Here is a 110,849-nt window from a genome sequence, read left to right as displayed (position 1 = left end):
TCGGCCAGGAAGGGGTGGTCGGGCTCCCGCTGCCGGTAGGTCACCACCTCGGTGGGGGCCAGCTGCTGCAGCAGGCGGGCCGTCTGCAGCTCCACCAGCAGACCGCCACCGCGCAGGCGGCCGCCGGTGCCGGGCACGAGAACACGAAGCGATCGCAAGGGGGCGGGCGCTGGCCTCAGGCGGCCACGGCCTCGGTGCTGCCGGTGCGCTGGCGGCGGGTGAGGAAGCCGAACAGCACCTTGCCGATGGCGGCGATCAGGTTGCCTTCCAGCTCCTGGAACATCTTCATGTTGAGGTGGAAGGCGTGGTTGGCCTCGGCCACGATCCGATCAGCGGTGGCCTGGTCGATCGGCAGCTGATCGAGGGTGGCCCGGTAGTTCACCTTGAAGGCCTTCTCGTCCGGGATGGCGTCGAACTCGTAGAAGCGCAGACCGTCGTGATCGCCGAGGTTCATCGCCTTCTGGGCGATGTTCTTGAGGATCTGGCCGCCGGAGAGATCGCCGATGTAGCGGGTGTAGTGATGGCCCACCAGCAGCTCGGGGCTCTCCTGGGCCACCTGGTGCAGCCGGGCCACATACTCCTGGGCGGCGGGGGTGGCCTTCACGGCCGTGCGCCAGTCGGGCCCGAAGTAGAAGGCGAGATCCTGCTCGAGGCTCTCGCGGCGGTTGAGCTCGGGGAAGGCCACCGGACCCACCACGGGGTGGCTGCGGAGCTTGGCGAACTCCTCCTCCATGGCGGAGTACACGAAGTAGAGGTCGGCCACCAGGGTGCGGTAGCTGGCCTTGTCCACCACGCCCTTGAGGAAGCAGCTCACGAAGCCGGTGTTCTCGGCCATGGTGTGGGCCTTCTTGGTGCCTTCACGCAACTGGGAGGCGAGAGCAACGGACATGAGCTGGCGGCAGCACGACACGGGCAGAGAGCCACCGTAGGCGTGGTGTTTGCCAGGGCGGCCTCAAGATTGCGAAGGGTTACGCGGCGCAGGCGCCGTTCACTTCGAACAGATCGAACAGGTTGCGGCAGAACTGCTGCAGTTTCGCCACCGAAGCGGCATCGGGCAGATGGCTGCCGGTGGGACGCCAGTCGCCCACGGTGGCGAGGCGCCAGCGCTCCGATTCATAGGTGAGGCCGCGGATCAGCACGCCCAGCAGCCGCGGCCGCCCGGCATCCCCGCGGTTGGCGCCGCTGCCCTGGCGGGCCGGAGCGCAGTCGAGGCGCAGCTGCACCAGAAACGAGCGGCACTGGCTGCGGGGACTCCAGCCCGGCAGATGAAAGGAGAGGTCCACGCTCTCCTGATCGGCGAACTCGCGGGTGCAGGGATCGTCGCGCCAGGGCTTGAGATTGGCGCGGGCATCGGGGAACTGGGCCCGGAACAGGGCCGCCGCCGAGGCGATCGCCTGGGCCAGTTCCAGATTTCTGGCCTGGTCGGCGGCGTTCATGCCGTTTCCCCTGAGCAGAACCGCGCTGTGCCAAAACCTAGGCTCGCCGCGCCTCCAGTGCCGCAGGAATGGCTACCAGCCCAGCCAGCATGGCCACCGAACCCGTGACCTTCGAGAAGCTCACCGCCCCCAGCAGCGGCACCGCCATCCGGTTCGAGGAGGGGCTGCCGGTGGTGCCCGACGACCCGATCATCCCCTTCATCCGCGGCGACGGCACGGGCGTGGACATCTGGCCCGCCACCCAGCGGGTGCTGGATGCGGCGGTGGCGAAGGCCTACGGCGGCCGGCGCCGGATCGAGTGGTTCAAGGTGTACGCGGGCGATGAGGCCTGCGACCTCTACGGCACCTATCAGTACCTGCCGGAGGACACCCTCACCGCCATCCGCACCTACGGCGTGGCGATCAAGGGGCCGCTCACCACCCCGATCGGCGGCGGCATCCGCTCCCTGAACGTGGCGCTGCGCCAGATCTTCGATCTCTACTGCTGCGTGCGGCCCTGCCGCTACTACGCCGGCACCCCCAGCCCCCACAAGCGTCCCCAGGATCTGGACGTGATCGTGTACCGGGAGAACACCGAAGACATCTACATGGGGATCGAGTGGGAGGCCACCGATCCGGTGTGCGTGGAGCTGATCGAGCACCTCAACACCGTGGTGATTCCGGCCAACGGCAAGCTCGGCAAGCGCACCATCCCCACCGGAGCCGGCATCGGCATCAAGCCGGTGAGCAAGCACGGCAGCCAGCGCCACATCCGCAAGGCGATCCAGCACGCCCTGCGCATGGAGGGCAAGAAGCGCCACGTGACGCTGGTGCACAAGGGCAACATCATGAAGTTCACGGAAGGGGCCTTCCGTGACTGGGGCTACGAGCTGGCCACCACCGAGTTCCGCGCCGCGTGCATCACCGAGCGGGAGAGCTGGATCCTCGACAACGCCGACCGCAACCCGGGGCTGAGCATCGAGGCCAACGCCCGCATGGTGGACCCCGGCTACGACGCGCTCACCCCCGAGAAGAAAGAGGCGATCTGCGCCGAGGTGCAGGGCGTGCTGGAGGCGATCGGCAGCAGCCACGGCAACGGCCAGTGGAAGCAGATGGTGATGGTGGACGACCGCATCGCCGACAGCATCTTCCAGCAGATCCAGACCCGCCCGGCCGACTACTCGGTGCTGGCCACGCTCAACCTCAACGGCGACTACATCTCCGATGCCGCCGCCGCCGTGGTGGGGGGCCTGGGCATGGCGCCGGGGGCCAACATCGGCGACCACGCCGCCATCTTCGAGGCCACCCACGGCACCGCCCCGAAGCACGCCGGCCTCGACCGCATCAACCCCGGCTCGGTGATCCTGAGCGGCGTGATGATGCTCGAGTACATGGGCTGGCAGGAGGCCGCCGACCTGATCACCGAGGGGATCAGCGCCGCCATCGCCAATCAGGAGGTCACCTACGACCTGGCCCGGCTGATGGAGCCGCCGGTGGAGCCGGTGAGCTGCTCGGGCTTCGCCGAGGCCGTGGTGCGCCACTTCGGGGGCTGAGCCGGGCAGACTCGGCTCATGACAGCCACCGGCTCCCCAAGGAGCGCCTCCGCGGCTCCGCCCCAGGCGGCCCTCTCCGCCACCGACCCCTGCGTGCACTGCGGCTTCTGCCTGCCCAGCTGTGCCAGCTACCGGGTGCTGGGCACGGAGATGGATTCGCCGCGGGGCCGCATCCATGCGCTCAAGGCGATCGAGGCCGGCGAGCTGGAGCTCGATGCCACGGTGGCCCGCCATTTCGACAGCTGCCTGGGCTGCCTGGCCTGCGTGACGGCCTGCCCCTCGGGGGTGCGCTACGACCAACTGATCGAGGCCACCCGCCCGAAGCTCAAGGCCCCGGAGCTGCGCAGCCCGGCGGCCCAGACCTTCCGGCGCCTGCTGTTCGCCCTGCTGCCCTACCCGAAGCGCCTGCGGGCGGCACTCACGCCGCTGCGGGCGTATGCGGGCACGCCGCTGCAGGGCCTGCTGCGCCGCAGCGGGCTCACCCGCCTGCTGGGGCCCCAGCTGGAGGCGATGGAGCGGCTGCTGCCGCCGCTGGCCCCCGAGGCCTTCCGCGATGGCTTCCCCACGGTGGTGCCGGCCAGGGGCCAGCGACGGGCCCGGGTGGGGCTGGTGCTGGGCTGCGTGCAGCGGCTGTTCGATCCACAGGTGAACGCGGCGGCGGTGCGGGTGCTGAGCGCCAACGGCATCGAGGTGGTGATCCCGCCGGAGCAGGGCTGCTGCGGCGCCGTGACCCACCACCAGGGGGAGGAGGCCCACACCCGGGCCCTGGCCGATGCGCTGGTGGCCAGCTTTGAGGCGATGCTGGGGCCGGGACGGCCGGCTGGCGCCGAACCGCTCGATGCGGTGCTGGTGGCGGCGTCGGGCTGCGGCCACACGATGAAGGCCTACGCGCGGCTGGCCAGCCGTGATTTCCCGGCGCCGGTGGCCGACATCCATGAATTCCTGGCGCAGCTGGGGCTCAGCGAGGGCTTCCGCGCCCAGTTGCAGCCCCTGAGCCACGCCGATGGCAGCCCGGCCAGCGCCGAGCGGCCGCTCACGGTGGCGTTCCACGATGCCTGCCACATGCTGCATGGCCAGGGCATCAGCGCCCAGCCCCGCGATCTGCTGCGGGCCATCCCCCACCTGCAGCTGGCGGAGGCGATGGAGGCGGGGGTGTGCTGCGGCAGCGCCGGCATCTACAACCTGGTGCAGCCCCAGGAGGCGGCTGAGCTGGGCCGGATCAAGGCGGCCGACCTGGCCGGCACCGGCGCGGAGCTGGTCAGCAGCGCCAACATCGGCTGCACGATGCAGCTGCGGCGCCACCTCGATGGCGAGGAGGCCGCAGCGCTGCCGGTGCAGCACCCGATCCAGCTGCTGAATCAGAGCTGGCGCGCGGGGGATCCGGCATGAGCCGCGAAGCGCCGAACCTGGCCGTGCTGATCGATTCCGACAACGCCCAGGCCACGGTGATCTCCGAGCTGCTGGCGGAGGTGTCGCAGGTGGGAACCGCCACGGTGAAACGGGCCTATGGCGACTGGACCACACCGCAGCTGAGCAGCTGGAAGGAGGTGCTGAACGTGCATGCGATTCAGCCGGTGCAGCAGTTCAGCTACACGAGCGGCAAGAACGCCACCGATTCGGCCCTGATCATCGATGCGATGGATCTGCTGCATGGCGGCCGGGTGGAGGGCTTCTGCCTGGTGTCGTCCGACAGCGACTTCACCCGGCTGGCCACCCGGATCCGGGAGGAGGGGCTGCTGGTGATCGGCTTCGGCGAGCGCAAGACCCCCAAGGCGTTTGTGGCCGCCTGTGACCGGTTTCTCTACACCGACATCCTCAAGCGCTCCGGCGGCAGCTCCGGCTCCGGCGGCGGCGGCCGCCAGGGCGACAGCGACGCGCCACCCCTGAAGCCGTTCCTGTGCGAGGCGATCACCGCCGTGACCCAGGACGACGGCTGGGCGCCGCTGGGCATGGTGGGCAGCCTGCTGCAGAAGAACGATCCCTCGTTCGATGCGCGCAACTACGGCTTCCGCAAGCTGAGCGAACTGGTGAAGGCCCAGAACTATCTCGCCGTGAAGGAGGTGCCGATCAGTCCGGGCAGCTCCCAGATGCACCTTTCGGTGCGGCTGCGTGGAGGATGAAGCCCCCAGTGCTTGGGCGAAGCATGTGCAGGCAGAACGCCGGCGACTGCCGAGAAGTTTGACGTGAACAGGTGGTGATCTGACCCATAAATCACAGCCACTATGGCGGTGAACCATGCAACAGTCCTTTCCAGCAGAAGGACCCGATGATTCCGGGACTGAACCTGGCTTGTGGATGATCAGAAAGAGGAAGTGGGGCAGGCGTGGTTACCGGAAGCGTCCAATGACGGGTTAGACATCAGACATGAGTTCCTCGCTAATCCCAATAGTCGCATTCGCCTCCTCAATGGTTTTCCTCGGATGGGAGTGCTGGAAGCTTTATCTCGGACTCGTATCGAGGGGCTGGTTGCCTGTGAGGTGTGTTGTGCACCGCGCATGGATCAAAGAAGATACGATTTCAAACCCGGATGGCGCCGACTCGGTCAGCTATTCAGTGAAGGTCCAATACTCCTACAGGATTGGCCCTGACACGTACACTTCCACTCGATTGAGCTATCAGCCATCGTCTAGCCTCAGCTTTAGACGCGCCACGAAACTTCTGACCGGTCTTCACCCTGGCCAAGAAGCCACGGCCTTCTACAACCCGAGAAACAAGAGTCAAGCCGTCTTGATACGATCGGCGAGCTGGAGAAATTCAATTCCGTTGCTCGTCGCCAGTTGTCTCTGCGCTTTGACGTGGTATTGGTCATTTATCAAGGGGCACTAACGTCTAACAGTTCATTCAAGCGTTAGGTTGCACGGGTGGCTCTGAGCCTCGATCACATCTTCGTCTGTACCTCCGTTTGCGCTCCAGAAGCGACATTGCTGCTTGACGCCGGACTGGTTGAGGGCACGGGCAATGGTCATACAGGTCAAGGAACTTCCAATCGTCGATTCTTCTTCGACCACGGCTTCCTGGAGCTCCTGTGGGTACACGACGAGCAAGAGGCGACGTCCCCTCGAACCCGACCAACGCGCCTTTGGGAGCGCTGGTCAGGGCGCGACAAGCATGCAAATCCGTTCGGCATCTACTTCACCTCGCAATCGGAAAGCAATTACCCATTGCCATTCGCATCTTGGGCTTATGAACCGGCGTATCTTCCCAAGGGCAAGCGGATCCACTTCGCGGAAGGAACTGCACTGTCTGAGCCTGAGATGGTTGCTCTGAGCTGGCCCCGGCAATCAGGCGCCGTGGCCGCGCAACCCAGGGCTCACAAGCTGCCGTTGCGCTCGGTGAGCGCTGTGTCGGTTGGGCTTTCAGACGTTGAACAGCCCTCTGCGCCGATGCATGCGGCGCGAGACTCCGGACTGGTACGAATCCACAAGTCATCTAGACCTGAGCTAGTTGTTGAGTTCTCTTCTCCTGCTTCCATTCGCGTGCACTTCCCTTCACTTGGAATCAGCCTGCTTGGCCAGCCTGGAGGCGCCGCCTAACCCTTCGCTGGAGCCGACTCGCACCGGCATGGTACGTGGCCCTCGCATCGGTGTTGCCCATCATCCGTCCAGCGGGCTAAGCGACACACCGACGCTCATGCCTCAGCATCAGGCTGAACGAATCCAATGCTGTAGAGCACAGAGGGAATGATTCTGTGGCAGCAGGATTCGCGATGGCGTCAGACCCACTGACTGGCTCGCCAGTGAGGACTCCTGAGACTTCAAGGCCTTCAGCTCGATGTCTTGAGCTTGGCTGTGGAACTGGTCGTTCAACCGCATGGATTCTTGAAGACATGGATCAGTCTTCATTTTTGATCACAGTGGACAACAATGAGTCACTCATCGGGATTCTCAGATATCATCCTGGCTCTGATTCGCCCCAGGAAATTGGGCATGCCGACGGCGACTCTTACTTGCAATCACTAGAGGTTGAGCATCATGACTTTCCTATTTGCAGATCCATGGACAGGAAAGTGCCGCTACCTTGAAGAGGCGCTTCAATTGGCTAAGCCTGGAGGCCGTTCCATCATTGACGATAGGCTTCCGCAGCCAAACTAGCCTGAGGGCCACGCCGCCAAGGTTGAAGGTTGAAGGTTGAAGGTTGAAGGTTGAAGGTTGAAGGTTGAAGGTTGAAGGTTGAATTAACTCCTTCGATGCCGATTGCAGACTCGGTGTCACAACGATGTTGTGGGAAGTGGCATCGTTCTTGCAACAAAACTCTAACATGCTGCTGCAATGGATGGGAGCCATCAATTCGATGCGTCCCAAGAATGTCGCTTCCCGATTGCCCATGTCCACCTCTCAGCGGTAGCTCTCAGCGGCAGCGTTTGGCGGCTCCCACCACAGCGCACAAGCATAATGAGCGAGAATCACAGGCATCCCATCAGGAGACAAGACATGAAGGATTTCAATACCGACGACACGGCAGTGATCCTGATCGACCACCAGGTCGGCACGAATACTTGGGCCAGCACCACGCCGCTACCGCTGCTGCAGCGCAACGTAATCATCCTGGCGAAGTTTGCGAAGGGTACAGCGATGCCGGTGGTCCTCACGTCAAGCCAGGAAACCAACGTCAATGTTCAGGGACCGCTGATGCCCGAGCTCCAGGAGATTCTTCCCGAGGCATTCGAGGCCCGCATCAAACGGCAAGGGGTTGTGAATGCCTGGGATGACGAAGCCTTCGCAGAGGCGTGCCGCAACACGCGAAGAAAGAACTTCGTGATGGCCGGTGTCACGACCGACGTGTGCATGGTCGCGCCTGCCATCAGCGCAGTCGACGATGGCTTCATGGTCAAGGTGGTTTGCGACGCTTGCGGCTCGACCAACCAGATTGCCGAGGAAATGTCGTGGCGCCGGATGGAGAAGGCTGGGGTTGGCCTCACAAGCACGAACGCCATCGTCGCCGAGTTGGTCAAGAACTGGGCAACGGCGGCTGGAGCTGTCGCATTTCCACTACTGACCGCCTAACAAGGCCTTCAAGTGGATAGGCCAGCGTCGATTTCCCGCTCCGTTCAGTTGTCCCTGCCTGCCACTCAGGGGCAGCGTTGCGTGGCCGAAAGGGTGATGATCTGATGCTCTTTCGAAAGGAGGTCCTTGAAGGCATCCGTAGAGGTGACGTTACGCTGGCTTTTCGGCGCTGGCGACGGCCATCCGTACGAGCGGGTGGCACGTTGCTCACTCCTGTCGGGCAGATCAAGATCAAGTCAGTCGAGCCAGTGTCCCCAAACCAGATCACGGTAGAAGAGGCTCAGCGCGCTGGACACGTCTCAAGGGAGGCATTACTGAAAGAATTGCAGCGTCGGCCCGAGGGTACGCTCTATCGCATTGAACTTGGACCAGTCCTTCCAGATCCCCGAGTCACGCTGCGCGAGAAGCCGGCGGATACAGAGGCGGAACTTCAGGCTCTGCAAAGCCGGCTGAGTCAATTGGATACACGAGGGCCGTATGGGGCGTGGACGTTTCGCACATTGCAAGCCCTCAGCTCGCATCCGGGAGTTCGCGCTGGCGAGGTGTGTGGTGTTGTCGGCCAGGACAAGGAGCGGTTCAAGCTTCATGTTCGGAAGCTGAAGAATCTCGGGCTTACCGAGAGTCTCGGGACGGGTTACCGTCTATCGCCGCGTGGTGAGGCACTGCTGGACTCGATACGATCTGAGACCAGCGGAGACCCCACATAACCAGCCTCTCGAGTGGACAGGCCACCACGGTCTTTCAGCTGCGCCAATCACGCCCCCTGCCTGCCATTCAGGGGCAGCAGTAGGCCGCCCACCAACTTCACTCGTCAACAATGATCATCACCCCGATTCAAGCGAGCGAAAGGCAAGACCTCCTTGATCTGGCAGTGAGGACAGGACTCTTCTCACCTTCAGACGCTGAGGGCTTGTTGGGTGGCGTGCTGGACACACTGTCTGCCCAAGAGCTCCCAGAGGGGCATGCAGCTGTGGCGTGCCGAGCTTCAACAGGCGAAAAGGCCCTTGGTTGGTCTTACTTCGCACCGGATCCGTACGCCGAGGGTGTTCTCAATGTCTGGTGGATCGGCGCAGACCCTCCGCAGCACGGCCGCGGTGTTGGCAGCGCCCTGCTTTCTCATGTCGAGACTGAGGCAAGCAAGGCTGGTGCCAGGGTGGTGGTAATCGAGACCAGCGACCAGCCTCCGCTGACGCGGGCACGAGAATTTTACGTCAAGCGAGGGTACAGGGAGCGTGGCCGCGTTCCGGATTTCTATGCAGTGGGCGAGGCAAAAGTGATCTTCTCTCGCACTCTGGCCGGGCCAGACTAACCATTCGCTCAAGGACGAATTGCAGAGATGTCTGCTCTGGCTAAAGAGGAAGCACTGATCCGGATTCCTCCCAATCGCCATGGCCACCTCGAAGCGAGCGTCAGCCTCCAACACCCCCGGCGATCCCCCTGCCCGTCCCGGCAGAGCCCGCACGGTGATCTACTGCCACGGGATCTCGAACATGCCCCCGGAGGGTGTGTTGCGATCGGAGTGGGATCGTGCCCTCTTCGGTGCCGACCAGGGCGAGCGCACCCGCATGGCCTACTGGGTTGACCGGGAGCGCTACCCGGAAGCGGCCGGCATCTCCACCCGGGCCATCGGCGACGACCGGGCCCAGCTTCTGCCGGGGTCGGACATGCTCCTGAAAGCCTCGATCCAGGCCAGTGACGCACCGGAGGAATCGGCAGCGTTCGTGGCCGCGCTCACCCAGGAGCTGGAGGCGGCAGCCCTCTCGGCGGCCCAGCGCGGCGCCCCGATGGGTGGAGCTGCAGCGCTCTCCATGGAGGCCAAGGGGTTGTGGAGCCCGGTGACGGCGATGTTCACCAAGGTGTTCATGGCCGACGTGAACGACTTCCTGTTCAACCAGACCAAGCGCCAGAGGATGGTGCAGACGGTGAAAGACCGTGTGACCACCGGCGGCGGCCCGTTTGTGGTGATCGGCCACAGCCAGGGCAGCATGGTGACCTACCAGGCCCTGATGGAACTGGGCACCACCTTGGAGGTGGATCTCTACGTGACCATCGGCTCGCCGCTGGGACTCCCCCAGGTGACGGACGTGCTGCAGACGTGGCACGGCAAAACAGGGACGAAGCTGCCGATCCCGCCGGGAGTGAAGCGCTGGGTGAACATCGCCCAGGACGGCGACATCGTGTGCCTCGACCAGAGCCTGGCCGACGAGTACAGCGCCACCGGCAAGCCACCCATCCGCGATGAACGGCTGCAGGGAATCGTGTGGCCGCCCAGCAAGGCCCACGCGGCGAGTCGCTACCTGTCGCGCACCGCCACCCAGACCACCGTGATGACCGCGGTGGATCGCGCCCGCTTCCAGCCGGTGAGCCCGGTGACGGTGACCCGCAACCTGGCCGAAGCGCTCGATGCGGAGGCCACCGCCCGGGTGCCGGTGCTGATCGAACTGGTGGACCGCTCCCCCGCTGCGGCCAGCGGCAGCGACACCCTGCAGGACGCCCGCAGCACCGTGCTCGAGTGGATCCACACCAATGTGCTCAGCCCCAAAGGCAGCAAGGATCTGATCACCCAGGATCCAATCACCGCCGACACGGTGCATCTGGAGGATCAGCTCGATCGCTACGTGGCGGTGAACCTCAACCGCGCCGAGGTGGAACGCCTGGCGGCCGCGATGAGCCGGCACTACGGCGCATCCTCGCCGGCGGTGTACCGGATGTTCAGCAACAGCAGGAAGCGGGCCCTGATCCGCGATTCGATCCACACCGTGCAGGCCCGCACCGCCCAGCTCGGCTACAACGCCTATGGCCAGGGGATCACCTGGGCCGTGCTCGACACGGGCATCGACCGGCACCATCCCCATTTCCACAACCCCGCCTTCGCCCCGGACGGCACGATCGCCGCCGAGTGGGACTGCACCGCCCGAGGCCCGGTGCAACCCGGCAGCGGCAACGACGCCAACGGGCACGGCACCCATGTGGCGGGCGTGATCGCCGGAGGGCTGCAGGCGCTGGGGGATCCGGCTGGGCCGGACATGCTCGCCATGGCGCCCCGGGCCCGGCTGGTGACCTACAAGGTGCTGGCCGACAACGGCAGCGGCTACGACGCCTGGATCATCAAGGCGATCGATCACATCTGGCAGCAGAACCAGAACGGCCGGCGCCTGGCGATTCAGGGGGTGAACCTCAGCCTGGGTGGGTCCTTTGATCCGGCCAGCTTCGGTTGCGGCGATTCACCGCTGTGCGCCTCCCTGCTGCGCCTGGTGCGCCAGGGCGTGCTGGTGGTGCTGGCCGCGGGCAACGAGGGCAGCGGCGAGATCGTGGTGGATGGCTTCAGCTCCACCCGCTCCTTCGACCTCTCGATCGGTGATCCGGCCAACCTGGAAGAGGCGATCGCCGTGGGCTCGGTGCACCCCACCCTGCCCCACCGCTACGGCACCTCCTACTTCTCCTCGCGGGGCCCCACCGCCGATGGCCGCCTCAAGCCCGATGTGGTGGGCCCCGGGGAAAGGATCCTCTCCTGCCGCAGCAGCAGCGACCCCAGCCGCACCCCGGAGCGCGACAGGGCCAAGAGCGTGGATGAGCTCTATGTGGCCCTCTCGGGCACCAGCATGGCCGCGCCCCACATCTCCGGCCTCCTGGCCGCCTTCCTCTCGGTGCGCACCGAGTTAATCGGCTATCCCGAGCGCGTGAAACAGATCCTGCTGCAGCACTGCACCGACCTCCACCGCGACCGCTACCACCAGGGGGCGGGCCTGCCCAACCTCTCCAAGATGCTGCTGCACACCTGAGCCCCAGGCCAGCCGGCTGCACTCTATGGCCCACCACCCAGGCGATCCGCCCACGGCCGACCAGGCTCGTTTCGAAGAGCAGATCCTGGAAAGCTGGCAGCGCCACGCCGCCGCGTGGACGCAGGCGATCCGCGAGGATCGGATCGAGAGTCGCCGGTTGGTGACCAACAGGGCGATTCTGGAGGCGGTCTGGAGCCGGGCTCCCCGATCGGCCCTGGATCTGGGCTGTGGCGAGGGCTGGTTGACCCATCGCCTCGCCGGGCATGGGATCGATGCGCTCGGCACGGATGCGGTGCCGGCCCTGATCGAGGCCGCCAAGACCCGGGGGAAGGGCCGGTTTCAGCTGGCCTCCTATGACGCGATCGCCAAGGGCGCCATCCAAGAACGCTTCGATGTGGCCATCGCCAACTTTTCCCTGCTGGGCCAGCAGGGCGTGGAGGATCTCTTCCAGGCAGTTCCAGCGCTGCTCACCCCCCGCGGCGCCCTGATCGTGCAGACCATGCATCCGGTGCTGTGCCGCGGCGATCTCCCCTATGCCGATGGCTGGCGGCCGGGGTCCTGGGACGGAATCCCTGGCGATTTCAGCGATCCAGCACCGTGGTTCTTTCGAACCATCGCAAGCTGGATCAGGCTCTTCGTTCGCAACGGCTTCGCCATCACGGACATCAGGGAACCGCTCCATCCCAACACGTTCCGACCGGCGGCGATCCTCTTCATCGGCGCGCGGATCAGCCCCCTGGCCCCACCCCACCCACCGCGACAGCGATGAAGAAACTGCACATCGCGCTCTCCACCCACAGCATCGAAGCCTCGGTGCGCGACTACAGCCAGCGGCTTGGTTCTGAGCCCTCTGTGGTGATCCAGGGGCAGTACGCCCTCTGGCGGACTGACACCTTGAACCTGTCCATCCGCCAGGCCGCATCCGGCCCGCCAGGCGAACTCCGGCACCTTGGCTGGGAAGACCCCCAGGCTCCTGCCTTCACACAGGACGTGGATGTGAACGGAATCACCTGGGAGCGGTTCACGGCCCGGCAGCAGGCGGAGGAGATCCGGCAGCTCTGGCCGGAGGCCAACCACTGTCCATAGCCGATCCTTGATCCTTCCCCACTCCCCCATGCCACCGCTCAGCCCCGAAGCCATCCTCCAGACCGGCCTGGCGTTCTGGGCCTCGAAGACCCTCCTGAGTGCCGTGGAGCTGGGCCTGTTCAGCGAACTGGCGAACGGGCCGCTGCCGCTCGAGGCGCTGATGGCCCGGCTGGCCCTGCATCCCCGCTCCGCCCGCGACTTCCTCGATGCCCTGGTGGCCCTGGGCTTCCTCAGCCGCGACGCCTCGGGCTACGCCAACACCCCGGACACCGCCCTCTTCCTCGATCGCGCCAAGCCCACCTACGTGGGCGGCCTGCTGGAGATGGCCAACCACCGGCTCTATCCCGCCTGGGGCCACCTCAGCGAGGCACTGCGCAGCGGCGAGCCCCAGAACGAGCTGAAGAGCGGCGGCCCCGGCCTGTTCGAGGTGCTCTACGCCGATCCCAAGGCCCTGAAGGAATTCCTCGCCGCCATGTCGGGCATCAGCCGCGGCGCCAACCAGACGATCGCCCGCACCTTCCCCTGGCAGCCCTACCGCACCTTCGTGGATGTGGGCACCGCCCAGGGGGATCTGGCGGTGCAGATCGCCCTGGCCCAGCCGCACCTGCGTGGCATCGGCTTCGATCTACCGCCCGTGGAGCCGGTCTTCACCAGCTATGTGGAGAGTCACGGCCTCGGCGAACGGCTGCAGTTCACCGCCGGCGATTTCTTCCAGCAGCCTCTTCCCAGCGCCGATGTGGTGCTGATGGGCCACATCCTGCACGACTGGGACCTGCCCACCAAGCGCATGCTGATCGGCAAGGCCTATGACGCCCTGCCCCCCGGCGGTGCCCTGGTGGTGTACGAGGCGATCATCGACGACGACCGCTCCAGGAATGCGTTTGGCCTGCTGATGAGCCTCAACATGCTGATCGAAACCAGCGGTGGTTTCGATTACAGCGGCGCCGACTGCATGGGCTGGATGCGCGAGGCCGGCTTCTCCTCCACCCGGGTGGAGCCGCTGGTGGGACCCGATGCCATGGTGATCGGTGTGAAGTAGCCCGCGGGGAGGAGCACTAAGGCGCGAGCAACCACATCTGGGCGGTGCGTGGCGGCACATACAGGCTGAAGCGATCGCCCGAGAGGGTGAGCGCATGGCCGTGGATCAGCTCCTGGTACCGGCCCGGATTGGTGAGCCCCCAGGTGCTGAACGTCGCCCATTGCTCCGTGGCGGCCTTGTTGATCGCCACGATGCCGCGATCGCCCCGGCGGAAGATCAGCAGCGTGTCGCTCTCATGGAGCACCGCCATCGGCGCGCCGTGCACGGCGTTGTGGAAGCGGAGCATCGCCACCAGATCCGGCCGCTTGTAGGCCTCCAGCCAGCGATCACGATCCTCCGCGTAGGCGGATTCGTTGTGATCGGAATAGATCAGCGGCACGCCTCCATCGCGGCCCAGCACGTAGGCATAGGCCAGGTGCTCATCCTGCGGGTCGAGCAGCAGGTAGCGGAAGCCGTCGTTGTGGGGGATGTCGTGCGTCACCACGAACGTCACAGCCCGGTGCCAGGACAGGGCATTGCCAACAGCAGCAGGATCCACAAGCGCCCGCAGGGAACCGCCGAAGCCGAACGCCTCCCGCAGCGTGGTGAACAGCGGGAAGTCGTAGGCCGACATCCAGGTTTCCCGCAGGAAGGGCTCCAGAAAGATCCGCTCGTCGTGGTCACTGCCGGTGAGCACTTCCCCGAACCAGAACTTATCTCTCACCTCGGGCCTGTCGGCCAGGTTGTCCACCATCCGCTCGGTGATGTGCTTGATGGCATCCACCCGAAAGCCATCGAAGCCCATCGCCACCAGCGCACTCACCATCGCGTGCTGCTGCTGCAGCACCCAGGCGGAATCCTGCAGATCGGGCAGGCCGGAGAGGTTCTGATACTGCACGGCACCGCGGTCGCTCCACTCATGGCCTTCGATCTCTCCGGCCTGGTTGAAATCCCAGGGAGAGAACAGGCCCACGCTCAGATCGCCATAGATCCGATTGCGCTCGAACCGATCGGGCTCCCGGCGGTAGCGCTCCAGCTCCGCATCACCCGGAAAGGTCAGCCTGTCGTGGCGCGCTTCGTTCGCCATGTGGTTGATCACCAGATCCGCATACACCCGGATCGGCTCAGGGCCCGCATGGCAGGCCGCGATCAGCTGCTCAAGCTCCCGCTTGCCGCCGAGATGCGACAGCAGCACGCGGTAGTCCTTGGGCTGATAGCGCTGCCACCAGGCGTCTCCATCCGGATCGGAATACAGCGGCGGCGGAATCAGAATCGCGCCGTAGCCGCTGCTGCGGATCGACTCCAGATTGTCGATGATCTCCTGATACCGCCAGTTGAAGGCGTGGAGCGTTGCGGTGCGCATGACAACGGCACTCCCAAGGAGTCGCCGGACGGATGCAACCAGGATGCCCCGGAAAGGCGAGGCCCACCGGTGTCCAGCGCCTCAGCCCTCCGCCGCTGCCCTTCGCCGCTGCCCTTCGCCCCCAGCTGCGTGAGGGACGGACGCCTCTCTGCGCCACGGCCGCCACTGCGCCGGAGGAGCGATGCCAGGGTGAGGCGATTCAGCTGTTCGCCCTCCGGCCGCGATGCCCCAGCCCAGCCGTTCCCCGCTTCAGCCGCCGGCGCGGTCGGTCCCAGCCGCACCGGCCCTCGGGGTGGTGCTGGTGGGGCTGGCCCTGGCCGTGCCGTCCGCCGCTTCGGCGGCTCCGCTGCCTGCCCAGCCCGCCGACATGGAGCGCACTTGCCAGGAGGAAGCGGCCTCCACCTTCAAGGTGCGCTCCAGAGACATCCGCACCCTGCCGGTGGAGCGCCGGCCCGGCCGCGGCTACGTGATGTACGGGCAGACATCGCCCAGGGACGGCTCCGCCCGCTTCTTCGTGTGCAGCTTCGACAACGGGCGCCGTCTGACCGGCGTGAGCCCCACATCGGACCAACGCGCCAGCGGGACCGGACGCTCCAGATCGATGGCGCCATCGGCCATGCCCGGCTTCTGCCGCCGGATGGTGGCTGAGGAGTTCCAGCTCAACCCCCGCGCCATCTCCGTGGAGGAGGCGCAGAAGCAGCGCAACGACAGCTACACCGTGCGGGCCATTGCCCGCCCCGTGTCCGGCAAGACATTGCAGGCCTTCGAATGTCGCTTCGGCTCCAAGGGCCGCTACAAGAGGGTGGAGCGGCTGGACTGAGCCGTTCCACCTCCTGATGACCCCCACCAGCCCACGCCTTCACGCCCTCGCTCTGGGAGTGGGCCTGGCCCTCACCCTTGCCCCAGCGGCCCTGAGACCGTCCGCCGCGCTTGCCGCCAACGACCTCAACCCGGACATCGAGCAGATGTGCCAGGGGCTCGCCCTCATCAACGACGAGCTGGGCGCCACCGCCGCTCCCGGCTCCCCGATGGGCCAACGGATGCAGGAGGAACTCGCCATGTCCGCGGCGCAGTACGGGGCGCTGTGGTCGCTGATGAAGCTCACGCCCACCCCCACCTGCACGAAGCTCTACTGAGCCGGCTGCCCTCCGCATGACCTCCCCCGCCCCCGGCAAGCTGCAGCAGGTGCTGGGCCTGGGCTTCGGGCTGGCCGGCGCCGTGGGCGGCACCATCGGCGCCGGCATCCTCGTGACGCCCGGCCTGGTGGCGGCCCAGCTGGGCGCCCCCTGGCTGATCCTGGGCGCCTGGCTGCTGGGCGGGCTCTATGCCGTGCTCGGAGCCCTGTGCGTGGCGGAGCTGGCCAGCAGCCTGCCGAGGGCCGGCGGCTGGTATGTGTACGCCGAGCGGGCCTTCGGCCTGCGGGCCGGCGGCCTGGTGGGCTGGACCGACTGGGTGGCCCACTGCATCGGCCTGGCCTGGGTGGCCACCACCACCGGCGAGCTGCTGGCCCTGCTGCTGCCCGCCGTGACGCTGCCATCCCAGCTGATCAGCCTGCTGGCCATCGCCGCCTTCGGCCTGATCCAGTGGCGCGGTGTGAAGGCCGGCAGCGCCAGCCAGGAACTGCTCAGCCTGGCCAAGGCGGCCGCCTTCCTGGCCCTGGTGCTGGCCTGTTTCCTGCTGCCCAGCGGCGCCGGCCTCTCGGGCGCGGAGGCCGTGCTCGATCCCGCCGTGCCAGGGCCGGCGCCGCCGCCTCTGGCCTGGGGCGGCCTCAGCCTGGCCCTGCTGGCCGCCCTGCAGCCGGTGATCACCACCTACGACGGCTGGGCCAGCCCGATCTATTTCTCGGAGGAGTTCACCGATCCCGCCCAGGACCTGCCCCGCTCCCTGATCGGCGGCGTGTTGGCGGTGCTGGCGCTCTACCTGCTGATCAACGGCGCCCTGCTGCACGTGCTCACGCCCGCCCAGCTGGCGGGCTCCGCCTTGCCGGCGGCGGATGCCGCCCGGCTGCTGGCGGGCGCCGGCGGCGGGTTGCTGATCACCGGCGTGGCCCTGGTGGCCCTGCTGGGGCTGATCAACACCGTGGTGATGGCCGCCCCGCGCATCCTCTACGGCCTCAGCCGCGACGGCCTCTTCCCCACCACCGCCCTGGCGGTGAACCCGGGCGGCACCCCCACCGGCGCCCTCGGCCTCACCCTGGGCCTCACCGCCGTGCTGGTGCTGGCCGGCTCCTTCGAGCACCTGCTGGCCATGGCCGCCTTTCTCTACGTGTGCCTGCCCCTGGTGGGCATTGCGGCCCTGGTCACCCTGCGGCTGCGGGAGCCGGGGCTGGCCCGGCCGTTCCACCTGCCCGCCTACCCGCTGGCGCCGCTGCTGATCGCCCTGGTGTCGGCGGCCTTCCTGGCCACGGCCCTGCTGCAGGACACCACCAACAGCCTCGCCGCCCTCGCCCTGGCCGCCGTGGGCCTGCTCATTCCCCGCCGGGACGTGGAAGCCGCTCCATCAGCCTAAACGCCTGCCGCAGCGTGCCCGCCTCCCCGAGATTGCCCGGAAAGGTGAGCACCGGCAGCCGCGCCGCCGCGGCACCGTCAGGGGTGAGCACCAGAGAGAGGCCCGGCAGCAGCTGGCCCTGCAGCTCCACGGCCGCCAGGTCCAGCCCCTCGCCCAGCAGCGCCTGGGTGGTGATGCCCCCCTTGCTGATCACGTAGCCCAGCCGCGGCGCCAGGGCCCCGGCCAGCCGGGCCATCAGGGCGGCCAGGGCCGTGCCCAGCCGCCTGCGTTCGGCGGCGCTGGCGCAGCGCACCTCGCCGCGGCTGGTGTGCAGCACCGGCGTACGGCCGGCCGCCAGGCAGGCCTCCAGCTGCTCGTGCCAGGCCCGCTCCAGCGAGGCCAGCAGCTCCCGCGGCGCCGGACCCTCCAGCACCCGAGCCAGCCGGGCCACCGGCAGCTCCACCGCCGCGCAGTGCGGCTCCTTCAGCAGCTCCTCCAGCTGGGCATCGGCCAGGGGCACATGGGAGCCCACCAGCACCAGCCCCGGCAGGGGGCCCTCGGGCCCTTCACGCCGCAGGGCGGCCAGGCCGGCGGCATCGAGGGGCTGGGGGGGCAGCTCCACCAGGCCGTTGAGCAGGCTGGCGGCGCACTGGAACAGGAACCACCGCGGCCGGCCCCAGCGCCTGGAAGCGGATGGCGCCGTGAGCTCCCGCACCGCGGCTCCCAGGGCCGCCAGCTGCCGCGGCCGCTCCGCATCCACCGCCACCAGCCGGTTGCCCTCCAGCGCCGCCAGCCGGGCGCAGAGCGCCCTGTGGCCCCCGGCCGATGCCGACGCCGCGTCCAGCTCGGCCAGGCCCAGCCGCTCCACGCTGGTCGCCGGGATCCGGCCCCCGCTCTTCTCCTCCGCCCAGGCCGCCAGATCGCTGCTGTGGTAGCCGAACAGCCCGTCGCGGGCGAAGGCGGTGGTGTGCACCGGCTCCCCGTTCAGCCGATGCACGCCGTTCACGGTGGTGCGGCCCCCCGGCAGGAACGTGGGCGCCAGGAACGTGGCATCGAACCCCTGCGGAGGCCCGCCGCCCTCACCGCCCAGCTCCCTGGCGATCACGTCGCACTCCAGCGGGAAGTGGCTGCGCAGGGTGGAGTCGCCCCGGCTCACGATCAACCAGTGGTGGCAGCGGCCATCGGCCTGCTCCGCCGCCACGGCCTGGCGCAACGCCCGGCAGATGTCAGCCACCCGCTCCGCCGCCGCGGCCGGTGCCAGGGCGCGGGTGTTGGCCAGCACGAACAGCAGGGGCGAGGGGTGGGCCAGACCCCGCCGCAGCGTCGCCGGATCCCAGCGCAACAGCAGCGGGCAGCCATGCACCGTCTGCGATCCGGTGGGGTCGTCGTCGAGCACCACAACCTTCATGGCACCATCGTGCCGTGATCACCCCCGAGACCCGCGAGCTACCGCAGCTGGTGCAGGACCTGCACGAGCGCAATCTGCCGTGGCTGCCCGCCGGGCTCGGCAGCCGGCTGGACTGGGGGCCGCCAGTGCATCCCTCCCACACGGCCCTGAGCTGCGCGCGGCTGAACCGGATCCTCGAGCACAACCCCGGTGACTTCACCATCACGGTGGAGGCCGGCACACCACTGGTGGCGGTGCAGCAGGCCCTCGCCCACCATGGGCAGTGGTTGCCCGTGGACTGGCCCTGGGGCAGCGGCCCGGCCGGCGAGGGGTCCGGCTCGATCGGCGGCCTGGTGGCCCGCGGCCAGGCCGGCGGCTACCGGCAGCGCTACCTGGGTGTGCGCGACCAGCTGATCGGCATTCACCTGCTGCGCAGCGACGGCGTGGCCGCCCGCGCCGGCGGCAAGGTGGTGAAGAACGTGGCCGGTTACGACCTGATGCGGCTGCTGTGCGGCAGCTGGGGCTCCCTCGCCCTGATCACCGCCGTGACCCTGCGCACCCAGCCGATCCCGCCCCACCGCCAGGGCCTGCGGCTCCACGGCAGCGGCACGGCCCTGGCCGACCTCAGCCGCTGGCTGCTGGCCTCCAGCCTCAGCCCGGAGCGCGTCGACTGGGAGCGCCAGACGAGCGCCGGCCCCGCAGGCGATCCAGCCAGCGGCAGCCTGCTGGTGAGCCTGGCCAGCATCAGCGCCGAGACCCTGCAGGAGCAGATCGCCTGCATCGAGGAGAAGGCCGGCCCGAACCTGGCCTGCAGCCGCCTGGGGGCGGAGGACCTGGCGGTGGCCACCACCCCGGGTGCCCGGGGCGGCTCCCGAAATGAGCGCGATTCCGCCCCGGCCTGGCTGTTGCGGCTCGGCGTGCGCCCCGATCAGGTGCCCGCCCTGATGGCCACACCGGCCCTGGCGGGTCTGGAGCTGGTGCTGGGCGCTGGCAGCGGCCTCGGTTACGCCTGGGGATCCGACGCCGTGCCCGCTCACCGGGTGGAAGCCCTGCGGCGCCACTGCCAGGCCGCCGGTGGGATGGTCACCGTGCTGCGCCAGCCGGCCGGCTGTGCCCTGCCGGCCTGGCTCGATGCCCCCTCACGGCCGCTGATCGAGGCCGTCAAGCGGCAGTTCGATCCGAAGCAGCAGCTGGCAAGGGGTCGTCTGCCGGGCGTGGCACCGCCTGGGGGTCAGGCTCCGCAGCCGGCGGGTTGAGCCCCGCCAGCCACTGCAGCAGGGCAGCGTTCACCTGAGCGGGCACCTCGTCGTGGGGGCAGTGGCCCGCCTCCAGCACCACCTCGGTGGTGCCCGCCGGGGCATGGCGCTGGAAGGCGGCGCGGCGACCGGGCGCGTTGATCCAGGGGTCACGGATGCCCCAGAGCAGCAGCAGCGGGCAGCCCAGCTCGGCGAACAGCTCATCGAGCGGCTGGCCGCGCGGGATGTCGAACACGGTGCGGAACACCCCGAAGGCACCCGGATCGAGGGAGGGCCGCCGGATCGCCTCCACCAGGGCGTCATCCACGTTGGTGCGGTCCAGGTACACCTGGTTCAGGGTGCGGCGGATCGTGGCCGGCCGGCGCAGGTTCTCGAACAGCAGCCTCTGCAGCACCGGGCTGCGGAGCAGGGCCGCGCCGATCGTCTGCCGCGTGATCGCCCCCCAGCCGCGGGGCGGCGCCTGTTCATCGCTGAAGGGTCCAGCTGCGTTGAGCAGCACCACCCCGGCCGCCCGCTCCCCCAGGGCCGCTCCGGCCGCCAGGGCCGCGAAGCCTCCCAGGGAATTGCCCACCAGCACCGTGGGCCGGCCGATGCGCTCGGCCACGTAGGCCATCAGCTGATCGCGCCACAGGGTGCCGCCGTAGGGCAGCCCCACCGGCTTGGCGCTGCGGCCGAAGCCCAGCAGATCCACGGCATGCACCTCATGGCTGGCGGCCAGGGCGGGAATGTTGTAGCGCCAGTGGTCGGTGGAGGCGCCGAAGCCGTGCACCAGCAGCACCGCCGGCCCCTGCGGCTGCTCCGGCGCCGCCACCACGGCGTGCACGGAGTGGCCCCGGTGGCTCCAGGGCTGGGCCGTCGGCAGGACCGTCGGAGGGGCTGTCGGCTGGTCGGGCACCACAGGTGGGCAGGGAAGGGTCGATGCTAGGGAGCCCTGCCGGTTCCCATTGCCCTACACCAGCGTCGACTGGATCGCCCTGGCCCCGGGCATCGCCCTCTGGGCCCTGGCCCTCTACCTGCCCCTGGGGCGCCTGGAGCAGGTGCTGGCGGCCGGCTCCCTGCCGGACGGGGTGCAGCAGCTGCTGCTGGTGGTGGCCAGCCTGGCCCTGGCCCTGGCGCTCGGCGTTCTCACCGAGCTGGCGCTGGGCCTGGCGCTGGGGCCGAGCTGGGCCTCCAGCCTCGGCCTGATCGCCGTGGTGTGGGGCCTGTTCACAGCGTTCGCCAGTCGAGCCAGGGAAGACGAGGAATGATCGCCGGCGTGGTGGCGCGGTAAGCGGCGTAGTCGGGATGCACGGCGGCCAGGGCGCGCTCCTCGCGGCGGGCCTTGCCGCCCAGCACCGCCGCCAGGGCCAGCAGCAGGCCGAGGTGCAGCAGGCTGCCCAGGGCCAGGGTCACCCCCAGGGAGCAGAGCAGCACCGCCTGGTAGAGGGGGTGGCGGCAGCGGGCGTAGGCGCCGCTGGTCACCAGCTCGGCGCCCGGCATCGGCTCGGGCAGGGGCGTGAGGCTGGGGCCGAGGTTCAGGAAGCCCTGGAGCGCCAGCACCAGCCCCACCAGGAACAGCACCGCGCCACCGATGGCCACGGGCAGGGGCCAGGCGTAGCCCCAGGCCCCCGGCGCCGGCCAGGGGGGCAGCAGGTGGGCGGCGATCAGCAGCACCTGGGCCAGCAGCCACCACTCGCCGCGGCGGTTGTCGCGCCAGCCGGCCCAGGTGAGGCCCCAGCGCTGCAGCAGCTGGCCTGGGGCGGGGGAGCGATCAGGTGGGGATTTCGGCGAGGGGGTCAAGGTCAGGTCCTCCGGATTGGCCGCCGAGCACCAGTCTGAGCAGCACCGGAGCCAGGAAGGTGGTGCCGATCACCATCAGCAGGATCGCCGCCTCCAGCGGCTTGCTCAGCAGGCCGGCCTGGCTGCCCAGGCCCAGGAAGATCAGACCCACCTCGCCGCGGGGCATCATCCCCAGACCCACCACCAGCCGGTTCGTCTTCTCCTTGCTCAGGTAGCTCCAGCCGGCGGCCACCTTGCCCAGGATCGCCACCGTGAGCAGGAAGGCGGCGATGATCAGCCCCTCCCGGTTGGCGGGCTCGAGCGGGTTGAGCACCGAGAGGTCCATGCCGGTGCCGATCAGCACGAAGAAGATCGTGGCGAACAGGGCCACCAGCGGCTGCACCGTGCCCTGGATGGCGTGGTTGTGCTTGGAGCCGCTCAGGATCAGGCCGGCGGCGAAGGCCCCCAGGGCCGCCTCCAGGCCGATCGCCTGGGCGGCGAAGCAGGAGAGCGACAGCACCACGAACGAGGCCACCACCACCTCTCCCGGTGCCTTGAGCCGATCCAGCATCCAGTCGAAGGCGGGGGCGGCGGTGCGGCTCAGGAACAGGGCCGCGGCCACGAACACGCCGGCGGCCACCACCAGGCTGAGGATCGGGCCGAGGCTGAAGCCGCCGCCGCCCGCCAGGCTCACCACCACCGCCAGGATCACGATGCCGAGGATGTCGTCGAGCACGGCGGCACCGATCACCGTCTGCCCTTCGCGGGTCTTGAGGAACTTCAGCTCGCCGAACACGCTGGCGGTGATGCCAATCGAGGTGGCCGTCATCGCCGCCCCGGCGAACACCGCCGGGATCAGCGGCACAGCGAAGAGGTAGTAGAGCCCCAGGGTGCCCAGGGCGAAGGGCAGCACCACCCCGGTCACCGCCACCGTGGTGGCCTGGGCCCCCACCGCCACCAGCTCATCGAGTTCGCTCTCGAGGCCGGTGAGGAAGAGCAGGGCATAGAGCCCGATCTCCGACACCGCCTGCAGGTTGGGGAAGGTTTCCTCGTAGAGCCCCTGCACCGCCTGCGGGGTGAGATCCGAGAGGGACCCCAGCAGCGACAGGCCCCAGGCGCTCAGCTGGGCCTGGGTGTCGGGAGGCACGATCAGGTGCAGGCCCGACACGCCGATCAGCACGCCGGCCACCAGTTCCCCCAGGATCGTGGGCAGCTGGATGCGCACCATCAGCTCCGCCAGGATGCGCGCCGCCACGAAGATCACGAGGAATTCGCCGACGGAGATCAGGGTTTCGGCCACCTCGAGCTGGTGGCTGCCCACTTCGAGCAACAGGGCTGGCACGGTCATGGGGGTCTGCGGATGGCGCCGACGGTACCGCCGCTGCCTGTGTTCGGACGCAGATACCTAGGCAGCGCATGCCCTTGGGCGTGGCAACCATCGCTACCGTCCGATGACGCCGTTGGAGCGAGCTGAGAGCGATGGGCGAGCTCACCGACACCGCCATCCCCCTTCTCGCGAGCAGCCTGCCGGCCCCCTCCTCCACCCCTTCGGAGCAGGAGCTGGAGCTGATCGACCGCTGGTGGCGGGCCGCCAACTACCTGGCGGTGGGGATGATCTACCTGCAGGACAATCCCCTGCTCACCGAGCCGCTCCAGAGCGCGCACATCAAGAACCGCCTGCTCGGCCACTGGGGTTCGAGCCCCGGCCAGGCCTTCATCTGGGCCCACGCCAACCGGGTGATCCGCCAGCGGGACCTGGAGATGCTCTACCTCTCCGGGCCCGGCCACGGCGCCCCCGGGGTGCTGGCACCCACCTATCTCGACGGCAGCTACAGCGAGGTGTACCCCGACATCTCCCTCGACGCCGAGGGGATGCGCCGCTTCTTCAAGCAGTTCTCCTTCCCGGGCCACATCGGCTCCCACTGCACCCCGGAGACCCCCGGCTCGATCCACGAGGGCGGTGAGCTCGGCTACGTGCTCTCCCACGCCTGCGGCGCGGTGTTCGACAACCCCGAGCTGATCGCCCTGGCCTGCGTGGGGGATGGCGAGGCGGAAACCGGGCCCCTGGCCACCTCCTGGCACATCAACAAGTTCCTCAACCCGATCAGCGACGGCGCCGTGCTGCCGGTGCTGCACCTGAACGGCTACAAGATCGCCAACCCCACCCTGCTGGCCAGAATCCCGCGGGATGAGCTGGCCAGCCTGCTGCGGGGCTACGGCTGGGAGCCGATCTTCGTGGAGGGCCATGAGCCGATGGCCATGCACCGCGCCATGGCCGCCGCCATGGACCAGGCCGTCGACGCGATCCAGCGGGTGCAGCGGCAGTGCCGCGCCAGCGGCGAGGCGGTGCGGCCGGCCTGGCCGATGATCGTTCTGCGTTCCCCCAAGGGCTGGACCGGCCCCCATGACCTGCGGGGCCAGAAGCTGGAGAACTTCTGGCGTGCCCACCAGGTGCCGCTGCCGGGGCCGAAGCACGACGCCGAGCAGCTGGCCATGCTCGAGGGCTGGATGCGCAGCTACCGGCCGCAGGAGCTCTTCGATGGCGAGGGCACCCTGCTGCCGGAGCTGCAGGCCCTCTCCCCCGAGGGGCCGCGGCGGATGGGCTCCTGCCCCCATGCCAACGGCGGCCAGCTGCGCCGCAGCCTTCGCCTGCCTCCGATCGAAACCTATGCGGTGGCGGTGGACCAGCCCGGCCATGGCGAGCACGAGAACACGGCCCCGCTGGGGGCTCTGCTGCGCGACACCATCGCCCGCAACCCCGATTCCCTGCGGGTGTTCGGGCCCGATGAAACGGCCTCGAACCGGCTGCAGGCCATCTACGCGGTGAGCAAGAAAGTGTGGATGGAGGACTTCCTGCCGGAGGACATGAACGGCAGCGAGCTCGCCCGGGAGGGGCGGGTGGTGGAGATGCTCTCCGAGCACACCCTCGTGGGGATGATGGAGGGCTACCTGCTCACCGGCCGCTATGGCTTCTTCCACACCTACGAGGCCTTCGCCCACGTGATCGCCTCGATGTTCAACCAGCACGCCAAGTGGCTGGAGAGCTGCATCCACCACGCCCCCTGGCGGGCTCCGGTGGGGTCGTGGAACTGCCTGATCTCCTCCACGGTGTGGCGCCAGGACCACAACGGCTTCACCCACCAGGACCCGGGCTTCATCGACCTGGCCGGCAACAAGAGCGGCGAGGTGGTGCGGGTGTATCTGCCGCCCGACGCCAACACCCTGCTGGCGGTGGCCGAGGAGGCGCTGCTGGAGACGAACGTGTGCAACATCATCGTGAGCGACAAGCAGAAGCACCTGCAGTACCTCAGCCTGGAGGAGGCCCGTCGCCACGTGGCCAAGGGGATCAGCCTGATCAGCTGGGCCAGCAACGACGACCACGGCACCGAGCCCGATGACCCCGATGTGGTGATGGCCTGCGCCGGCGACATCCCCACCAAGGAGACGCTGGCGGCGGTGCAGATCCTGCGGAGGGAGTGCCCGCAGCTGAAGATCCGGGTGGTGAACGTGGTGAAGCTGTTCGCCCTCACCGAACCCAGCGAGCATCCCCATGGCCTCAGCGATCGGGATTTCGACAGCCTGTTCACCACCGACAGGCCGGTGATGTTCAATTTCCACGGCTATCCCTGGCTGATTCACCGGCTCACCTACCGCCGCACCAACCACCGCAACTTCCACGTGCGCGGTTACAAGGAGAAGGGCAACATCAACACACCCTTGGAGCTGGCAATGAACAACCAGATCGACCGCTTCAATCTGGTGATCGATGTGATCGACCGCGTGCCATCCCTGGGCTCACGAGCGGCCCACGTGAAGGAACGCATGAAGAACGCCATCCTGGCGAACCGCGCCCATGCCCATGAACACGGCATGGATGCCCCTGAAATCACCAACTGGCGCTGGAGCACCCCCGAGGCATGACCACCATCCGACCCCGCACCCTGCGCCTGCCCACACCCGGCTGCTACGCCGATCCCCACCGCAGCGGTGCAGAGGCGGAGGACGTGTTCGACGGCATGACCGAACACCTCTTCTACAGCCTCGGCAAGCTCGCCCCCACCGCCACACGCCACGACCTCTACGTGGCCCTCAGCTACGCCGTGCGCGACCGGCTGATGACCCGCTACCTGGCCGGCCTCGAGGCCCTGCGGGCCTCGCCGGCGCGGGTGGTGGCCTACCTCTCGGCCGAGTTCCTGATCGGCCCCCAGCTCGGCAACAACCTGCTGATGCTCGGCATCCAGGAGTCGGCGGCGGCGGCCCTGCGCCGCTTCGGCATCGAGGACATCAACCAGATCCTGGATGTGGAGGAGGAGCCCGGCCTGGGCAACGGCGGCCTCGGCCGCCTGGCGGCCTGCTTCCTCGAATCGCTGGCCTCGCTGGAGATTCCGGCCTCGGGCTACGGCATCCGCTACGAGTTCGGCATCTTCGACCAGCTGATCCGCGACGGCTGGCAGGTGGAAATCACCGACAAGTGGCTCAAGGCCGGCTGGCCCTGGGAGCTGCCCCAGCCGGATCAGGCCTGCTTCGTGGGGTTCGGCGGCCGCACCGAGACCTACCGCGACACCCATGGCGACCAGCGGGTGCGCTGGATCCCCGCCGAGCACGCCATCGGCATCCCCCACGACGTGCCGGTGCTGGGCTACCGGGTGAACACCTGCAACCGGCTGCGCCTCTGGCGCGCCGACGCCACCGAATCCTTCGACTTCTACGCCTTCAACATCGGCGACTACTACGGCGCCGTGGAGGAGAAGGTGGGCAGCGAGACCCTCTCCAAGGTGCTCTATCCGAATGACGGCACCGACGAGGGCCGTCGCCTGCGGCTCAAGCAGCAGCACTTCTTCGTGAGCTGCTCGCTGCAGGACATGATCCGCAGCCTCGAGGGCCGCGGTCTGCCGCTCGAGGAGTTTCCCGAGCACTGGGCCGTGCAGCTCAACGACACCCACCCCTCGATCGCGGTGGCCGAACTGATGCGGCTGCTCATCGACGAGAAGCAGCTCACCTGGGAGGCCGCCTGGGACATCACCACCCGCTCTCTCTCCTACACCAACCACACCCTGCTGCCCGAGGCCCTGGAGAAGTGGGGAGTGGACCTGTTCGGGTCACTGCTGCCCCGCCACCTGGAGCTGATCTACGAGATCAACCGCCGTTTCCTGCAGCAGGTGCGGATCCGCTACCCCGGTGATGAGGGGGTGCTGGAGCGGATGTCGCTGATCGACGAACAGGGCGGCAAGGCGGTGCGGATGGCCAACCTCGCCACCGTGGGCTCCCACCACGTGAACGGCGTGGCCGCGCTGCACAGCCGGCTCGTGACCACTGACCTCTTCCCGGACTTCGCCGCCTTCTGGCCCGAGAAGTTCACCAACGTGACCAACGGCGTCACGCCGCGGCGCTGGATGGCCCTGGCCAACCCGCAGCTGGCCGGGCTGCTCGACGAGGCGATCGGTGAGGGCTGGGTGAAGGATCTCGAGCAGCTGCGGCAACTGGAGCGCTTCGCCGAGGACAGCAGCTTCCTGGAGCGCTGGGAGTCGACCAAGCTGGCGGTGAAGACCCAGCTCAGCCATTACATCCACCGCCACAACGGCGTGCTGGTGGATCCCTCATCCCTGTTCGACGTGCAGGTGAAGCGGATCCACGAGTACAAGCGGCAGCACCTCAATGCCCTGCAGGTGATCGCCCAGTACCTGCGCATCAAGAACGGCGACGGGGATGACCTGCCGCCCCGCACGGTGATCTTCGGCGGGAAGGCCGCGCCCGGCTATTACATGGCCAAGCTGATCATCCGCTTCCTCAACGGCATCGCCGAGACGATCAACGCCGACCCGGACATGGACGGCCGCCTGCGGGTGATCTTCCTGGCCGACTACAACGTGAAGCTGGGCGAGCGGGTGTATCCGGCCTCCGATCTCTCCGAGCAGATCTCCACCGCCGGCAAGGAGGCCTCCGGCACCGGCAACATGAAGTTCGCCATGAATGGGGCTCTCACGATCGGCACCCTCGACGGCGCCAACGTGGAGATCCGGGAGCAGGTGGGGGAGGAGAACTTCTTCCTGTTCGGCAAGACCACCGACGAGATCAACGCGCTGCACGACACCGGCTACCGCCCCTGGGAGCTGATCGGCACGATGCCGGAGCTGGCCGAAGTGCTGCGGCTGGTGGAGCAGGGGCACTTCAGCAACGGCGACGGCGAGCTGTTCCGCCCGCTGCTGCAGAACCTCACCGGCCGCGATCCCTTCTTCGTGCTGGCCGACTTCGACGACTATCTGCGCGCCCAGGGCGCCGTGGGCCAGGCCTGGGGCGATCGCTCACGCTGGAACCGCATGTCGCTGCTGAACACCGCCCGCACCGGCTTCTTCTCCTCCGACCGCTCCATCCGTGAGTACGCCGAGAAGATCTGGCAGGCGTCACCCTTCCCGGTGACGATCACCTGTGAAATCGAGGACGACCCCGGCTGAGCCCAGCTGCACTCGGCTCAGCTGCGATCGGGCAGATCCGGGGTCTGGTGCAGCAGCCGGTTGAGCCGCAGGCGGTCGGCATTGAGGGGATCGGGAGCGAGCTCGCCTGCCACCTCGCGGAACTTCTGCTCCACCTCCTCCGGCATGCGCACATCGAAGATGCGCTCCATCAGCGCCTCGATCGAGAAGAGGTGGGCGTTGATGTTCTCCAGGTCGGCCATGGCCTGCTGAAGCGAATCCGGTTCGGGGGGGCCATCGGGTACCACGGCGGCGCCACCCGCCTCGGCGGTGGATGAGGCCCCCTGGGCCGCACCGTCACCGGAGGCATCGGCCTGTTTCTGGAGCTCCTCCATCACCCGGCCCGCCAGGGTACGGAACGATTGCAGCGCAGCCCAGTTGAGCTCCTGCTGCTGCCGCAAGGTGGGATTCTCACGGATCAATCGGTCGTGTTCCCGATAGAACCGCTGGCAATCAGGGCACTGGCAGGGCTCTTCGGGCACCGCGCTCCCCAGGGAAGTCAATCCCCATCATGACACCGAGGGCCAGGGAGGGTGGCCCGGCGGGCCTCAGGCCGCCAGGTTCCGGCCGCCCTCGCCTGCATCGCCGTCGTCGTCGCAGGCGGCGGGCAGGGGGATCTCGATCGAACTCACCACCTGGATCACATCCCGCAGGCGCATGGAGTCGGCGAACCAGCCCATGGCCTGCTCGGTGTCGCCGCGGCGTTCCGCATCGCCGGCCTGCTCCTCGTGGGCCTCGGCCAGCAGGGCCAGCCAGCAGAGGCAGCGGGCCTGCACCACCGAGAGATCGATCTCATCGAGCTGGCCATCCGCCAGGCGCTCGCTCTCCTGCTGCACCAGCAGGCGCAGGCGCAGATCATGCAGGGGCGTCATCGGCATCCCGCGACTGGCACTACGCTAGCGGCAGTGGACGGGATCGCCATGGCACTACCCGTAGCGTCCACTACCGGACCAGCGACAGGGCAGCATTCACGGGGCTGGCGGGACTCGAACCCACGACCTACGGTTTAGGAAACCGTCGCTCTATCCGGCTGAGCTACAGCCCCCGGCGCCGCCATTATGCGACCGGCCCCCGGCTGGGTCCTCCCAACAGCCCGGCAGGCATCATGGAGACCGAAAGCAGGCGAGGTGATCGCGATCGGGTGAGGCAGGCCTGCGGGCCGCGCCCCAGCCCGGTTGAGGAAAGTCCGGGCTCCCCAATGGCCAGGCTTGCTGGGTAACGCCCAGTGCGGGTGACCGTGAGGAGAGTGCCACAGAAACACACCGCCGATGGCTCCGCTTCCGCTGCGGTGGAGACGAGCACAGGCAAGGGTGCAAAGGTGCGGTAAGAGCGCACCAGCAGCATCGAGAGGTGCTGGCTCGGTAAACCCCGGCCGGGAGCAAGGCCCAGGGACCAACGGTTGGCCATGACACCGGTCCCGCCCCAAGTGCGCCGCTCGAGGCCGCCGGAGACGGCGGTCCCAGACAGATGATCACCCCGGGCAGGGTCCGCCCCACCCGGAACAGAACCCGGCTTACGTCCTGCTTTCCCCCCTTCGGTGCCGCCCCACCCCCGTTCCCGAGCGTCCCGTGAACCCCGATCGCCGTCGCCAACTGGTGGCCTTCCTGGCCAGCCTCGGCATCGATCCCCTCCACCCCGGGGGCCCGGGCGACGACCCGGCCCTGCTGGCCCCGATCGAGGAGGCCCTCACCCACACCTCGGCCCGCCAGCGCGGCAACCATGAGCGGCTGGAGTTCCTCGGCGATGCCGTGCTGCGGCTGGCCGCCTCGGAATACCTGCACCGCCATCACCCCCAGCTCGGCGTGGGCAGCCAGTCGGCCCTGCGCAGCCAGCTGGTGAGCGACCGCTGGCTGGCCGAGCTGGCGGACAGCTGCGGTCTGGAGACGGTGTGGCGCATCGGGCCGATGGCCCGCGGCGATCGGGCCGGCATCGCCACCGTGCGCGCTGAGCTGTGCGAGGCGCTGATCGGAGCGGTCTACCGCTGCTGGGGCGACTCCCTCGAGCCGGTGCTCACCTGGCTCACGCCCCACTGGCAGCAGGCCAGCCAGGAGCTGCTGGCCGATCCCGACCGCCACAACTGGAAATCGGCCCTGCAGGAATGGACCCAGGGCCAGGGGCTGGGGCTGCCCAGCTACAGCTGCGAGGAGCGCAGCACGCTGCACGCCGATCCCCGCCGCTTCTCCTGCAGGCTCACGCTGGGGGCAGGAAACGAGAGCTGGGATGGCTGGGGTCCGTCCCGGCGGGCGGCGGAGCAGGATGCCGCCCGTCAGGCCCTGGCCTGGATCAGATCTGCTGGAGGGTCGTGATCGGCATGGTCACGAGCTTGTCCCAGTTGCCGCCCTCGAACAGCACGGCGGCGCGGCTGCCGCTGATCCGCTGCACGAAACCCTTGTAGCCGTTGTAGATCGAGCGCACGTCACGCACCACCACGGTGGTGCCCGGCAGGATCGGCAGGTCGGCCATGGGGGGAAATCGGCGTGGCGCCATTATCGGCGGCAGCAGCCTGATCGGGCCTGATCGGAATGAACAACCTCCTGGTGGTGGGCAAGGTGGTGGCGGCCCAGGGTCTACGCGGTGAGGTGCGGGTGCTGCCGATGAGCGACTTTCCCGAGCGCTTCACCCGGCCCGGCCGCCGCTGGCTGCAGCGGCGCGGCGCCGAGCCCCGGGAGGTGGAGCTGCTGACCGGGCGCCAACTACCGGGCAAGGAGCTGTTCGTGCTGCGCCTGGCCGGGGTGGAGAGCCGGGATGCGGCCGAAGCGCTGGTGGGGGAGGAGCTGCTGGTGCGCTCCGACGACCGGCCCAGGCTGGCCAAGGGGGAGTTCCATCTGCTCGACCTGGTGGGGCTGGAGGTGCGGCTGCTGGCCAGCGGCGAGGTGGTGGGCACCGTGACCGACCTGATCCACGCCGGCAACGATCTGCTGGCGGTGGCCGCCGGCGATCGCCAGCTGCTGATTCCCTTCGTGGCGGCGATCGTGCCCGAGGTGAAGCTGGCCGAGGGGTGGATCGGCATCACGCCGCCGCCGGGGCTGCTGGAGCTCTGAGCCCCGGCACGGTGAGCAGCATCGCCCTGGCGGGCTGCCGTTGAATGGGGTCGAGGCTTCGGGTCCGATGAGCACCAGTCCCAGCAGCAGCAGCCCCAGCAGCAACACCACCTCCTTGGGCGGCACCGCCCTGGTTCCCGTGATTCTCTGCGGCGGCACGGGCACCCGCCTGTGGCCCCTGTCGCGGGCGAGCTATCCCAAGCAGTACTGGGCCCTGGGGGGCAGTGGCGACGAAACCCTGCTGCAGCAGACGGTGCAGCGCCTCAACGGGCTGGCCGGTCTGGCGCCGCCGCTGCTGATCTGCAACGAGGACCACCGCTTCATCGTGGCCGAGCAGATGCGGCAGATCGGCGTGGAGCCGGCCGGCATCCTGCTCGAACCGATCGGCCGCAACACCGCCCCGGCGGTGGCGGTGGCAGCGCTGCAGGCCACGGCCAAGGGCGACGATCCCCTGCTGCTGGTGCTGGCGGCCGACCATCTGGTGCGCGATCCGGCCCGCTTCCGCCAGACCGTGACGGCCGGGCTTGCCGCGGCGGAGGCCGGGCGGCTGGTGGCCTTCGGCATCGTGCCCACCGCCCCCGAGACCGGCTACGGCTACATCGAGGCGGCCGAACCCCTGGCGGCAGACGCCGACGCCCCTCCGCGGGCGGTGCCGATCGCCCGCTTCGTGGAGAAGCCCGACCGGGCCACGGCCGAGGGCTTCCTGGCCTCGGGCCGGTTCACCTGGAACAGCGGCATGTTCCTGTTCCGGGCCAGTGCGGTGCTGGCGGAACTGGAGCGGCTGGCGCCGGAGGTGGTGAGCGCCTGCCGCGCGGCGCTGGAGCACGATGCCGCCGATCTCGATTTCCTGCGGCTGGAGCGGGAGGCCTTCGCCGGCTGCCCGAGCGTGGCGATCGACGTGGCCGTGATGGAGAGGACGGAGCTGGGCAGCGTGCTGCCGCTGCAGGCGGGCTGGAGCGATGTGGGCAGCTGGAGCGCCCTGTGGGAAACGGCCGACCAGGACGCCGCCGGCAACGTGCTGCGGGGCCGGGTGATCAGCGAGGAGAGCCGCAACTGCTACCTGCGCAGCGAACACCGCCTGGTGGTGGGGCTGGGTGTGGAGGATCTGGTGGTGGTGGAAACCGACGACGTGGTGCTGGTGGCCCACCGCGACCGGGCCCAGGACGTCAAGACCGTGGTGGGCCTGCTGGAGCGGGTGGGAGCACCGGAGAGCCGTGCGCACCGGAAGATCTACCGGCCCTGGGGCTCCTACGACGGCGTGGTGGAGGGGGAGCGCTGGCAGGTGAAGAAGATCGTGGTGAATCCCGGCGCCAGCCTGTCGCTGCAGATGCACCACCACCGCGCCGAGCACTGGGTGGTGGTGAAGGGCACGGCGGTGGTGGAGAAGGACGGGGTCGAGGAGCTGGTGGGCGAGAACCAGAGCACCTACATCCCCCTGGGGGCCCGGCACCGGCTCAGCAATCCGGGCAAGATCCCTGTGGAGATGATCGAGGTGCAGAGCGGCTCGTACCTGGGCGAGGACGACATCGTGCGCTTCGAGGACCGCTACGGCCGCAGCGACATGGCCCTGCGCAGCTGAGGTCCGCTCACTCCGCCCCTCACTCCACGGTTCATTCCACGGTGACGCTCTTGGCCAGGTTGCGGGGCTGATCCACATCCAGGCCCCGGTGCGCCGCGATGTGGTAGCTCAGCAGCTGCATCGGGATCACGGTCAGCAGCGGGCTGAGCAGTTCGTCCACCTGCGGCACCGGCAGCAGCACGTCGAACAGCCCGGTGTCGGGCCCCTCGGGCGCCACCCCGATCAGCTGGGCATCGCGGGCCTTGGCCTCCTGGGCATTGCTGAGCACCTTGTCGAACACCGTGCCCGGCATGGCGATCGACACCACCGGCACCCGGGCGTCGAGCAAGGCGATCGGCCCGTGCTTCATCTCACCGGCGGGATAGCCCTCGGCATGGATGTAGCTGATCTCCTTGAGCTTGAGGGCCCCCTCCAGAGCGATCGGATAGTTGATGCCCCGGCCCAGGAAGATCACGTCCTGGGTGTCGGCGAACAGGTGGGCCAGGGATTCGCAGCGCTGGTCCAGATCGCTCACCAGTTGCTGCAGCAGCTCCGGCAGGGCACGCAGCTCAGCCACCAGGCGGCGCAGCTGGCCAGGACCGCCGGCCCCAGGCCCACCGCCCTGGCGCTCGGCGAAGGCCAGGGCCAGGCCATAGAACGCCAGCAACTGGCCCATGAAGGTCTTGGTGGCGGCCACGCCCACCTCGATGCCGGCACCGATGTCGAGCAGGTGAGGCACCATCCGGGCCAGGGAGCTCTCCGGCCGGTTGGTGATCCCCAGCAGCCGCGGCGCGAAGGCCGGATCGGCCACCAGCTGGCGCCGGTCCCGCTCCATCGCCAGGGCCGCCAGGGTGTCGGCGGTCTCGCCTGACTGGGTGACCCCGATGGTGAGCGTGTGGCGGCTCAGCGGCGGCGGCGCATAGCGGAACTCGCTGGCATAGAACACGCTGGTGGGGATACCCGCCAACTGCTCCAGCAGGTAGGCGCCCACCTGGGCTGCATGGCGGCTGGTGCCGCAGGCCAGGATCTGGATCCGCTCCACGCCCTCGTACACCGCTTCATCGAGGGGCAGGGCCACCAGGTGCCCCTGGGAGTCGGCTGGCAGGTGGCGGGCCATCCACAGCGCCGCCGTTTCGGGCTGCTCGTGGATCTCCTTGAGCATGAAGTGGCGGAAGCTGCGCTTGTCCGCCACGTGCTGGGTGCCGCTGAGCAGGCTCGGCGTGCGCTGCACCCGATCGCCGGCCGCGTCGTAGAGCTCGATGCCCAGCGGCGTGAGCAGGGCCACCTCACCGTCCTCCATCGGCAGGATGGTGCGGGTGAACCCGGCCAGGGCCGGCGTGTCGCTGGCACAGAGGAATTCCCCCTCCCCCAGGCCGATCAACAGGGGGGCGGCGCGGCGGGCCACCACCAGCGCGCCGGGAGCCTGGGCCCACACCACCGCCAGGGCATAGGCCCCGTGCAGCTGGGGCAACACCTGTTGCACCGCCTGCAGCAGCAGGGCGCCGCTGGCCACGAGCCCATCGGCCTGGAGACGGTCCAGCTGGCGGGCCAGCAGGTGGGGGATCACCTCGGTGTCGGTGTCCGAGCGGAACTCCACCCCTTCGGCCTGCAGCATTTCGCGCAGGCTGCGGTGGTTCTCGATGATGCCGTTCTGCACCACCGCCACCTGACCGCCGCCATCGAGGTGGGGGTGGGCATTGCGTTCCTCCGGCTTGCCATGGGTGGCCCAGCGGGTGTGGCCGATGCCGCAGTGCCCCGGCGCCCCGTCCTGATCGACGCGGGCGATCAGGTTCACCAGCTTCCCCTCGGCCCGCAGGCAATGGAGGCGGGAGCCACCGGCGGCCGGAGCGCCATCGGCCGCGGGCTCCACCGTGGCGATGCCGGCGGAGTCGTAGCCGCGGTATTCCAGCTGGCGCAGCCCCTCCAGCAACTGGGAGGCCACCTCGCGGGAGCCGATCAGGGCAACGATGCCGCACATAGGGCAGGAGCAACAAAAAAGCCCGGCGAGGGCCGGGCCGAGCTTATGAGAGGTGAGCCGTGGTGCCGGCATGACCAGTGGCACCGGGGTGAAACGTGGTGCCGCAGTGGCTCCGGGCCGGGAGGGCCTCAGTAGGCCAGGCCCATGGAGCGGGTGGTCTCGTCGCCGAGGTAGACGCGGATCGAGAGGAAATCGGTGGGGCAGGCGGTTTCACACCGCTTGCAGCCCACGCAGTCTTCGGTGCGGGGGGAGGAGGCGATCTGGCCGGCCTTGCAGCCGTCCCAGGGCACCATCTCCAGCACGTCCAGGGGGCAGGCCCGCACGCACTGGGTGCAGCCGATGCAGGTGTCGTAGATCTTGACGGCGTGGGACATCTGGACTCCGGTGTGCTGAGACTCGGCGTGTGGCAAAGGTACCCAAGCCGTTCGGGCTCTTCCTCTCCGCGCCACCAGCCCTTCACCCTTGTTCATAAGCAGCTGGCCTCAGGGCCGCCCGGCGATGGTGGCCAGGCCCTGGGAAGGGCTGACAGGGCGACCCGTAGAGTGCATCGACCCACACAGCGGCCATGTCCCAGGAAGCGATCTTCGAGAAAGTGCGCTCCATCGTTGCTGAGCAACTCAGCGTCGACGCGGCCGAAGTGAAGCCCGAGTCCAACTTCCAGAACGATCTGGGGGCCGATTCCCTCGACACCGTCGAGCTGGTGATGGCCCTGGAGGAAGCCTTCGACATCGAAATCCCCGATGAGGCCGCCGAGGGGATCACCACCGTCGGCGATGCCGTCAAGTACATCCAGGACAAGCAGGCCTGAACCGCTCCATGGTCCAGGGTCTCCAGCGGGTCGTCATCACCGGCCTCGGCGCAGTCACTCCGATCGGCAATGACGTTCCCAGCTACTGGGAAGGTCTGAGCAGCGGGCGCAACGGGGTGGCCGGCATCACCCTCTTCGATGCCAGCCGCCACGCCTGCCGCTTCGCCGCCGAAGTGAAGAACTTCGACCCGAGCGGCTGGCTGGAGCCCAAGGAATCCAAACGCTGGGACCGCTTCTGCCAGTTCGGCGTGGTGGCCGCCAAGCAGGCCCTGGCCGATGCCGGCCTCACCATCGACGCCAGCAATGCCCACCGGGTGGGCACCTCGATCGGGTCCGGGGTGGGGGGCCTCCTGATGATGGAGACCCAGGCCCATGTGCTGGCCGACCGTGGGCCCGACCGGGTGAGCCCGTTCTGCGTGCCGATGATGATCCCCAACATGGCCACGGGGCTCACCGCCATCGCCCTGGGCGCCAAGGGGCCCAGTTCCGCCGTGGCCACCGCCTGCGCCGCCGGCTCCAATGCCATCGGCGACGCCTACCGCCTGATTCAGCTTGGGCTGGCGGACGCCATGGTGTGCGGCGGTGCCGAATCGGCAATCACGCCGCTGGGCCTGGCCGGCTTCGCCAGCGCCAAGGCCCTCTCCTTCCGCAACGACGATCCCGCCACCGCCAGCCGCCCCTTCGATGCGGAGCGCAATGGCTTCGTGATCGGTGAAGGGGCCGGTGTGCTGGTGCTGGAAAGCCTGACCCATGCCGAAGCCCGCGGTGCCACGGTGCTGGCGGAGGTGGTGGGCTACGGCATGAGCTGCGATGCGCACCACATCACCGCCCCCTCCCCCGGAGGCGTGGGCGGTGCCCAGGCCATCCGCCTGGCCCTCGCCGACGCGGAACTGGAGCCTGAGGCCGTGGACTACATCAATGCCCACGGCACCAGCACCCAGGCCAACGACAGCAACGAGACCTCCGCCATCAAGGGCGTCCTCGGCGACCATGCCCATCGGATTCCGGTGAGCTCCACCAAGTCGATGACGGGTCACCTGCTGGGCGGCAGCGGCGGCATCGAGGCGGTCGCCGCGGTGCTGGCGATGAAGCATGGCGTGGTGCCGCCTACCATCAATTATCAAAATCCGGATCCGGCCTGTGATCTGGATGTGGTGCCCAACCAGGCCCGCGAACGGACACTCGATGTGGTTCTCTCCAATTCCTTCGGATTCGGCGGCCACAACGTCTGTCTGGCCTTCCGGCGCCTGCCTTGAGCTGATGGTCCGTTAGCTCCCAGGCCCGTTCGCTCCACCGGCCGGTCGCGCCTGTTGCGTACACCCCCTTCCACCCTTACCCCTAGTTCTTCCCCGATGGTCGCCACCCCCACCCCGTCCATGACGTCCGCCAGCCAGCTGGAAACGCTCTGCATCAACAGCATCCGCTTCCTGGCGATCGACGCCATCAACAAGTCGAACTCGGGGCACCCTGGCCTGCCCATGGGCTGTGCCCCCATGGCGTTCGCCCTGTGGGACAAGGCGCTGCGGCACAACCCCAAGAACCCCAGGTGGTTCAACCGCGACCGCTTCGTGCTGTCGGCCGGCCACGGCTGCATGCTGCTCTACGCGCTGCTGCACCTCACCGGCTACGAGTCGGTGACCCTCGACGACATCAAGCAGTTCCGCCAGTGGGGCTCCAAGACCCCCGGCCACCCCGAAACCTTCGAGACCCCGGGCGTGGAGGTCACCACCGGCCCCCTCGGCCAGGGCATCTCCAACGCCGTGGGCCTGGCGATCGCCGAAGCCCATCTGGCCGCCCGCTTCAACAAGCCCGGCGCCGAGCTGGTGGACCACTACACCTACGTGATCATGGGTGACGGCTGTCACCAGGAAGGCGTGAGCAGCGAGGCCGCCTCCCTGGCCGGTCACCTGGGCCTGGGCAAGCTGATCGCCCTCTACGACGACAACCACATCACCATCGACGGCAACACCGCGGTGTCCTTCACCGAGGACGTGCTGAAGCGCTACGAGGCCTACGGCTGGCACACCATCCACGTGCCCGACGGCAACACCGATGTGGCCGCCATCGCCCGGGCGATCGAGGAGGCCAAGGCCGTCACCGACCGGCCCTCGATGATCAAGGTGACCACCACCATCGGCTACGGCTCCCCCAACAAGGCCAACACCGCCGGCGTGCACGGCGCGGCCCTCGGGGCCGACGAGGCCGAGCTCACCCGCAAGGCCCTGGAGTGGAGCTACGGCGCCTTCGAGGTGCCCCAGGAGGCCTACGACCACTGGCGCCAGGCCATCAGCCGCGGCGAGGCCGCCGAGGCCGAGTGGAACACCGTCCTGGCCAGCTACCGCAACCAGTACCCCGCCGAGGCCGCCGAGTTCGAGCGGATGCTGCGTGGCGAACTGCCCCAGGGCTGGGATGCGGATCTGCCCAGCTACACCCCCGCCGACAAGGGCCTGGCCACCCGCCAGCACTCCTACAACTGCCTCAACGCCATCGGCCCGAAGCTGCCCGAGCTGATCGGCGGCTCCGCCGACCTCACCCACTCCAACCTCACCGACATCAAGGGCGAGGCCAGCTTCCAGAAGGGCGGTGAAGCCAACCGCTACCTCCACTTCGGGGTGCGGGAGCACGCCATGGCGGCCGTGCTCAACGGCATCGCCTATCACGGCAGCGGCCTGATTCCCTATGGCGGCACCTTCGCCGTGTTCGCCGGCTATGCCCTCGGCGCCATCCGCCTCTCGGCCCTGAGCGATCTGGGTGTGATCTACGTGCTCACCCACGATTCGATCGGCCTGGGCGAAGACGGCCCCACCCACCAGCCGATCGAGACCCTCGCCAGCCTGCGTGCCCTGCCCAACCTGCTGGTGATCCGCCCCGGCGACGGCAACGAAACCACGGGCGCCTACCAAGTGGCGATCGCCAACCGGCACCGCCCCACCGCCCTGATCCTCAGCCGCCAGGGCATGGCCAACCAGGCCAACTCCACCGCGGCCGCAGTCGCCAAGGGCGGCTACATCCTCGAGGACAGCGACGGCAACCCCGATCTGATCCTGATCGGCACTGGCACCGAGCTGGATCTGTGCGTCAAGGCCGCCGCCGAGCTCCGCGGCGAGGGCAGGAAGGTGCGGGTGGTGTCGATGCCCTGCGTGGAGCTGTTCGAGGAGCAGGACGCCGCCTACCGCGAGAGCGTGCTGCCCGCCGCCTGCCGCAAACGGCTGGTGGTGGAAGCCTCCAGCTCCTTCGGCTGGCACAAGTTCACCGGCTTCGACGGCGGCAGCGTGAGCATCGACCGCTTCGGTGCCTCGGCTCCCGGCCCGGTGTGCATGGAGCAGTTCGGCTTCACCGTGGAGAACGTGGTGGCCAAGGCCAAGGCCCTGGGCTGATCTGACCCCCTGCCCCGCCTGAAGGCGGGGCTTTTTTGTGCCCGGGCGCTCGGCAGACTGGACATCGCCACCCTCCACTCCGTGCTGGCCCCATCTCCGCGCTGCCGCCCCGTGTCGCCCCATTGGTGGCTCGGCCTCGGGATCCGCTGCGCGGCTGTGGTGGCCTTCACGGCGGGGATCGGACACTGTTCGGTGCAACCCGGCACTCCCACCCACTCCGGCGCCATCGGCGGAGACGCCGGCGGTGGCGCGCCGGTGGCGCTGCTCAGCCCCGATCCCGCCGGGTTGCCCGTGGAGCCGGTGATGCTCACCACGGTGGCGAAGGGCCTGGAGCACCCCTGGGGCATGGCCTGGCTGCCGGACGGCACGCTGCTGATCACCGAGAGGCCAGGGCGGCTGCGGATCCTCCGCTCCGGCCGGCTCGATCCTGCGCCGGTGCCGGGCGTGGCCCCCGTGGCCGCCGATGTGAAGGCCGACCAGCTCTTCGCCTCCAGCCAGGGGGGCCTGCTGGACATCGCCCCCCATCCCCGCTTCAGCGAAAACGGCTGGGTGTACGTCAGCTATGCCCATGGGTCCCGGGACGCGAACGGCACCCGCGTGGCCCGGGCCCGCTTCGATGGCCGCGCGCTGCGCGACTGGGAGGTGATCTTCCGGGTGAATCGCAGCAAGAGCGGCGGGCAGCACTTCGGCTCGCGGCTGGTGTGGCTGCCGGATGGCACCCTGCTCGTGTCGATCGGCGATGGGGGCAACCCGCCCGTGAGCCTCGACGGCGACTGGATCCGTCTCCAGGCCCAGAACCCGGCCAGCCACCTGGGGAAGGTGGTGCGTCTGAACGACGACGGCTCCATTCCTCCCGACAACCCTCTGGTGGGAAAGAAGGGGGCCGATCCGGCGGTGTGGAGCCTCGGCCACCGCAACATCCAGGGCCTGGCCTACGACCCGGTGCACCAGCGGGTGTGGGCCACGGAGCATGGCTCAAGAGGCGGCGATGAACTCAACCTGATCCGGGCCGGCGCCAACCACGGCTGGCCGGTGGTGTCCCACAGCAGGGAATACAGCAGCGGCCAACCGGTGGCCGGCAGCACCTCGGCGCCGGGCTTCATCGACCCACGGCGGGTCTGGATGGCCACCATCGCCCCCTCAGGACTGGCCGTCTACCAGGGTGATCGGGTGCCGCAGTGGCAGGGCAACCTGTTCGTGGGGGGCCTGGTGGCCCAGGGGCTGCGGCGGCTGCAGCTCGATGGGCAGGGAGCCGTGATCGGGGAATCGGTGCTGCCGATCGGAGCACGGGTGCGGGATGTGCGGCAGGGGCCGGATGGGGAGCTCTACGTGCTCACCGATGAGCCCCGCGGCCGCCTGCTGCGGGTGCGACCGGCGGAGCGCCCCGCAGCAGCGTCATAGGCGGATCCGGCCGGTGACGATCCCCCACCAGAGGCACCAGTCGCCCAGAAAGCTGAACAGGGGATAGCGGAAGGTGGCCGGACGGTTCAGCTCGAAGAAGAAGTGGCCGGCCCAGGCGAACAGATAGCCCTGCACCAGGGCCAGGGGCAGCAGCCACCACTGCCGGCTCAGGAGTGCCGCCGCCAGCAGCAGGATGGCCAGATTGGCGCCGAGGAAATGGAGCCGGCGGGAGATGCGGTTGGTGTGCTCGCCCAGATAGAAGGGATAGAAGTCGGCGAAGGTGGTGAACTGCCGGTCGCTGCCCATGCCGCCGCCCGTCGTGTGCCCTGAAGACTCCCCCCATCCTGAACCGCCGGCCACGCCCCGGCCCTGCCTGCAACGGATCGATCAGGCCCTGCTCGATCAGCTCAGCGCCCAGGCGAGCCAGGCGCCGCGGCGCCGCCGCAACCACAACCTGCACCAGCTGCCCGATCGGGTGCAGCGCTTTCTCAATGGCCTGCAGCCCGGCACCTACGTGCGCCCCCACCGCCACCGGCGTGATGGAGACGGCAGCGGCTTCGAATGCTTCGTGGTGCTGCAGGGCGCCATCGGCCTGCTGGTGCTGGATGCCAGCGGGGACGTGATCCAGCGGGAACGGCTGGAGGCCAGCGGACCGCTGAAAGGCATCGAGCTGGCTGAAGGCCAGTTCCACACCCTGGTGGCCCTCAGCCCCGATGCGGTGATGTTCGAGCTGAAGCAGGGCCCCTACCAGCCCGCCTCTGACAAGGATTTTCTGCTCCAGTTCCCCGCCGAAGGAACACCGGAAGCGGTGCTGCAGGAACAGGCGTGGCGCCGCTTGTTCGAGGCGGACGACGAAGCGGAGGACTAGACGGCCCAGACCAGGGGCGATCAGACGACAACAGTGGCTTTCAGGGGACAGAGAGACGCTGCGGATCTGCCCTGGCCAGACACGAACTCTGTGCCTTGTACGGAAGCAGGGCCCGCCCCTCAGCGGACCCAACCTCAGGAACCGCGCTCACACCGCCGCGGCAGCCTGCTCAGCCTTCTGCTGCTCGAGCACATCGCTCAGCCCCTCCAGATCCTCGTCGGTGATCTTGGTCTGCATCGGGCAGTGCTTGGGGCCGCACATCGAGCAGAACTCGGCCTGCTTGTAGATGTCCGCCGGCAGGGTTTCGTCGTGGTACTCGCGGGCCCGCTCGGGATCGAGGCTCAGGTCGAACTGCCGGTTCCAGTCGAAGGCGTAGCGGGCGCGGCTGAGCTCATCGTCGCGATCGCGGGCACCGGGGCGGTGGCGGGCGATGTCGGCGGCGTGGGCGGCGATCTTGTAGGCGATCAGGCCGTTGCGCACATCCTCCGGATTGGGCAGGCCCAGGTGCTCCTTGGGGGTCACGTAGCAGAGCATCGCCGTGCCGTACCAGCCGGCCATGGCCGCACCGATGGCGCTGGTGATGTGGTCGTAGCCGGGGGCAATGTCGGTCACCAGGGGGCCGAGCACATAGAAGGGCGCCTCGGCGCACTCCTCCATCTGCTTCTTCACGTTGAACTCGATCTGGTCCATCGGCACATGGCCCGGACCCTCCACCATCACCTGCACGTCGTGGGCCCAGGCGCGACGGGTGAGTTCACCCAGGGTCTTCAGTTCGGCCAGCTGGGCCTCATCAGAGGCGTCGTGCAGGCAGCCGGGACGAAGGGAGTCGCCCAGGGAGAAGCTGCAGTCGTAGCGCTTGAAGATCTCGATGATGTCATCGAAGCGCGTGTAGAGCGGGTTCTGCTTGTGGTGGTACAGCATCCACTGGGCGAGGATGCCGCCGCCGCGGCTCACGATGCCGGTGAGCCGGCCCTTCACCAGCGGCAGGTGCTCGATCAGCAGGCCGGCGTGGATCGTCTGGTAGTCCACGCCCTGCTGGCAGTGCTTCTCGATGATGTGCAGGAAATCGTCTTCGCTGAGCTTCTCGATCGAGCCGTGCACGCTCTCCAGGGCCTGGTACACGGGCACCGTGCCGATCGGCACCGGCGAGGCATTGATGATCGCCGTGCGCACCTCATCGAGGTTCACGCCGCCGGTGGAGAGATCCATCACCGTGTCGGCGCCGTACTTCACGGCCAGCTCGAGCTTCTTGAGCTCCTCGGCCACATCGCTGGCGTTGGGCGAGGCGCCGATGTTGGCATTCACCTTGCACCTGCTGGCGATGCCGATCGCCATCGGCTCCAGGTTTGTGTGGTTGATGTTGGCGGGGATGATCATGCGGCCCCGAGCCACCTCCTCCATCACCAGGCTTTCGGGGAGGTTCTCCCGCTGGGCCACGAAGGCCATCTCCTCGGTCACCACGCCCTGGCGGGCGTAGTGCATCTGGCTCACATTGGCGTGACCACGACGCTTCTCGATCCAGGCGCTGCGCATGAGGGGGCTGGCAATGGTGGGCACCGTCGCAATGGACGGAGACGGGGCGCAGCTGGAGTTCGTTCTCACTTCCCTGCGCCGGCATGACCCGGATCAGGTTCGGAGGGTGTGATCTCAGCCCTTCGATCACCTGCCGAATCGGCCGATGAACGGGCACCCCTAGTGACTCCGAAAACCTAGCAAGCCTGGCCGGAGACCGGCCCGCGGTCAGCCCCAGCCGCGTCTCAGCCCTGCAAGCCGTTCAGGGCGGCCGCCACCACCCGATGGTCGGCATCCTGCTGCAGGCCCCGCAGCAGGGTCCGGGCCCGTTCCACCACGCCGGCATCGGCGGCATCGGCGCCGGCACTGCCGCCCTGCTGGGCCAGCCGGCCCAGGATCTCGGTGCCGCCCACCCGCACGGTGTCGTCGGCATCGGCCAGGGCCAGCTCCGCCAGTTCCAGCAGGTCCGCCGGCTGCGCCTCCGGGTGTTCGGCCACCGCCGAGAGCACGCTGCAGCGCAGCAGCCACTGGCTGTCGGCGCGGAAGGCCTCCAGCACCACCGGCCAGGCCCGCGCCAGCCCGTAGCTCACCAGCGCATTGGCGGCCTCGGCCCTCACGTTGGCGTCCTCGTCGTGGCGCACCGCCTCCACCAGGGCCGTCCAGCCGGCCTCGGTCTGCTTCACGCCCAGACCAGCGCAGCTGAGGGAGCGCACGATGAAGGCCGACTGCTCCAGGCCGCGCAGCAGCAGGGGCACCGCCCGCTCGGCCGGCAGATCGCGCAGGGCGACCAGGGCCGGCATGGAGCGGGCCGGGTCGCCCGAGAGGATCGCCGCCTCGAGGGCCTGCAGGTCCACAGAACCGGGATCGGCGGGTGGGGGGGGGGAATCGCTCATGGGTCCAGCCTGCCCGATGGTGTGCCGCTGCGCAGGGCGGCCAGCAGGCGGCGGCGCCGGCGCCGGCGGCTGTGGAGGCTGGTGCCGAGCAGGGTTCCACCGATCGCCAGGGCCGGCACGGCCTGGATCCTGTCGGGCCCGCGGCGCTGCAGCAGCACCACCAGAGCCACCAGCAGCAGCAGTGGGGCGGAGAGCGCCAGCAGGGTGTTGAGCAGACGCCGCGATGGGGTGGTGGCCACCGGACTCATCGGGGCTGCTCCATCCAGCGCAGCAGGCTCAGGGTGAGCACCCGCACCCCCACCGCCAGGGCGCCCTCATCGGGGGCGAAGGTGTTGCTGTGCAGCGGGGTGCAGCCCTGGGGGCCCGCCACCCCCAGCCGGAACATGGTGCCGCGGGTGCCGTCGAGCAGCTCGGCGAAGTCCTCCGCCCCGAGGGAGGGCTGCTCCAGCCACAGCACCCGCTCGGACCCCAGCAGCTCGCAGCCGGCGGCGGCCACCAGCTGGGTGAGGGCCGGATCGTTTTGCACCGGCGGCGAGATGCAGCGGTAGCGCACCCGGGCCTCGCCGCCATGGCCGCGGCAGAGCGCATGCACCGTCTCCTCGATCCAGCCCGGCAGCTGGGCGTGCACGTCGTTGTCCAGGCAGCGCACGGTGCCCAGCAAGCGCACGTGATCGGCGATCACGTTGAACGCCTTGCCCCCCTCGATGCGGCCGAAGCTCACCACCACCGGATGCAGGGCGTCGAGCCGCCGCGAGATGGCTTCCTGCAGCCCGCTCACCACCCGGGCGGCGATCCAGATCGCATCGGTGCTCTGGTGAGGCCTGGCGCCATGGCCGCCCTCGCCGAGCACCTCCACCTCCAGTTCGCCGGCCGCGGCCGTGAGGCTGCCGCTGCGCACCCCGATGCAGCCCACGGGAATGCTGGGGAACACGTGCAGGCCGAAGAGGGCATCCACCCCGTCGGTGGCACCCTCCGCCTTCATCCAGGCCGCCCCCTGGGCCGTTTCCTCGGCGGGTTGGAACAGCAGCCGCACCCGGGTGCGCAGATGCTCGGGATGGCGCCGTGCCACCGCGCTCAGCAACCAGGCCACCCCCAGTCCCACACCGGTGTGGAGGTCGTGGCCGCAGGCGTGCATCAGACCCTGCACGGTGGAGGCGTAATCGAGCCCCGTGCGCTCCTCCACCGGCAGGGCGTCCATGTCCACCCGCAGGGCCACCAGGGGCGAGGGATCTCCCGCCCGGGGTGGTGGCGGGACCCAGCTCGGCCACCACCCCGGTGCGTCCCACCCCCTCGCGCACCTGCCAGCCCCAGCGGCGCAGCTCCCCGGCCACCAAGGCCGCCGTCTGCTGCTCGTGGCCGCTGAGCTCGGGGTGGCGATGCAGATGGCGCCGCAGCTGGATCAGCTCCGGCAGCATCCCGTCCAGCTCCTGCTCCAGCCCCAGGGCCTGCCAGCTGAGGCTGGAGCTGCCGGCACCGGGGCTGAAAACGGGAGGACTGAGGGTCATGGGGTCAGATCAACGCAGGAGCGGGGCTCAGGCGAGAGCCAGAAACTGGCGCAGAGCCTCCACCGGACCCGGCGGCCAGCGCCGCGTCTGCCGCAACCATTCTTCCTGGCGGTAGCGGGGATCGAGGCCGGAGGCGGCGGCCCAGTTGCTCTCCGCCTCGCCGCGGGAGCCCTGGTGCCACAGCAGCGCCGTGAGGCCGGCGCGGGCATCGGCGAACAGCGGATAACGACGGATCAGGGAACGCAACGCCTGCTCCGCGCTGGCCAGGTCCCCCAGCTGGAAGGCGGCCAGCGCCGCGCTGGAGCGGGCCATGGCGAAACCCGGCCGGGCCGCTGCGGCCGCCTCGAAGCTGGCCCGGGCCGCGGCCCAGTCCCCCTGGGAGCCGCGCACGTTGCCCAGGTTGTAGAGGGCCGAGGCGTCGCCGGGATCCCGATCCAGAATCCAGGCGTAATCGGCGGCGGCGGCGTCCCAGCGGCCCAGGGCCTCCTCGGCGGTGCCGCGGTTGAGGTGGGGGTCGGGGCTGGAGGGATCGAGCTCGGCCGCGCGGCTCTGGTCGGCGATGGCCGCCTCCGCATCCCCCAGGGCCAGCCGCACGTTGCCGCGGTTGCTCCAGGCCGCCGCGTCGTCGGGGGCGAGGGCGAGCACCTGATCCCAGAGGGGCAGGGCCTCGGCGAAACGGCCCTGGCGGCTGGCCTCGAGGGCCTGCTCGAACAGCCGCTGATGGTCGGCGGCCTCGGCCGCCAGGGCGGCCCCGGTGCCCAGGCCCACGCCCACTCCCACGCCCACGCCCAGCAGCAGGGCCAGCGCCAGCAGGCCGCTCAGCAGCATCCGGACGATCCGGGCCGGCCGGCGTTGCGCGGCCGGAGGCGTGCGGGTGGGCAGGGGCGAACGGCGGGTCATGCCGCCTCGGCCAGGCTGGCGAGGTGGGCGCGACCCGCCTCGGTGAGCACGCGGCCGCGGGGGGTGCGCTGCAGCAGGCCCTGCTGCAGCAGGTAGGGCTCCACCACGGTCTCCAAGGTGGCCGGATCCTCCCCAAGCCCCGCCGCCAGGGTGTCGAGTCCCACCGGCCCGCCGCCGTAGGCCTCCAGCATCAGGCTGAGCAGGCGACGATCGTGGGCATCGAGGCCGCGGGCGTCGACCCGGTGCAGGCTGAGGGCCTGGCGCACCACCGCCGCACTCACGCGGCTGTGGCCCGACACCGCCGCCACATCGCGCACCCGCCGCAGCAGGCGGTTGGCGATCCGGGGCGTGCCGCGGCAGCGCCGCGCCACCTCGAGGGCGGCATCGGCCTCCAGCTCCAGCGCCAGCAGGCCGGCAGCCCGCAGCACGATCGCCTGCAGGTCGTCGAGGCCATAGAACTCGAGCCGCTGGATCAATCCGAAGCGATCGCGCAGGGGTGAACTGAGGGACCCGGCCCTGGTGGTGGCCCCCACCAGGGTGAAGGGGGGCAGGGGCAGGGAACGGGTGCGGGCGGTGGTTCCCTGGCCCACGGTGAGGTCGAGGCGGCCGTCCTCCATGGCCGGGTAGAGAAGTTCCTCCGCCACCCGGTTGAGGCGGTGGATCTCATCGATGAACAGCAGGTCGCGCGGCTGCAGATTCACCAGCAGCCCCACGATGTCGCGCGGACGCTCCAGGGCCGGCGCGCTGGTGATCCGGCAGCGCACCCCCAGCTCCTCGGCGAGCACCAGGGCCATGGTGGTCTTGCCGAGGCCCGGGGGGCCGTAGAGGAGCACGTGATCGAGGGCCTCGCCCCGGGCCCGGGTGGCCTCGATGGCGATGCCGAGCACCTGCTTGAGCTCCCCCTGGCCGATGTAGTCCGCCAGGCGGCGGGGCCGCAGTCCGTCCTCCCGAGGCGCCGTGGGCGCGACTTCGGCAGCGGCTGCGCGCGGATCCAGCAGCCGCCCGCTCGAGTCGCCACCCGCGCCACTGCCGGACGGTGAACGGCGGCGGGGGGCGGGAGAGGCTGAGGACACGATCGCCATCCCTGGAGGGTACCGGCCTCTGCCTAGGGTCGGGAGTCGAGCGGATCGGAACCAGAGGGCGGAACGGCATGGCCAAGGGCGGAGCAAAGAAGGCCGCCGCCCGCGCCCGGCGGGACGCCGCCAACCGCCTGCTGGCCGACAACCGGCTGGCGCGCCACCAGTACGAGATCCTCGACACCCTCGAGACCGGCATCGAGCTGCTCGGCACCGAGGTGAAGTCGATCCGGGCGGGCCAGGTGAACCTGCGCGACGGCTTCTGCCTGATCAGGAACGGCGAGCTGCAGCTGCACAACGTGCACATCTCGCCCCACAGCCACGCCGGCGCCTACTTCAACCACGACCCGCTGCGGGTGCGGAAGCTGCTGGCCCACCGCCGCGAGATCGACAAGCTGCGCGGCGCCCTCGACCAGAAGGGCCTCACCCTGATCCCCCTGAACCTGCACCTGAAGGGCTCCTGGATCAAGGTGACGCTGGGGCTGGGCAAGGGCCGCAAGCTGCACGACAAACGCCAGGAGGAGCGCCGCAAGCAGGATGCCCGCGAGACGCGGGCTGCCATCGCCCGATACTGAAACGGCCCCGCTCAGTTCGGCAGGGGCGGCAGCGGCTCAGGCGGAGTGTCGGGATCGCCCGGCCGGTCGGCATCGGCGCCGGGAGCGGGACGGCGGATCGGGTCCTGCGGCTGGGGCTGGGAGGGCTGATCCGGCGCCACCGGCTGGGGCGGATCCGGCACGGGCACCGCCGCCGGGGGATCCGCCCGCAGCGAGAGGGTGATCATCGCCGGCGCCACGCCGTCGTTGGTGACCAGCAGCTGCACCGGTGACTTGGCCTGGGCCGGCAGGCTCACCACCCGCAGCGCTCCCTTCGGCTCCAGCAGGCTGCCATCGGCCGCGAACACGCTCATCTGCATCAGCGGTGAGCCGTTCACCCCCAGCACCAGCCGGTTGCCGGGACTGAGCCGCACCGGAAACAGGCGGGCACCGCCGGCGTCCACCGCTGCCGACACCACCTGGGTCTGCCCGGGCTGGGCCTGGATGGCCTCGATCTGCACGGTGGCGAGGATCTGCTCGGCGGCGGCATACCAGAGCTGGCGGAAGGGCTCCGCCGGGATCGACGCTCCCGAGCGGCCCGGCAGGAGGTTCTGGGCGCTGCCCGACACCAGCTGGCGCAGCACCTCGGGGCTGATGCCCTGGTTCACCAGGGTGCGCTGGCGGCGCTCCCAGTCGGCGTTGGAGTAGTTGCCCAGCCGGCGCCGCAGCTCGATCGGCAGCTGCTCCACCCGCGCCAGCCACTCCTCCGCCAGCTCGTTCCAGATCCTGCGCAGCGGCGCATCCTCCAGGGCGTCACTGGGCAGCCGGCCGCCCCGCTCGGGGAACTGGGCCAGCAGGCTGGCGTCCACCAGCTTCAGGAACCAGGCCCGATCCACCTGCATCGCCCGCAGCCGGTTCAGCAGCTGCTGGCGCTGATCCACCTCCGAGGGGGGCAGGCTGCTGGGCAGCTGCAGGGCCGCATCCGGCGTGGAGGGCGGCGGCTGCTTGCCGCGGCTCAGCCACCACCAGCCCAGGGCCGTGCCCACCACGGCCGACAGCACCAGAGCGATCACCACCGGCCAGATGCCCCCCTCGGCCGCCTCCTCCCGGGCTTCGGCGCGGCTCATCGCGGTGACGGGGGGCACGGGGCTGCGCAGGGGGGGCAGCTCCGGGGGTGCCGCCGGGATCGCGGCAGCCGCCGCTGCCGATGCAGCCGCCGCTGCGGGGGAGGGGTCGGGCGGAGCCGGGGGGGGCACCAGCATCACGGTGCGATCGGCCCGGGGCACGGGGCCGGTGGAGTCCGGCATCGGCACCGCCTGGAAGGCGGCGAGGGCCTGGCCGGCGGATCGGAACCGCTGGTCGGGCTGGCGCTGCAGCAGGCGTTGCAGCTCCCGCTGCAGATCCGGTTCCCCGGCCAGAGCCGCGGGCCAGCGCCAGCTCAGGCTCACCGGATCAAGCAGTCGGGCCGGCGGGTCACCGCTGAGCAGCACCAGCGCCGTGACCCCGAGGGCGTGCAGGTCCATCCAGGGCAGGGGCTCGCTGCGCTCGGAACGCTCGGCCGGGGCGAAGCCCGGGGTGGCCACCACACCGCCGGCCACCAGGCCGAAATCGAGCAGCACCGGCAGGCCGTCGCTGTCCCGCCGCAGCAGATTGGCCGGGCACAGATCCCCATGCACCAGATCCTGGCCATGCAGCACGGCCAGCACCGGCAGCAGCTGACGCAGCAGCAGCAGCACCTCTCCGGCGCCGAACACCATCTGGCGCTCGCCCCGCACCTCCACCAGCTCCTGGAAGGTGCGGCCGATCTGCCACTCCCGCACCAGCCAGAGGTCGCCGTCCTGCCGCACCGGACTGCCCAGCCGCGGCACCTGGGGGTGAAGCACGCCCTGGAGGCGGTTCCAGCGGGCCACCGCCGCTTCCTGGTCGATGTCCGGTCCGAGCTGGCGCAGGGCCACCGGGCCCTCGCCGGCCAGCTGATCGCGGGCACGCCACAGGCTGCCCTGGCCGCCCTGGCTCAGACGCTGTTCGAGGCGGTAGCGCTCGCCCACGAGCTGGCCGGGCTGGGGTGAGGAGGCCGGCGAGGAGGCCGGCGGAGTGGCGGAATCAGGAGGCATCAGCCAGCCGCGGCCAGAGCCCGCTCAGGTTGCCGCAACCCCTTGGCCGCCAACCAGTCCCGGTCGTAGAGCCGCGACCGGTAGCGGTCGCCGCTGTCGCACAGCACGGTGACGATGGTGTGGCCGGGCCCCAGCCGCCGCGCCGTCTCGACCGCCGCCGCCACGTTGATCCCCACCGAACCGCCCAGGAACAGGCCCTCCTGCCACAGCAGGCGGTAGATCGTGTCGAGGGCCGCCTGGTCATCGATGCGCACGGCGTCATCCACCGGCGCCCCCTCGAGATTGGCCGTGATGCGGCTGTTGCCGATGCCCTCGGTGATGGAATTGCCCTCGCTGCTCAGTTCACCGGTGCGGGCCCAGCTGTAGAGGGCGCTGCCGTAGGGGTCGGCCAGCACGCAGCGCACCCGGGGGTTGCGCTCCTTGAGGAAGAGCGCCACGCCGGCATAGGTGCCGCCCGTGCCCGTGGCCGCCACCCAGGCATCCACCTTGCCGCCGGTCTGCTCCCAGATCTCCGGACCGGTGGTGGCGTAATGGGCCCGGCGGTTGGCCAGGTTGTCGAACTGGTTGGCCCACACCGCCCCAGGGATCTCGGCGGCGATGCGGCCCGAGAGCTTCACGTAGTTGTTGGGATCGCGGTAGGGCACGGCAGGCACCGTGCGCACCTCGGCGCCGAGGCTGCGCAAAAGACCGATCTTCTCCGCTGACTGGGTGTCCGGGATCACGATCAGGGCCCGGTAGCCGCGGGCGTTGCAGAGGTGGGTGAGGCCGATGCCGGTGTTGCCGGCGGTGCCCTCCACCACGGTTCCACCCGGCTGCAGCGCCCCCTCCTGTTCCGCCTCCAGCAGGATGCCCAGGGCGGCGCGGTCCTTCACCGATCCCCCCGGGTTCATGAACTCCGCCTTGCCGAAGATCTCGCACCCCGTGAGGGCGCTGAGGGCCGCCAGGCGGATCAGCGGGGTGTGACCCACCGCACCGACGAACCCCTGCACAAACCCCTGCGTGATCCCGCCCATGCCCTGACAACCGCGTGGCGGGATCGTAGGCAAGCTCCCTAAGGTCAGGCCTGAACCCGGTGAACCCATGACCACCGGCCTGCAGGCCCGCCTCCGCCAGGTGCGTCAGCACAGCGTGGCGCTGGTGGAACCGCTGCAGCCCGAGGATTTCTGCCTGCAGGGGATGGCCGATGCCAGCCCGCCCAAGTGGCACCTGGGCCACACCACCTGGTTCTTCGAAACCTTCGTGCTGAAACCGCGGCTCGCCGCGGGCGCTGCCCTGCCCTATGTGCCGGCCGAGAAGGCCTGGGGCTACCTCTTCAACAGCTACTACGACGCCGTCGGCGCCCGCCACCCGCGGCCGGAGCGGGGCCTGCTCAGCCGTCCCTCGATCGAGGCGGTGCTGGCCTGGCGGCAGCGGGTGGACGTGGCGCTGGAGCAGCTCCTGAGCGGCGAGGCCGGGCCCCTGTCGCAGCCCGACATGGAGCTCATCGAGCTGGGGCTGCAGCACGAGCAGCAGCACCAGGAACTGCTGCTGATGGACCTGCTGGACGGCTTCGGCCGCAACCCCCTGGCGCCCGCCTACGGCCCGGCTCCGGAGACCTGGTTCGCGGCGGCCTGGCGCAACGACGGCGGCAAGAGTGGGGGCAACGACTGCGGCAAAGGTGGCGGTGGCTGGCTGGAGCATCCCGGCGGCCTGGTGGAGATCGGCCATGGCGGCGAGGGATTCCATTTCGACAACGAAGCGCCGCGCCACCGGCAATGGCTGGAGCCCTTCGCCATCGCCGAACGTCTGGTGAGCAATGCCGACGTTGCCGCCTTCATCGCCGATGGGGGCTACCGGCGGCCGGAGCTGTGGATGAGCGAGGGCTGGGCGGAGGTCTGTGGCCGGGGCTGGCAGGCGCCCCGCTACTGGCGCGGCGAGGCCGACCAGCCGCTGGCGCAGCAGGAGTTCACCCTGGCCGGTCTGCGGCCGCTCGATGGCGAGGCGCCGGTGCGGCATCTGAGCTGGTTCGAGGCCGACGCCTACGCCCGCTGGGCCGGCGCCCGCCTGCCCACCGAGGCCGAGTGGGAAGTGATGGCGAACCGCCTGCCCCTGGCCGAGGGGGTGCTCTGGCAGTGGACCGCCAGCCCCTACCGCCCCTACCCGGGTTTCCGGCCGGCGCCTGGAGCGGTGGGGGAATACAACGGCAAGTTCATGAGTTCCCAGATGGTGCTGCGGGGCAGCTGTTTCCTCACGCCCCCAGGCCATGCCCGGGCCACCTACCGCAACTTCTACCCACCGGCCTGCCGCTGGATGGCCGCAGGCCTCAGGCTGGCCAAGGGCCCCGCTGACCCCATCTCCTCCCCCGCCGCGTGACCGCCCTTCCCTCCACCCAGGCCCGCCTGATCGACCTGCACCCGCAGCCCGCCGACATGGTGCGGCTGGTGACGGCTGGAATGGAGCGGCAGCCACGCCAGCTGCCGGCCTGGTTGCTCTACGACGCCGAGGGCTCAAGGCTGTTCGAAGCGATCTGTGCCCAGCCGGAGTACAGCCTGACCCGGGTGGAAACCTCCCTGCTGGAAACGCGCGCGGCCGAGCTCGCCGCTGCCCTCGGTGCGGGCGTGCTGGTGGAGTTCGGGGCCGGCAACGCCCGCAAGGTGGGGCCCCTGCTGGAGGCCCTGCGGCCTCCGGCCTACGTGCCCCTCGACATCAGCGCCGACCATCTGCAGGCCGCCTGCGAGGCCCTGCAGGCCCGCCATCCCCGGGTGCCGGTGCTCGGCATCTGCTGCGACTACAGCGCGCTGGGGCAGCTGCCGGCCCATCCACTGCTGGATGGCCAGCGGCTGCTGGGGTTCTACCCGGGCAGCTCCCTCGGCAACTTCAGCCCGGAGCAGGCCCAGACGCTGCTGGGGCAGTTCCGGCGGCTGCTGGGGCCCGGCAGCGCCCTGCTGATCGGCATCGACCAGCCCAAGGCCCCCGAGCGGCTCGAAGCGGCCTACGACGACGCGGCCGGGGTGTCAGCCGCGTTCGCGCGCAACCTGCTGGTGCGGCTCAACCGCGATCTGGGGGGCACCTTCGTGCCGGAGGCCTTTCGCTACCGGGCCCGCTGGGAGCCGGCGGCCAGCCGGATCGCCATGGCCCTGGTGAGCAGCCGCGATCAGGAGGTGCAGCTGGCCGGCAGGCGCTGGCAGTTCCGGGCCGGTGAGGAACTGATCACGGAGTACAGCGTGAAGTACAGCCCCGAGGCCTTCACGGCCCTGGCGGCCGCCTCGGGCTGGCGGACCGCCCGACGCTGGAGTGACCCGGCCGACGACCTCAGCCTCCACCTGCTGGTGCCGGGTCCCCCCCTGCAGGCCGGCGCCCAGGCAGCAGACTCGGGGTGCACAGCGCCGGAACAGGGGGAGGTCTGACGGATGGGGCGGGAGGAACAGCGGGCCGCGATGCGCCAGGTGCGCGAGGGACTGATCCACGAACTGGAGGAGCTGTACCGCAGCGCCTTCGACCGCATCAGCGACCAGGACCTGGGCGAGGGCGCCATCGCCCGCCTCACCCAGCTGCTGCTGCGCTCCCGCGAGGCGGCGATCACGCCGCTGCAGGAGGAGATCGAGGCGCCCCTGATCACCCGCGCCGCCGGGGAACCCGGCCCGGAGACCGGCACCCCATGAGCTGGCTCGACGACCTGGAGGCGCGGCTGGAGCAGGAGCTGGAGCGGTTCCTCGCCGCCAATCCCGACCAGGAGGCCCTGCTGCAGGACCAGGAAGACCGGGATCACCGCCGCGAGCTGCTGAGCCAGCGCCGCTCCCTGCAGAGCCAGGCGGAGCGTCAGCGGCAGGCCCTGCTGCAGCTGGCCGTCGAGATCCGCCAGTGGCAGGAGCGCAGCCGCAAGGCCCGCAGTGCCGGTGCCACCGACCTGGCCGATCGGGCTGAGGCCCATGGGGAGTCGTTGATGCAGCAGGGCCGCCGGCGCTGGCAGGAGCTGGCCGAGCTGGGGGTGCGCTTCAGCGAGCTGGAGCAGGCGATCACCGCTCTGGCGGCCCGCCAGGCCGAGGCCCGCCGGGCAGGCCGCGGTGTGGACCTGGAGCGCGACTGGGCGGCCTTCGAAGCCGAGCAGGAACTGGAGCGGCTGCGCCGCCGCCAGGGCTGAGCCCCAGGACGAGGAGCACACCGCCATGGGATTCCTTCTCTCCAAGCTGCTGCCTCTGGGGCTCTATCCCCTCGGGCTGGGCCTGCTGCTGCTGGCGGCCCGCGAAGCCCTGGCAGGCCAGCGCTGGGCCCGGCTGCTGGGCTGGGGCGGACTGGGGCTGATCTGGCTGTGCGCGATGCCCTTCACCAGCCGTCAGCTGATCTGGGGACTGGAGGAGCGCAGCACCGCCCTGGAGCCGGCCTCGTTGCCGGCGGCGGATGCCGTGGTGGTGCTGGGGGGCGGCCTGCGTCCCGCCCAGCCGCCGCGCCGTGGGGTGGAGGTGGGGGAGGCCGGCGACAGGCTGCTCACTGGCGTGCGGCTGCTGCGCCAGGGCAAGGCGCCCACCCTGGTCACCAGCGGCGGCCGCGTGCACTTCACGGCCGGGAAGCCGCCGCCCCCCGAAGCCGAGTGGGCCCGGGACCTGGCCGTGGAGCTGGGCATCGCCCCGGAGCGCATCCTGCTGGCCCGGGAGGCACGCACCACCGCCGAGGAGGCGCGCGACCTCGGCGCCATGGGCCGCACGCGCGGCTGGAGCCGGGTGCTGCTGGTGACCAGCGCGTCCCACATGCCCAGGGCTCTGGCCACCTTCCAGCGCCGCAGCGGCCTGGAGGTGGTGGCCGTGCCCACGGACTTCCAGCTGCCGCAGCGGGCCAGCTACGGCGCACCCACGCTGGGAAGCGCTCTGCTCAGCGTGGCGCCCGATGCGGAAGCCCTGTACCTGAGCACAGTGATGCTCAAGGAGCATCTGGGGTTGCTGGTCTACCGGCTGCGGGGATGGAGCTGACCGGCTCCCGGGTTCAGGCGGGCTTCACTGCTTGGGTGCCGGGGGCACGAGGCTCACCCCTTCGGGCGGCGGGGTGGGGTCAGGATCGGCGATCAGCATGTGCTGGAGCACGATCTCCGGGCGTTCGCTGTCACGCCAGCGGATCCGATAGGCGGGCATCTTGGTGCCCCGGCTGGTGGTCTGCTCCACGGGCTCCATCACCCAGCCCCGGCGGGAGCGTCCCTGGGGGTTGCGCTTCACAACGGCGTCTGCGTGCTGGAAGCGAAAACCGACGCGCTCTCCACTCATGGAATCGTTGCCCCCGGTGGGGGAGATTGCCTACCGTGAGCATTATCCCATTGCGCCCTGCCGGCCACGCGCTATTGGGCGTTCTCAGGCGCCTCGTGCTGCTTGGGGTGCTCGGGCTGATCTGAATACCCGGAGTGGTCGGCTGAGTGCTCGGGCTTGAGCAGCGGGAAGGCGATCACATCGCGGATGGAGGTGCTGTCGGTGAGCAGCATCACCAGCCGGTCGATGCCGATGCCGAGGCCACCGGTGGGGGGCATGCCCACCTCCAGAGCCTGGAGGAAGTCCTCGTCCACGCCATGGGCCTCCAGGTCACCGGCGGCCTTGCGCGCCTGCTGGGCCTCCAGGCGTTGGCGCTGATCCAGCGGATCGATCAGCTCGCTGAAGGCATTGGCGGTTTCGCGGCCCACGATGAACAGCTCGAAGCGCTCCACCATCCCCGGCTTGCTGCGGTGGGCCCGGGCCAGAGGCGAGTTCTCCACCGGATAGTCGAGCACGAAGGTGGGCTGAATCAGGGTGTCCTCCACCCGCTGCTCGAAGGCCTCCACCAGCAGCCGGCCAACCGAATCGGCCGGCTCCGGCACCACCAGACCCGCCGCCTCCATGGCGGCGGCGGCCTCGGCACGGCTGGCGAATCCGGTGAAGTCGAGCCCGGTGGCCTGCAGCACCAGATCATGCATCGTGGCGCGTCGCCACGGGGGAGCCAGATCGATGGCGGTGCCTTGGTAGGTGATGGCGGTGGTGCCGCACACCTGCTGACACACGTGGGCCAGGAGCTGCTCGGTGAGCTCCATCATGTCGGTGTAGTCGGCGTAGGCCTGGTAGATCTCCACCGAGGTGAACTCCGGGTTGTGGCGGGTGCTCACCCCCTCGTTGCGGAAGATGCGGCCCAGCTCGTACACCCGCTCGAAGCCGCCCACCACCAGCCGCTTGAGGTGCAGTTCGGTGGCGATGCGCAGGGTGAGGGGCAGATCGAGGGCGTTGTGGTGTGTCTCGAAGGGCCGGGCATCGGCGCCGCCCGGCTGGCTCTGGAGCACCGGGGTCTCGATCTCCAGGAAACCGCGCTCATCCAGCCAGCGCCGCATGGCGCTCACCGCCAGGGCACGGCGCCGGAAGGTTTCACGCGTGTGGGGCGACACGATCAGATCCAGGTAGCGCTGCCGGTAGCGCTTCTCCACGTCGGCCAGGCCGTGCCACTTGTCCGGCAGAGGCTGCAGGCTCTTGCTGAGCATCGTCCAGCTCTTCACCTTCACCGAGAGCTCACCCCGGTCGGTGCGGCGCAGGCTGCCCTCCACACCGATCAGGTCGCCGGCGTCCACCAGGGTGGTGATCTGGCCGAAGGCCCCCGGCGGGGGCGCCTCGGGGCAGGCCGCCTCCAGGGTGGCCTTCTCCAGATAGAGCTGGATCGGGCCGCTCTCATCGGCGAGGGTGAAGAAGGCCAGCTTGCCCATCACCCGGCGGGTCATCACCCGACCAGCCACCGCCACCGCCACATCCCGCTCCTGGCCGTTGGGGAGATCGGCATGGGCCTGCTGCAGCTGTGCGGTGCTGTGGCTGGGGGAGAACCGCAGGCCATAGGGCCCCTGGCCGAGGCTGGCGAGGGTCCGGGCTTTCTCCAGGCGGGTCTCGCGCAGCTCCGACACGGGGGCAGAACAGTCAGCTGGGGGCCATCCTGCAGGAGCGTGCGGCCGGCAGATGCCGTGCCGTGATCAGCCGGCGGCGGTGAGGCTGGCGTCGCCGACGCGCTGGGAGGCGTAGCCCGTGCCCCGCACGGTGAGGATCAGCTCGGGATTGCGCGGATCGGGCTCCAGCTTGCCGCGCAGGCGCGCCACGTAGACGTCCACCACCCGCAGATCAGCGGCGCGGCGGGGTGGATAGCCCCAGAGCTGCTCGAGGATCTCGGCGCGGGGCACCACCCGCCCGGGCTCGCGGAACAGCAGCTCCAGCAGGCTGAACTCGGTGTAAGTGAGGGCGATGCGCTCGCCATCGCGGGTGACCTGGCGGCGGTTGGTGTCCACCACCAGATCACCCAGCCGCAGCACGCCCGTGCCCGAGGGCTGCTCCCGGGGCTCGGCGGAGGCGGAGCCGCGGCCCACGCGGCGCAGGATCGTGGCGATGCGGGCTTCGAGTTCCTTGGGGCTGAAGGGCTTGGGGAGGTAGTCGTCGGCGCCGAGGTCGAGGCCGGACACCCGCTCGGCGATGGCATCGAGGGCCGAGAGAAAGATGATCGGCACGCACGACTCGGCCCGCAGCCGGCGGCAGACGGCGAAGCCGTCCAGCTTGGGCAGCATCACGTCCAGCACCACCAGGTCGGGCTGTTCCTGATGGAAGAGGGTGAGGGCCTCCTCGCCGTCCTCAGCGCAGATCACCCGGTAGCCGGCGAGCTGCAGACGCATCAGCAGCACGCGCCTGACGGCGGCTTCGTCGTCCACGACGAGGAGCGTGGCCTTGGGCTCTGCGGGCGTGGTCGTCATGTCCGCAGAGGGCATGGGCGCTGCGCCTTTGGCGTGAAGAATCGCAACCATACCCCTGAGAGCGCCGAAAGGTCATCCCCCCGGGGCGAGCGCCACCTGAGGCCCTGCATCAGGCTTAAGGATTTCTATGGAAACAGACACGGTGGAGCGGTGCTGCTACGGGCGCCTGCAGCGAGCAGGTCCTGCGTCAGGGCCAGCGGGCGGCCGCGTAACGGTCCCACTCCTGGCGGGCCCGGGAGAGCGCCACATCGCTGTCGAGCTGGCCGAGCATGGCCCGCTGCAGCTGGGTGTAGATGATCGACTGCAGCCGCTTGATGCCCGGAATCGCCGGCACCAGCACCTGGGCGCTCTCCAGGGTGGTGGCCGAGAGCAGTCGGGCGTTCTCCACCAGCCGCTGGGGTGGATCCAGCGGCCCCGGGTCGCGCAGGCTGGCCTGCAGACGCTCCAGCGCCCCCGTGGCCGAGGGCAGCACCCTCGCCTGCTCGGCGAAGCGGTACTGGTTGGCGGCATCGGTGAGGAACAGGCCGAAACTCACCGCCTCGGCGGCCATGGCGCTCTGCTTGGGCACCACCAGGTTCATCACCGCCACATTGGCGGCCCCGTCGGCGCCGGTGAGGGGGGGATAGGGGGCGGTGCGGGCGGCCACGCCGGGGGCATTGGTCTGGAGGTTGCGCAGGAAGTCGGGGCCGGTGGACACCTGGGCCAGATCGCCCGACTGGTAGAGCTCGATCGCCCGGCGGTAGCCCTGGCTCACCACCTCGCGGGGCAGCAGGCCGCGGCGGTAGAGATCGCTCCAGAAGGCGAAGGCGCTCCGGCCGGCCGCGGTGTCGAAGGCGGCGCGCTGGCGGTCGTCCAGCAGACGAACGCCCATCTGCACCATCGACTCCAGCAGCTCGGCCGAATCGTCGGGCACCACGGTGGTGAACAGGGCGTAACGGCCGGTGCGCCGCCGCACCGCCTCGGCGTAGGCCGGCACGTCCTGCCAGCGGGCCGGTGGGGCGGCATAACCCGCCTGCTCGAGCAGACCGCGGTTGGCCATCGTGATCCGGGCCGTGAGGTACCAGGGGATGGCGAACTGATCGCCGCCCTGCCGGCCCGCCTGCCAGATGCGCGGCAGGTAGCGCTCGGCGGCGCCCTCCGGCAGCACGGGCGTGAGGTCGAGCAGGCCTCCCTTGCTGGCCAGATTGGCGGCGAAGGGGGGGTTGAGGTTGACCAGATCCGGAGCGGTGCGGGCGAAGACGGCGGCCAGGAGCTTGCGCTCCACCGAGGCCCAGGGCACGTCGGTCCATCGCACCCGCACCCCGGGGTTCTGCTGCTCCCACCCCTGGATCACGTCCTGGAGGTAGTCGTTGAACTTGGGAGCCAGATCGAGCGTCCAGACGTTGAGCTGCCGCCGCCCATCGGAGCCTGAGCGCGAACCGCCACAGGCCGCCAGGGCCGTGCTGAGGCCGGCGGAGGCCCCGGCAAGGGCCAGGCCCTGCAGGACCTGGCGGCGCTTCATCCCCATCGGCCCAGCCCTCCCAGCTCGGTGCGCAGGCCGGGGGCCTGCTGGCGCCACAGCAACAGCTGCAGCGAGCACAGCATCGGTGCCAGCAGAGCGGTGATCAGGGTCTGGGCGGCCAGGGTGTGCAGGGCGGCGGGGCCCAGCGGCCCCAGCCAGCGCTGCTGCAGCAGCAGCGTGCCGCCCAGGAAGGCGGCACCGACAAGGGCCAGAAGGCCGAGATTGAAGCTGCGCTCGATCGGCGGGGCCTTGCGCCCCAGCCGACCCCACCACCAGCCCAGCAGCAGCAGCGCGGGGATTTGGGTGAGGGGGCCGGGATGCAGCCCATCGAGCATCAGGCCGAGCGCCAGGCCGGCCAGAGCCCCGGACCAGGGCCCATCCACTAGGGCCCAGGGCAGCAGCCACAGCACCGCCCAGCAGGGCGCCACGCCCGCCAGCTTGAGCAGGCCCGGCGAGGCCAGGGTGAGCAGCGGCACCAGCAGACCGGTGGCCACACACCAGCGCTGGCGTGCCAGCGCGCTCATCGCACCCTCACCTGCACCCAGTCCACGGCATCCACCGGAGCACTGAGCTGCACCAGCGCCTCCGGTGCCGGCACCGCATCCTCGTCCACGCTCTGCACAACGCCCACCGTGAGGTTGGGGGGCACCAGCGTGCTGGCCGGCGAGGTCACCACCAGATCGCCGGGCCGCAGGTTGAGGTCCTTCTCGATGAAGCGCAGCAGGGGCCGGGCGGTGCCTGTGCCCACCAGCAGGCCGTGGCGCTGGGCGCGGCCCACCCACACCCCGACCCGGCTGGACGGGTCGGTGAGCAGGGTCACCGTGGCCGTGGTGGGGGTGACGGTGGCCACCCGGCCGATCAGCCCGCCCGGGGCCACCACCGCATCGCCGGGCGCCACCCCCTGAAGCGAGCCGCGGCCGATCAGCAGCTGCTGCCACCAGCCGGCCGCCTCGCGGGAGATCACCGGGGCGCTGAGCTCCTCGCCCGAGCTGCGCTGCAGCTCCAGCATCTCCCGCAGCCGCCGGTTGTCCGCCTCCAGCACCGTGAGCCGCGACTGCTGATCCAGCTGCTGGGCGGCCTTGAGCCACTCGCTCTGGGCGGAGCCGGGCCAGAACGGGCGGCTCAGCAGGGCGTAGAGGTCATTGAGCACCGCCCCCTTGCTCAGACGCACCCCCGCCAGGGCCAGCAAAAGCAGCACCCAGGGCCAGGACACCCGGAACAGCCGCAACGACGGCAGCCTGAGCCTGCGGCCCGCCTGCATCGGGATCAGGCCGCCTGGCGCACGAAGTCAGGGGTGTCGAGCACGCGCTCGAGGCGCTTGTAGTCCTCCAGCACCATGCCGCAGCCCATCACCACACACAGGAGGGGGTCTTCGGCGGTGTGGGTGAGGATGCCGGTCTCGTGGCTGATCAGATCGCTGATGCCGCGCACCATGGCCCCACCGCCGGCCAGCATGATGCCGCGGTCCACGATGTCGGCGGCCAGCTCGGGTGGGGTGCGCTCGAGGGTGCGCTTCACCGCCTCCACGATCACGTTGAGCGGCTCGGCCATGGCCTCGCGGATGTCACCGGCACGCACGTTGATGGTGCGGGGCAGGCCGGAGAGGAGGTGCAGGCCGCGCACGTCCATGGAGGTCTCGTCGTGCTCGTCGTCGGGGAAGGCGGAGCCGATCCGGATCTTGATGTCCTCGGCGGTGCGCTCGCCCACCACCAGGTTGTGCACCTTCTTGAGGTACACGCTGATGGAATCGCTGAGCTCATCGCCCGCCACCCGCACCGATTCGCTCAGCACGGTGCCGCCCAGGCTGAGCACCGCCACTTCGGTGGTGCCGCCACCGATGTCCACGATCATGGTGCCCACCGGTTCGGTCACGGGCAGGCCGGCGCCGATCGCCGCGGCCACGGGTTCGTCGATCAGGTGCACCTCGCGGGCGCCGGCCAGACCGGCCTCGCGCACGGCCCGGCGCTCCACGCCGGTGACGCCGCTGGGGATGCCGATCACCAGGCGCGGCGCCACGATGCCCCGCCCCTCGTTGCCCTTCTGGATGAAGGTCTTGATCATCTGCTCGGCGGCGTCGAAGTCGGCGATCACGCCATCCCGCAGCGGGCGCACCGCCCGGATGTTGCCCGGGGTGCGGCCGAGCATCATCTTGGCCTCGTCACCCACGGCCAGAGGCACGCCACGCTCCAGGTCGAGGGCGACCACCGAGGGTTCCTGCAGCACAATGCCCTTGCCGGACACGTACATCAGGGTGTTGGCCGTTCCCAGGTCGATGCCGATGTCGCGGGAGAACTGGAAACGACGAAAGAACACGGACATCCCGCCTGGCAGCCCCGAATCATAGGGGGGGCAACCCGATCCCTCCCCAACCGTGCCGCCCGGTGGAACTGAACCGGTGAGGCCCCCGACCGGGGTGCCGCATCATTGATCCAACAGACCAAGGAGACCCACCATGGGCGTTAATTCCATCACCCTCGTCGGCCGGGCCGGCCGCGACCCCGAAGTGCGCTACTTCGAATCCGGCAGCATGGTGGCCAACCTCACCTTGGCGGTGAACCGCCGCAGCCGCGACGACGAACCGGACTGGTTCAACCTCGAGATCTGGGGCAAGCAGGCCCAGGTGGCGGCCGACTACGTGAAGAAGGGCTCGCTGCTGGGCATCATCGGCAGCTTCAAGCTCGACCGCTGGACCGATCGGAGCAGCGGCGAGGAGCGCACCAAGCCCGTGATCCGGGTGGACCGGCTGGAACTGCTGGGCTCCCGCCGCGATGCCGAGGCCTCCATGGGCGGGGGCGGCGGCTACGGGGGTGGCTCCGGATTCGGGGGTGGCGAGCCCAGCGAAGAGGAAGTGCCGTTCTGAGGGCCGCCTGAGGGCCGCGTTCTGACAGACCATCTGAAGGCCATGAAAAAACCCACCGGCCTGAACCGGTGGGTGATGGGGCGGGAGGTTCGTTCCAGCGCTCTGCCGGAAGCGAGCCTGGCGGATCAGTAGCGGTAGTGATCCAGCTTGTAGGGACCCTCCACGGGCACGTTGATGTAGGCCGCCTGCTCAGCGGTGAGCTCGGTGAGCTTGGCGCCGATCTTCTCGAGGTGGAGGCGGGCCACCATCTCATCGAGATGCTTGGGCAGCACGTACACCTCCTTGGCGTACTGATCGCCCTTGGTGAACAGCTCGATCTGGGCCAACACCTGGTTGGTGAAGGAGTTGCTCATCACGAAGCTGGGGTGACCGGTGGCACAGCCCAGGTTCACGAGCCGGCCTTCGGCCAGCAGGATGATCCGGTTGCCGCTGGGCAGCAGGATGTGGTCCACCTGGGGCTTGATGTTCTCCCAGGGGTACTGCTTGAGGGAGGCCACATCGATCTCGTTGTCGAAGTGGCCGATGTTGCACACGATCGCCTGGTCTTTCATGGCGATCAGGTGCTCGTGGCGGATCACCTTGAAGTTGCCTGTGGCGGTCACGAAGATGTCCACATCGCGCACCACGTCGTCGAGACGCACGACGCGGTAGCCCTCCATCGCGGCCTGCAGGGCGCAGATCGGATCCACCTCGGCGATCATCACCGTGGCGCCGAGACCCCGCAGGGACTGGGCCGAACCCTTGCCCACGTCGCCGTAGCCCAGCACCAGGGCCACCTTGCCGGCCACCATCACGTCGGTGGCGCGCTTGATGGAGTCCACCAGCGATTCACGGCAGCCGTAGAGGTTGTCGAACTTGCTCTTGGTGACCGAATCGTTGACGTTGATGGCGGGGAAGGGGAGTTCGCCCGCTTTCTGCAGCTGGTACAACCGCGCCACGCCCGTGGTGGTTTCCTCGGTGACGCCCTGGATGGCGGCGTGGATGCGCGAGTAGAAGCCCGGCTGGGCGGCCAGCTTCTGGCGGATGGAGTTGAAGAGGGCGGTTTCCTCCTCGTTGGACGGGTTGTCCAGAACGGAAGGATCCCTTTCGGCCTTGGTGCCGAGGATCACCAGACCGGTGGCATCGCCGCCGTCGTCCAGGATCATGTTGGGGGTGCCGCCATCGCCCCACTCCAGGATGCGGTGGGTGAAGGCCCAGTACTCATCGAGGGTCTCGCCCTTGTAGGCGAACACCGGCACGCCGGCGGCCGCGATCGCCGCGGCGGCGTGGTCCTGGGTGGAGAAGATGTTGCAGCTGGCCCAGCGCACCTCGGCGCCGAGGGCCACCAGGGTTTCGATCAGAACGGCGGTCTGAATCGTCATGTGCAGGGACCCCGCGATGCGGGCTCCCTTGAGGGGCTGCTCGGCACCGAACTTGCGGCGCAGGGCCATCAGGCCCGGCATCTCGGTTTCGGCAATGGCGATCTCCTTGCGGCCGAACTCGGCCAGGCCGAGATCAGCGATCACATAGGAGGATGTGGTCTGCAACGAGGGTGCAGCGGGTGTAGCCACCATGGGTCTTCGGCTCCAGAGAACGGCTCGCTCCCGGCTGGGAGGGCGTTGGGGTGAACGTGCTGCGGAGACGCCGAGGCTTCGGGCTCGCTTGAGCGGCAATCTACAGAGAGGTTCAAGATCCGCGTGAGCCCTGCCGTGCCGCTCTGCCGGTGTGTGTCGCTGGCCGACGCCGCTGCCACACGCGCTTTGGGGGCCGAACTGGCCGGCCTGCTCGCCCCAGGCCCGGCGATCGTGCTGCTGCGGGGCGACCTCGGTGCGGGCAAGACCTGCCTGGTGCAGGGCCTGGCGGCGGCCCTCGGCATCGACGAACCGATCACCAGCCCCACCTTCGCCCTCGCCCAGCACTACGGCCCGCTTGTGCACCTCGATCTCTACCGCCTGGAGCAGCCGGCCGCCGCCGATGAGCTCTTCGCCCAGGAGGAGGAAACGGCGCGGGAGGTGGGCGCGGTGCTGGCGGTGGAGTGGCCGCAGCGGCTGAGCTTCATCCCCGCGGAGGCCTGGCAGGTGGAGCTGGAGCTGCCGGAGGGGGGCGATCCTGAGGCGGGCCGTCTGGCCCGGGTGTGGGCCCCGCGCTGACGCCGCTGCTATGGCCGCTGCCAATGGCCGCTGAGGAAGCCCGCCACGGCCTCCGCGCTGGGCTGGGGATCGATGGCTCCAGGCGCCTGGCACACCAGGGCCCCGCAGGCGCTGGCGAAACGGATCAGCTCCACAACCCCGGCCGGGTCCTCACCCCGCAACAGGGATGGACGGGCGCAGAGGCCATGCAGCACGCCCGCGGTGAAGGCATCCCCGGCGCCGGTGGTGTCGGCCACGGCCACCAGGAAGGCGGCCAGCTCCCCGGTGGCGGCGCCAAAGGTCCAGCGCACGGGGTTGGCTCCATCGGTGACCACCACGGCGGGCCGGCGGGGCAGGGCCTGCCGCACCGCCTCGGGGGAAGTGCGGCCGAACAGCCAGAGGGCTTCCTCCGCCGCGCACTTCACCAGGGCGGCCTGGCCGAGTAGCTCCAGGATCAGCTGCTGCTGGGCCTCGCTGGGGGGGGCGTCGGGAGCCGCCGCCCCATCCCAGAAGGTGGGGCGCCAGTTCACATCCACCGCGATCGCCACCCCGGCCGCGGCGGCCAGGGCCACGGCCCGCCGCAGGGCAGCCGCCGCGGCCGGCCTGGCCAGGGGGATGGTGCCCACCAGCAGCCAGGCGGCCCCATGCAGCAGTCCGCCGTCCCCCGCCAGGGCTGCGGCGAGGGGTTCGGCCTCCAGGGCCTCATCGGCGAATCCGTCGCCCCGATCCCCCGCAAAACCGCCGAACTGGCGATCACCCTGCCGGTCACGCCGCACCAGCACCACCCGGGAGGGGCGCCGCGGGTCCCATTGCAGGGCGGCGGTGTTGACCCCACGGCCGGCGAACAGCCCGGCGAATGCCTCGCCGATCGGGTCCTGGCCGAGCCTCCCCAGGAACGCCACCGGGGTGCCCAGGCGGGCCAGGGCACAGGCCACATTGGCCGGCGCCCCGCCGAGACGGTCGTCGATCTGATCGGGATCGGCCGTGGCCGGATCGCCGCCGGGCGGGCCCAGGCGGTCCACCAGGGCCTCCCCGAGGCAGAGCACCGAAGGGGACGCGACCATCAGGCTGCGGTTCGTCTGCCTCCAGGCTGACCGGTTCAGGCGGCAGCGTCAGCACTGGACGCGCCGCCGGCAGACGCGGCGGCCTCCAGATGCTCCAGCAGGGCCGTGATGATGCGGGCGTTAGCGGCCGGGAAGGGGTAGTCGGCGAGCTGGCAGGGCTGCACCCAGCGCACCTGCTGACTGGCCAGGGGCTGGGGTTCACCGCCGAGCCAGCGGCACAGGTGCACCACGAAGCGCAGGCGTTTGTGGCTGTAGGCGTGCTCCAGGCTGATCAGCTCCTGGCCCACCTCGGCCTCGATCGCCAGCTCCTCCCGCAGCTCCCGGGCGATGGTGGCCTCGATCGGCTCATCGGCCTCCTGCTTGCCGCCCGGGAATTCCCACAGCCCCCCCAGCAGCCCCTCCGGCAGGCGCTGATCGATCAGCACCTCGCCGGCGTCGTTGAGCACCACCCCCACGCCGATCACCTGGAAGGGCAGCGGGCGGGGAGCGTCCTTCACGGGGAAGCGGGCGGGGTCGCCGGCAGCGTAGGCAGCGCAGTGCCCCTGCCAGGGACAGGCACCGCAGCGGGGCTGACGGGGGGTGCACACGGTGGCGCCCAGATCCATCAGCGCCTGGTTGAAGTCCCGGGGCCGCCGCCGATCGAGCAGGGCCTCGCTCAGCTGCCAGAGCCCCGCGAGCTGACGCGCCGGCGGCCGCGGGCTGGCGGTGAGGCGGGCCAGCACCCGCTTGACATTGCCGTCCAGGATCGCGAAGGGCAGATCAAACGCCGAGGAGAGGATGCTGCCGGCGGTGCTGGGGCCGATCCCCGGCAGCGCCAGCCAGTCGGCCAGATCGCGGGGCCAGGTCTGGCCCAGCAGTTGCTGCGCCCCCTGCTGGAGACGCCGGGCGCGGGAGTAGTAGCCCAGACCCTGCCAGAGGAGCAGCAGATCGCGCTCCTCTGCCGCCGCCAACACCTCCAGGCCGGGCACGTGGGTCATCCAGCGCTGCCAGTAGGGCAGGGCCACCCGCAGCTGGGTCTGCTGCAGCATCACCTCGGCCACCCAGATCGGATAGGGGTCGAGGCCCTCCCCGCCACGGGGCCGGCCACCATCCCCCCGCAGCTTCCAGGGAAGGGTGTGGCGGCCTGAGCCCGCCCACCAGGCCAGGAGCCGCCGGCGCAGCTGCGGCGCCAGCGCGGCGAACGCGTCCCAGCTCGCATCTCCCACTGTCAGCAGCCAAGGATTCCGGCAACCCTGCCAGGGGATGGCATCAACCCGGCGGCCCGGACAACAACCGGGTCCGGATGCTGGCCAGACCGGCAGGCAGCGATCCATGTGCACATCACTCCTCTATCGCGACCGTGCCGGTCGGGCCTATGTGGGCCGCACGCTCGAACTCACGATTGATCTCCCCTACCTGGTGGCACGCTTTCCGGAGGGGCTGGAGCTGGAGTCAGCGTTTCCCGGCCATCCAGCGCTGCGCTGGACCAACCGCTTTGCCGTGCTGGCGGTGACCATGCCAGCGGAGGCACCGGCGCCGGAGCGGAAACCCGGGCCGGGCGAGCTCAAGGTGATCGAAGGACTGAACAGCGCCGGGCTGTCTGTGAGTGTGCAGGCCTACGCAGCGGCCGGCGGTCCCCAGGCGGCGGTGGATCAGGACAAGGCCGTGCTCTCGGCGGCAGACCTGGGGGTGTGGGCCCTGGGCCAGTTCGCCACGGTGGCCGAGGTGAGGGCCGCACTGGAATCCCAGCCCGTGCTGCTGCCGCGGATTCCGATCCTCGGCGGTCTGGAGATGCCCTTCCACTACGGCATCCACGACGCAGGCGGCGACAGCCTGGTTGTGGAGTTTCACAAGGGCCAGCGCACGGTCCTCGACAACCCGGTGGGCGTGCTCACCAACGCACCGCAGTTCTCGTGGCACCTCACCAATCTCAACAACTACACCTTTCTCGACAACATCGACCGGTCCAGGGCGCTCTTCGGTTCCTTTCAAGCGGTGCAGCCGGGCTCAGGCGTCGCCAAAGCCGGCCTGCCGGTGACGGACACCTCGCCGGATCGCTTCATCCGCGCGGCGTTCTATGCCCAGTTCGCCGAAAAGCAGTCGGATGCGGATCAGGCCGTGCGCATGGTCGCCCATCTGATGAACAACTTCGACCGACCGCGGGGCATCACCGTGGATCCGCCCCAGGAGGGAGTGGAGCACCTGCAGGTGGAGGGCGTGGCCGTTCCCCAGGCACCCACGGAGTTCACATCCTGGACGAGCCTGTCTGACCTGGAACGGCGACTGCTCTTCCTGCGCGATGGTGGCGGCATGGACTACGTGCGTCTTGACCTCACGGCCCTGGCAGGGCACACCTCCTTCGTGGCCAAGCCGATGCAGGCGCTGATGGCACCCACGCCCGACGCCAGCCAGGAGCTCGCCGACTGATCCCGGCGCCGGTGCCTCGGGGCCGACCCGCCCGGAGCTGGGTGTTCCCGGGTCAGACCACCCGGTAGCGCTCCGGATCCGCCAGCAGGGTGGAGAGATCCGGCACGGCCGCGAGGGTTTCGCCGGTGCGCAGCCGCAGCAGACGGGAGTGGAAGGCGCCGGGTTTCACCCCCTGGGAGCGCCAGCGCAGCACCTGCCAATCGAGCCCGAACACCCGGAACAGCAGGGCCTGGAGGCGCAGGCCGAGCGTGACCTCGGCCGGCCGGTCCCGGCGCCGCAGCGGCCGGCCCAGCAGCGCCGCCTTCTCCCGCATCCGGCGGGGCACGCGCTCCCGGACCTGCTCAGGGGGGAGGGATTCGAACAGACGGACGAGGCGCTGGTGTTCGGGGGTCACGGCGTTGTAGCGGCGGCGGCTGCCGCGGTGGTTGTGGGTCACCACCCGGATGCCGGCCAGCTCGGGCGTGAAGGCGAAGCGGCCACCGCGGCGCCAGGCGCGCAACAGCCAGTCCCGCAGGGGGGTGCGCCACAGCCGGCTGGAGTGGGTCCAAGTGCCCACCCGGCGGGCGAAGGCGGTGCGCACCAGCCAGAAGCTGCTGGGGTCGTAGAAGAGATCCTCACGCCGCAGCAGCATGCGCAGATCGCGCAGGGCCGGCCCCAGCGTGATCCGCTTCATGAACACGGGCCGGATGCGGCCTTCCGGATCCTCGTGGCAGTTCACCAGCTTCAGGGCCGGAGCCAGGAGCACATCGGCCCGGGCCTGCTCCAGGCGCCGCAGGCCCTGCTCCAGGTGGTCGGGCAGCAGCAGGTCGTCGTGGTTGAGGAAACACACCACCGGCGCGCGCACCAGGGCCAGGCCGAAGGAATTGGGGCCCGACTGCTCCCCGAAGCGCTCGGTGAGGTTGTAGTAACACAGGCGCGGATCGCCCAGCTGCTCGAGCATGGCGCCGGTGTCGGGGTCGCAGCAGTCGCCCACCACCACCGCTTCCCAGTCGGGACAGGTCTGCAGCTGCAGGGCCCGCAGGGTGCTGCGCAGGGCATCCACCCGCCGGTAGGTGGCAATCACGAGGCTGACGCGGGGCGCGGGGGCGGGGGTGGCTGCGGGCGTGGGGGCGGCCATGGGCTCAGAGGTAGGCCAGCAGCATGGAGATCAGGCTGCGGGCTTCGTTGGAGAACACCCCCTGGCGCTTCACCAGCCGCTCGATCTGGGCCAGGGTCATCCAGCTGAGCGAGGGGGACTGGGGCGGCGCCTCGGCGGAATCGAGCAGGGCGATGGTGTAGCGGGCCACCGAGCGGTAGAAACGGCCGCCCTCGTCGGAGTGGAGATTGGAGAGCACGGGGGTGGAGCGCCGGTGCAGCGCCTCCAGCAGCTCCTCCTCGGCATCGAGCTCCGGCACCGGCGAGGGGGCGCCGCCGGCATCCTGCAGCGCCGGTCCGTACTGGAAGCCCTCCTTGAAGCCGATCTCGGCGCGGCAGCGGAACAGCAGGTGTAGCACGCCATCGAACTCCCGCGCCAGCAGCACGGCCGTGCCCTCCCGCTCCTGGGCCACGATCGGCTGGTCCCAGCTGCGCACCTCGCGCTCGCTGGAGCTCACCGCCACCTGGCGCACGTCGAAGCTGCCGGCGGGCCCGAGCAGGCGGAGCTGGCGGCCCTCCAGCCAGTCCACCTGGTCGTCGAGCGGAACGGTGGCCACAGCGAATGGATGGGCGGCCCGCAGCGCCTCGAGGCGCTGGAGGATCAGGGCATCGCTGCTGTGCTCCTGCTCCGGGCCGGAGGCATAGGAGCGCAGCAGGGCCTCGCCGAATCCGCCCTCCCCCCGGCAGCGGCCGAAGGGACCCTCGCCACCGGCCAGGGCCGACCAGTCGGAGGAGGCGAGCACGGAGCGGGCATCGGTGTTGATCTGGAAATCACTCACCAGCAGGGCGCACACCTCCCGCACCGGCGCCCAGCGGTACACGTCGTCGAGGTCCAGCTCCAGGTCGCCGGGCAGCTCCACCGTCATGTTGCGGTTGTACTTGCCCAGGAAACGGGTGCCCTGCTCCGACTGCAGGCTGTCAGCCCGCAGCGTGGCTGCCGGATCGCCGGTGAAGTACTGGAGGAAGGGGGTGGGCTTGCCGTGGTGCAGCCGCTTGTAGTTGCTGCGGGTGGCCTGCACCGAGGGGGCGGCCTGGGCGAGACCGATGTTGCCGGGCTCGGGCTTGGCCTGGATCAGCAGATGGGGTTCGCCGCCGCGCCGCTGCAGCAGGAAGCCGAGGATGCCCACCTCGGGCTGGTTGATCAGGGGCTGGCGCAGGGTGGTGCGGCCGCCGGCGGTGGCCTCCACGCCCACGATGCTGAAGAAGCCACCGGAGTTGTGCTGCAGCGCCCCATCCCGGTAGCGCCACTCGCCGGACTGCTGCCAGGGAATCTCCCGGACGGTCATGTCGCAGAGCCCGCGGCGGCCTTCCAGCCAGGACAACAGCGACTCGGAGGGCATGGGCAGGGCTCAGGACAGGAGCGCCCCGGGGCGCTCAGCGACCGAAACTAACCCTGGAAAGCGCGCTGCCCGGCAGGCCACCTCAGCTGGCCCTATCAGCTGGCCCCATCAGCTGGCCACGTAGGCCTCGACTGCACTGCTGAGCCGGCGCAGGCCCGCCAGACCGTCGCGCTCGAGGTTGCGCACCCGGTCGCGGCTGATGCCCAGGATGCGGCCGATGCCGGTGAGGCTCATGGGCTCGGCCATCTCGGCCGACTGGGGATCGATGCCGTAGCGCATCTTCAGCACCCGCCCCTGCAGCTCCGGCAGCTGCTCCAGCAGCGCCCGCAGGTCTCCCTTCAGGCACTCCCCGTCCACACGCTCCTCCGGCAACTCCCCATCCCCCGCCAGCAGATCCAGCAGCTCCGTGTCCTCCCCATCCCCCACCTTCGTCTCCAGACTCACCGGCTGACGCGCGCGGCACAGCAGGTCCTTCACCTCCTCCTCCGGCAGCTCCACATACCCCGCCAGCTCCGTCACCGTCGGCGTGCGGCCCAGCTCCTGGCTCAGTTCGCGCTGGCCCTTCTTCAGCTTGTTCAGCGTCTCGGTGATGTGGATCGGCAGACGGATCGTGCGGCTCTTCTCCGCAATCGCCCGCGTGATCCCCTGGCGGATCCACCAGTACGCATACGTACTGAACTTGTAGCCCCGCGTCGGGTCGAACTTCTCCACGCCCCGCACCAGGCCGATCGTTCCCTCCTGGATCAGATCCAGCAGCTCCATGTTCCGCTTGGTGTACTTCTTCGCCACGCTCACCACCAGCCGCAGATTCGCCGCCACCATCCGCTCCTTGGCCCGGCGGCCCGCCTGCAGACGCTTCTTCAGCACCGCCGGGCTCAGGCCCGCCGCCTTCGCCAGCTCCGCCGCGCTCGGTGCCGTTCCCCCAGCCCGCATCGTCAGCTCCTGCTCCATCTCCTCCAGCGCCATCAGCTCCTGCACCTGGCGGCCCAGCGTGATCTCCTGCTCGTGGGTCAGCAGCGGCACCCGGCCGATGTCCCGCAGGTAGCTGCGCACCAGATCGCCGTCCAAGGCAGGCACGGAGCGGGCCGGAGCGGAGACCGGCCGCGTCGCGGCGGCGACGGCGGAAGGGGAGGGGGCGAGAGCGAGCGTCATGGTTCAGGCCCTTGAAGATCCGTTAAGCCTAACCTGAAGAAGTGTGAACGCTCTCTCATCTAGCCGATCCGGGCCATGAGCCAGCTCGCCGTGGTGAGGTAGATGAACACCCCGGCCACGTCCGTGGCGGTGGTGATGAAGGGGGCCGACATCAGGGCCGGATCCAGCTTCAGACGGTCGAACAGCAGCGGCAGGGCCGCCCCCGCCGTGGCCGCCAGGGTGGTGATCGCCAGCAGGCTGATCCCCACCGAGAGTCCCACCAGCGGCCCGTCGCCGCGCCACCAGGCCCAGGGCACCACCACCACCAGCATCAGCAGCCCCAGCAGGGCGCCGGCCACCGCCTCCCGCACGATCGTGCGCAAAGGCCCCAGCGACTGGATGCGCTGGGTGCTGAGGCCGCGGATCACCACGGTGGAGCTCTGGGCGCCCACGTTGCCGCCCGTGCCGATCAGCAGGGGGATGAAGGCGGCCAGCACCACCACCTGGCTCAGCACCTCGCCCTGCAGGGCGATCACCTCGGAGGTGAAGCCGTTGGCCACCACGAGCACGGCCAGCCACACCACCCGGCGACGGGCCACGGTGAACAGGTTGCTCTGGAAGTAGTCGTCCTCGTCGCCGGCCTGCACGGCGCCGGCGGCGTAGAGGTCGCGGGTGGCCTCCTGCTCGATCACGTCGATCACGTCGTCAACCGTGACGATCCCCACCAGCCGCTCCTCCCGGTCCACCACCGGCACGGCCAGGAAGTCGTAGCGCTGGATCGCCCGCGCCACCTCCTCCTGGTCGGTCTCGGTGGACACGCTCACCACCTCCCGCGTCATCACATCACCGATGCGGTCCTTGGGATCGGCCACCACCAGATCCCGCAGCGACAGGATGCCGGTGAGATGGCGGGAGCCATCGGTCACGTAGAGGGAGTAGACGGTCTCGGTGTCGCGGGCCCGCCGCCGCACCAGTTCCAGGGCCTGGGCGGCGCTGTGGAATTCCTTGAGGTCGATGAACTCGGTGGTCATCAGCCGGCCCGCCGTTTCGGGCTCGTAGCCGAGCAGCTGGGCGGTGACCCGCCGCTCCGCCGGGCTCAGCTCGGCCAGCAGGCGCCGCACCACCTTGGCGGGCAGCTCATCGAACAGCCGCACCCGATCGTCGGGCGACATCCGCTCCACCAGCTCCAGCACCTCGCCCGAGCGGAGCCGATCGAGCAGGCTCTGCTGCACGGTGCCGTCGAGGTACTCGTACACCTCGATCGCCTCGTCCTTGGGCAGCAGGCGGAAGGCCAAGGCCTGGAGGGTGCGGGGCAGGGTGCCGATCGCCTCGGCGATGTCCACCTCCTGCACCGGCTGGAGCAGCAGCTTGGCGCCGTCGTAATTGCCGGCCTCCAGCAGGGTCGCGAGCTGGCGCGACACCACCTCGGCCAGCACCACGCGGCTGCCCGCGGCGGTCTCGTGGTTCGGGGCGTTCGCCTCGCTCATCGGCTCAGTGGCACCCGCTGCTGGAGTTTATGGGCCGGGGGCCATCGCGCAGCCGCTAGCGTCCGCCGGCCCGACGTGCAACTCCATGACCGTGAACGTGAGCGATGTAGTGGTGCGTGATGCCGAAGGCGGCGAGCGCCGGCTGGGCGAGTGGAACGGCCAGGTGCTGCTGATCGTGAACGTGGCCAGCCGCTGCGGCTTCACCCGCCAGTACGCCGGCCTCCAGAAGCTGCAGGACACCTACGGGCCCAAGGGCCTGGCCGTGCTCGGCTTCCCCTGCAACGACTTCGGCGCCCAGGAACCCGGCACCCTGCCGGAGATCCAGCAGTTCTGCTCCACCACCTACGGCGCCGATTTCACCCTGTTCGACAAGGTGGCGATGGCCGAGGCGCCCTACACCACCCTCACCCAGGCGGACCCGGCCGGGCCGGTGGCCTGGAACTTCGAGAAGTTCCTGGTGGGCAAGGACGGCACGGTGCTGGCCCGCTTCAAGAGCGGCGTGGAGCCCGAATCCGCGGAGATCACCGGGGCGATCGAGGCGGCCCTGGCGGCCTGATCAGCCGGCCAGCCAGCCGCGGCGGCTGCCGGCCGGGCCCTCCAGCTGCACCTGCAGCCAGCGCTCACCGCCGGGCTGCACCCAGGCCCGCAGCACCCGCAGGGGCTCGCCGGCGGAGGCTTCGCTGATCACCGGCGCCTGGTGCTCAGGCGCACAGCGCAGCACCTGGGGCACCGGGCTCAGCAGCGGTTCGCGGCTGCTCTGGCGCCGGCGCAGTTCCGGAGCGCGCCACTCGGCCCCACCAGCCGGCAGGGCGGCCGGTGCCACCAGGGCGAAACCCAGCAGGGCGATCCAGCGCCAGGCCGCGAGCAGGGGTGGGGAGGAACCCATCGAGGAACCCATCTCAGATGTCGAGCTGGGCAAGGTCGAGCTCGGCGCTGTGGGTCTCGATGAACTCGCGGCGGGGGGCCACCTTGTCGCCCATCAGGATCGTGAAGATGCGATCGGCCTCGAGGGCATCCTCGATCTCCACCCGTTTCATCATCCGGGTGGCCGGATCCATGGTGGTTTCCCACAGCTGCTGGGGCATCATTTCGCCCAGACCCTTGAACCGCTGGATGGTGTAGTTGGCCTTCTCGCCGAAGCTCTCGATGGTCTTCTTGAGGTCGCCTTCGTTGTAGCAATAGGTGTGGTTCTTGCCCCGTTCAACTTTGTAGAGCGGCGGGCAGGCGATGTAGATGTAGCCGCCTTCCACCAGCGCCTTCTGATAGCGGAAGAAGAAAGTGAGGATCAGGGTGCGGATGTGGGCACCGTCCACATCGGCGTCGGTCATGATCACGATGCGGTGGTAGCGGAGATTCTTCTCGTCGAAGTCTTCGCCCTTGATGCCCAGGCCCAGGGCAGTGATCAGGGCCTGGATCTCCGTGTTCTTGTAGATCTTGGCGTCGTCGGTCTTCTCGATGTTGAGGATCTTGCCGCGTAGGGGCAGGATGGCCTGGAAGCGCCGGTCACGGCCCTGTTTGGCGGAGCCTCCGGCGGAATCGCCCTCCACGATGTAGATCTCCGATTCGGAGGGGTCGCGGGAGGAGCAGTCGGCCAGCTTGCCGGGCAGGGTGGAGCTCTCGAGCACGCTCTTGCGGCGCACCAGCTCCCGGGCCCGGCGGGCGGCCTCGGCGGCATTGAAGGCCTGGATGGCCTTCTCGAGGATCAGGTCGATCACCGAGGGGTTGAATTCCAGGAATTCCCCGAGGGCTTCGCCCACCAGGGTGTCCACGATGCCGCGCACCTCGGTGTTGCCGAGTTTGGTCTTGGTCTGGCCCTCGAACTCGGGCTCCGGCACCTTCACCGACAGCACGGCGGTGAGGCCTTCGCGGATGTTCTCGCCGGCCAGGTTGGCATCGGCATCCTTGCGCTTGCCGCGCTTCTTGGCGAAGGCGTTGAGGGTGCGGGTGAGCACCGTCTTGAGGCCCTCGATGTGGGTGCCGCCATCCACGGTGCGGATGTTGTTGGCGAAGCCGAGGATGCTGTCGGAGTAGGCGTCCACGCACCACTGCAGCGCGGCCTCCACCTGAACACCCTCCTTCTCGGCGTTCACGTAGATGATGTCGGGATGAAGCGGATCCTTCTCCGCATTCATGTAGGCGACATACTCCTTGATGCCGCCCTCGTAGAAGTAGATGTCCTCGTGGGGTTCGCCGGCGGCGTTGCGGGCACTCTGCCGCTCATCGCGGAACACGATGCGCACGCCGCCGTTGAGGTAGGCGAGTTCGCGCAGACGGGAGGAGAGGGTGGCGTAATCGAAGCTGATGCCGCCGGTGAAGATCTCGCTGTCGGGCTTGAAGCACACGGTGGTGCCGGTGCGGCCCTTCTCCCCCGGGGCTGAGGCGAGGCTGCCGATCGCCGCGCCGCGCTCGAAGCGTTGGGTGTGCACCTGGTCATGGCGGTACACGGTGACCTGCACCCACTCGGAGAGGGCGTTGACCACCGACACGCCCACGCCGTGGAGGCCGCCCGACACCTTGTAGCCGCCGGAGCCGAACTTGCCGCCGGCATGGAGCACGGTGAGCACCGTTTCCAGGGCGCTCTTGCCCGTGCGGGGGTGGATGTCGGTGGGGATGCCGCGGCCGTTGTCGGAAACGGCACAGGAGCCGTCCTCGTTGAGCACCACCAGGATCTGGTCGCAGTGGCCGGCCAGGGCCTCGTCCACCGCGTTGTCCACCACCTCGTACACCAGGTGGTGCAGACCCCGGGGGCCGGTGGAGCCGATGTACATCCCGGGCCGCTTGCGCACCGGTTCCAGGCCTTCCAGCACCTGGATCTGCTCGGCGCCGTACGCGGCCTGAACTTTCGTGGCTTCGCTCATGCGGGAGGGGCTTCCCAGGGGTCGGGCAGAGGCGGCGACTGGCCCTGGGCAAGAGGGGGCGAGAAGCGGTGAAACCCCTTCTCCAGCGGGCAATCTACCACCGGGCACCGGGGTTTCAGGCGGGGCGGCGGCCAGCTGCCAGGGTGGGGGAATGGCCTCCCCCGCGCCTGCCCCCGCGCCACCGCCTGCGCCTGCACCGACGCCCCTGGTGATCGTGCTGCTGGGGCCCACCGCCAGCGGCAAGACGGAGCTGGCGATCGGCCTGGCCCGGGCGCTCGAGCTGGCGGTGCTGAACGTGGACTCCCGCCAGCTCTATCGCGGCATGGACGTGGGCACCGCCAAGCCCACCCCGGCCGAACAGGCCCAGGTGCGCCATGAACTGCTCGACCTGCGGGATCCTGACCAGCCGATCAACCTGGAGGAGTTCCGGGCCGTGGCGGCGGCCCAGATCCAGGCCGAGCTGGAGCGGCCCCGCCCGGGCCGGCCGCTGGCCCTGCTGGCCGGCGGCAGCGGCCTCTATCTCAAGGCCCTCACCCAGGGACTGCGCCCGCCGGCCGTGCCGCCCCAGCCGGCCCTGCGCCGGCAATTCAGCGCCCTGGGGCAGCCCACCTGCCACCAGCTGCTGCGGGCCGCCGATCCGATCGCCGCGGGACGCATCGCTGCGGCCGACTCGGTGCGCACCCAGCGGGCCCTGGAGGTGCTCTATGCCACCGGGCGGCCCCTCTCCAGCCAGCAGGGCTGCACGCCGCCGCCCTGGCAGGTGCTGGAGCTGGGACTCGACCCGCCCGACCTGCGCGAGCGCATCCGCCGCCGCACCGTGGCCCTCTACGCCGGCGGGCTGCTGGAGGAAACGGCCCGGCTGCGGCAGCGCTACGGCGCCGATCTGCCGCTGCTCGCCACCATCGGCTACGGCGAGGCCCTGCAGGTGCTGGAGGGCCACCTGGATGAAGCGGCCGCCATCGCGCTCACCACCCGGCACACCCAGCAGTTCGCCAAGCGGCAGCGCACCTGGTTCCGGCGTCAGCACCGGCCGCTGTGGCTGGAGGGCGACACCACGGCCCTGCGGCTGGAGCAGGCGTTGCGGGAGATCAGACGCGTTCTACTGTGAAGGGTGTGCCTCTGTGCGCCGCGGCCTCCCAGCCCTGCGCGAACCACGGGGCCCACGCGAGCCCAGAGCGTCCGGACCCGCAACCCCCGCAAACCTCAACCCCCCAAACCTCAACCCCACTGAATGCCCCGTCCCCGTTTTGACCGTCGTGCTCCCGTTCGGGAGCTGCCCAACATCAATGAGCGGATCAACTATCCCCAGTTGCGGGTGGTCGACGCCGACGGCAGTCAACTTGGAGTGATCACGCGGGAGGCGGCCCTGGAGGTGGCGCGGGACCGGGAGCTCGACCTGGTGCTGGTGAGCGAGAAGGCCGATCCGCCGGTGTGCCGGATCATGGACTACGGCAAGTACAAATTCGAGCAGGAGAAGAAGGCCAAGGAGGCCAAGAAGAAGTCGCACCAGACCGAAGTCAAGGAGGTCAAGATGCGCTACAAGATCGACCAGCACGACTACGACGTGCGGATCGGTCAGGCCTCCCGCTTCCTCAAGGCGGGCGACAAGGTGAAGTGCACCGTGATCTTCCGCGGCCGCGAGATCCAGCACACGGCCCTGGCTGAAGTGCTGCTGATGCGCATGGCCAAGGACCTCGAAGCCGCAGCCGAGATCCAGCAGCCCCCCAAACGGGAGGGCCGCAACATGATCATGTTCCTGAGCCCGCGCAAGGCCGCGGCGGCCAAGGGCGGCGGCGGCAAGCCCGCCCCGGCCAAACCCGCTCCCGTGAAAGCCGCGCCCGTCAAGTCCGTGGTGCGCTCCGGCGGCACGACGGCGGCCGGGGGCCCCGAGGCCAGCGCGGCCGAACCGAAACCGGCTGGCTGAGTCAGCCCAGGCGCTCGGCGAACAGCTCCAGCATCTGGCGCCAGCCCTCGGCGGCGGCCTCGGGCGCGAAGTCACCGCGGTGCTCGCACATGTAGCCGTGGCCGGCCCCCGGCGCCACCACCAGGCGCCTCAGCCGCTCCGGGTGCCGACGTCCGTCGGCCTCGAGGGCGGCGGCGATGGCCTGCTGTTCCTCGGGGGGCATGAGCGGATCCTCGGCGCCGCAGAAACAGAGCAGGTGACCGGGGATGCGGGGCACCACCTCCAGGCTGGGCGGACCGCCGCCGGGGCGGAACACCGACACCCGGGCGCCGTAGAAGTCACAGGTGGCGGCCACGCCGTCAAGGCTGGCCACCAGCAGGGCGAGGTGGCCGCCGAAGCAGAAGCCCACACAGCCCACCGGCCGCTGCTCGAGGCCGGGCTGGGCCTGCAGCCAGGCGATGGCGCGGCCGGCGTCAGCGAGGCTGTCAGCCGCCGTCACCTGATCGCGGTGCAGACGGCCCGCCGCCAGGCCCGCCTCGTCGTAGCTCACATCCAGATCCGGGGCGGTGCGGGCGAAGATCGGCAGGGCCAGGGCGGCGTAGCCGGCGGCGGCGAGGCGATCCGCCACGGAGCGCACCCAGCTGTTGAGGCCGAACACCTCAGGCAGCACCACCACCGCCGCCCGCGGCGCCCGGCCCTCCGGCCGGGCCCACCAGCAGCGCAGCGGCACGGCACCCTCGGCGGTGAGGTTCTGCCAGCCGGAGAGCACCGGCAGGGGAGCGGCGGCAGCCATGGAAGCCAGGGATCGCTGCGCCGATTCTGGCCACGAACCGGCACACTCCCGTATGCCAACGGGGGGATTGTCCGCGTGGCGGATGCTCCGTAAGGTGTGCCCCTGCTCCCCAGGCCCACTCCGGCGTGCGATTCCACATCCAGCAGGAAAGCGACATCCCGGCGTCGACCCAGCTCTACAACCAGATCTGCTTCGCGATCGCGGCGCGCCACTACCCGCCCGGTCACCGGCTGCCCAGCACGCGCCAGCTGGCGATGCAGACCGGCCTGCACCGCAACACGATCAGCAAGGTGTACCGGCAGCTGGAGACCGACGGCGTGGTGGAGGCCATGGCGGGCTCCGGCATCTACGTGCGCGACCAGCAGAAGCCGCGCGAGATCAAGCCGCCGCCGGGCCCCCGCAGCCGGGCCCTGCCCGACCTCGACCGCCAGGTGCGCGAGAGCATCGACGGCCTGCTCAACGGCGGCTGCACCCTGCAGCAGGCGCGCGACATGCTCACCCGCGAGATCGACTGGCGGCTGCGCTGCGGCGCCCGCGTGCTGGTGAGCACGCCGCGGGAGGACATCGGCGCCTCGATGCTGATCGCCGAGGAGCTGGCCCCGAACCTGGAGGTGCCGGTGGAGGTGGTGCCGATGGAGGAGCTGGAGGGGGTGCTGGAAACCTCGAACAACGGCACGGTGGTGACCAGCCGCTACTTCCTGCAGCCGGTGGAGGAGATCGCCAAGCGCCACGGGGTGCGGGCGGTGCCGGTGGACCTCAACGACTTCCGCCACGAGCTCGGTCTGCTCAAGGAGCTGCGGGCCGGCAGCTGCGTGGGGCTGGTGAGCATCAGCCCCGGCATCCTGCGGGCCGCCGAGGTGATCCTGCACAGCCTGCGGGGCAACGAACTGCTGGTGATGACGGCCAACCCCGACACCGGCAGCCGGCTGCTGGCCCTGCTGCGGGCGGCCAGCCATGTGCTGTGCGACCGGCCGAGCCTGCCACTGGTGGAGCAGAGCCTGCGTCAGAACCGGGCCCAGCTGATGCGCATGCCGGTGGTGCACTGCGCCCAGAGCTACCTGGGCAGCGCCACGATCGATCAGCTCCGCAAGGAGATCGGCGTGATGGCCGCCTAGGGCAGGCCACTCGACCAGCTGGCTCCACAGCTGTCTCGACAAGCGGATGAAGAGATTCGAACTCTCGACCCTCTCCTTGGCAAGGAGATGCTCTACCACTGAGCTACATCCGCAGGCACCGCGGGCTGCGGCTGAAACCGCTGCCAGGGGCTGGCCGGCATCGCCGACGGGCTGATCATGCACGAGCGGGGGCCCCTCGGTCAAACGCCGCCGGGGTCCGGCAGGATGCCTGCATGTTCAAGGCAATCCGGGCCGACCTGGCAATCATCAAGGAGCGCGACCCCGCCGCCCGGGGCACGCTCGAGATCCTGCTGTGTTATCCCGGACTGCACGCCCTGGTGCTGCACCGCATCAGCCACCGGCTCTGGCGCGGTGGCCTGCCGCTGCTGCCGCGGCTGCTGAGCCAGGTGGGGCGGCTGCTCACCGGCATCGAGATCCACCCGGGAGCCCAGATCGGCCACGGGGTGTTCATCGACCACGGCATGGGCGTGGTGATCGGCGAAACCACCGTGGTGGGCGACAACTGCCTGCTCTACCAGGGGGTGACCCTGGGCGGCACCGGCAAGGCCCACGGCAAGCGGCACCCCACCCTGGCCGAGAACGTGGTGGTGGGCGCCGGCGCCAAGGTGCTCGGCGCGATCACGGTGGGGGCCAACACCCGCATCGGGGCGGGCTCGGTGGTGCTGCGCGACGTGGAGCCCGACTCCACCGTGGTGGGCATCCCGGGGCGGGTGGTGCACCAGAGCGGCGTGCGGGTGGATCCGCTGGCCCACTCGGCCCTGCCCGACACCGAGGCGCGGGTCATCCGCAACCTGATGGAGCGGATCGACGCCCTGGAGGGGGAGCTGGCGCGGGCCCAGGCCTGCCTGCGGGAGGTGGCGGCGGGCCGGCCCCTGCTGGAGCCCTGCCGCGGCGAGGCCCAGAACCTCAAGGACCGGGAGATCCTGGAGTTCCTGGGCGACAACCCCGGCACCACCCGCTGAGCTTCAGACGGTGGCGCCCTGGGGGGCGGGGGCCGGCTGGAACATGAACATCGAATAGATCACGTTGCGGCGCATCTGGGTCATCATCTCAAGGAACATGTCGTAGCCCTCGTTCTTGTATTCGATCAGCGGATCCTTCTGGCCGTAGCCGCGCAGACCCACCGATTCGCGCAGGGCATCCATCGCCTGGAGGTGTTCGCGCCAGAGGGTGTCGATCTGCTGGAGGATGAAGAAGCGCTCGGCTTCCCGCATCAGGCCCGGCCGCTGCTGCTCGATCTGGCCCTCCTTGATGTCGTAGGCATTGCGCATCTGCTCCTGCAGAAAGGCCTTGAGCTCCTCGGTGCCCAGGCCCTTGAGCTGCTCGGGCTCGAGATCCTCCAGCAGGTAGATGAACTCCTTCACCTTGGCCACCAGGCGGCTGAGATCCCACTCCTCGGGCGGCAGGTCAGGATTCACGTAGGCCTCCACGATGTCGTCGATGGTGCGCTCGCCATAGCCGATCACCTGCTGCTTGAGCTCGCGGCCCTCCAGCACGCGTCGGCGCTCGGCATACACCGCCTTGCGCTGGTTGTTCATCACCTCGTCGTACTCGAACACCTGCTTGCGGATGTCGTAGTAGTACGTCTCCACCTTCTTCTGGGCCCCCTCCAGCGAGCGGGTGAGCATGCCGGATTCGATCGGCATGTCCTCCTCCACGCGGAAGGCATTCATCAGGCCCGCCACCCGATCGCCGCCGAAGATCCGCAGCAGGTTGTCCTCCAGGGAGAGGAAGAAGCGGGTGGAGCCGGGGTCGCCCTGGCGACCGGCACGGCCGCGCAGCTGGTTGTCGACCCGACGGGATTCGTGGCGCTCGGTGCCGATCACGTGCAGACCGCCGGCCTCACGCACCCTGGCCTCCTCCTGTTTCACCACCGCGTCGTAGGTGGCCTTCACCGCATTGATGCACTCGCGCAGCTGCTGGATCTGGGGGTCGTCGGTGGGGGCCTTCTCTGCGGCCTGGGCGATGCGGTCCTCCAGCTCGAGCACGGTGAGGCTGCGATCACCCCAGGCCTTCACCAGCTCGCGGGAGAGGGTCACCAGGGCGAGCTCCTGCTCCTCGGGCAGCTCGCAGGGATAGAGGGCGCCGATGGCCCGGGCTTCGCTGGGGGCGGAACCGTTGGGGGAGGCCCCCTTGCCGCCCCTGCCGCCGCCGAAGCCGGAGACCTCGGCGGAGCGCTGCAGAGGCACCGGCGGGCGGTGGCCCTCCTCGGGCCGCACCAGCACGGGCAGCAGCACCTCCCGCAGCTTGAGGCGGGCCATGTAGTCGCTGTTGCCGCCCAGGATGATGTCGGTGCCGCGGCCGGCCATGTTGGTGGCGATGGTCACGGCGCCGGCACGGCCGGCCTGGGCCACGATCTCGGCCTCCCGCTCCACGTTCTCGGGCTTGGCGTTGAGCAGGTTGTGGGGGATCTGCTGCTCGGCCAGCAGGGCGGAGAGCAGCTCCGACTTCTCCACACTGGTGGTGCCCACCAGCACGGGGCGGCCGGAGTTGTTCACCTCGGCGATCTCCAGGGCCACGGCGCGCCACTTGGCGGGCTCGGTCTTGTACACCTGGTCGGTCCAGTCGGCGCGGGAGCGGGGCCGGTTGGTGGGCACCACGGTGACCTCGAGCTTGTAGGTCTTCTCGAACTCCACCTCCTCGGTCTTGGCGGTGCCGGTCATGCCGGCCAGGCGGGGATAGAGCAGGAAGAAGTTCTGATAGGTGATCGAGGCGAGCGTCTGGGTTTCGGGCTGGATGGGCAGGTTCTCCTTGGCCTCGATCGCCTGGTGCTGGCCATCGCTCCAGCGGCGGCCCGGCATCACGCGACCGGTGAACTCATCCACGATCACGGCATCGCTGCCGCGCACGATGTAGTTCACGTCCTTGATGAACAGCTCCTTGGCCTTGAGGGCGTTGTTGATGTAGTGGGCCCAGGGATCGGCCGGGTCGAACAGATCGCTTACCCCCAGCATCTCCTCCGCCTTGGCGAAGCCCTCGTCGGTGAGGGTGCAGCTGCGCTGCTTCTCGTCCACCTCGTAGTCACCTTCGGGGTCGATGCCGTCCTTGCCCAGCTCGGCCGCCCGCACCAACCGCTCGGCCACCTCGGCCGCCTTCTGGTACTTCTCCTGGGGCCTTTCCACCTGGCCGGAGATGATCAGGGGGGTGCGGGCCTCATCGATCAGGATCGAGTCGACCTCGTCAATCACGCAGTAGTGGAAATCGCGCTGCACCACCTCGGCGATGTCGGTGGCCATGTTGTCGCGCAGGTAGTCGAACCCGAGCTCTGAGTTGGTGGCGTAGGTGATGTCGCAGGCGTAGTTGTCGCGCCGGTCATAGGGCGTCATGTCCTGCTGGATCAGCCCCACCGAGAGGCCGAGGAAGCGGTGGATCTGGCCCATCCACTCGGCGTCGCGGCGGGCCAGGTAGTCGTTCACCGTCACCACGTGCACGCCGCGGCCGGTGAGGGCGTTGAGATAGCTGGGCAGGGTGGCCACCAGGGTCTTGCCCTCGCCGGTCTTCATCTCGGCGATCTGGCCGTCATGGAGCACCATGCCGCCGATCAGCTGCACGTCGAAGTGGCGCATGCCGAGCACCCGCTTGCCGGCCTCGCGCACCACGGCGAAGGCCTGGGGCAGCAGGTCATCGAGCAGGTTGCGCTCCCGCTCCAGGGTGGCCTCGAGGGTCAGCCCGCGGCTGCGGCACTCCTCCTGATGGCTGGCCAGCTTCTGGCGGAACTCGCCGGTGAGGCCGCGCAGCTCGTCGTCCGAGAGGGGGGCGATCTCCTCCTCCAGCAGGTTCACGTCGGAGACGACCGGCTGGTAGCGCTTCAGCTTGCGGGCATTGGGGTCACCCAGCAGGAGCTTGAGCATGGTGAGAACGGCTACCAGGTCAGGTCCGCAGCCTACCGAGGCTGGCCGGCCAGCCCGGTGGACGCGGGGTGGTAGTCGGGCACCAGGCGCTGCAGGGCGGCGAGGGCGCCGGCCTCATCCCAGCGGCGCAGGGCGGCCTCCAGGGCAGCCAGCGGCGGCTCGAGACGCTCGGGCTGCAGCGAGGCCTCGCGGGCCCGCCGGATCAGGGGGTGGGCCGTGGGGTCGCTGGCGGAACCCAGCAGCAGCTCCTCGTGCAGCTTCTCGCCTGGCCGCAGACCGGTGTAGTGGATCTCGATCTCACCGTCGGGATGGTCGGCATCGCGCACGCTGGCGCCGGAGAGCTGGATCATCTGGCGGGCCAGGTCGGTGATCCGCACCGGCTCCCCCATGTCGAGCAGGAACACCTCACCGCCGGTGGCCATGGCGCTGGCCTGGAGCACCAGCTGCACCGCCTCGGGGATGGTCATGAAGAAGCGGGTGATCTCCGGGTGGGTCACCGTGACGGGGCCGCCGGCGGCGATCTGGCGGCGGAACAGGGGCACCACCGAGCCGGAGGAGCCGAGCACGTTGCCGAAGCGCACCATCGAGCAGATCGTGCGCTCGGGGTGACGCCCCTGAGCGGCGGCGGCGTTCTGCACCAGGAGCTCGCACAGGCGCTTGCTGGCACCCATGGCGTTGGCGGGGCGCACGGCCTTGTCGGTGGAGATGAGGGTGAAGCGCTCCAGGCCGCAGGCCAGGGAGGCCTGGAGGGCGCTGCGGGTGCCGAAGAGGTTGTTGGCCAGGCCGGCGCAGATGTTGGCCTCCACCAGCGGCACGTGCTTGTAGGCGGCCGCATGGAACAGCACCTGCACGGCCTGGCTGCGCAGCACACCCTCCAGGAAGGCCTGCTCGGCCACGTCGCCGAGCACCTCCACCACCGGCACGGCTGAGCCCCAGGCGGCCAGCTCCTGGCCGATCGCGTAGAGGGCCAGCTCGCTGCGCTCGAGCAGCACCAGCCGCGACGGCCGCAGCCGCAGGATCTGGCGGCAGAGCTCGGAGCCGATCGAGCCGCCGGCTCCGCTCACCAGCACGCTGCGGCCGGTGATCGCCGCCCCCAGCAGGGCGGGGTCGGGCGGCACGCTCTCGCGGCCGAGCAGGTCCTCGATCGGCACCGGTCGCAGGGTGTCGATCGTGGCGCGGCCCGAGGCGATCTCCTCCACCGCGGGCACCTGCAGCACCGGCACGCCGAAGCCCTGCAGGCTGGCCAGCAGGCGCCGACGCTCAGCCTGGGGCAGCGAGGGGGTGGAGAGGATGAGCTGATCCACGCGGCTGCTGCGCAGCAGCCGCGGTAGGCGCTCGGGAGGCAGCACCGGCACCCCGTAGAGGGTGCGGTGCCAGAGGCCGGGGTCGTCGTCGAGGAAGGCGGCGATGCGGGTGTCGTGGCCGAGCCGCAACGCGGCGGCCAGCTGGGCGGCGGCCGCATCCGCCCCCACGATCACCACCCGCTGACGCCGGGGCCGCGGCCCCGGGGGCGCCTGGCCGAGCAGCAGGTCGCGCAGGGCGAAACGCAGGCCGCCGGTGAACACCGTGAGCAGGATCCAGAGCAGCAGCCAGCTGCTGCGGGGCGGCGCCGGAAGCTGCAGCTGTAGGCCGGCGAAGGCCACCAGCAGCACCAGCAGGGCGTTGCGGATGGCCAGCTGGTAGAGGGCAGCACTGCCCACGTAGCGGGTGAGCCCCCGGTACTGGCCGCTGAGGGCATAGAGGGGCAGGCCGATCACCAGCACGGTGGGCAGCAGCCAGAGCGACTGCTCCAGCTCCGTCGGCCAGGGATCGGCCAGGCGCAGCAGGAAGCTGAGCCACACGGCCAGGGGCAGCAGCACCACATCGGCCAGCAGCAGGGGCAGGCGACGCAGCAGCAGCGGGATGCGGCCAAGCCGGGGCCAGCGCGGTGGAAGCGTCACCCTGGCGGCGAGAGGGTGGCGCTCACGCTAGGCGGTGGGTCAAAGGGCACCGCCACGCAGCGCTCCAGCCACGCCCCCAGCAGCAGCACGGCGGCGGCGAGGGCCAGCAGCCAGGGCCAGCCCCCCAGGCGCCAGGCCAGGGCCAGGGCGGCGGTGGCGGCGCTGTAGAGCCCGGCCACCCGCCGGTGGCTCCAGCCCGCCTGCTGCAGCCGCTGGTAGAGGTGCAGCCGGTGGGCCTGCCAGAGGCGGTGGCCGGCCCGCAGGCGCCGGAGCAGGCACACGCCGGCATCGCCCAGCAGGGGCAGGGCCACCAGCAGCAGCGGCAACGACTCCCGCCAGCCCGGCGCCGCCAGCACCGCACTGGCGAGCACCGCACCGAGGAAGGTGCTGCCCGCATCGCCCATGAACACCCGGGCCGGGCTCCAGTTCCAGGGCAGGAAGCCGAGCAGGGCTCCCACCAGGGGCCAGAGAGCCGGCTGGCCGCCCCAGGCGGCGGCGGCCAGCCACACCACCAGGCAACCCGCCACCAGGCCGTCGAGGCCGTCCATGAAGTTCACGAGGTTGATCAGGGCGGTGGCGGCCAGGGCGAGCAGCAGCGCCAGCCACGGCGACTGCCCCAGCGGACTCAGCCCCACCAGGAGGAGCGCCGTGGCCAGCTGGGCCGCCAGCCGCGGCCCGGGCGGAAGGGAGCGGCGGTCGTCGAGCAGGCCCACCAGGGCCAGCGGCAGGCAGAGGGCTGGCAGGCGGAGGCCCAGCAGCAGGGCACCAGCGCTGCCCACCAGGGCGAAGACCACGCCGCCGCCGCGGGGGGTGACGCGCCGGTGGGAGCTGCGGGCGTTGGGATGGTCGGGCAGGGCGCGGCGCAGCCCGGGCAGGAGCAGGCCCAGCAGGGTCCAGGAGAGCAGCGCGGCTGCCAGGGCGAGGACGCCAGCTGGGGCCATGGGGGGTGGGGGCATCGCGGCCGGGCTCCTAACCGCCCCGCCGCTCGAGCAGGGTGAACGGCTCGAAACTCACGCTGATGCCGAACTCCTCGGCGAATTCGAGCACGCGGCACCAGGCCCGGCTCTCCCGCAGCAGGCCGCGCAGGATCACCGGAGCGGGGCCGCTGAGCAGGGTCATCTCGAACAGGGGCCAGCCCACCGCGGGCTGCACCTGGTCGTGGCGGTAGGTGGGCGCCACATCGAGGCTGCCGATCAGGATGCGGCGACGGCTGGCCTCCCAGGCGAAGGGGATCTCGTAGCGGCGCAGCAGATCGGCAGCGAGGGCCCAGGAGGTGCCGTGCTCGTCGATCTCCACCGCCAGCTCCTGGCCGCGGGCCGTCATGGTGGCGGCGCGGCGGAAGGCGAGGGGAGAGGGCTTGGCGGCTTCGGGGGGCGGACTGCCGGCCAGAGCGGCGCGGATGCGCTGGCGCAGCTCGTCGCCACCGGTGGGCGGGCCGCCCTTACTGAGCTGCAGAAAGTCCCAGCGCTCGCCGCTGCCGCCCCAGATCACGGGGCCGTAGTTGTCATGCATCCAGCGGCCGTCGCGGTTGGAGGCGGCCTCGGCGTGGGTCATCACCCGCTCGATCGTGATCTCCTCAGCGCCCCAGCCCCAGCCGCGGGCGATCTCGGCCGCCTCGCGGCACATCCGATCGAGCTGGGCCTCGGTGGGCGGGATCGTCCAGGGATCCGGGCGGCCGCCCATGCAGGCGCAGGAGAGGGCCACGGCATTGCTGTTGCGGCGCCAGGTGTGGGCCGGCAGATCGATCGTGTAGGCGTGCAGGCGGTGCAGCGTGCCGTCACCGGCAATGATCGAGTGGTAGTGCCCCGGCCGCACCCAGTCGTAGGGCGTGGCAGCCCAGTGCAGGTAGATCGTGGCCGGCATCGGGGTGGGCGGTGGCGAGGCGGCTGGGCGGACGGTAGCGACGCTGGGGCCTCAGACCCAGGCTGTCCCCAACAGCCGGAGCCCGCCCTGAGCTGAAGAGTGCATGTAGATTGCATTCACTGCGATGCGTGTTGGTGGCCACCCTGCAGATCCGCGACCTTCCCGATCCCCTGCATCAGCTGCTGCAGCTCCGCGCCCGCCGCCATCACCGCAGCCTGAGCCAGCAGGCCCTCAGCGATCTGCAGCAGGCCTGCGGCGGGGACCCCCGCGAGCGACGCCGGCAGGCCCTCGCCGACCTGGAAGCGCTGGCCGTGGAGCAGGCCGGGCAGCCTTTTGATCCACCTCCAGAGGACCTGATCCGCCAGGACCGTTCCCGTTGACATGACGGCCCTGGGATCGTCCAGCCTGGTGCTGGATGCCTCCGCCGTGGTGCGGATCATCGAGGGTTCCAGCCAGGCCGCTGCCCTTCGCGACGCGGTGCTCCGGGCCGATCTGGTGCTGGCACCGGAACTGATGCTCACCGAGGTGGCCAATGCGCTGTGGCGGCTGCAGCGCTCTGGCCAGCTGGAGGCCACGGGAGTGCAGCAGAGGCTGAGCAGGGCCGCGGAGCTGGTGGATCACATCGAGCCCGATCGGCATCTGCAGGTGGAAGCCCTGGCCCTGGCCTGCCATCTGGAGCACCCCGTGTACGACTGCCTGTATCTGGCGCTGGCCCGGCGCGAAGCAGCCGCCTTGCTCACCGCCGATCGACGGATGCATGAGCTGGCGGAGCGGGTGTTGCCCTGAATCGCGCTCCATCTCCGCTACGGAAGGTCGGGTACGGCAAACTGTCTACGCTGACCAGATCCGGCGATACCGCCATCCAGGTGAACATGCTGGAGGCCAACAGCCAGCTCTCCAGGCTGGCGAATTCCGCTCCGGCCGGTGAGGCGGTGATCATCGCCAGCCACGGCACGGCGCCGAACGAGGCATTCAGCGAGGTTGTGGTGCAGGTGCGCCGCCTGCTGATCGCCCAGGCGCAGGTGGAGGGGCTTCTGGCCGGGTTGGCCACGGGCCGCTGGCCTGGCTGCCCTGGCTCGCTGCAGAGGGCCTGAACCGGTGCCCCGTCGCGCTGCGTCACAGACATCCGCCGGCGAGTACCGCCTGGTGCTGGAGCCGAACCGGATCGAGAAGCAGTACTGGCTGGATCTGTGGCGTTACCGGGAGCTGTTCTGGATCCTGGCCTGGCGCGACATCGCGGTGCGCTACAAGCAGACGGCCATCGGCGTGGGCTGGGCGCTGGTCCGGCCGCTGCTCACGATGCTGGTGTTCACCGTGATCTTCGGCCGGCTCGCCAGGTTGCCCTCGGAGGGGGATGCGCCCTATGCGGTGCTGGTGTTCGCCGGCACGATGCCGTGGCAGTTCTTCAGCACGGCGCTCAGCAGCTGCGCCGACAGCCTGATCGACAACGCCAACCTACTCACGAAGGTGTACTTCCCGCGGCTGATCGTGCCGGCAGCCGCGGTGATCACCAGTTTTGTGGATGCCGTGATCGCTCTGCTGATCCTGGCAGGGCTGATGGTGTGGTTCCAATGGTGGCCCAGCTGGCGGCTGCTCACCTTGCCGCTGTGGATGGGCGTGGCCACGGCGGCGAGCCTGGGCCCGGGGCTGTGGCTGGCCAGCCTGAACGTGCAGTACCGCGACTTCCGCTACGTGGTGCCGTTTCTGGTGCAGTTCGGACTTTACATCAGCCCGGTGGGCTTTTCAAGCGCCATCGTTCCGGAGAGCTGGCAGCTGCTCTACGCCCTCAACCCGGTGGTGGGGGTGATCGAGGGATTCCGCTGGGCGATCATCGGCCAGGGCGCCTTCATCAACCCTCTGGGCTTCTGGCTGTCGATGGCGATCGTGCTGGTGCTGCTGCTCACGGGGCTGCGGCAGTTCCGGCGGATGGAGAAGCGATTGGCGGATGTGATCTGAGATGGGCGATTCAGATGTGGTGATCCGAGCGGAGGGGCTGGGCAAGAAGTACGCCCTCCACCATGAGGCCAACCAGGGTTACACGGCACTGCGGGATGTCCTAGCCCGAAAAGCCAGGGCGGCAGGTGCGCTGCTGAATCCCTTCACCCTGGCTGGCCAGCTGCGAATGGGCCGGCGCAAGGCTGCGCAGACTCGCACGGAAGGCGACGAGGAGTTCTGGGCCCTGAAGGATGTGAGCTTCGAGATCCGCCACGGTGAGCGGGTGGGGATCGTCGGCCGCAATGGAGCGGGCAAGAGCACCTTGCTGAAGATCCTCAGCCGCATCACCGAACCCACTACGGGCCGCGTGGAGATCTGCGGAAGGGTGGCGAGCCTGCTGGAGGTGGGCACGGGCTTTCATCCAGAGCTCACGGGGAGGGAGAACATTTACCTGAATGGCGCGATCCTGGGGATGACGCGGCGGGAAATCCGGGCCAAGTTTGAGGAGATTGTGGACTTCGCCGAAGTGCAGAAGTTTCTCGATACGCCCGTAAAGCGCTACTCCAGTGGGATGTATGTGCGGCTGGCCTTTGCGGTGGCGGCCCATTTGGAGCCGGAGATCCTCGTGGTGGATGAGGTGCTGGCGGTGGGGGATGCCGGGTTTCAGAAGAAATGCCTGGGAAAGATGGAGGACGTAGCCGATCGAGAGGGGCGAACGGTACTGCTAGTGAGCCACCAGCTAAGCTCCATTCAGAGGCTTTGCAATAAGGGAATATTTCTGAGAGACGGCATAATTGCCTGTCAAGGATCAAGCGAGGAAGCGGTTAGTGCCTACATGGATTCATCAAGTCATTCCTCGCACTCAATATACAATGTGCTTACATCAATCAATCGCAGCGGATCAGGCGAGGCACGATTTGAGGATGCTTACTTTGTCGAAGCAGACACAGGCAAAAGGACGAACAGCCTAGCGGGAGGCAAGCCTTACTCCTTTAGAATGCTGATAAGGAATAACACGCTCACAACGCTGAGAGATGTAGTGGTAAGCTATGCGATAACAGACATGATAGGCAGCTGTATTCTTCTCTTCAGGTCCACCTTCGAAGCCATCACATTTGATCTAGGCCCAGGGCATACGATGATAGATTCCGCTATAGAGGTTCTGCCATTGGCTCCATCGGCATATTCGATTGTTTTGTTCTGTTCTCACAGAGACTCACAGGTACTCGATAGCATCTCCGATGCAGTTCAGTTATCCGTAGACAACTGTGTCTTCTTTGACTCAGGATCCCCCGGCCTGCCCTCTCACTGTAAGGTCTTAGTCAAGACAACTTGGTCATCGTATAGCTCTACTAACTCGGGTAAATGCTAGATACAGCGAGGAGGTCCATCAAACGTCGAATTCACCGTGCCGCAGAAGCCGTCACGAAGGCGCTTATTAGAGTGTTTAGACTAGATGCGAGGAAGCTCTACTATGAGAGCAGTGGCATTTTAAAGCACGTCGGCTACGCGAGTGGCGAGAAATGGCTTGTTGAACAATTTTTGCCTCGCCTCCTTTCAGATATCGATGAGCCAGTACTACTTGACATAGGCGCAAATGTTGGAGAATACAGCATTGCACTTGCCAAATCACTCCCGTCATGCCGTTGCTATGCATTTGAACCGAACCCAATAACCTTCAAGGAACTCGCTGCCAACACGGGATCCATATCAAATATTAGGCTGTTTAATTGCGGCGCAAGCAGCAAGGGTCAGCGTAGAAGGATTTTTGTCTATAAGTCAGACTCGTCCACTGGCCACGCCTCACTCTACAGGGATGTTTTCAAAGAATTTCACCTTCAAGATGATGGCAACATCGGCTCCTTAGCCTGCTCCATGGAAAGAATTGATGAGTTAGTGGAATCACGCATTATCGCAGAAGCAGAGATTCACTTTATCAAGATAGACACTGAAGGACATGAGCTTGAGTCACTAAAGGGAATGCTTGGGGTGATTAGAGGGGGCGGGGTTAGGGCCCTACAATTTGAGTTTAATGAAATGAATGTTATAAGCCGAGTTTTTCTGAAAGACTTTTATGACATACTTGGAGACGAATGGAGCTTCTTTAGGCTAGACACCAAAAAACTCATTTCACTCGGCCACAGATACGATCCAGCAAACGAGATATTTAAATTTCAGAACATAGTTGCCATTCGGAAATGCTTTCTTCACCATTCCTGCCTGTAATACTTCTATTGACACTTGTCTCAATTGCCATCAGCTGGCCAGGTCCTCACAGCCTCACCCTCGGTGCATAGCACTAGTCAATCTCATCCAATTTTGCCATTTGGCAACTTGAGCACACTTCCACCTCCTAGACGCTCGGTGCCGCCCCCGCAATCCACAAAAGCACGTGCATGGAGACCCTGACCCTGCTGCTACCTGTGCACAACCGAGGCCACTTGACTGCAGGCTTCATCAAACACGTAGCAAAGCTATTACCACCAAGACTTGCCTTAGAAGTGGTGCTCTTCGATGATGGCTGTAGTGACGAAACAATCGTGATAGCAAGCAGAGCATGGCCCGAAGCTGACGTCGTAACCTTGAACGGACATGCATTCTGGGGAGGGTCTCTGAATGCGATTGCCAGTTACGTGCAGGGCAAAGTTAGCCAAGGGAAAGCGTCTGACTACTATATGCTTTGCAATGATGATATCAGGTTTCTCGACCAAAAGAACATCCTTGCCGGCCTAAAGGCTGTAACTGACATGGCCCTGGTCTGCGCTAGAGGAATCATGGTGAGCCATGAAGATATCATCAACTCGGATGAAACACCATTAAGGCCAGAATGGAAACCAGAGCCAGCGATCCACTACAGCGCAAGGAATGGCAGATTCATCCCTGCGTCTGAAAGACAAATAGTCAATGTAGCTCCTACCAGAGCCATGCTAACAACGCCCAAGCCATGGCTCCACGCCGTCGCGGTGCCGTGCAGCATCCCGCATTATCTGTCAGACTATTGGCTGACGTACAACCTGAACAAGCTCGGCTTTCAGATTGCACATCCAGAGAATTTTACCTGCCTCGTATCCTCAGAAACGACGCGAAACCCACAGAAAGCCAAGACCTCAAACTGGCTTGTCCTCAAACTTGCAAGAATCAAAGGGTGCATCACCAAAACATCCCCGATCTATGTACCAGCGTGGATCTCCTTTTACCGCCAAGACCACCTCACGGTGATAAAACGATTGAAGATTCTTAGTCTCTGGCTTCTCTTCAGAATTTCAAACCTAGCTTTTGCGGTCTTTGGCTGTATCAGACGAGGTCAAGGCAACTGACTCCCTGCTGCTGCAGCCTTTGAATGGGCCGTCTGCACAGCAATCCGTGCTTCTGTTGTCGTGGGCTTGCTTGGCGCCCATAATCGATGAGGTCACTATTGCAACGTGGTGCCCCCACTCCTTCTGATCGCCTGGCGCCGCCCACACACGCTGCGCAAGGTGATCGCCGCCATCCGTCCAGTCGCACCGACCCGCGTGTTCGTGGCCTGCGATGGCCCGAATCCAGATCGGCCTGGTGAGGACGACAAAGTTGCCGCCACCAGAGCGGTTATCGATGGCGAAATTGACTGGCCCTGTTACATCGAGCGGCTCTATTCCGAAACCAACCACGGCTGCCGACTTGGCGTCAGCCGTGCCATCAGCTGGTTCTTCGAGAAAGTGGAAGAGGGCATCATCCTGGAGGATGACTGTGTGCCCCATCCAGATTTCTTCCCCTACTGCTCCACCCTGCTGGAGCGCTACCGCCACGACACCCGGGTGTGGTGCATCAGCGGCAACAACTTCCAGGACGGCCGTTGGCGTGGTGACGGGAGCTATTACTTCAGCCGCTACAACCACTGCTGGGGCTGGGCCAGCTGGCGCCGCTGCTGGCGTCATTACGATGCCGACCTTCTCCAATGGCCAGCACTGAAGGAAAGCGGTCTGCTCCAAACAACCTTTGACAACCCCAAGGAGGCGCTCTACTGGTCACGCATCTGGGACAGGCTTCTCGCTGAAGGAGAACCGGACACTTGGGACTACCAGTGGGCCTTCACCTGCCTAGTGAATGGAGGGTTGACCGCACTTCCAAACCGGAACCTAGTTACCAATGTGGGATTCGGCGAAGATGCTTCGCACACCAACAACCATGCCCTACAGGTACCTATTGATAAAGGCCTTCAAAGACTTGTACACCCAGGCACGCTTTTGCGTGATGCCATGGCAGACTCCTACACATTCTCGAATGTGTATCAATCAACCTTTAAGACCAGGGTTTTCTCGAGACTAAAACGAATTTTCTCGGCACTTGGCCAGCGCCAATCCCACCACGAAGAAAAGCGCCCAAAGGCCTCCATCACCAATAAAGAGAAGAAATCAAGGCTCTACAACCCCTATTGGATTCCAAGAAAGAACATAGAAAGTGCCATTGCATCTCTAGAGTCGCTGGTGCATGGAGACGTTCTTGATTTTGGCTGTGGCTCAATGCCCTACAGAAGATGCTTTAGCCATGCTTCGACATACACAGGGCTCGAGTACGATAGCTCCCTCCCCGCAGGCAAGACAATCAGCCATGGAGCCATCCACCTCTATGACGGAAATAGAATACCCTTTGAGAACCAATCTTTCGACTCAATCGTATCTTTCCAGGTCTTTGAACACGTCAGAAGCCTAAACGAATCTATCCTTGAACTTAAACGAGTTGCCAAGCCGGGCTCGATCCTTTTATTCACAGCCCCTCTGTTATGGCCCGAGCATGAAGCGCCTCACGACTACCGCAGGCTCACTCGTTGGGGCTATGAGCTTCTCTGTGCGGAATGCGGGCTACAAGTTAGGCACATCGAGCCGCTAGGCACTATTTATGATGTTCTTATTGTTTTCATCTTGGATTACTTCAATACGCATCGATCATTTTTTATTCGCTCTCTAACACCCCTCCTGGCGCCCCCCCTCAATCTGCTTGCATGCTTACTGACACGCATCGACAGATGGGCGTCAAGACACGATCGCTTTGGCTACTTGGATTCGATGGTAGTGTGCTCGGTGCCAGAATGAGAATACTTTTGAAGCGAGCACATTCCATGCAATTGCGCGCTTACAACTCCAATCAGCAATCAAAGAGTGATTGATTTAACCTCCTATTCCCTGGCTCCTCAGGAGCGCTCAGATTTGGAGTATTTGCTGGTTATATGCGGCAACAACCCGAGCCTAGAGCAGATCTGGAGCCTCATGGACGAGGCATGGAAAATGTGTGGCTGTGATCAACAGCGTTATCAACATGATAGCTATAGGCATTTTTACAGCCACCCTGTATGGCTGTTGAATGGTATTTACATCGAACAAGATCCGATATCTATGGGCCACAGGCACTCCATCGCAGATTCTGTTGCCCAGCTTGGAGCCAAGCGCATCCTCGATTTCGGAGGGGGTTTTGGTACTCTGGCCAGGCTTATAGCAGGCCGTCTTCCTGCCTCCGAGATTTCGATATATGACCCGCATCCACCAGCTCATGGTCTTCAAGCGTGCAGGGAGTATCCAAACATCACCTATGTCGACACACTCTGTCCTCTCAATTACGACACCATGGTCTGCACGGATGTTCTGGAACATGTACACGACCCACTGAGGCTGCTCGCAGACATAGTGGCAACGGTACAACCTGGCGGACATCTCATCATTGCCAACTGCTTTGCTCCAGTGATCTTATGCCATCTTCCCTGCACCTTTCATCTCCGCCATTTCTTCAGCTGGTGCGCTGAATCCCTAGGGCTGCAGCAGGTGGGTCCATGTAAAGGCAGCCATGCATGGATCTATCGCCGAAGAGCTGACGGGACCATAAATCTAAAAAAAGCACGTCGTCGAGAAGCATTCGCAAAACTACTTCATCCCCTCTTCACCCGGGTTGTCCTACCCGCTCGTCCCATCCTCCGAGGGATCAGAGCCCTCCCCTTCATTGGTGTGCCGCGTTGAAAATCTGCCACATCTCCTTCTCTGATGGACAGGGCGGTGCTGCCCGGGCCGCGCAGCGGATTCACTCCTCACTTCAGGAAGGAACGGCCCATCAAGTTTGCGGCTGGATGCGAGTGAATCGGAACCAGAGCACCCAGTCCAGTATCCAGGGGCCAAAAGGAAGACGGGCAGCAGTCCCCTTGGCTCGCAGCCTGTTCGGTGCACTACTGCCTGTCCTCCAGCGCACGAGCAACCCAGTCCTCCACTCCCCCTCCTGCCTCCCCTGCCGGCTCGACAGGGAACTCAACGCCAGCGATGCCGATCTGCTGCATCTGCACTGGGTGCAGGGGGAGATGCTCTCGATCGAGGCCATCGGCCGCCTCCGCAAGCCCCTGGTGTGGACGCTTCACGACTGCTGGGCCTTCAGCGGCAGTGAGCATTACCCCAATGGCCTGGAGGATCTGCGCTACGAGCAGGGCTACCACCACCACAACCGCCCGCCCTGCCATCACGGCCTGGACCTCGACCGCTGGTGCTGGCAGCGCAAACGCCGGCACTGGCGGCGCCCCTTCCAGCTCGTGTGCCCCAGCCGCTGGCTGGCCGGTTGCGTGCAGCGCTCAGCGCTGCTGGGCCACTGGCCGGTGCGGGTGATTCCCTATCCGCTGCCGACGCACATCTACCGGCCTTGGCCCAAGGAGATGGCGCGGCAACTTTTCGGGCTGCCGGCCGAGGGCCCCCTCCTGCTGTTCGGTGCCTTGGGCGGCAGCCGCGACCCGCGCAAGGGGTGGGATCTGCTCGAAGCCGCCTTGCTCCAGCTCGCGCCCACACTGCCCGGCCTCCAGGCAGTGGTGTTCGGCCAGTCACAACCCCCCGATCCGCCACGGGTGGGGCTGCCGATTCACTACGTGGGCACCCTCCACGACGACCAGTCGCTGGCGCTGCTCTACTCCGCCACCGATGTGATGGTGGTGCCCTCGCGCATGGACAACCTCCCCCAGACAGCCATCGAAGCCCAGAGCTGCGGCGTACCCGTGGTGGCCTTCAACACCAGCGGCTTGCCTGATGCAGTGGAGCACCAGCGGACCGGCTACCTGGCCGAGCCTTTCGACCCCGCCGATCTCGCCCATGGCATTGGCTGGGTGCTGGAGAACTCCGAGGGGCGGGAGAGGCTGGGCCGCCAGGCGCGTGCACGCGCCATTCAACTCTGGAGTCCACAGCGAATTGCAAATCTCTATGCTGCCCTGTACGAAGAGGTTTTGTCAGCCACTTTCACTAGCATGGGCTGAGGGTTCTCGCAAGGCTTGGCAAGCATCCCCAAGATAACCGCACACAATCCCCGTGTTTCCATCGTGATTCCCGTACGAGACGTGGATCCATGGATAGAGACGATTAAAGAGAACTTGCGACTGTGCTGCGACAACAACCTGGAGCTGGAAGTCATTTTTGTCTATACGGCAAAAGTCATCGACGCCTCCTTACCATCACTACAAGAAATCACAGCAAAGTTTGCGCAATATCCTGGTCAGATCCGAGTACTGCCGTGTCTTCAGCCTGGGATCTATGCAGCCATGAACAGCGGCATCAGCAGCTCCAGAGGCAACTATCTCCTGTTTCTCGGAGCCGATGACAGGCTTCTTCCTGGCTTCCTGACGGCCATGAGTCTCCTGCAACAGCTCAGGTCAAGCCCTTGCGTGCTGGCTGACGCCCGCCTGCCGGCCAATACAGAGCAAGACCTGCAGGCCATACGCCGATCAGGAGGCAGGGCGGGGCAAGTGCACTGGCTTCTAGGAATGCCCAGAATTCACCAGGCCATCTTCTACCAACGCTCGTACCTGATCAAGCATCATCTTCGCTATGCAACTGACCTCCGCGTCTGCAGCGACTATCTGTTGACCTGCGAGATCCTATCGAACACCAAGGGAAAGAGCAGCGCGATAGATGCCTGCATTGTTGTCTACAATGACGCTGGATTCTCCTCTCGCCACAAGACTCGGCAGCTCTATTGCGAACATGTTTCCGGCTTCTGGCAAAGTCAACATCTACGCATCTACACTCCATTGGTGATTGCAACAAGATTGTTGCTCCTGGCGTTCAAGGCGATATTGAACTCGTTTTTCGGCACCAGCAGCCAAAGCTCGAGCCGGATCTCGTCTTGACTGCTTTCCGGACCAGGACGGCCTTGCTGGGAAGAGCATGACACTCGCCATCGAAAAGACGAAAGTTCTCGCGGGGATTGTTCTTTACCAACCACCTCCCGAGTCTCAAAAGCTCGTTGAAGAGTTGATCTCTCAGGGCTGCGACATCTGCTCGGTGGTCAATGGCCACAGGTCAGTGAAGGATCTCGCGTTTTACGAGGAGCGCTCCATCTGGATCGAGGTCAATAGCGAGAACGTTGGGCTGGCTGGCGCCCTGAATGCCATCATCACTTATTTCCTGGGCAGCAAGTACACCCATCTGTTCCTCTTCGACCAAGACTCAATGCCCGCTTCCGATTTCATCGACACCATGTTGGAGGAGCATCATGCCTTGGCCGCCCACGCATCGAGCATCGCCTGCATTGCTCCGTGTGTGCGTGATTCCAGGCTAGGCCACCTGGGAAAACACCATGTGCGCGCAGCCACCTCAAAGCCAAGCGCCCTTTCCGCCATCACATCCGGATGCCTGTTCACAAAGGATTCCTTGCGCATGGCTGGCCCAATGGACGATGCACTGTTCATCGATGGCATCGATCATGAGTGGTGTTATCGGGCGCAGTCCATGGGCCTCAGGATCAGTCTCTGCCAGAACGCGATCCTGCATCACGAACTGGGCGACTGGTCCATCGCGCTTGGTCGGGTGCGAAAAACGATGCACAGCAACCCCTTGCGTCACTACTACATCATCAGAAACTCTCTCTATCTGGCTCGCAAGCCCTACATCCCATGGCGCTGGAGAGCGCTGGAGCTGCTGAAGACAAGCCGTCGAGCGGTGGCCTACCCACTCTTCAGTCCCGCCCCAGCACAGTCGCTGCAGATGGTGATCCTGGGCCTGATCCATGGCCTAACGGGGCGCATGGGCAAGCTCAACCGCACACCCAAGTAGCCGAACTCATCACCCCACCAACCCCAGCCGCCTACCGCTGTAGCCCCCCCGCTCCCGCACCCCCGTGCACCAACCCTGGTGCTCCAGGTACCAGCGCACCGTGGCCTCCAGCCCCTGCGCGAAGGCATGGCGCGGCTGCCAGCCGAGTTCGCCGCTGATCCGCGCCGGATCGATGGCGTAGCGACGGTCGTGGCCGGGGCGGTCGGTGACGCGGGTGATCAGACCAGCGTGGGGTGCACCGGCCGGGCGCAACTGATCCAGCAGGGAGCAGATCGCCTCCACCACCTGCTTGTTGGTGCGCTCGCCGTGGCCCCCCACGCAGTAGCTGCGGCCCAGCTGGCCCTGGGTGGCCGCCAGCAGCAGGGCGTCCACGTGGTCTTCCACGTAGAGCCAGTCGCGCACGTTGGCGCCGTCGCCGTAGAGGGGGATCGGCTCGCCGGCGGCGGCCTTGAGGATCACCACCGGGATCAGCTTCTCGGGGAACTGCCAGGGGCCGTAGTTGTTGGAGCAGTTGGTGAGCACCACCGGCAGGCCGTAGGTGTGGTGCCAGGCGCTCACCAGGTGGTCGCTGGCCGCCTTGCTGGCCGAGTAGGGGGAGCGGGGGTCGTAGGGGGTGGTTTCCGAGAAGCGGCCCGTCTCGCCCAGGGAGCCGAACACCTCGTCGGTGCTGATGTGGTGGAAGCGGAAGGCGGCGCGGCGCCCCTCGTTCAGGCCCTCGTGGTGGGCCCGCACCGCCTGCAGCAGGTGGAAGGTGCCGCTCACGTTGCTGGCGATGAAGGCCCCCGGCCCCTCGATCGAGCGGTCCACATGGCTCTCGGCCGCCAGGTGCATCACCAGATCCGGATCGGCCTGGCGCACCGCCGCCGCCGTGGCCTCCGGATCGGTGAGGTCCACCCGCAGCAGCTGGTGGCGGCCCTCCGCTGCGGCCCCCATGCCCGCCAGCACCGCTTCGATGCTGGTGAGATCGCTGGCGTAGCCGCACTTGTCGAGGTTGAACACCGTGGCCGCGCTCTCGGCCAGCAGCCGCCGCACCACCGCCCCACCGATGAAGCCGGCGCCGCCGGTGACGAGCACCCGCCTGCGGGAGCCAAGCAGGGCGGGCAGATCGATCACGGCGGCAGGCTCCTGCTGGGGCTGGCTCTAGCGCCAGAACGCTATCAGCGCCACCACGGGCACCCCGGCGCGCTCTGAAACGCTGCGGGAGCGGCCTGCTTACCCTGGGCAACGCCACGCCGGGCCCCGTGACCGGCGGCCGCCGATGGCCACCCCGTGCAGCCCCCCTACCCACCCCGTGAGCGGCGCGTGTGGTTCTCGCTCGTGCTGTTCCGGCACCGCCTGGCGGACATCCAGCCGCTGCTGGGCTCGATCCGTGCGCTGGCCGAGCAGGCGAATCACTACGGCACGGGCCTGGTGGTGTACGACGGCAGCCCGCCCAATGCTGGCCAGTCCACGGCCGCCGCGATCCAGGCCCAGCTCGCCGGCGTGCCGCTGCACCACAGCAGGGGCCCCAACATCGGCTACGGCCGAGGCCACAACGGCAACTTCGCGGCCGCTGCCCTGGAGCCGGACGATCTCTTCATCGTGACCAATCCGGACATCTGCTTCGAGCCTGCAGACCTGATCCCACTGCTGGACTGGGTGGCCTCCAACCCTGAAGCCGCCTGCGCCGCGCCCCTGGTGGTGGGCGATGACGGGGTGATCCAGTACTCGGCCAAGCACAACCCCACCCTGCTGTCCCTGGCCCTGGGCCGTTTCCCCTGCCTCAAGGCCGTTCCGGGGTGCCGCCGCTACGACCGCTGGCACCGAAACGCCGGCCGCAACTACACACAAGAGATGATCGCCAGCCCCTACCTCTCCGGCTGTTTCCTGGTGATGTCCGCCCGCGCGTATCAGGCCGTGGGCGGCTTCTGCCCCCGCTACTTCCTCCACCTGGAGGACGCCGACCTCAGCCGACGCCTCTCGGCCCTCGGGCTCACCGTGCAGAATCCGATCGGCCGGGTGGTGCACCGTTGGGCCCGGGGTTCCCACCGCTCCCTCCGGCAGACCGTCAGCCTCCTGCGCTCGATGCTGGTGTACGCCTCCCTCTGGAGACTCCCCCTGCTGTGACCGCCGTGGATGTGCACCTGTTCGGAGCCAGCTCCCCGCTCGGCCAGGCGTTCCGCGAGCAGCTGGCACGGGAGCAGGGCTGGGGCACCCTGCACTGCTACGGCAGGAGCGAGAGCGGCCCCACCCGGCTCGACCTGCTCCATCCCGACGGGTGATTTGGGGGGGGGGGGACGGCCCCGCCCTGCTGGTGAGCTTCGCGCCGATCTGCTCCTGGCACCGTCTGGAACGGTGGCTCGCCTGCGGCCACCAGGGAGCACCCCGGCTGGCGGGAGTGCTGGCTGCTCCTCCTCCTCGGTGCTCACCAAGCGCTTCGCAGCCAACCGTATCGACCGGGAGCTGGCAAGCCTGCTGCACCGGGCCGAAGAGCAACTGCTGGCCGCCTGCCGGGGCCGGCACATCCCCAGCTGCGTGCTCCAGCCCACGCTCATCTACGGCCGTGTGGGCGAGCGGGCTGACCGCAACCTCAGCCGGCTGCTGCAACTGATGCGGCGGCTGCCGCTGCTGCCGCTGCCCGCCCAGACCGGACTGCGCCAGCCGATTCACGCCACCCAGCTTGCGGCGGTGGCGCTGGCCCTCAGCCGGCAGCTGGCGAAGGGAGCCGCGCCGCTCCCTGCCTCCCGCATCGCCCTGGGCGGCGATCAGGAGCTGAGCTACGCGGCCATGCTCCAGGCCCTGCAGCAGGCCCTGCCTCAGGAGGATCCGGCCCGCCGCTGCCGGCTGGTGCCCTTGCCTAACCGGCTGTTCACGCTGCTGGCGGTGCCGCTGCTGCTGGGCTCTCCCCGGGCCTTCGAGGCGGTGCTGCGCATGGCGGCCGACCTGGCGGGCTTCACCCCCTGCCATGCCCTGCTGGGCACGGAACCCCAGCCCTTTCCGGTGTTGCCGCTGGGTTGATGCAACGAGCCCAGCTCAGGGCACAAGCCGCCCCAGCACCTGCCGCAACGCCTCCCGCCAGTGCAGGGGCTCCAGGCCCAGCGCCGTGCGGCTGGCGGTGCAGTCGAGCAGGGAGTAGCTGGGCCGGCGGGCCGGGGTGGGGTAGTCGGCAGTGGTGATGGGCTTCACCCGCGCCTGGCGCTGCAGCAGGCCCAGCTCCACGCCCAGCTCACCGATGGCCACGGCGAAGTCGTACCAGCTGGCAGCGCCGGCATCGCTCCAGTGCAGGATGTCCGGCAGACCCACCTCGGCGCGTTCGATCAGGCGCCAGCAGGCCGCCGCCAGGGTGGGGGTGGCCGTGGGGCAGCCCACCTGGTCGGCCACCACGCCGATTTCCTCCTTCTCGCCGTGGAGGCGCAGCATCGTGAGGCAGAAGTTGCGGCCCACCGGGCCATACACCCAGCTGGTGCGCAGCACGTGGACGCGGCCATCCGCCAGCAGCGAGCTGGCCAGCAGCGCCTCCTCGCCGGCCGCCTTACTGGCGCCGTACACCCCCAGGGGGCTGCGGAGCTGGTCCGTGGCGTAGGGGCTGCCCTGGCGACCGTCGAACACGAAATCGGTGCTCAGGTGCAGCAGGCGGCCGCCGGTGCCGGCCAGGGCAGCGGCCAAGGCCTGCGGGGCCCCGGCGTTCACGGCCTCGGCCAGCTCCGGTTCACTCTCGGCTCGGTCCACCGCGGTGTAGGCGCCGGCGTTGAGCACCCAATCGGGCCGGCGCTCCAGCACCAGCTGCCGGCAGGCCTGCGCATCGGCCAGATCCAGCTCGGAACGGCCCGTGGCGATCAGCGTCACCCCCGCGGGGCACTGGGCCACCAGTTCCTGACCCAGCTGGCCGCCGGCGCCGGTGAGCAGCACCGTGAGAGGTGGGCCGCTCATGCGAACAGGTCCGCCTCCGCCAGGGCCGGCGCCACGGCGTCCTTGGCGCTGAGCAGGGGCTGGCCATCCGGCAGACCCTCCTGGGGCCAGGCGATCCCGATCTGCGGGTCATCCCAGCGGATCCCCCGCTCGCACTCCTTGCTCCAGAAGTCGGTGGTCTTGTAGAGCACCTCCGCCTCCGGGCTCAGGGTGAGGAAGCCGTGGGCGTAGCCGGCCGGCACCCACAGCTGCTGCTTGTTGGCGGCACTCAGGCGCACGCCGCCCCACTGACCGAAGGTGGGGGAGCTGGGGCGGATGTCCACCGCCACATCGAAGATCTCCCCCACCAGGCAACGCACCAGCTTGCCCTGGGGGTGGGGGGGCAGCTGGTAGTGCAGACCGCGCAGCACCCCCTGCACCGAGCGGGAGTGGTTGTCCTGCACGAAGGCGGTGGGGCCAGCGGCGGCGTTGAAGGCGTTCTGGTTCCAGCTCTCGAAGAAGAAGCCGCGGTCGTCGCCGAACACCCGGGGAGTGAGCAGAAGCACGCCCTCCAGCACCGCGCCACCGGCGCTGATCAGCGGTTCAACCTGCATGGCCCGTCTCCAGCACCTGCAGCAGATACTCCCCGTAGCCGCTCTTGCGCAAGGGGGCGGCCAGGGCCGCCAGCTGGTCGGCATCGATCCAGCCCATCCGCCAGGCCACCTCCTCGGGGCAGCCCACCTTGAGGCCCTGGCGGTGCTCCAGGGTGCGGATGTAGCTGCCGGCCTCGTGCAGGGAATCGCAGGTGCCCGTATCCAGCCAGGCCATGCCGCGCCCCATCAACTCCACCTTCAGCAGCCCCTCCTCCAGGTACTGGCGGTTGAGGTCGGTGATCTCCAGCTCACCCCGGGCCGACGGCACCACCCGCCGGGCCCGCTCCACCACGGAGTCGTCATAGAAATACAGACCGGTGACGGCGTAGCGGCTCCTGGGCTGGGCCGGTTTCTCCTCAATGCTCAGCACCCGCCCGTCGCCATCGAAGGCCACCACGCCGTAGCGCTCCGGGTCCCGCACGGGGTAGGCGAACACCGTGGCGCCTGCCGCCTGGCCGTTGCAGCCCTGCAGCTGGGGGATCAGGTCGTGGCCGTGGAAGAGGTTGTCCCCCAGCACCAGGGCCGCGGGGGCCCCGGCCAGAAACCGCTCGCCGATCAGGAAGGCCTGGGCCAGCCCGTCCGGACTGGGCTGCACGGCGTACGCGATCGTCATGCCCCAGCGGGAGCCATCCCCCAGCAGCCGCTGGAACGCCTCCTGGTCGGTGGGGGTGGTGATGATCAGCACCTCGCGGATGCCCGCCAGCATCAGCGTGCTGAGCGGGTAGTAGATCATCGGCTTGTCGAACACCGGCAGGAGCTGCTTGCTCACTCCCACGGTGATCGGGTGAAGCCGGGTGCCGCTGCCGCCGGCCAGGATGATGCCCTTGCGCTGGGGGGTCAAGGCGTCCGGGTCACTGGGAGGATGTTCCCATGGACGTGTTGCCATGGTGCCGATCCAGCTGCTCCGCCACGCCCCGGGTGCGCCCGGTCTGCGCTGGCTCGGCCTGGGCCCGGGGCTGCGCCCCACCCGCGGCCTGCTGAAGCTGCAGCGGCTGTTCAACCACCACGCCTTCTGGGCCAGGGAGCGCAGCTACCCCCAGCTGAGGCGGCTGCTGGCCGGCAGCCCGGTGGTGGTGAGCCTGTGGCGCGGCAAGCGGCTGGTGGGCTTCGGGCGGGCCAGCAGTGATGGGGTGTGCCGGGCCGTGCTCTGGGACGTGGTGGTGGCCGGTGATCTGCAGGGCCGGGGCCTGGGCCGGCAGGTGGTGGAGGGCCTGCTCAGCGATCCCAGGCTGCGACGGGTGGAGCGGGTGTACCTGATGACCACCAACAGCGCCGGCTTCTACGAACAGCTCGGCTTCCGGCGGGTGGAGAGCCAGCACCTGCTGGTGCGCCACCCCGGCTAAGCCGGCAGCACAGCTAAGTCGGCAGCGTCGCCATCAGGCTGCCCATCTCGAGGGCCTGCAGGCCGTAGCTCCAGCCCAGGTTGCTCTTGATGCCGGCCCGCTCCAGGGCCTGCTGCATGGTGTCGGTGGTGAGCACCCCGAAGATCACGGGCACGCCGGTCTGGCGGCTCACGGCGGCCACGCCCTTGCTCACCTCGCTCACCACCACATCGAAGTGGGGGGTGTCGCCGCGGATCACGGCCCCCAGGGTGATCACCACCTGGTAGCGGCCGCTGGCGGCAAGGCGCTGGGCCACCAGCGGGATCTCGAAGCTGCCGGGCACCCAGGCCACATCGAGCTGGCTGCTGGTGTCCGCAATGTCGATGCCGTGGCGGCTGAGGCAATCGAGGCAGCCGCTCAGCAGGCGGCCGGTGACCAGATCGTTGAACCGGGCCACCACCACGCCGATGCGCAGGGTGTCGGCCCCGATGAATCGGCCCTCGAAGATCGCCACAGGCAAACGCCACCAGCTGTGGCGCGGTGTAGGTGCCCTCAGGGTAGAAGCCCTGCGGCGCCGGCCTCAGACCACCCGGCTCAGACCACGAAGAAGCTCATGCCCCAGTTCACCAGCACCAGCGCCACCCAGGCGATGCCGCCGATCAGGATCAGCCGGTTGGAGCGGCCGCTGTCCTCACTGCTGGCGTAGAGCACGGGCACCGCCACGATCAGGGCGAACGACATCACCACCAGGGCCAGAACGGTGAGCGTGTTGAGGATCTGCATGGAACAACGGCGTCGCCGGGGCCGGTCAGTGGCCGGATTCTCACACGAGCCCCCCGGGCCTCCGGGGCGCCCCTGCCGGATCCTTCACAAGTTGTCGGGCACCGCCGGGCAGGCCGCCCGGTTCCTGCGCCTACGATCAAACCGACCCCAGCGCTGAGCCGTGGCCGCGGAAGCCGAGCAGCAGCTTTCGCTCGTTCCGGAGCTGGCCCTGCAGGGCTCGCTGTTCGCCGACGCCGATGACGCGGGCGGTGCCGTTTCGGGGGAGGGAGCAGATGCTGCCGTGCCGGCCGATCCCCTGGCGGCCGCCGCCGCGAGGCCCCGGCAGCGGCGGCGGCCTAAGCGTGAGCGTGGCAAGGCAACCCCAGCCGGCACCACCGCCGCGAGCGAGGCCGGCACCCCCGCGCCCGCCGCCCCGGAGTCCGACCTCCCCCCCTGGCACCACCACAGCCTGGTGGACCCGGCCCAGCTCACGCCGATGCTGCGCCACTACGTGGAGCTGAAGCGCGCCCACCCCGAGCGGGTGCTGCTCTACCGCCTGGGCGACTTCTTCGAGTGCTTCTTCGAGGACGCCATCGCCCTCTCGCGCCTGCTGGAGCTCACCCTCACCGGCAAGGAGGGGGGCAAGGCGATCGGCCGGGTGCCGATGGCCGGCATCCCCCACCACGCCGCCGAGCGCTACTGCGCCGACCTGGTGCGCCGCGGCCTCAGCGTGGCCCTGTGCGACCAGCTGGAAACCACCCCCGCCAAGGGGGAGCTGCTGCGTCGCGACATCACCCGCGTGCTCACGCCCGGCACGGTGATCGAGGAGGGCATGCTGGCGGCCCGCCGCAACAACTGGCTCTGCGCCGTGGTGCTCGAGCCCCCCGGCAGCGGCGCCCGCTGGGGCCTGGCCGTGGCCGACGTGAGCACGGGCGAATTCCGCGTCACCCAGCAGCAGGGCAGTGATGCCCTGCATCAGGAGCTGCTGCAGGTGGAGGCGGCCGAAGTGCTCTGGCCTGCCCCCGGCGACATCCCGGCCGGGGAAACCGCTCCGGCCTGGTGCCCGCCGGCGCTGCGGCTCACGGCCCTGGCCCGCACCCCCTTCGAGAAGCCGGAGGCTACGGCCACCCTGCAGCAGCGCTTCCAGCTGGCCAGCCTGGCCGGCCTCGGCCTCACGGAGCAACCCCTGGCCCTGCGGGCGGCCGGCGGCCTGGTGGCCTACCTGGACAGCACCCAGAGCGGGCGCGTGCCCCTCGATCCCCCCACCTGCTGGCATCCGGGCGATGCCCTGGTGCTCGATGCCGCCACCCGCCGCAACCTCGAGCTCACCCGCACCCAGATGAACGGCGGCTTCGAGGGGTCGCTGCTGTGGGCCCTCGACCGCACCCACACCGCCATGGGCGGACGCTGCCTGCGCCGCTGGCTGGAGGCGCCCTTGCTGGACCGCCCGGCGATCGAAGCGCGCCAGGCCGCCGTGGGCGAACTGGTGGAGGGGCGGACCCTGCGGCTGAACCTGCGCCGGCTGCTGCGCCCGATGGGCGATCTGGAGCGCCTGGCGGGCCGGGCCGGGGCCGGCACGGCTTCGGCCCGCGACCTGGTGGCCCTGGCCGATGGCCTGGAGCGGCTGCCCCAGCTGGCCGCCCTGCTCGGCCCCTGCAGCGCCACCCCCCTGCAGCGCCTGGCCCAGCCCTGGCCGGAGCTGGAGGCCCTGGCGGCGGAGCTGCGCCACGTGCTGCTCGACACCCCTCCCCTCTCCCTCACCGAGGGCGACCTGATCCACGACGGCGTGGACCCCCTGCTGGACGGGCTGCGCAACCAGCTCGACGACCAGGACGCCTGGCTAGCCCAGCAGGAGACCAGCGAGCGGGCCGCCAGCGGCATCGCCACCCTGCGGCTGCAGCACCACCGCACCTTCGGCTACTTCCTGGCGGTGAGCAAGGCCCGGGCCGCTTCGGTGCCGGAGCACTGGATCCGCCGCCAGACACTGGCCAACGAGGAGCGCTTCGTCACCCCGGCCCTCAGGGGCCGCGAGGCCGAGATCCAGCACCTGAGGGCGCGGGCCGCCCAGCGGGAATACGAGCTGTTCTGCCAGCTGCGCGGCCGCGCCGGCGAGCAGGCCGCCCGCATCCGCCAGGCCGCCCGGCTCGTGGCCGAGCTCGATGGGCTCGCCTCCCTCGCCGAGGTGGCCGCCACCTGCGGCTACTGCCGGCCCACCCTCACCGACGGGCGGGAGCTGGAGATCGAAGCCGGCCGCCACCCCGTGGTGGAGCTGCTGCTGGTGGACGACGCCTTCACCGCCAACGGCCTGGCCCTGGGCTGGGACGGCGATGGGCCCGGCGGTCCCCCTGACCTGCTGATCCTCACCGGCCCCAACGCCAGCGGCAAGAGCTGCTACCTGCGCCAGACCGGCCTGCTGCAGCTGATGGCCCAGATGGGCAGCTGGATCCCGGCCCGCTCCGCCCGCCTGGGCATCGCCGATCGGATCTTCACCCGCGTCGGCGCCGGCGACGACCTGGCGGCCGGCCAGTCCACCTTCATGGTGGAGATGGCCGAGACGGCCAACATCCTCCACCACGCCACGGCCCGCTCCCTGGTGCTGCTCGATGAGATCGGCCGCGGCACCGCCACCTTCGACGGCCTTTCGATCGCCTGGGCCGTGGCCGAGGAGCTGGCCCAGGGCATCGGCGCCCGCAGCATCTTCGCCACCCACTACCACGAACTCAACGAGCTGGCCGAGCTGCTGCCCAACGTTGCCAACGCCCAGGTGCTGGTGGAGGAAACCGGCAGCGACCTGCGCTTCCTGCACCGGGTGGTGCCCGGCGGCGCCAGCCGCAGCTACGGCATCGAGGCGGCGCGGCTGGCGGGCATCCCCGCCTCGGTGCTCCTGCGGGCCAGGCAGGTGCTGAGCCGCATCGAGGCCAACTCCCAGGTGCGGGTGGGGTCAGCGGGCCGCCTGAAGCCAGGCGGCCCGCAGCAGGGCGTTGCAGGCCGCCGCCACCAGGCCGGCGCCACCCCGGGAGCCCTCCAGGCGCACCTGGGGCAGACCGCTCGCCGCCAGGTGGCGCTTGCTCGCCTCCACCCCCACGAAGCCCACCGGCATGCCGATCACCAGGGCCGGAGGCGGCACCGCCCCGGCAGCCACCAGCTCCAGCAGCCGCTCCAGCGCCGTGGGGGCGCTGCCCACCAGCACCACCAGGCCTGAACCCAGCTCCTGCAGGGCCCGCTCCATGCCCACGGCCGTGCGGGTGGAGCCGGCGGGAGCCGCGGCCGGAGCCCAGGCGAGCACGTCGTGCACCGGGTTGGCGAAGGTGCGGGCCGCCATCGGCGCCACGGCCGCCGCGGCCATGGCCGTGTCGGTGAGGATCGGCGCCCGCGCCGCCAGGGCCGCCGCAGCGGCGGAGCAGGCGCCGGCGCTGCAGTGGAGATCGGCTGCGATGGTCACATCACCGCAACTGTGGATGCAGCGCTCCAGCACGTCGCGCTCGAGCGGATCGGCAGGAGGCGCGATGCCGCGGGCGGCCAGCTCGGCGCGGATCAGCCGCAGGCTCTCGAGAAAGATCGGATGATCCGTGAGGATGGGGCGGTCGATGGGTTCGGGCACGGAGGTTCGGGCGCTGCAGTCGGGCGCACCGGACGGGACGGGGCGCCGTCCAGCCAAGGCAGCCCCGACCCTATGCACCCCCGATGCACCGCGGGCCCGCCACACCGAAACGCCCTGCCGAAACGCCCCGCCGCTACCTGATGCCGATACGCCATGCCGATCCACCTGCTCTGGGGCGATGACGAGGCCGCCCGCGGCCGGCGGGTGGAGGTCCTGATCGCCGAGCTGGTGGATCCGGCCTGGGCCGCGATCAACCTCAGCCGGCTGGATGGCCAGGACATTGCCCAGGCGGGCCGGGCCCTGGAGGAGGCGCGCACGCCCCCCTTCGGCAGCGGAGCGCGGCTGGTGCTGCTGCAGCGCAGCCCCTTCTGCAACCAGTGCCCGGCCGAGCTGGCCGAGCCGTTCGAGGCCACCCTGCCCCTGATCCCATCCGACTGCCATCTGGTGCTGGTGAACGCCGCCAAGCCGGACGGCCGCCTGCGCACCACCAAGGCGCTGCAGAGGCTGGTGAAGGCCGGCGAGGCCGAGGAGCAGGCGTTCCAGCTGCCGGCCATCTGGGATGGTGCCGGCCAGGTGGAGCTGGTGCACCGCACGGCGCGGGAGCTGGGGCTGCAGCTGGAGCCCGGGGCCGCCGAAGCCCTCAGCGAGGCCATCGGCAACGACAGCGCCCGGCTGGCCAGCGAGCTGGAGAAGCTGCAGCTGTTCGGCCAGGGCGCCGCCGCTCAGGCAGGTCAGGCAGAAGCGATCGGCGTGGAGGCCGTACGGGCCCTGGTGGGCGGCCACAGCACCAGCGCCCTGGCGGTGGGGGATGCCCTGCTGGAGGGTCAGCCGGTTGCGGCCATCGCCCTGGTGGACTCCCTGCTCGAGGGCGGCGAGCCGGCGCTGCGCATCGTGGCCGCCCTGACCAGCCAGATCCGCGGCTGGCTCTGGGTGGCCCTGCTGGATCAGCGCGGCGAGCGGGACGTGGCGGTGATCGCCAAGGCCGCCGGCATCGGCAACCCCAAACGCATCTACGTGATGCGCAAACAGATCCAGGGCCGCCCCGCCGGGCGCTTCCTCAGCCTGCTGAGCCAGCTGCTGGATGTGGAGGCCGCCCTCAAACGGGGTACCGATCCGGGGGACGCCTTCCGCGATGGATTCCTGTTCGCTGGGCCCCACGGCCGATAATCGACCGTTCCGATCACGCCGGATCCCGCACCCATGGCCCTGCTGGTTCAGAAATTCGGGGGCACCTCGGTGGCCGACGTGACCCGCATCCAGGCGGTGGCCCGGCGGGTGGCCCTCAGCCGCGAGGAGGGCCATGAACTGGTGGTGGTGGTGTCGGCCATGGGGCACACCACCGATCAGCTCACCGGGCTGGCCCGGGCGATCAGCGGCGATCCGCCACAGCGGGAGATGGACATGCTCCTGGCCACCGGCGAGCAGGTGTCGATCGCGCTGCTCTCGATCGCCCTCCATGCGGAGGGGGTGCCGGCGGTGTCGATGACGGGACCCCAGGCCGGCATCGTGACCGAATCGGCCCACGGCCGCGCCCGCATCCTGGAGATCCGCACCGAGCGGCTGCGGCGCCTGATCGACGATGGCCACGTGGTGGTGGTGGCGGGTTTCCAGGGCACCAGCGTCGGCCCCGGCGGCACGCCGGAGATCACCACCCTCGGCCGCGGCGGCTCCGACACCTCCGCCGTGGCCCTGGCCGCCGCCCTCGGGGCCGACGCCTGCGAGATCTACACCGATGTGCCCGGGGTGCTCACCACCGATCCGCGCAAGGTGGCCGATGCCCAGCTGATGGAGCAGGTGAGCTGCGACGAGATGCTGGAACTGGCCAGCCTCGGCGCTGCGGTGCTGCACCCGAGGGCGGTGGAGATCGCCCGCAACTACGGCGTGCCGCTGGTGGTGCGCTCCAGCTGGAGCGACGCCCCTGGCACCCTGCTCACCAGTGGGGAACCGCGTCCGATCGGCATGGGCGGGCTGGAGCTGGGCAAACCCGTGGACGGTGCGGAACTCGAGAGCCAGCAGGCAGTGGTGGCCCTCTCCCACGTGCCGGACCGCCCCGGGGTGGCCGCCCAGCTGTTCGAAGCCCTCGGGGCCGCCGGGCTCAACGTGGACCTGATCGTGCAGGCCACCCATGTGGGCAGTGGACCGGGCACCTACACCAACGACATCGCCTTCACCCTGCCGGAGACCGACCTGGCCCTGGCCCAGCTGGTGTGCCGGGAAGTGCTGGCCGGGCTCGGAGCTGAGGTGGGCGATGGCGGAGCCCAGCTCAGCGGCGAGGCGGGCATGGCCAAGATCAGCATCTCCGGCGCCGGCATCATGGGCCGCCCCGGCGTGGCGGCGCGGCTGTTCGACACCCTGGCCCGCTACGGCATCAACCTGCGCCTGATCGCCACCAGCGAGGTGAAGGTGAGCTGCCTGGTGGCCGGCGAGCTGGGTGCCAGGGCATTGC

General features: G+C 68.9%; 107 protein-coding genes, 2 tRNA genes, 1 other RNA gene, 2 pseudogenes and 1 riboswitch (1 of these 113 cut by a window edge). Of the genes and pseudogenes, 60 read left to right on the top strand and 52 right to left on the bottom strand.

The genetic code is table 11. The features are described 5' to 3' along the window. The 3 genes from CPCC7001_RS10675 to CPCC7001_RS10665 all read right to left on the bottom strand — a co-directional run. On the bottom strand, positions 1-158 hold the beginning of the coding sequence (locus CPCC7001_RS10675; protein WP_043368972.1) for a glycosyltransferase. It extends 883 nt beyond the left edge of the window; the window shows 158 of its 1,041 coding nt (coding positions 1-158); its start codon is at positions 156-158; its stop codon lies beyond the left edge, outside the window. A gap of 17 nt (positions 159-175) precedes the next feature. Next, positions 176-889: a heme oxygenase (biliverdin-producing) gene (locus CPCC7001_RS10670; RefSeq protein ID WP_006911054.1), complete on the bottom strand. Its 714-nt coding sequence runs from the start codon at positions 887-889 to the stop codon at positions 176-178. A gap of 79 nt (positions 890-968) precedes the next feature. Beyond that, positions 969-1,436: a hypothetical protein gene (locus CPCC7001_RS10665; RefSeq protein ID WP_006910268.1), complete on the bottom strand. Its 468-nt coding sequence runs from the start codon at positions 1,434-1,436 to the stop codon at positions 969-971. An 89-nt stretch (positions 1,437-1,525) separates the two neighbouring features. Here CPCC7001_RS10665 and CPCC7001_RS10660 point away from each other — a divergent pair, with 89 nt between their 5' ends. The 11 genes from CPCC7001_RS10660 to CPCC7001_RS10625 all read left to right on the top strand — a co-directional run bounded on the left by CPCC7001_RS10660 (position 1,526) and on the right by CPCC7001_RS10625 (position 13,878). Further along, positions 1,526-2,968 carry an NADP-dependent isocitrate dehydrogenase gene (locus CPCC7001_RS10660; RefSeq protein WP_006911560.1) on the top strand — a complete coding sequence of 481 codons (1,443 nt, stop codon included), beginning with the start codon at positions 1,526-1,528 and terminating at the stop codon, positions 2,966-2,968. A gap of 18 nt (positions 2,969-2,986) precedes the next feature. Beyond that, a complete protein-coding gene (locus CPCC7001_RS10655) occupies positions 2,987-4,357 on the top strand; it encodes a (Fe-S)-binding protein (protein ID WP_006910343.1) in 1,371 nt (456 codons plus the stop codon). Continuing rightward, positions 4,354-5,088, top strand: a complete 735-nt coding sequence (locus tag CPCC7001_RS10650; protein ID WP_006911358.1) for an NYN domain-containing protein — start codon at positions 4,354-4,356, stop codon at positions 5,086-5,088. The genes CPCC7001_RS10655 and CPCC7001_RS10650 overlap by 4 nt, the downstream gene beginning before the upstream one ends. Positions 5,089-5,332: 244 nt before the next feature. Then, entirely contained in the window at positions 5,333-5,794 is a 462-nt protein-coding gene (locus tag CPCC7001_RS16040; protein WP_083782630.1) for a DUF3592 domain-containing protein, read from the top strand. Positions 5,795-5,829: 35 nt separating this feature from the next. Beyond that, positions 5,830-6,501: a VOC family protein gene (locus tag CPCC7001_RS14540; protein WP_071778303.1), complete on the top strand. Its 672-nt coding sequence runs from the start codon at positions 5,830-5,832 to the stop codon at positions 6,499-6,501. Between the two features lie 897 nt (positions 6,502-7,398). Further along, positions 7,399-7,971 carry an isochorismatase family protein gene (locus tag CPCC7001_RS10645; RefSeq protein WP_006910117.1) on the top strand — a complete coding sequence of 191 codons (573 nt, stop codon included), beginning with the start codon at positions 7,399-7,401 and terminating at the stop codon, positions 7,969-7,971. Positions 7,972-8,788: 817 nt separating this feature from the next. Beyond that, positions 8,789-9,280 carry a GNAT family N-acetyltransferase gene (locus CPCC7001_RS16035; protein WP_071778301.1) on the top strand — a complete coding sequence of 164 codons (492 nt, stop codon included), beginning with the start codon at positions 8,789-8,791 and terminating at the stop codon, positions 9,278-9,280. Positions 9,281-9,359: 79 nt separating this feature from the next. Further along, on the top strand, positions 9,360-11,753 hold the full coding sequence (locus CPCC7001_RS10640; protein WP_006910904.1) for a S8 family peptidase: 2,394 nt from the start codon (positions 9,360-9,362) through the stop codon (positions 11,751-11,753). A 25-nt stretch (positions 11,754-11,778) separates the two neighbouring features. After that, positions 11,779-12,522 (top strand): bifunctional 2-polyprenyl-6-hydroxyphenol methylase/3-demethylubiquinol 3-O-methyltransferase UbiG, encoded by a 744-nt coding sequence (locus CPCC7001_RS10635; protein WP_006909231.1) that lies wholly within the window; start codon positions 11,779-11,781, stop codon positions 12,520-12,522. Next, positions 12,519-12,839, top strand: a complete 321-nt coding sequence (locus CPCC7001_RS10630; RefSeq protein WP_006910148.1) for a hypothetical protein — start codon at positions 12,519-12,521, stop codon at positions 12,837-12,839. Before CPCC7001_RS10635 ends, CPCC7001_RS10630 begins: the two co-directional genes overlap by 4 nt. A gap of 28 nt (positions 12,840-12,867) precedes the next feature. Continuing rightward, a complete protein-coding gene (locus tag CPCC7001_RS10625; protein ID WP_006910013.1) occupies positions 12,868-13,878 on the top strand; it encodes a methyltransferase in 1,011 nt (336 codons plus the stop codon). A gap of 16 nt (positions 13,879-13,894) precedes the next feature. On the opposite strand, the gene CPCC7001_RS10620 is transcribed toward CPCC7001_RS10625, so the two are convergent. After that, the gene (locus CPCC7001_RS10620; RefSeq protein ID WP_006910838.1) at positions 13,895-15,220 is read right to left on the bottom strand and encodes an alpha-amylase family glycosyl hydrolase; all 1,326 of its coding nucleotides are present in this window, start codon (positions 15,218-15,220) and stop codon (positions 13,895-13,897) included. A gap of 223 nt (positions 15,221-15,443) precedes the next feature. On the opposite strand from CPCC7001_RS10620, the gene CPCC7001_RS10615 reads away from it, so the two are divergent. Genes CPCC7001_RS10615 through CPCC7001_RS10605 form a run of 3 tightly spaced genes read left to right on the top strand, consistent with a single transcriptional unit; the run spans position 15,444 to position 17,728 of the window. Continuing rightward, a complete protein-coding gene (locus tag CPCC7001_RS10615) occupies positions 15,444-16,040 on the top strand; it encodes a hypothetical protein (protein WP_006909621.1) in 597 nt (198 codons plus the stop codon). Positions 16,041-16,056: 16 nt separating this feature from the next. Beyond that, positions 16,057-16,356: a hypothetical protein gene (locus CPCC7001_RS10610; protein ID WP_006910571.1), complete on the top strand. Its 300-nt coding sequence runs from the start codon at positions 16,057-16,059 to the stop codon at positions 16,354-16,356. Positions 16,357-16,372: 16 nt separating this feature from the next. Beyond that, positions 16,373-17,728 (top strand): APC family permease, encoded by a 1,356-nt coding sequence (locus CPCC7001_RS10605; protein ID WP_006911465.1) that lies wholly within the window; start codon positions 16,373-16,375, stop codon positions 17,726-17,728. Here the strand turns inward: CPCC7001_RS10605 and CPCC7001_RS10600 are convergent. After that, entirely contained in the window at positions 17,688-19,115 is a 1,428-nt protein-coding gene (locus CPCC7001_RS10600; protein WP_006911697.1) for a four-carbon acid sugar kinase family protein, read from the bottom strand. The two genes, CPCC7001_RS10605 and CPCC7001_RS10600, sit on opposite strands and share 41 nt — an antisense overlap. 14 nt (positions 19,116-19,129) lie before the next feature. On the opposite strand from CPCC7001_RS10600, the gene CPCC7001_RS10595 reads away from it, so the two are divergent. Continuing rightward, positions 19,130-20,350, top strand: coding sequence for an FAD-binding oxidoreductase (locus tag CPCC7001_RS10595; RefSeq protein WP_006911183.1), 1,221 nt, complete (start codon positions 19,130-19,132; stop codon positions 20,348-20,350). Here CPCC7001_RS10595 and CPCC7001_RS10590 read toward each other — a convergent pair. After that, a complete protein-coding gene (locus tag CPCC7001_RS10590) occupies positions 20,256-21,245 on the bottom strand; it encodes an alpha/beta fold hydrolase (RefSeq protein ID WP_050757231.1) in 990 nt (329 codons plus the stop codon). The two genes, CPCC7001_RS10595 and CPCC7001_RS10590, sit on opposite strands and share 95 nt — an antisense overlap. A 49-nt stretch (positions 21,246-21,294) precedes the next feature. Here CPCC7001_RS10590 and CPCC7001_RS10585 point away from each other — a divergent pair, with 49 nt between their 5' ends. Next, entirely contained in the window at positions 21,295-21,597 is a 303-nt protein-coding gene (locus tag CPCC7001_RS10585) for a hypothetical protein (RefSeq protein WP_006910834.1), read from the top strand. On the opposite strand, the gene CPCC7001_RS10580 is transcribed toward CPCC7001_RS10585, so the two are convergent. Both CPCC7001_RS10580 and CPCC7001_RS10575 read right to left on the bottom strand, forming a co-directional pair. Continuing rightward, positions 21,557-22,129 carry an isoprenylcysteine carboxylmethyltransferase family protein gene (locus CPCC7001_RS10580; RefSeq protein ID WP_006911225.1) on the bottom strand — a complete coding sequence of 191 codons (573 nt, stop codon included), beginning with the start codon at positions 22,127-22,129 and terminating at the stop codon, positions 21,557-21,559. The genes CPCC7001_RS10585 and CPCC7001_RS10580 overlap by 41 nt on opposite strands. Next, positions 22,101-23,456: a cation:proton antiporter gene (locus CPCC7001_RS10575; RefSeq protein ID WP_006909894.1), complete on the bottom strand. Its 1,356-nt coding sequence runs from the start codon at positions 23,454-23,456 to the stop codon at positions 22,101-22,103. The genes CPCC7001_RS10580 and CPCC7001_RS10575 overlap by 29 nt, the downstream gene beginning before the upstream one ends. Positions 23,457-23,587: 131 nt before the next feature. On the opposite strand from CPCC7001_RS10575, the gene CPCC7001_RS10570 reads away from it, so the two are divergent. Both CPCC7001_RS10570 and CPCC7001_RS10565 read left to right on the top strand, forming a co-directional pair. Further along, positions 23,588-26,029 carry a phosphoketolase gene (locus CPCC7001_RS10570; RefSeq protein WP_006910821.1) on the top strand — a complete coding sequence of 814 codons (2,442 nt, stop codon included), beginning with the start codon at positions 23,588-23,590 and terminating at the stop codon, positions 26,027-26,029. Continuing rightward, a complete protein-coding gene (locus tag CPCC7001_RS10565) occupies positions 26,026-28,560 on the top strand; it encodes a glycogen/starch/alpha-glucan phosphorylase (protein ID WP_006909279.1) in 2,535 nt (844 codons plus the stop codon). Before CPCC7001_RS10570 ends, CPCC7001_RS10565 begins: the two co-directional genes overlap by 4 nt. Before the next feature lie 17 nt (positions 28,561-28,577). On the opposite strand, the gene CPCC7001_RS10560 is transcribed toward CPCC7001_RS10565, so the two are convergent. From CPCC7001_RS10560 to CPCC7001_RS10550, 3 genes are all read right to left on the bottom strand, one after another. Further along, positions 28,578-29,060: a hypothetical protein gene (locus tag CPCC7001_RS10560; protein WP_043368967.1), complete on the bottom strand. Its 483-nt coding sequence runs from the start codon at positions 29,058-29,060 to the stop codon at positions 28,578-28,580. Between the two features lie 66 nt (positions 29,061-29,126). Continuing rightward, entirely contained in the window at positions 29,127-29,450 is a 324-nt protein-coding gene (locus CPCC7001_RS10555; protein ID WP_043369953.1) for a hypothetical protein, read from the bottom strand. 99 nt (positions 29,451-29,549) lie between these two features. Beyond that, positions 29,550-29,623: transfer RNA gene (locus tag CPCC7001_RS10550), tRNA-Arg, on the bottom strand. 70 nt (positions 29,624-29,693) lie between these two features. On the opposite strand from CPCC7001_RS10550, the gene rnpB reads away from it, so the two are divergent. Both rnpB and CPCC7001_RS10545 read left to right on the top strand, forming a co-directional pair. Next, positions 29,694-30,109: RNase P RNA component class A (rnpB, locus tag CPCC7001_RS14170), an RNA gene on the top strand. 37 nt (positions 30,110-30,146) lie between these two features. Then, positions 30,147-30,884: a ribonuclease III family protein gene (locus tag CPCC7001_RS10545; protein ID WP_006910429.1), complete on the top strand. Its 738-nt coding sequence runs from the start codon at positions 30,147-30,149 to the stop codon at positions 30,882-30,884. Here the strand turns inward: CPCC7001_RS10545 and CPCC7001_RS10540 are convergent. Then, positions 30,862-31,041, bottom strand: a complete 180-nt coding sequence (locus CPCC7001_RS10540; RefSeq protein WP_043368965.1) for an NAD(P)H dehydrogenase subunit NdhS — start codon at positions 31,039-31,041, stop codon at positions 30,862-30,864. The two genes, CPCC7001_RS10545 and CPCC7001_RS10540, sit on opposite strands and share 23 nt — an antisense overlap. 59 nt (positions 31,042-31,100) lie before the next feature. Between CPCC7001_RS10540 and rimM the strand changes: the two genes are divergently transcribed. Then, positions 31,101-31,619 (top strand): ribosome maturation factor RimM, encoded by a 519-nt coding sequence (gene rimM / locus CPCC7001_RS10535; RefSeq protein ID WP_006909438.1) that lies wholly within the window; start codon positions 31,101-31,103, stop codon positions 31,617-31,619. A gap of 67 nt (positions 31,620-31,686) precedes the next feature. After that, positions 31,687-33,198: a mannose-1-phosphate guanylyltransferase/mannose-6-phosphate isomerase gene (locus CPCC7001_RS10530; RefSeq protein WP_006909293.1), complete on the top strand. Its 1,512-nt coding sequence runs from the start codon at positions 31,687-31,689 to the stop codon at positions 33,196-33,198. 31 nt (positions 33,199-33,229) lie between these two features. Here CPCC7001_RS10530 and glmS read toward each other — a convergent pair whose 3' ends face one another. Then, on the bottom strand, positions 33,230-35,155 hold the full coding sequence (glmS, locus tag CPCC7001_RS10525; RefSeq protein ID WP_006909259.1) for a glutamine--fructose-6-phosphate transaminase (isomerizing): 1,926 nt from the start codon (positions 35,153-35,155) through the stop codon (positions 33,230-33,232). 128 nt (positions 35,156-35,283) lie between these two features. Continuing rightward, positions 35,284-35,529, bottom strand: a complete 246-nt coding sequence (gene psaC / locus CPCC7001_RS10520) for a photosystem I iron-sulfur center protein PsaC (protein ID WP_006850103.1) — start codon at positions 35,527-35,529, stop codon at positions 35,284-35,286. Between the two features lie 191 nt (positions 35,530-35,720). Between psaC and acpP the strand changes: the two genes are divergently transcribed. The 4 genes from acpP to CPCC7001_RS10500 all read left to right on the top strand — a co-directional run bounded on the left by acpP (position 35,721) and on the right by CPCC7001_RS10500 (position 40,741). Next, positions 35,721-35,963 (top strand): acyl carrier protein, encoded by a 243-nt coding sequence (acpP, locus tag CPCC7001_RS10515; protein WP_006911564.1) that lies wholly within the window; start codon positions 35,721-35,723, stop codon positions 35,961-35,963. Between the two features lie 8 nt (positions 35,964-35,971). Beyond that, positions 35,972-37,219, top strand: coding sequence for a beta-ketoacyl-ACP synthase II (gene fabF, locus CPCC7001_RS10510; RefSeq protein WP_006911279.1), 1,248 nt, complete (start codon positions 35,972-35,974; stop codon positions 37,217-37,219). A 120-nt stretch (positions 37,220-37,339) separates the two neighbouring features. Then, positions 37,340-39,340 (top strand): transketolase, encoded by a 2,001-nt coding sequence (gene tkt / locus CPCC7001_RS10505; RefSeq protein WP_156796755.1) that lies wholly within the window; start codon positions 37,340-37,342, stop codon positions 39,338-39,340. Positions 39,341-39,595: 255 nt separating this feature from the next. Then, positions 39,596-40,741 carry a PQQ-dependent sugar dehydrogenase gene (locus CPCC7001_RS10500; protein WP_255347449.1) on the top strand — a complete coding sequence of 382 codons (1,146 nt, stop codon included), beginning with the start codon at positions 39,596-39,598 and terminating at the stop codon, positions 40,739-40,741. Here CPCC7001_RS10500 and CPCC7001_RS10495 read toward each other — a convergent pair. Beyond that, positions 40,736-41,047 (bottom strand): Mpo1-like protein, encoded by a 312-nt coding sequence (locus CPCC7001_RS10495; RefSeq protein WP_043368961.1) that lies wholly within the window; start codon positions 41,045-41,047, stop codon positions 40,736-40,738. The two genes, CPCC7001_RS10500 and CPCC7001_RS10495, sit on opposite strands and share 6 nt — an antisense overlap. On the opposite strand from CPCC7001_RS10495, the gene CPCC7001_RS10490 reads away from it, so the two are divergent. Beyond that, positions 41,046-41,609, top strand: coding sequence for a WbuC family cupin fold metalloprotein (locus tag CPCC7001_RS10490; protein WP_156796754.1), 564 nt, complete (start codon positions 41,046-41,048; stop codon positions 41,607-41,609). The two genes, CPCC7001_RS10495 and CPCC7001_RS10490, sit on opposite strands and share 2 nt — an antisense overlap. A 147-nt stretch (positions 41,610-41,756) precedes the next feature. Here the strand turns inward: CPCC7001_RS10490 and thiC are convergent, their stop codons facing one another. From thiC to ruvB, 6 genes and pseudogenes are all read right to left on the bottom strand, one after another. Continuing rightward, positions 41,757-43,142 carry a phosphomethylpyrimidine synthase ThiC gene (gene thiC, locus CPCC7001_RS10485; RefSeq protein ID WP_043368959.1) on the bottom strand — a complete coding sequence of 462 codons (1,386 nt, stop codon included), beginning with the start codon at positions 43,140-43,142 and terminating at the stop codon, positions 41,757-41,759. A 53-nt stretch (positions 43,143-43,195) separates the two neighbouring features. Next, positions 43,196-43,313, bottom strand: a riboswitch (TPP riboswitch). Positions 43,314-43,366: 53 nt separating this feature from the next. Then, complete coding sequence (locus tag CPCC7001_RS10480) at positions 43,367-44,014, bottom strand: HEAT repeat domain-containing protein (protein WP_006911670.1); 648 nt, start codon at positions 44,012-44,014, stop codon at positions 43,367-43,369. After that, a complete protein-coding gene (locus CPCC7001_RS10475) occupies positions 44,011-44,262 on the bottom strand; it encodes a DUF3188 domain-containing protein (protein WP_006909571.1) in 252 nt (83 codons plus the stop codon). The genes CPCC7001_RS10480 and CPCC7001_RS10475 overlap by 4 nt, the downstream gene beginning before the upstream one ends. Continuing rightward, positions 44,259-45,429: pseudogene (locus CPCC7001_RS10470) on the bottom strand (amidohydrolase). The gene CPCC7001_RS10475 and the pseudogene CPCC7001_RS10470 overlap by 4 nt, the downstream one beginning before the upstream one ends. A 117-nt stretch (positions 45,430-45,546) precedes the next feature. Beyond that, a complete protein-coding gene (locus tag CPCC7001_RS10465; RefSeq protein WP_006910442.1) occupies positions 45,547-46,347 on the bottom strand; it encodes a tetratricopeptide repeat protein in 801 nt (266 codons plus the stop codon). Positions 46,348-46,415: 68 nt separating this feature from the next. Continuing rightward, positions 46,416-47,501 (bottom strand): Holliday junction branch migration DNA helicase RuvB, encoded by a 1,086-nt coding sequence (gene ruvB, locus CPCC7001_RS10460; protein WP_006909247.1) that lies wholly within the window; start codon positions 47,499-47,501, stop codon positions 46,416-46,418. A 68-nt stretch (positions 47,502-47,569) separates the two neighbouring features. Here ruvB and smpB point away from each other — a divergent pair, with 68 nt between their 5' ends. Continuing rightward, the gene (gene smpB / locus CPCC7001_RS10455; RefSeq protein WP_006911293.1) at positions 47,570-48,070 is read left to right on the top strand and encodes an SsrA-binding protein SmpB; all 501 of its coding nucleotides are present in this window, start codon (positions 47,570-47,572) and stop codon (positions 48,068-48,070) included. 11 nt (positions 48,071-48,081) lie between these two features. Here the strand turns inward: smpB and CPCC7001_RS10450 are convergent, their stop codons facing one another. Together CPCC7001_RS10450 and CPCC7001_RS10445 are read right to left on the bottom strand one after the other, a co-directional pair. Beyond that, positions 48,082-50,142, bottom strand: a complete 2,061-nt coding sequence (locus CPCC7001_RS10450; RefSeq protein WP_006910628.1) for a serine/threonine protein kinase — start codon at positions 50,140-50,142, stop codon at positions 48,082-48,084. Then, positions 50,142-51,155, bottom strand: a complete 1,014-nt coding sequence (locus tag CPCC7001_RS10445) for a cysteine synthase A (protein WP_043368957.1) — start codon at positions 51,153-51,155, stop codon at positions 50,142-50,144. The genes CPCC7001_RS10450 and CPCC7001_RS10445 overlap by 1 nt, the downstream gene beginning before the upstream one ends. 67 nt (positions 51,156-51,222) lie before the next feature. Between CPCC7001_RS10445 and egtB the strand changes: the two genes are divergently transcribed. From egtB to CPCC7001_RS10420, 5 genes are read left to right on the top strand one after another with little or no spacing between them, the layout of a single operon-like run. Beyond that, positions 51,223-52,494 (top strand): ergothioneine biosynthesis protein EgtB, encoded by a 1,272-nt coding sequence (egtB, locus tag CPCC7001_RS10440; protein WP_006910854.1) that lies wholly within the window; start codon positions 51,223-51,225, stop codon positions 52,492-52,494. A gap of 56 nt (positions 52,495-52,550) precedes the next feature. After that, the gene (gene egtD / locus CPCC7001_RS10435; RefSeq protein ID WP_083782680.1) at positions 52,551-53,528 is read left to right on the top strand and encodes an L-histidine N(alpha)-methyltransferase; all 978 of its coding nucleotides are present in this window, start codon (positions 52,551-52,553) and stop codon (positions 53,526-53,528) included. Between the two features lie 3 nt (positions 53,529-53,531). Continuing rightward, positions 53,532-53,783 (top strand): hercynine metabolism small protein, encoded by a 252-nt coding sequence (locus tag CPCC7001_RS10430; protein ID WP_043368955.1) that lies wholly within the window; start codon positions 53,532-53,534, stop codon positions 53,781-53,783. Beyond that, positions 53,780-54,262 (top strand): hercynine metabolism protein, encoded by a 483-nt coding sequence (locus CPCC7001_RS10425; RefSeq protein ID WP_006910426.1) that lies wholly within the window; start codon positions 53,780-53,782, stop codon positions 54,260-54,262. The genes CPCC7001_RS10430 and CPCC7001_RS10425 overlap by 4 nt, the downstream gene beginning before the upstream one ends. Before the next feature lie 25 nt (positions 54,263-54,287). Then, positions 54,288-55,085, top strand: coding sequence for a YdcF family protein (locus CPCC7001_RS10420; protein ID WP_006909860.1), 798 nt, complete (start codon positions 54,288-54,290; stop codon positions 55,083-55,085). A 24-nt stretch (positions 55,086-55,109) separates the two neighbouring features. Here the strand turns inward: CPCC7001_RS10420 and CPCC7001_RS10415 are convergent, their stop codons facing one another. From CPCC7001_RS10415 to CPCC7001_RS10385, 7 genes are all read right to left on the bottom strand, one after another. Next, positions 55,110-55,373 (bottom strand): hypothetical protein, encoded by a 264-nt coding sequence (locus CPCC7001_RS10415; RefSeq protein WP_043368954.1) that lies wholly within the window; start codon positions 55,371-55,373, stop codon positions 55,110-55,112. Between the two features lie 71 nt (positions 55,374-55,444). Next, positions 55,445-57,013: a lysine--tRNA ligase gene (gene lysS, locus CPCC7001_RS10410; RefSeq protein ID WP_006910424.1), complete on the bottom strand. Its 1,569-nt coding sequence runs from the start codon at positions 57,011-57,013 to the stop codon at positions 55,445-55,447. Positions 57,014-57,079: 66 nt separating this feature from the next. Beyond that, a complete protein-coding gene (gene rpaB / locus CPCC7001_RS10405; protein ID WP_225867230.1) occupies positions 57,080-57,844 on the bottom strand; it encodes a response regulator transcription factor RpaB in 765 nt (254 codons plus the stop codon). A 187-nt stretch (positions 57,845-58,031) separates the two neighbouring features. Continuing rightward, positions 58,032-59,345 carry a sugar ABC transporter substrate-binding protein gene (locus tag CPCC7001_RS10400; RefSeq protein ID WP_006911807.1) on the bottom strand — a complete coding sequence of 438 codons (1,314 nt, stop codon included), beginning with the start codon at positions 59,343-59,345 and terminating at the stop codon, positions 58,032-58,034. Continuing rightward, on the bottom strand, positions 59,342-59,869 hold the full coding sequence (locus CPCC7001_RS10395) for a hypothetical protein (RefSeq protein WP_006909550.1): 528 nt from the start codon (positions 59,867-59,869) through the stop codon (positions 59,342-59,344). The genes CPCC7001_RS10400 and CPCC7001_RS10395 overlap by 4 nt, the downstream gene beginning before the upstream one ends. Continuing rightward, positions 59,866-60,606: a rod shape-determining protein MreC gene (gene mreC, locus CPCC7001_RS10390; RefSeq protein ID WP_006911194.1), complete on the bottom strand. Its 741-nt coding sequence runs from the start codon at positions 60,604-60,606 to the stop codon at positions 59,866-59,868. Before mreC ends, CPCC7001_RS10395 begins: the two co-directional genes overlap by 4 nt. 5 nt (positions 60,607-60,611) lie before the next feature. Next, a complete protein-coding gene (locus tag CPCC7001_RS10385; RefSeq protein WP_043369946.1) occupies positions 60,612-61,658 on the bottom strand; it encodes a rod shape-determining protein in 1,047 nt (348 codons plus the stop codon). Between the two features lie 139 nt (positions 61,659-61,797). Between CPCC7001_RS10385 and CPCC7001_RS10380 the strand changes: the two genes are divergently transcribed. Further along, positions 61,798-62,205, top strand: a complete 408-nt coding sequence (locus CPCC7001_RS10380; protein WP_006911799.1) for a single-stranded DNA-binding protein — start codon at positions 61,798-61,800, stop codon at positions 62,203-62,205. 125 nt (positions 62,206-62,330) lie between these two features. Here the strand turns inward: CPCC7001_RS10380 and ahcY are convergent, their stop codons facing one another. Further along, positions 62,331-63,758, bottom strand: coding sequence for an adenosylhomocysteinase (gene ahcY, locus CPCC7001_RS10375; RefSeq protein ID WP_006911666.1), 1,428 nt, complete (start codon positions 63,756-63,758; stop codon positions 62,331-62,333). A 117-nt stretch (positions 63,759-63,875) separates the two neighbouring features. Here ahcY and tsaE point away from each other — a divergent pair, with 117 nt between their 5' ends. Beyond that, on the top strand, positions 63,876-64,334 hold the full coding sequence (gene tsaE, locus CPCC7001_RS10370; protein WP_156796752.1) for a tRNA (adenosine(37)-N6)-threonylcarbamoyltransferase complex ATPase subunit type 1 TsaE: 459 nt from the start codon (positions 63,876-63,878) through the stop codon (positions 64,332-64,334). 8 nt (positions 64,335-64,342) lie between these two features. Here tsaE and CPCC7001_RS10365 read toward each other — a convergent pair whose 3' ends face one another. Together CPCC7001_RS10365 and mutT are read right to left on the bottom strand one after the other, a co-directional pair. After that, positions 64,343-65,377 carry a carbohydrate kinase gene (locus tag CPCC7001_RS10365; RefSeq protein WP_043368948.1) on the bottom strand — a complete coding sequence of 345 codons (1,035 nt, stop codon included), beginning with the start codon at positions 65,375-65,377 and terminating at the stop codon, positions 64,343-64,345. A 35-nt stretch (positions 65,378-65,412) separates the two neighbouring features. Next, positions 65,413-66,582, bottom strand: coding sequence for an 8-oxo-dGTP diphosphatase MutT (gene mutT / locus CPCC7001_RS10360; protein WP_006909564.1), 1,170 nt, complete (start codon positions 66,580-66,582; stop codon positions 65,413-65,415). Between the two features lie 106 nt (positions 66,583-66,688). Here mutT and CPCC7001_RS10355 point away from each other — a divergent pair, with 106 nt between their 5' ends. Continuing rightward, positions 66,689-67,783, top strand: coding sequence for a linear amide C-N hydrolase (locus CPCC7001_RS10355; protein ID WP_043368945.1), 1,095 nt, complete (start codon positions 66,689-66,691; stop codon positions 67,781-67,783). A gap of 52 nt (positions 67,784-67,835) precedes the next feature. Here the strand turns inward: CPCC7001_RS10355 and CPCC7001_RS14105 are convergent, their stop codons facing one another. The 4 genes from CPCC7001_RS14105 to mgtE form a co-directional block, all read right to left on the bottom strand. After that, the gene (locus CPCC7001_RS14105; protein WP_050757114.1) at positions 67,836-68,900 is read right to left on the bottom strand and encodes a glycosyltransferase family 2 protein; all 1,065 of its coding nucleotides are present in this window, start codon (positions 68,898-68,900) and stop codon (positions 67,836-67,838) included. 4 nt (positions 68,901-68,904) lie between these two features. Then, positions 68,905-70,257 (bottom strand): NDP-hexose 2,3-dehydratase family protein, encoded by a 1,353-nt coding sequence (locus tag CPCC7001_RS10345; RefSeq protein WP_006910353.1) that lies wholly within the window; start codon positions 70,255-70,257, stop codon positions 68,905-68,907. A 108-nt stretch (positions 70,258-70,365) separates the two neighbouring features. Next, positions 70,366-71,409 carry an RpoD/SigA family RNA polymerase sigma factor gene (locus tag CPCC7001_RS10340; protein ID WP_043368942.1) on the bottom strand — a complete coding sequence of 348 codons (1,044 nt, stop codon included), beginning with the start codon at positions 71,407-71,409 and terminating at the stop codon, positions 70,366-70,368. A gap of 59 nt (positions 71,410-71,468) precedes the next feature. Next, on the bottom strand, positions 71,469-72,875 hold the full coding sequence (gene mgtE / locus CPCC7001_RS10335; protein WP_006910855.1) for a magnesium transporter: 1,407 nt from the start codon (positions 72,873-72,875) through the stop codon (positions 71,469-71,471). Positions 72,876-72,960: 85 nt separating this feature from the next. Between mgtE and CPCC7001_RS10330 the strand changes: the two genes are divergently transcribed. Continuing rightward, a complete protein-coding gene (locus CPCC7001_RS10330) occupies positions 72,961-73,431 on the top strand; it encodes a glutathione peroxidase (protein WP_006910206.1) in 471 nt (156 codons plus the stop codon). Here CPCC7001_RS10330 and CPCC7001_RS10325 read toward each other — a convergent pair whose 3' ends face one another. Both CPCC7001_RS10325 and gyrB read right to left on the bottom strand, forming a co-directional pair. Further along, the gene (locus CPCC7001_RS10325) at positions 73,432-73,761 is read right to left on the bottom strand and encodes a hypothetical protein (RefSeq protein WP_043369941.1); all 330 of its coding nucleotides are present in this window, start codon (positions 73,759-73,761) and stop codon (positions 73,432-73,434) included. Between the two features lie 13 nt (positions 73,762-73,774). After that, on the bottom strand, positions 73,775-75,733 hold the full coding sequence (gene gyrB / locus CPCC7001_RS10320; RefSeq protein ID WP_006909492.1) for a DNA topoisomerase (ATP-hydrolyzing) subunit B: 1,959 nt from the start codon (positions 75,731-75,733) through the stop codon (positions 73,775-73,777). A gap of 151 nt (positions 75,734-75,884) precedes the next feature. On the opposite strand from gyrB, the gene miaA reads away from it, so the two are divergent. Then, positions 75,885-76,841, top strand: a complete 957-nt coding sequence (miaA, locus tag CPCC7001_RS10315; RefSeq protein ID WP_050757112.1) for a tRNA (adenosine(37)-N6)-dimethylallyltransferase MiaA — start codon at positions 75,885-75,887, stop codon at positions 76,839-76,841. Positions 76,842-76,964: 123 nt separating this feature from the next. Beyond that, entirely contained in the window at positions 76,965-77,657 is a 693-nt protein-coding gene (infC, locus tag CPCC7001_RS10310) for a translation initiation factor IF-3 (protein WP_006911354.1), read from the top strand. Between the two features lies 1 nt (position 77,658). Here the strand turns inward: infC and CPCC7001_RS10305 are convergent, their stop codons facing one another. Further along, the gene (locus CPCC7001_RS10305; protein WP_006910186.1) at positions 77,659-78,429 is read right to left on the bottom strand and encodes a dienelactone hydrolase family protein; all 771 of its coding nucleotides are present in this window, start codon (positions 78,427-78,429) and stop codon (positions 77,659-77,661) included. Between the two features lie 125 nt (positions 78,430-78,554). On the opposite strand from CPCC7001_RS10305, the gene CPCC7001_RS10300 reads away from it, so the two are divergent. Further along, positions 78,555-79,544, top strand: a complete 990-nt coding sequence (locus CPCC7001_RS10300; RefSeq protein WP_006910152.1) for a GntR family transcriptional regulator — start codon at positions 78,555-78,557, stop codon at positions 79,542-79,544. A 41-nt stretch (positions 79,545-79,585) separates the two neighbouring features. On the opposite strand, the gene CPCC7001_RS10295 is transcribed toward CPCC7001_RS10300, so the two are convergent. Continuing rightward, positions 79,586-79,657: transfer RNA gene (locus CPCC7001_RS10295), tRNA-Gly, on the bottom strand. Between CPCC7001_RS10295 and cysE the strand changes: the two genes are divergently transcribed. Beyond that, on the top strand, positions 79,643-80,527 hold the full coding sequence (cysE, locus tag CPCC7001_RS10290) for a serine O-acetyltransferase (protein ID WP_369699364.1): 885 nt from the start codon (positions 79,643-79,645) through the stop codon (positions 80,525-80,527). The two genes, CPCC7001_RS10295 and cysE, sit on opposite strands and share 15 nt — an antisense overlap. 3 nt (positions 80,528-80,530) lie before the next feature. Here the strand turns inward: cysE and secA are convergent, their stop codons facing one another. Genes secA through CPCC7001_RS10270 form a run of 4 tightly spaced genes read right to left on the bottom strand, consistent with a single transcriptional unit; the run spans position 80,531 to position 87,219 of the window. Next, a complete protein-coding gene (gene secA, locus CPCC7001_RS10285) occupies positions 80,531-83,416 on the bottom strand; it encodes a preprotein translocase subunit SecA (protein ID WP_006909599.1) in 2,886 nt (961 codons plus the stop codon). Positions 83,417-83,448: 32 nt separating this feature from the next. Beyond that, positions 83,449-85,356: a nucleoside-diphosphate sugar epimerase/dehydratase gene (locus CPCC7001_RS10280; RefSeq protein WP_006910085.1), complete on the bottom strand. Its 1,908-nt coding sequence runs from the start codon at positions 85,354-85,356 to the stop codon at positions 83,449-83,451. Further along, positions 85,353-86,297, bottom strand: coding sequence for a glycosyl transferase (locus CPCC7001_RS10275; protein WP_006911738.1), 945 nt, complete (start codon positions 86,295-86,297; stop codon positions 85,353-85,355). The genes CPCC7001_RS10280 and CPCC7001_RS10275 overlap by 4 nt, the downstream gene beginning before the upstream one ends. A 28-nt stretch (positions 86,298-86,325) precedes the next feature. After that, the gene (locus CPCC7001_RS10270) at positions 86,326-87,219 is read right to left on the bottom strand and encodes an N-acetylmuramoyl-L-alanine amidase (protein WP_006911287.1); all 894 of its coding nucleotides are present in this window, start codon (positions 87,217-87,219) and stop codon (positions 86,326-86,328) included. A gap of 134 nt (positions 87,220-87,353) precedes the next feature. Between CPCC7001_RS10270 and CPCC7001_RS10265 the strand changes: the two genes are divergently transcribed. The 12 genes from CPCC7001_RS10265 to CPCC7001_RS10230 all read left to right on the top strand — a co-directional run bounded on the left by CPCC7001_RS10265 (position 87,354) and on the right by CPCC7001_RS10230 (position 98,198). After that, positions 87,354-87,599, top strand: coding sequence for a hypothetical protein (locus tag CPCC7001_RS10265; protein WP_043369936.1), 246 nt, complete (start codon positions 87,354-87,356; stop codon positions 87,597-87,599). Position 87,600: 1 nt separating this feature from the next. Beyond that, on the top strand, positions 87,601-88,005 hold the full coding sequence (locus tag CPCC7001_RS10260; protein ID WP_006910755.1) for a type II toxin-antitoxin system VapC family toxin: 405 nt from the start codon (positions 87,601-87,603) through the stop codon (positions 88,003-88,005). Positions 88,006-88,091: 86 nt separating this feature from the next. Then, the gene (locus tag CPCC7001_RS15840) at positions 88,092-88,313 is read left to right on the top strand and encodes a hypothetical protein (RefSeq protein WP_043368941.1); all 222 of its coding nucleotides are present in this window, start codon (positions 88,092-88,094) and stop codon (positions 88,311-88,313) included. A 4-nt stretch (positions 88,314-88,317) separates the two neighbouring features. After that, positions 88,318-89,175 (top strand): ABC transporter permease, encoded by an 858-nt coding sequence (locus tag CPCC7001_RS10250; RefSeq protein WP_006911374.1) that lies wholly within the window; start codon positions 88,318-88,320, stop codon positions 89,173-89,175. A gap of 1 nt (position 89,176) precedes the next feature. Further along, positions 89,177-90,526: an ABC transporter ATP-binding protein gene (locus CPCC7001_RS10245; protein ID WP_006910319.1), complete on the top strand. Its 1,350-nt coding sequence runs from the start codon at positions 89,177-89,179 to the stop codon at positions 90,524-90,526. After that, on the top strand, positions 90,520-91,380 hold the full coding sequence (locus CPCC7001_RS14525) for an FkbM family methyltransferase (protein WP_083782627.1): 861 nt from the start codon (positions 90,520-90,522) through the stop codon (positions 91,378-91,380). Before CPCC7001_RS10245 ends, CPCC7001_RS14525 begins: the two co-directional genes overlap by 7 nt. 170 nt (positions 91,381-91,550) lie before the next feature. After that, entirely contained in the window at positions 91,551-92,471 is a 921-nt protein-coding gene (locus CPCC7001_RS15220) for a glycosyltransferase family 2 protein (protein WP_156796751.1), read from the top strand. A gap of 159 nt (positions 92,472-92,630) precedes the next feature. Then, entirely contained in the window at positions 92,631-94,223 is a 1,593-nt protein-coding gene (locus tag CPCC7001_RS15215; RefSeq protein WP_156796750.1) for a class I SAM-dependent methyltransferase, read from the top strand. A gap of 174 nt (positions 94,224-94,397) precedes the next feature. Beyond that, a complete protein-coding gene (locus CPCC7001_RS16030; protein ID WP_369699363.1) occupies positions 94,398-95,138 on the top strand; it encodes a class I SAM-dependent methyltransferase in 741 nt (246 codons plus the stop codon). A 179-nt stretch (positions 95,139-95,317) separates the two neighbouring features. Next, positions 95,318-96,403 carry a glycosyltransferase gene (locus CPCC7001_RS10240; protein WP_006909326.1) on the top strand — a complete coding sequence of 362 codons (1,086 nt, stop codon included), beginning with the start codon at positions 95,318-95,320 and terminating at the stop codon, positions 96,401-96,403. A 15-nt stretch (positions 96,404-96,418) separates the two neighbouring features. Continuing rightward, positions 96,419-97,273, top strand: a complete 855-nt coding sequence (locus tag CPCC7001_RS10235; protein WP_071778298.1) for a glycosyltransferase — start codon at positions 96,419-96,421, stop codon at positions 97,271-97,273. Between the two features lie 37 nt (positions 97,274-97,310). After that, entirely contained in the window at positions 97,311-98,198 is an 888-nt protein-coding gene (locus tag CPCC7001_RS10230; protein WP_006909596.1) for a glycosyltransferase, read from the top strand. A 9-nt stretch (positions 98,199-98,207) separates the two neighbouring features. Here CPCC7001_RS10230 and rfbB read toward each other — a convergent pair whose 3' ends face one another. After that, a complete protein-coding gene (gene rfbB / locus CPCC7001_RS10225) occupies positions 98,208-99,311 on the bottom strand; it encodes a dTDP-glucose 4,6-dehydratase (protein WP_006910448.1) in 1,104 nt (367 codons plus the stop codon). Positions 99,312-99,467: 156 nt separating this feature from the next. On the opposite strand from rfbB, the gene CPCC7001_RS10220 reads away from it, so the two are divergent. The 3 genes from CPCC7001_RS10220 (at position 99,468) to CPCC7001_RS10215 (ending at position 101,195) form a co-directional block, all read left to right on the top strand. Next, positions 99,468-100,304 (top strand): hypothetical protein, encoded by an 837-nt coding sequence (locus CPCC7001_RS10220; protein ID WP_156796749.1) that lies wholly within the window; start codon positions 99,468-99,470, stop codon positions 100,302-100,304. Then, a complete protein-coding gene (locus CPCC7001_RS15210; protein ID WP_006911132.1) occupies positions 100,301-100,459 on the top strand; it encodes a hypothetical protein in 159 nt (52 codons plus the stop codon). The genes CPCC7001_RS10220 and CPCC7001_RS15210 overlap by 4 nt, the downstream gene beginning before the upstream one ends. 139 nt (positions 100,460-100,598) lie before the next feature. Continuing rightward, positions 100,599-101,195: a hypothetical protein gene (locus CPCC7001_RS10215; RefSeq protein WP_006911638.1), complete on the top strand. Its 597-nt coding sequence runs from the start codon at positions 100,599-100,601 to the stop codon at positions 101,193-101,195. 15 nt (positions 101,196-101,210) lie between these two features. Here the strand turns inward: CPCC7001_RS10215 and rfbD are convergent, their stop codons facing one another. Genes rfbD through rfbA form a run of 3 tightly spaced genes read right to left on the bottom strand, consistent with a single transcriptional unit; the run spans position 101,211 to position 103,604 of the window. Beyond that, positions 101,211-102,107 (bottom strand): dTDP-4-dehydrorhamnose reductase, encoded by an 897-nt coding sequence (gene rfbD / locus CPCC7001_RS10210; protein ID WP_006911263.1) that lies wholly within the window; start codon positions 102,105-102,107, stop codon positions 101,211-101,213. Continuing rightward, a complete protein-coding gene (rfbC, locus tag CPCC7001_RS10205) occupies positions 102,104-102,679 on the bottom strand; it encodes a dTDP-4-dehydrorhamnose 3,5-epimerase (protein WP_006909082.1) in 576 nt (191 codons plus the stop codon). The genes rfbD and rfbC overlap by 4 nt, the downstream gene beginning before the upstream one ends. Further along, positions 102,669-103,604 (bottom strand): glucose-1-phosphate thymidylyltransferase RfbA, encoded by a 936-nt coding sequence (rfbA, locus tag CPCC7001_RS10200; protein WP_006911244.1) that lies wholly within the window; start codon positions 103,602-103,604, stop codon positions 102,669-102,671. Before rfbA ends, rfbC begins: the two co-directional genes overlap by 11 nt. Between rfbA and CPCC7001_RS10195 the strand changes: the two genes are divergently transcribed. Next, a complete protein-coding gene (locus CPCC7001_RS10195; RefSeq protein ID WP_043368935.1) occupies positions 103,603-104,061 on the top strand; it encodes a GNAT family N-acetyltransferase in 459 nt (152 codons plus the stop codon). The two genes, rfbA and CPCC7001_RS10195, sit on opposite strands and share 2 nt — an antisense overlap. Before the next feature lie 13 nt (positions 104,062-104,074). On the opposite strand, the gene ribH is transcribed toward CPCC7001_RS10195, so the two are convergent. Both ribH and psbZ read right to left on the bottom strand, forming a co-directional pair. After that, entirely contained in the window at positions 104,075-104,554 is a 480-nt protein-coding gene (gene ribH / locus CPCC7001_RS10190) for a 6,7-dimethyl-8-ribityllumazine synthase (RefSeq protein WP_006910577.1), read from the bottom strand. An 80-nt stretch (positions 104,555-104,634) separates the two neighbouring features. Then, positions 104,635-104,823 (bottom strand): photosystem II reaction center protein PsbZ, encoded by a 189-nt coding sequence (psbZ, locus tag CPCC7001_RS10185; protein WP_006909989.1) that lies wholly within the window; start codon positions 104,821-104,823, stop codon positions 104,635-104,637. A gap of 160 nt (positions 104,824-104,983) precedes the next feature. Between psbZ and mutS the strand changes: the two are divergent. Further along, positions 104,984-107,743: pseudogene (gene mutS / locus CPCC7001_RS10180) on the top strand (DNA mismatch repair protein MutS); the annotation flags it as partial. Here the strand turns inward: mutS and CPCC7001_RS15835 are convergent. Continuing rightward, a complete protein-coding gene (locus CPCC7001_RS15835) occupies positions 107,744-108,403 on the bottom strand; it encodes a precorrin-8X methylmutase (RefSeq protein ID WP_225867229.1) in 660 nt (219 codons plus the stop codon). A 153-nt stretch (positions 108,404-108,556) separates the two neighbouring features. Between CPCC7001_RS15835 and holA the strand changes: the two genes are divergently transcribed. Together holA and CPCC7001_RS10170 are read left to right on the top strand one after the other, a co-directional pair. Beyond that, positions 108,557-109,570 (top strand): DNA polymerase III subunit delta, encoded by a 1,014-nt coding sequence (gene holA / locus CPCC7001_RS10175; RefSeq protein WP_006911283.1) that lies wholly within the window; start codon positions 108,557-108,559, stop codon positions 109,568-109,570. A 33-nt stretch (positions 109,571-109,603) separates the two neighbouring features. After that, positions 109,604-110,849: aspartate kinase (locus tag CPCC7001_RS10170; protein ID WP_043368931.1), on the top strand; the 1,246-nt coding region annotated here is incomplete at its 3' end.

This window comes from Cyanobium sp. PCC 7001 (genome assembly GCF_000155635.1).
Lineage (GTDB): Bacteria > Cyanobacteriota > Cyanobacteriia > PCC-6307 > Cyanobiaceae > NIES-981.
This window is presented reverse-complemented; position numbering and strand designations above follow the sequence as displayed.

Excerpts from the sequence above, each read along its gene's own strand:
- CPCC7001_RS10465 (WP_006910442.1), bottom strand. The coding sequence starts at position 46,347 with ATGCTGCTGAGCGGCCTGCTGGCGCTGGCCCTGCTGCTGGGCGTGGGC.
- CPCC7001_RS10400 (WP_006911807.1), bottom strand. The coding sequence starts at position 59,345 with ATGAAGCGCCGCCAGGTCCTGCAGGGCCTGGCCCTTGCCGGGGCCTCC.
- CPCC7001_RS10555 (WP_043369953.1), bottom strand. The coding sequence starts at position 29,450 with ATGACGCCCCTGCATGATCTGCGCCTGCGCCTGCTGGTGCAGCAGGAG.
- CPCC7001_RS10660 (WP_006911560.1), top strand. The coding sequence starts at position 1,526 with ATGGCCACCGAACCCGTGACCTTCGAGAAGCTCACCGCCCCCAGCAGC.
- rimM (WP_006909438.1), top strand. The coding sequence starts at position 31,101 with ATGAACAACCTCCTGGTGGTGGGCAAGGTGGTGGCGGCCCAGGGTCTA.
- rpaB (WP_225867230.1), bottom strand. The coding sequence starts at position 57,844 with ATGACGACCACGCCCGCAGAGCCCAAGGCCACGCTCCTCGTCGTGGAC.
- CPCC7001_RS10610 (WP_006910571.1), top strand. The coding sequence starts at position 16,057 with ATGACCCCCACCAGCCCACGCCTTCACGCCCTCGCTCTGGGAGTGGGC.
- CPCC7001_RS10620 (WP_006910838.1), bottom strand. The coding sequence starts at position 15,220 with ATGCGCACCGCAACGCTCCACGCCTTCAACTGGCGGTATCAGGAGATC.
- CPCC7001_RS10665 (WP_006910268.1), bottom strand. The coding sequence starts at position 1,436 with ATGAACGCCGCCGACCAGGCCAGAAATCTGGAACTGGCCCAGGCGATC.
- CPCC7001_RS10600 (WP_006911697.1), bottom strand. The coding sequence starts at position 19,115 with ATGAAGGTTGTGGTGCTCGACGACGACCCCACCGGATCGCAGACGGTG.
- CPCC7001_RS10615 (WP_006909621.1), top strand. The coding sequence starts at position 15,444 with ATGCCCCAGCCCAGCCGTTCCCCGCTTCAGCCGCCGGCGCGGTCGGTC.
- glmS (WP_006909259.1), bottom strand. The coding sequence starts at position 35,155 with ATGTGCGGCATCGTTGCCCTGATCGGCTCCCGCGAGGTGGCCTCCCAG.
- psaC (WP_006850103.1), bottom strand. The coding sequence starts at position 35,529 with ATGTCCCACGCCGTCAAGATCTACGACACCTGCATCGGCTGCACCCAG.
- egtB (WP_006910854.1), top strand. The coding sequence starts at position 51,223 with ATGACCACCGGCCTGCAGGCCCGCCTCCGCCAGGTGCGTCAGCACAGC.
- acpP (WP_006911564.1), top strand. The coding sequence starts at position 35,721 with ATGTCCCAGGAAGCGATCTTCGAGAAAGTGCGCTCCATCGTTGCTGAG.
- CPCC7001_RS10570 (WP_006910821.1), top strand. The coding sequence starts at position 23,588 with ATGGGCGAGCTCACCGACACCGCCATCCCCCTTCTCGCGAGCAGCCTG.
- CPCC7001_RS10425 (WP_006910426.1), top strand. The coding sequence starts at position 53,780 with ATGAGCTGGCTCGACGACCTGGAGGCGCGGCTGGAGCAGGAGCTGGAG.
- rfbA (WP_006911244.1), bottom strand. The coding sequence starts at position 103,604 with ATGGCAACACGTCCATGGGAACATCCTCCCAGTGACCCGGACGCCTTG.
- CPCC7001_RS10230 (WP_006909596.1), top strand. The coding sequence starts at position 97,311 with ATGACACTCGCCATCGAAAAGACGAAAGTTCTCGCGGGGATTGTTCTT.
- ruvB (WP_006909247.1), bottom strand. The coding sequence starts at position 47,501 with ATGGCGATCGTGTCCTCAGCCTCTCCCGCCCCCCGCCGCCGTTCACCG.
- CPCC7001_RS10260 (WP_006910755.1), top strand. The coding sequence starts at position 87,601 with ATGACGGCCCTGGGATCGTCCAGCCTGGTGCTGGATGCCTCCGCCGTG.
- CPCC7001_RS10645 (WP_006910117.1), top strand. The coding sequence starts at position 7,399 with ATGAAGGATTTCAATACCGACGACACGGCAGTGATCCTGATCGACCAC.
- CPCC7001_RS10480 (WP_006911670.1), bottom strand. The coding sequence starts at position 44,014 with ATGAGCGATTCCCCCCCCCCACCCGCCGATCCCGGTTCTGTGGACCTG.
- CPCC7001_RS10430 (WP_043368955.1), top strand. The coding sequence starts at position 53,532 with ATGGGGCGGGAGGAACAGCGGGCCGCGATGCGCCAGGTGCGCGAGGGA.
- secA (WP_006909599.1), bottom strand. The coding sequence starts at position 83,416 with ATGCTCAAGCTCCTGCTGGGTGACCCCAATGCCCGCAAGCTGAAGCGC.
- CPCC7001_RS10325 (WP_043369941.1), bottom strand. The coding sequence starts at position 73,761 with ATGGGTTCCTCCCCACCCCTGCTCGCGGCCTGGCGCTGGATCGCCCTG.
- thiC (WP_043368959.1), bottom strand. The coding sequence starts at position 43,142 with ATGCGCAGCGCCTGGATCGAGAAGCGTCGTGGTCACGCCAATGTGAGC.
- mgtE (WP_006910855.1), bottom strand. The coding sequence starts at position 72,875 with ATGAGCGAGGCGAACGCCCCGAACCACGAGACCGCCGCGGGCAGCCGC.
- CPCC7001_RS10565 (WP_006909279.1), top strand. The coding sequence starts at position 26,026 with ATGACCACCATCCGACCCCGCACCCTGCGCCTGCCCACACCCGGCTGC.
- holA (WP_006911283.1), top strand. The coding sequence starts at position 108,557 with ATGCCGATCCACCTGCTCTGGGGCGATGACGAGGCCGCCCGCGGCCGG.
- CPCC7001_RS10355 (WP_043368945.1), top strand. The coding sequence starts at position 66,689 with ATGTGCACATCACTCCTCTATCGCGACCGTGCCGGTCGGGCCTATGTG.
- CPCC7001_RS10270 (WP_006911287.1), bottom strand. The coding sequence starts at position 87,219 with ATGCCGGCCACGATCTACCTGCACTGGGCTGCCACGCCCTACGACTGG.
- egtD (WP_083782680.1), top strand. The coding sequence starts at position 52,551 with ATGGTGCGGCTGGTGACGGCTGGAATGGAGCGGCAGCCACGCCAGCTG.
- CPCC7001_RS10475 (WP_006909571.1), bottom strand. The coding sequence starts at position 44,262 with ATGAGTCCGGTGGCCACCACCCCATCGCGGCGTCTGCTCAACACCCTG.
- smpB (WP_006911293.1), top strand. The coding sequence starts at position 47,570 with ATGGCCAAGGGCGGAGCAAAGAAGGCCGCCGCCCGCGCCCGGCGGGAC.
- CPCC7001_RS10395 (WP_006909550.1), bottom strand. The coding sequence starts at position 59,869 with ATGAGCGCGCTGGCACGCCAGCGCTGGTGTGTGGCCACCGGTCTGCTG.
- CPCC7001_RS10540 (WP_043368965.1), bottom strand. The coding sequence starts at position 31,041 with ATGGCCGACCTGCCGATCCTGCCGGGCACCACCGTGGTGGTGCGTGAC.
- CPCC7001_RS10450 (WP_006910628.1), bottom strand. The coding sequence starts at position 50,142 with ATGCCTCCTGATTCCGCCACTCCGCCGGCCTCCTCGCCGGCCTCCTCA.
- CPCC7001_RS10340 (WP_043368942.1), bottom strand. The coding sequence starts at position 71,409 with ATGACGCTCGCTCTCGCCCCCTCCCCTTCCGCCGTCGCCGCCGCGACG.
- CPCC7001_RS10365 (WP_043368948.1), bottom strand. The coding sequence starts at position 65,377 with ATGGTCGCGTCCCCTTCGGTGCTCTGCCTCGGGGAGGCCCTGGTGGAC.
- CPCC7001_RS10345 (WP_006910353.1), bottom strand. The coding sequence starts at position 70,257 with ATGCCCTCCGAGTCGCTGTTGTCCTGGCTGGAAGGCCGCCGCGGGCTC.
- CPCC7001_RS10445 (WP_043368957.1), bottom strand. The coding sequence starts at position 51,155 with ATGGGCGGGATCACGCAGGGGTTTGTGCAGGGGTTCGTCGGTGCGGTG.
- gyrB (WP_006909492.1), bottom strand. The coding sequence starts at position 75,733 with ATGAGCGAAGCCACGAAAGTTCAGGCCGCGTACGGCGCCGAGCAGATC.
- CPCC7001_RS10380 (WP_006911799.1), top strand. The coding sequence starts at position 61,798 with ATGGGCGTTAATTCCATCACCCTCGTCGGCCGGGCCGGCCGCGACCCC.
- miaA (WP_050757112.1), top strand. The coding sequence starts at position 75,885 with ATGGCCTCCCCCGCGCCTGCCCCCGCGCCACCGCCTGCGCCTGCACCG.
- CPCC7001_RS10415 (WP_043368954.1), bottom strand. The coding sequence starts at position 55,373 with ATGAGTGGAGAGCGCGTCGGTTTTCGCTTCCAGCACGCAGACGCCGTT.
- CPCC7001_RS10630 (WP_006910148.1), top strand. The coding sequence starts at position 12,519 with ATGAAGAAACTGCACATCGCGCTCTCCACCCACAGCATCGAAGCCTCG.
- CPCC7001_RS16030 (WP_369699363.1), top strand. The coding sequence starts at position 94,398 with ATGGACGAGGCATGGAAAATGTGTGGCTGTGATCAACAGCGTTATCAA.
- tkt (WP_156796755.1), top strand. The coding sequence starts at position 37,340 with ATGACGTCCGCCAGCCAGCTGGAAACGCTCTGCATCAACAGCATCCGC.
- CPCC7001_RS10655 (WP_006910343.1), top strand. The coding sequence starts at position 2,987 with ATGACAGCCACCGGCTCCCCAAGGAGCGCCTCCGCGGCTCCGCCCCAG.
- ahcY (WP_006911666.1), bottom strand. The coding sequence starts at position 63,758 with ATGGTGGCTACACCCGCTGCACCCTCGTTGCAGACCACATCCTCCTAT.
- CPCC7001_RS10635 (WP_006909231.1), top strand. The coding sequence starts at position 11,779 with ATGGCCCACCACCCAGGCGATCCGCCCACGGCCGACCAGGCTCGTTTC.
- CPCC7001_RS10650 (WP_006911358.1), top strand. The coding sequence starts at position 4,354 with ATGAGCCGCGAAGCGCCGAACCTGGCCGTGCTGATCGATTCCGACAAC.
- CPCC7001_RS14525 (WP_083782627.1), top strand. The coding sequence starts at position 90,520 with ATGCTAGATACAGCGAGGAGGTCCATCAAACGTCGAATTCACCGTGCC.
- CPCC7001_RS16035 (WP_071778301.1), top strand. The coding sequence starts at position 8,789 with ATGATCATCACCCCGATTCAAGCGAGCGAAAGGCAAGACCTCCTTGAT.
- CPCC7001_RS10245 (WP_006910319.1), top strand. The coding sequence starts at position 89,177 with ATGGGCGATTCAGATGTGGTGATCCGAGCGGAGGGGCTGGGCAAGAAG.
- rfbD (WP_006911263.1), bottom strand. The coding sequence starts at position 102,107 with ATGAGCGGCCCACCTCTCACGGTGCTGCTCACCGGCGCCGGCGGCCAG.
- CPCC7001_RS10195 (WP_043368935.1), top strand. The coding sequence starts at position 103,603 with ATGGTGCCGATCCAGCTGCTCCGCCACGCCCCGGGTGCGCCCGGTCTG.
- CPCC7001_RS10605 (WP_006911465.1), top strand. The coding sequence starts at position 16,373 with ATGACCTCCCCCGCCCCCGGCAAGCTGCAGCAGGTGCTGGGCCTGGGC.
- CPCC7001_RS10670 (WP_006911054.1), bottom strand. The coding sequence starts at position 889 with ATGTCCGTTGCTCTCGCCTCCCAGTTGCGTGAAGGCACCAAGAAGGCC.
- CPCC7001_RS10575 (WP_006909894.1), bottom strand. The coding sequence starts at position 23,456 with ATGACCGTGCCAGCCCTGTTGCTCGAAGTGGGCAGCCACCAGCTCGAG.
- CPCC7001_RS15220 (WP_156796751.1), top strand. The coding sequence starts at position 91,551 with ATGGAGACCCTGACCCTGCTGCTACCTGTGCACAACCGAGGCCACTTG.
- CPCC7001_RS14105 (WP_050757114.1), bottom strand. The coding sequence starts at position 68,900 with ATGGCCGCCCCCACGCCCGCAGCCACCCCCGCCCCCGCGCCCCGCGTC.
- CPCC7001_RS10305 (WP_006910186.1), bottom strand. The coding sequence starts at position 78,429 with ATGGCTGCCGCCGCTCCCCTGCCGGTGCTCTCCGGCTGGCAGAACCTC.
- CPCC7001_RS10420 (WP_006909860.1), top strand. The coding sequence starts at position 54,288 with ATGGGATTCCTTCTCTCCAAGCTGCTGCCTCTGGGGCTCTATCCCCTC.
- CPCC7001_RS15840 (WP_043368941.1), top strand. The coding sequence starts at position 88,092 with ATGCTGGAGGCCAACAGCCAGCTCTCCAGGCTGGCGAATTCCGCTCCG.
- psbZ (WP_006909989.1), bottom strand. The coding sequence starts at position 104,823 with ATGCAGATCCTCAACACGCTCACCGTTCTGGCCCTGGTGGTGATGTCG.
- CPCC7001_RS10275 (WP_006911738.1), bottom strand. The coding sequence starts at position 86,297 with ATGGCCCCAGCTGGCGTCCTCGCCCTGGCAGCCGCGCTGCTCTCCTGG.
- CPCC7001_RS16040 (WP_083782630.1), top strand. The coding sequence starts at position 5,333 with ATGAGTTCCTCGCTAATCCCAATAGTCGCATTCGCCTCCTCAATGGTT.
- CPCC7001_RS10330 (WP_006910206.1), top strand. The coding sequence starts at position 72,961 with ATGACCGTGAACGTGAGCGATGTAGTGGTGCGTGATGCCGAAGGCGGC.
- mreC (WP_006911194.1), bottom strand. The coding sequence starts at position 60,606 with ATGCAGGCGGGCCGCAGGCTCAGGCTGCCGTCGTTGCGGCTGTTCCGG.
- CPCC7001_RS10640 (WP_006910904.1), top strand. The coding sequence starts at position 9,360 with ATGGCCACCTCGAAGCGAGCGTCAGCCTCCAACACCCCCGGCGATCCC.
- CPCC7001_RS10625 (WP_006910013.1), top strand. The coding sequence starts at position 12,868 with ATGCCACCGCTCAGCCCCGAAGCCATCCTCCAGACCGGCCTGGCGTTC.
- infC (WP_006911354.1), top strand. The coding sequence starts at position 76,965 with ATGCCCCGTCCCCGTTTTGACCGTCGTGCTCCCGTTCGGGAGCTGCCC.
- CPCC7001_RS10530 (WP_006909293.1), top strand. The coding sequence starts at position 31,687 with ATGAGCACCAGTCCCAGCAGCAGCAGCCCCAGCAGCAACACCACCTCC.
- rfbC (WP_006909082.1), bottom strand. The coding sequence starts at position 102,679 with ATGCAGGTTGAACCGCTGATCAGCGCCGGTGGCGCGGTGCTGGAGGGC.
- fabF (WP_006911279.1), top strand. The coding sequence starts at position 35,972 with ATGGTCCAGGGTCTCCAGCGGGTCGTCATCACCGGCCTCGGCGCAGTC.
- CPCC7001_RS10490 (WP_156796754.1), top strand. The coding sequence starts at position 41,046 with ATGCCGCCGCCCGTCGTGTGCCCTGAAGACTCCCCCCATCCTGAACCG.
- CPCC7001_RS10495 (WP_043368961.1), bottom strand. The coding sequence starts at position 41,047 with ATGGGCAGCGACCGGCAGTTCACCACCTTCGCCGACTTCTATCCCTTC.